Source organism: Streptomyces sp. NPDC058457 (genome assembly GCF_042720695.1).
GTDB lineage: Bacteria > Actinomycetota > Actinomycetes > Streptomycetales > Streptomycetaceae > Streptomyces.
Map to the genome: position 1 here is coordinate 1 of NZ_JBHXLU010000052.1, position 84,877 is coordinate 84,877.

Here is an 84,877-nt window from a genome sequence, read left to right on the forward strand (position 1 = left end):
AGCGTGGAACCAGACCTCAGAACACTGGTCTGGGACACCCCGGTTTGACCCGAGTTATCCGCTTGAGCGGTGCGACCTCGTGTCGCACCCTGAAGACGTACCGAAGCTGCATGCGGTGATCGTACGAACGAGCGCCACTCCGCCACCAGAGGGAACGTATGTACGGTCGATCCCCCCTGAACCGGCGGAGCGGAACGGGTCGAACCTCGTGGGGGCGCGATGGCGGCCTCAGCAATGGTGGCGCCGGGCCGCCGAAAGGGTAGGCCCGATAGAGCCGTTGCGATACGGCGGTCAGGCGAGCGTTGCCACCAGGACCGCCTTGATGGTGTGCATCCGGTTCTCGGCCTCGTCGAAGACGACCGAGTGCTCGGACTCGAACACCTCGTCGGTGACCTCCAGCTCGGTCAGTCCGTGCCGCTCGTGGATCTCGCGGCCGATGACGGTGCCCAGGTCGTGGAAGGCCGGCAGGCAGTGCAGGAACTTGACGTCGGCGTTGCCGGTGGCGCGCAGCACGTCCATGGTGACGGCGTAGGGGCCGAGCAGCGCGATGCGCTCGTCCCAGACCTCCTTGGGTTCGCCCATCGACACCCAGACGTCGGTGGCGACGAAGTCGGCGTCGCGCACGCCGTCCTTCACGTCCTCGGTGAGCGTGATCCGGGCGCCGGACGCGCCGGCGAGCTGCTGGGCCAGCTCGACGATGGTGTCGTCCGGCCACAGCAGCCGGGGCGCGACGATCCGGACGTCCATGCCGAGCAGGGCGCCGGTGACGAGGTAGGAGTTGCCCATGTTGTAGCGGGCGTCGCCGAGGTAGGCGAAGGCGATCCCGTCGAGCGGCTTGTCGCTGTGCTCGGTCATGGTGAGCACGTCGGCGAGCATCTGGGTGGGGTGCCACTCGTCGGTGAGGCCGTTGTAGACGGGCACCCCGGCGAACGCGGCCAGTTCCTCCACGACGCCCTGGCCGTGCCCGCGGTACTCGATCGCGTCGTACATCCGGCCGAGGACCCGGGCGGTGTCCTTCACCGACTCCTTGTGCCCGAGCTGCGAGCCGGCCGGGTCGAGGTAGGTGGTGGAAGCGCCCTGGTCGGCGGCGGCGACCTCGAAGGCGCAGCGGGTGCGGGTGGAGGTCTTCTCGAAGACCAGCGCGATGTTCCTGCCCCTCAGGTACTGCGTCTCGGTCCCGGCCTTCTTGGCCGCCTTCAGCTCGGCGGCCAGCTCGACCAGCCCGCGGAACTCCTCCTGGGTGAAGTCCAGCTCCTTGAGGAAGTGGCGGCCGGCGAGGGCGGTCGGGACAGTCGCCATGGGGGCGCTCCAGCGGTAGGGGTCTGCTTCGGGGACTTTGGAAGTCTATACGATGTTCCACATTTCTATACAGGCACCGCCGGGCCGTCCCGATCGGCACGTTTTCATACTGCGCCCCTTGTGCGGGTTCATATGGGCATCGCCCCTATACGGCGTCCCTCATACCGCATCCCGCTCCACCGGACAGCTCATACAGCGCGGCCCGCCCCTCCCCCGTCCCAGTTCGCTGCCCGGGATCTCGATCACCTCGATGCCCTGCTTGCGCAGGTGGGTGTTGGTGGTGGAGTTGCGTTCGTAGGCGACGACGACACCGGGTTCGACGGCGAGGACGTTGCAGCCGTCGTCCCACTGTTCGCGCTCGGCCGCGTGCACGTCCTGGGTGGCCGTCAGGACCCGGATCTCGCTGAGGCCGAGGGCGGCGGCGATCGCCCGGTGCATGTGCTCCGGCGGATGGTCGGTGACCTTGAGCTCCTTCTCGCCGGTGCCGGGTTCGATGGTGTACGAGCGGAGCATGCCGAGTCCGGCGTACTGGGTGAAGGTGTCGCCGTCGACCATCGTCATCACGGTGTCGAGGTGCATGAAGGCGCGCCGCTTCGGCATGTCCAGGGCGACGATGGTCTGTGCCGAGCCGGCCGCGAACAGCTTGTGCGCGAGCATCTCGACGGCCTGCGGGGTGGTGCGCTCGCTCATGCCGATCAGGACCGCGCCGTTGCCGATCACCAGGACGTCGCCGCCCTCGATGGTGGAGGGGTAGGCGGCCTGCCCCTCCGACCAGACGTGGAACGTCTCGCCGCGGAAGAGCGGGTGGTGCCGGTAGATCGCCTCGAAGTGCACGGTCTCGCGCTGCCGGGCGGGCCAGCGCATGGCGTTGATGGAGACGCCGTCGTAGACCCAGGCGGAGGTGTCGCGGGTGAAGAGGTGGTTGGGGAGCGGTTCCAGGAGGAAGTCGTCCAGGTCCATCGCGTGGAAGCGGACCGAGGTGGGCTCCGCGTGGGCGGCCAGGAACTCCCGTTTGGTCATGCCGCCGACCAGCGCCTCGGCCAGCTCGCCCGCCGGGAGTTCCTCGAAGGCGGCGCGCAGATGGTCGGTGGCGAGGGGGCCGTACTCCTTCTCGTCGAAGACCCGGTCCAGGACGAGGGTGCGGGCGGCCGGGATCCCCAGCGCCTCTTCGAGCAGGTCGCCGAAGAGATGGACGGCGACCCCGCGGTCGCGCAGCACGTCGGCGAACCCGTCGTGCTCGGCCCGGGCCCGGCGGACCCAGAGGACGTCGTCGAAGAGGAGGGCGTCCTTGTTGCTCGGGGTGAGCCTTTTGAGCTCCAGATCCGGCCGGTGCAGGATGACGCGGCGCAGCCGCCCGGCTTCGGAGTCGACGTGGAATCCCATGCCTCCATCCTGACCATCGCGGACCGTCTTCACCCCCTGCTCGACCGTTTCTTGTCATGGCCGCCCGGTCATTACTTCTTCTCGTCCCCTTGACGACAAACAGCATGGGCGCGATTATTGTCATGTTGACTCTAAATCGCGAGGGGGTTCCATGGCCGACATCACCCGGCGCCTGGGCTGGCGGCATCTGCGCGGCGCGCCGACGGCGCACGTCAGACACCACCGGGGCGACAAGCTGCTGCACGACGGTCCGGGGCTCAGCTTCTGGTTCCGTGCACTGACCGCGGCCATCTCCGAGGTCCCGGTCGACGACCGCGAGCTGGCGATGACCTTCCACGCCCGGACGGCCGACTTCCAGGACGTGGCGGTCCAGGCGACCGTCACCTACCGCGTCGGTGACCCGGCCGTCGCGGCCGCCCGCCTCGACTTCTCCATCGACCCGGACACCGGTGTCTGGCGCGGCACCCCCCTGGAACAGCTCGGCACCCTGCTCACGGAGACGGCCCAGCAGCACGCGCTGGACGCGCTGGCCCGCACCCCGCTGGCGGAGGCGCTGGTCGACGGGGTGGCGGTGGTCCGGGAGCGGATCGCGGCCGGTCTGGCGGCGGAGCCGCGGCTGCCCGCCACCGGCATCGAGGTGGTGGCCGTCCGGGTGATGGCGCTGCGGCCGGAGCCCGAGGTGGAGCGGGCGCTGCGCACCCCGGCCCGTGAGCAGATCCAGCAGGAGGCCGACCGGGCGACCTACGAGCGGCGCGCGGTGGCCGTCGAGCGGGAGCGGGCGATCGCCGAGAACGAGCTGGCGAGCCAGATCGAACTGGCCCGGCGCGAGGAACAGCTGGTCGAGCAGCGGGGCACCAACGCGCGGCGCGAGGCGGAGGAGCTCGCGGCGGCGGACGCGGTCCGGGCGGCGGCGGAGGCGGCCCGGACGGTGAAGCTGGCGGACGCCGAGGCGGCGCGCACGGTACGGCTGGCGGAGGCGGAGGCGGACCGGTCCGTGAAGCTGGGCGAGGCGGAGGCGGCCCGGGCGGTCACCCTCGCGCGGGCCGAGGCCGCGGGGGCGCGGGAGGTCGGCGCGGCGCGGGCCGCGGCGCAGGAGGCCTGGCTGCGGGTGCACGGCGAGGCGGACGTGGCCACGCTGCACGCCCTCACCGGCACCCGGCTCGCCGAGAACCTGCCGCGCATCGACAGCGTGACGGTGTCGCCGGACGTGCTGACCGGGCTGCTCGCCAAGCTGGGAGGGGAGCGGGAGTGAGCCTCGCGCCGCGGGCCGTGCTCGTGCACCGGACCACGGAGTACGAGGAGTTGGTGGCCCGGCACGGCACGCACGGCCAGGCCGCCTTCTTCCTCGCCTCCCGGGGCCGGGACATGGCCGAGGTCGCCGAACGGCACCGGCGCAGCCGGCGGGCGCTCGCGGAGGTGACCTCGGCGGTGCCGCTGGCCTGGCGCCAGGCCCGGGTCGAGCGGGCCGACCTGGACCGCTTCCTGTTCGCTCCGGAGGACGTGGTCGTGGTGGTCGGCCAGGACGGACTGGTGGCGAACGTGGCCAAGTACCTGGACGGCCAGCCGGTGATCGGGATCGACACCGACCCCGGCCGCAATCCGGGGGTCCTGGTACGGCACCGGCCGGAGCAGGCGGCCGTACTGCTGGCGTCGGTCACCGCCATGGCCGCGGCCACGGGGGCCGACGAGCTGACGATGGTCGAGGCGGTCGCCGACGACACGCAGCGGCTCGTGGCGCTCAACGAGATCTACCTGGGTACCGCCGGTCACCAGACCGCCCGATACCGCCTGGGCCTCGAGAACGACGGGGGTGTCGTCGAGGCCCAGGCCTCCTCCGGGGTGCTGGTGGGCACCGGCACCGGGGCCACCGGCTGGCTGCGCTCGGTGTGGCAGGAGCGCGGCGCCCGGCTGCCGCTGCCCGCCCCCACGGAGGACCGCCTCCTCTGGTTCGTCCGGGAGGCCTGGCCCTCGCCGGCGACCGGGACCTCCCTGGTCGCCGGCGAGCTGACGGCCTCGGCGGCCCTGACCCTCACGGTCGAGTCGGACCGCCTGATCGCCTTCGGCGACGGCATCGAGACCGACGCCCTGGAACTGACGTGGGGACAGACGGTCCGGGTGGGGGCGTGTGCGCGGCGGCTGCGGCTGGTCGGCTGACCGGCCGGCCGGAGCCGCATCGCTCACAGCCGCGGGTCGACCGGCTCCGACTCCAGGGCCAGGACCCCGAAGACCGCCTCGTGCACGCGCCACAGCGGCTCGCCGTCCGCGAGGCGGTCCAGGGCTTCCAGGCCGAGGGCGTACTCGCGGATCGCCAGGGACCGCTTGTGGTTGAGGAAGCGCCCCCGCAGGCGGGTGAGGTTGTCGGGACGGGTGTACTCGGGGCCGTAGATGATCCGCAGGTACTCCCGGCCCCGGCACTTGATGCCGGGCTGGACCAGCCGGCCCTGCGGGTCGCGGACCATCGCGCCGGCCGGCTTGACGACCATGCCCTCGCCGCCCCGGCCGGTCATCTCCAGCCACCAGTCGACGCCGGCCCGCACCGACTCCGGGTCGCCGGTGTCGACGTGCAGACGGCGGGTGGTCTGCAGGAGACCCGTCGGGTCGTGCTCCACCAGCCGGTCCAGGAGGGCGAGTTGCTCGTCGTGCGGGAGCGCGGCGAGGCTGCGGCCCTGGACCGCGAGGATCTGGAAGGGGGCGAGGCGCACCCCGTCCAGGCCCTCGGTGGTCCAGCAGTAGCGGCGGTAGGCGTCGGTGAACGCGGCCGCGTCGGCGGCGCGTTCGCGCTGCCGGGTCAGCAGACCGGTGACGTCGACGCCGCGTGCCGACGCGCCCTCCAGGGCGGCCAGCGCGCCCGGGAAGACCGCGCCGGAGGCGGCGCCGACGGCCGCGTACTGGGTACGCAGCAGCCCGGAGGCCTTGAGCGACCAGGGCAGCAGTTCGGCATCCAACAGGAGCCAGTCGGTGGCTAGTTCGTCCCAGAGGCCGGCCGCGTCGACCGAGGCGCGGATCCGGCCGAGGATCTCCTCGGTCACCGACTCGTCGTCGAAGAAGGGGCGTCCGGTGCGGGTGTAGAGGGAGCCGGTCGGGCCGGGCGGGACACCGAAGCGCTTGTGCGCGACCTCCGCGTCCCGGCACACCAGCGCCACCGCCCGCGAGCCCATGTGCTTCTCCTCGCACACCACGCGGGCGACCCCGTCCGCGGCGTACTGGGCGAAGGCCTCCGCCGGGTGCTCCAGATAGCCGTCCATGTGCGAAGTGGCCGTCGGGGCCATGGTCGGCGGCAGGTACGGCAGCAGGCGCGGGTCGATCGCGAAGCGGCTCATCACCTCCAGGGCGGCCGCCGCGTTCTCCTCGCGGACCGCGATCCGGCCCTGGTACCGCGTCTCGACGACGCGGCGCCCGTGGACGTCCGCCAGGTCCAGCGGGCGTCCGTCCTGACCGCCGGGTGCCTCGGTGTGCAGCGGCCGGGCCGGCTCGTACCAGACCTGCTCGGCCGGTACGTCGACCAGCTCCCGCTCCGGCCAGCGCAACGCGGTCAGCTTGCCGCCGAAGACGGCACCGGTGTCCAGGCAGATGGTGTTGTTCAGCCAGCTGGCCTCCGGGACCGGGGTGTGGCCGTAGACGACGGCCGCGCGGCCCCGGTAGTCCTCGGCCCACGGGTAGCGCACGGGCAGGCCGAACTCGTCGGTCTCGCCGGTGGTGTCGCCGTACAGCGCGTGCGAGCGGACCCGGCCGGAGGTGCGGCCGTGGTACTTCTCGGGCAGCCCGGCGTGGCAGACGACCAGCTTCCCGCCGTCGAGGACGTAGTGGCTGACAAGGCCGTCGATGAACTCCCGTACCTGCGCCTTGAACTCCTCGCTCTCGCCGTCCATCTGCTCGATGGTCTCGGCGAGTCCGTGGGTGTGCTGGACCTTGCGGCCCTTGAGATACCGGCCGTACTTGTTCTCGTGGTTGCCGGGCACGCACAGGGCGTTGCCCGAACCGACCATCGACATCACGCGGCGCAGCACGCCGGGGCTGTCCGGGCCGCGGTCGACGAGGTCGCCGACGAAGACCGCGGTACGGCCCTGCGGGTGGACGCCGTCCTGGTAGCCCAACCTGGTGAGCAGGGACTCCAGTTCGCTCGCGCAGCCGTGGATGTCGCCGACGATGTCGAAGGGGCCGGTGAGGTGGGTCAGGTCGTTGAAGCGCTTCTCGGTGACGACGGTCGCCGAGTCGATCTCCTCGACACCGCGCAGGATGTGCACCTTGCGGAAGCCCTCGCGCTCCAGGTGCCTGACCGAGCGGCGGAGTTCGCGGATGTGGCGCTGGATGACCCGGCGCGGCATGTCGGCACGGTCGGTGCGGGCCGCGTTGCGTTCGGCGCACACCTCCTCGGGCACGTCGAGGACGATGGCGATGGGCAGCACGTCGTACTGCTTGGCCAGGTCGATCAGCTGGCGCCGGGACTCCTGCTGCACGCTGGTCGCGTCGACGACCGTGCGGCGGCCGGCGGCCAGCCGCTTGCCGGCGATGTAGTGCAGGACGTCGAAGGCGTCCTTCGTGGCGCTCTGGTCGTTCTCGTCGTCGGAGACCAGGCCCCGGCAGAAGTCGGAGGAGATGATCTCGGTCGGCTTGAAGTGCCGGTGCGCGAAGGTGGACTTGCCGGAGCCGGAGGCGCCGACGAGGACGACCAGGGAGAGGTCGGTGACGGGCAGGACCCGTCCGGTGCGCTGTGTCTCGGTCATGCCGCCTTCGCCTCCTTCGCGACGGATACGGTGGCCGTGCTTATTTCAAAAATGGCCATCTGGGTGGGCGGGCCGACCTCGGGGTCGTCCGGGCCCACGGGGGTGAAGTCGACGTCGTAGCCGTGGAGTTCGGCGACCCGGTGGGCCCAGGTGCGGAACTCCTCGCGGGTCCACTCGAAGCGGTGGTCGCCGTGCCGGGTGTGGCCGGCGGGGAGGCTCTCCCAGCGGACGTTGTACTCGACGTTCGGGGTGGTCACGAGGACCGTGCGCGGGCGGGCGGCGCCGAACACGGCGTACTCCAGGGCGGGCAGCCTCGGCAGGTCGAGGTGTTCGATCACCTCGCTGAGCACGGCCGCGTCGTACCCCTTGAGCCGCTTGTCCGTGTAGGCCAGCGAACCCTGGAAGAGCTTGACGCGGGACGCCTGCCGCTCACCCATGCGGTCCAGCTTGAGCCGCCGGGAGGCGATGGTGAGCGCCCGCATCGACACGTCGACGCCGACGATCTCGGTGAAGGACGGGTCCTTCAGCAGCGCCTGCACCAACTGGCCCTGGCCGCAGCCGAGGTCGAGGACCCGGGCGGCACCGGCGCGCCGCAGCGCGTCGAGGATCGCGTCCCGGCGCTGCACGGCGAGCGGGGTCGGCTTCTCCTCCGTCTCGGTCTCCTCCTCGACCGCGTTGTCGATCTCCTCGACCTCGCTGTCGTCGGCCTCGGCGAGCCGCACCAGCTCCAGCCGCTCCATCGCCTGCCGGGTCAGCGACCAGCGGCGGGAGAGGTAGCGGCTGGTGATGAGCTTCTGCTCGGGGTGGCCGGGCAGCCAGCCCTCGCCCGCGCGCAGCAGCTTGTCGACCTCCTCGGAGGAGACCCAGTAGTGCTTGGCGTCGTCGAGGACGGGGAGCAGGACGTAGAGGTGGCGCAGCGCCTTGGAGAGGGTCAGCGCCTCGGACTCCAGGACCAGGCCGACGTACCGCGAGTCGCCCCACTCCGGGAACTCGGTGTCCAGGGCGACCGGTGCGGCGGTCACCGTCCAGCCGAGCGGCTCGAAGAGGTGCCGTACGAGGTCGGGGCCGCCGCGGGCGGGCAGTGCGGGCACCTCGACGCGCAACGGCCTCGGCTGCGCCGGGGCTTCGGGGCGGGCCTTGCAGACGCCGCGCATCGCGCTGGAGAAGACGTTGCCGATCGCCACCGCGAGCAGCGAGGAGGCCGCGTACGGGCGGTCGTTGACGTACTGCGCGAGCGCCGCGTCGGGTGCTCCGCCGCGTCCCTTGCCCTTGCCGCGCCGCACCAGCGCCACCGCGTCCACCTCCAGGAGCAGCGCCGCCGTGCAGCGCTCGGGATCCGCCTCCGGGTAGAAGACGTGCGCGATGCCGTGCGAGGTGGTGAAGGTCTGCGCGTTGTCGGGGTGCTTGTGCAGCAGGAACCCGAGGTCGGTGGCCGGGGAGGCGGCGGTGCCGCTCGTGGAGATCGTCAGGAACACATGTCCGAGTCTCCCTGGTCCGGCGCCGCCTTGACCACTGGTTTTGTCCGCGCGGTGGTCCGCGGCACCGTCGGTTCGGCGGCGGGCCGCACGGCCGCCGCAAGCCGCTAATGACCAGATGTACATTAGGGCCCGTGACCATGACGTCCAGCAGCAGTCCGCCCGCCCGCAAGCGGGTGCGGGCACCGGAGGCGCATCGCGAGGCGATCCTCGACGCGGCCCGCGCCGCGTTCGCCGAGCGGGGCTACGCGCGGGCCACCATCCGGGAGATCGCCGGCCGCGCCGGAGTCACCCACGGCCTGGTGATGCGGCACTTCGGCTCCAAGGAGCGGCTGTTCCTGGCCGCCGTGCCCGGCACCCGTGACCTGCCGGAACTGGTGCCCGGGCCGCCCGGGACCCTGCCGGACAGGATCGCGTGGGCCTTCGTAGAGCGCATGGAGCGCGCCGACAGCGGCGATCCGTTCCTCGCGCTGATCCGCAGTGCGGCCTCCGACGAGAGCGCCGCGACCGCCCTGTACACGGCGATGCGGCAGAGCAGCACGCAGGCCTACCGCACGGTGCTGACCGGGCCCGACGCCGACGAGCGCATCGACCTGCTCGGCGCGCATCTCATCGGGGTCGCCTTCAGCCGGTACGTGCTGCGCAGCGGGCCGGTGGCGGAGATGGAGCCGGAACGGCTGGTGCGCTACCTGGCACGGAGCCTGCGCTGCGCCCTGGAGCCGCTCGGCGCGGCCGAAACCGAGGCCGAAGCCGGGGCCGAGGCCGGAATCGAGGCCGGGGCCGGAATCGAGGACGAAGCAGAAGCCGGAGTCGGAGCCGGAGCCGAGGAAGGGAACTCCCCGTCATGACGTTCACGCTGCCGCCGGTGCCGCCGTCCCTGGCCGGGCGGATCGTCGTACCGGACGACGCCCGGTACGAGCGGTTACGGCACGGCTATGTGCACCGCGGCTCGCCTGCCGCCGTGCTGCTGCCCGAGGACGCCGGGCAGACCGCCGAGGCGCTGGGGTACGCGCGCTCGCTGGGCTCGGCGGTCTCGGTGCGCAGCGGCGGGCACGGCATCAGCGGCCGTTCCACCAACGACGGAGGTGCCGTCGTCGACATGTCCCACCTCGACGAGGTACGGGTGCTCGACCGGGCCCGGCGGCGGATCCGGGTCGGGGCGGGTGCCCGCTGGGGACGGGTGGCACAGGCCCTCGCTCCGCACGGGCTGGCCGTCAGCTCCGGGGACACCGGTGACGTGGGGGTGGGCGGCCTGGTCACGGCCGGCGGCATGGGCTGGCTGGCGCGGCTGCACGGGCTGACCGTCGACCATGTGACGGCCGTCGAACTCGTCCTGGCCGACGGCACGTTCGTGCGGACGGACGCCGAGCGGGAGCCCGACCTGTTCTGGGCGGTGCGCGGGGCCGGCGGGAACTTCGGGGTGGTCACCGCCGTGGAACTGGAGGCCTACGACACCGGTGACGTGGTCTTCGCCAACCTGGTCTTCGACGCGGGGGACGCGGCGGCGCTGATCGAGGCGTGGGGCGCGGTGCTGGAGTCGGCGCCGCGCGAGCTGACCAGCTTTCTGACGATCATGCCGGGCGGGCCGGGCCGCCCGCACCTGGCGCATGTCGCCGCGGTGTACGCGGGAAGCGCGGAACAGGGCGCGGCCGAGCGGGCGCTCACGCCGCTGCTCGGCATCGGCCCGCCGGTCCAGCAGCGGGCGGTGCTCGCACCGTACTCGGCGCTGGTGCCGGTGAGCGGCGTCGCGCATCACGGACAGCAGCAGCTCGCCGCCACCCGGTCCGGCCTGCTCGACCACCTCACCGCGGACGCGGCGCGGGCGGTCGCGGACGCGCTGGAGTCGGGGCAGGTGCTGATGGAGCAGTTCCGTTCGGTGGGCGGGGCGGTCAACGACGTGGACCCCGGGGCCACCGCCTACGCCCACCGCACGCAGAACTTCTCGCTGATGTCCGCGACCGTCCCCGAGCTGGAGAGCGGGCTCGACACGCACTGGGCACGGCTCGCCCCGCACCTGAACGGCATGTACCTCAGCTTCGACACCCGCCGCACCCCACAGGTGCTGACGGAGGCGTTCCCCGAGCCGGCCCTGTCCCGGCTCCGCGCCCTGAAGGAGCGGTACGACCCGGAGAACGTCTTCGACCGCAACTTCCCCCTGAAGTGAGGGAGTTCAGGAGGCGCCCTGGGTACGGGCACCCTCCAGCGCCTTCTGGTACGACGCCGCGGCCAGCTCCTGGAACTGGGCGAGCCGGGGCACGTGTGCCGACTTGGTCAGTTCGGCGTGCAGGAAGGTGAGGTCGGCCGCGAGACCGACCATGCCGAGGGCGGCCCTCAGGTACGGCTCCTGGTGGTCGGAGTCGTGGCGCGGCGTGCCGGGGCCGTAGGCGCCACCGCGCGCGGAGGCCACCACGACCTTCTTGCCGGACAGCGGGCCCTCGCCGGTGGCCGGGTCGGCGATGAGCGGGGCGATCAGCACCCGGTCGAACCACGCCTTGAAGGTCGAGGGCACCGAGAAGTTGTACATCGGCACCCCGAGCAGAATGGTGTCGGCGGCGAGGAGTTCCTCGATCAGCGGCCAGGTGATCGCCCAACTGGCTTGCTCCTGGGGCGTGGTGGCCGCGTCGCGGGCCGCGGCGAGGTCGCGTACGCCCTCCTTCTCCAGGCGGTGCATCACCTCGATCTGCGCGTGGTCGACGTGCGGCACCGGGCCGACGGCCAGGTCGCGGTAGATGTAGCTGCCCTCGGGGTTGGCCTTCCGCCAGGCCTCGGCGAACTCGCCCGAGATCTGGCGGGAGACGGAGCCCACACGCGGGCTGGAGTCGAGGTGGAGCAGTGTGGCCATGGCGGAAAACCCCTGTCTGATCAGGTCGTTCATGTCGGTCTGTGATCCATTGAAAGTCCGGTCGGGCGGGTTGTCCCGTAATCTGGCGTGGCAGTTCGTGACCGGAAGCGTTAGCGAGGATGACGGTGCTGGACGTACGGAAACTGGTTCTGCTGCGTGAGGTCGGCGCCCGGGGATCCATCGCCGCGGCGGCGCAGGCCCTGAACTACACCCGTTCGGCTGTTTCCCAACAGCTCTCCGCCCTTGAGTCGGAGACCGGTACCGCACTGCTGGACCGGGGCAGCAAGCGCGCCGAGCTCACCCCGGCCGGACGGCTGCTGGTCGCGCACACCGACAAGATCGTGAACCAACTGGAGGCGGCCGAGGCCCAGTTGCTGGCCGGGGACGGGGAGGTCGGCGGCGAACTGCGGGTGGGCGTCCCGTTGCACGAGGGGCCGGCGCTGCTGGTGCCGGCGCTGAACCGGCTGCGCGAGGAGCATCCGCAGCTGCGCATCACCCTGCACGGGGTGGCCCCCGACCAGGGGCGGCAGACGGTGCGGCTGGGCCGCCTCGACGCCGTCCTGGCCACCGGCTACCCACGGGTGCCCGAGCCCCGGGTGCCCGGGCTGTACGAGGAGGAGGTGCTCAGCGACCGCGTCCGGCTGATCACCGCCCCGGGGCACCCGCTGGCCCAGGGCGAACGCCCCTGCCGGCTGGAGGAGTTCGCCGGGGAACCATGGTTGCTCGACCGGACCTCGCAACTCGGCCGACTCGCCCTGCACGCCTGCGCCGGGGCCGGGTTCGTGCCCGACATAGTCTCCGACATCGGGGACATGCAGGCCGTGTTCGGGCTGGTCTCCCTGGGCTGGGGCGTGGCGCTGGTACCCGACCTGGTGCCGACCCGGCCGGGACTTCCGGTCGCCCGGATCACCCCGGCCGGGCCCGAACTGACCCGCCGTATCACCCTCGTGGTGCGCGAGGGAGCCGTACACAGCCCGCAGGTGGCCGTGCTGCTGCCGGCCGTGCGGCAGGCCGCGGCGGAGCTGACCCGGCATCAGGACGCCGCCGGCCCGCTCAGCTCTCGATGACGCGGTGGAAGGCGACGGTGTCGAAGATGTCCTCCATCCGGACCGCACGCCCGTCGCGCAGCACCCAGGAGTGCGTGAACGGCAGTGTCTCGGTGTGGCCGGAGAGGGAGACGACGTCCCGGTGGCCGAAGACGACCACCCGGTTCCCCTCGCGGACGAACTCCTCGGGGTGCAGCCGCATCCCGCCCAGCACGGTCGGCACGTGGGCCAGGAACTCCTTGACGCCGGCGTGCCCGTGCTTGGTGCCGCCGAGGCCGTACTCGGCCATGCCGTCGGGGTGCACCCACTCGATGTCCGGGTGGAAGGCGTCGAGCAGCGCGCCCACGTCCCGGGTGGCGAAGGCCGCGTAGGCGGCGTGGATCGGGGCCAGTGGGTCGGTGGCGTCCGCGGTGGCGTTCTCGGTGGCGTTCTCGGTCATGTCCTTCTCAGCCCTTCTCAGTCCTTGAGGTGCTCGGGATACAGCGCGGCCACGGTCCGGCGGATGCCCTCGCGCCAGGGCACCTTGCACGGGCCGGTGAGGGAGCGGCGCAGGGTGGGGTCGAACTGGTAGGTCTCCCGGGTGACCTCGCTCGGTACGAGGTTCGCCTCGACGCCGGTCAGCTCCTCCAGGTACCGGACGCAGTCGGTGATGCCGACCGGCTCGTCGCCGCCCCAGTTGGTCAGGGTCACCGGCACGCCGGCCGCGTCCCACAGGTGCGGGACCTGCTCGACGAGGTCGTCGGTGTAGAGCAGGGAGCACCAGTTCTGGCCCTCGACGGGGACCGGGATGGGCTCGCCGGCGAGCATCCGCTTGAAGTAGAGCATCGGGACTCCGCCGTAACCGCCGGGCCCGTAGGCGATGTTGAGGCGGGCGATCACGGTGGGCAGGCCGAGGGTGCGGGCGAAGGCGCGGACGGTGCCCTCGGCGGCGATCTTGACCACGGGGTAGGCGGGCAGCCAGTCGGCCTTGCCGTCCAGCGGGTCGGTCTCGGTGTACTTGTGGTCGAGGGTCTGCCGGGCGTAGAGGGCGCCGGTGGACACGTACAGGAACGCCTCGGCGGTACGGCAGTGGGTCATCAGGCGTCCGGCGGCGACCGAGTTGACCTCGACTGCGGCGTTGAAGTCGCCGTCCTCGCCGCGCCGCACCGCCGAGTGGAAGACGTGCGTGAAGTCCTCGGGCAGGCCCTTGAGGGAGCCGTCGCCGGTGTCGTCCATGTCCCAGCGGAAGGTGCGGATGCCGTGCCGGGTGAGGTCGTCCTCGGCGCCGGGGGTGCCGAAGCGGCCGAGCGCCCAGACCTCGTTGTCCTGGGCCAGGGCCTTGGCCACCGGTCCGGCGACCTGTCCGGTGGCGCCGGTGACCAGGATCTTCTTGCCGTTCACTGATTTTCTCCCTGTGATCAGGCGTCGCCGAGGGCGCGGTCGAGTTCCTTGCGGAGGATGGACTGGAAGGTGGCCACGTGCTGCGGGCCCATCAGGGTGTAGTGCTCGCCGGGTACGTCGAGGTAGCGGTTCTCGTCGGTGGTGTGCTCGTCCCAGCGGCGCAGCTCGTTGGCGAGCCAGTCCTCCTTGGTGCCGCGCAGCGGGATGGCGTAGAAGACGCTCATCGAGCGGACCTTGCCGCCGGGGGCGTAGGTGCGGCCCAAGTTGGTGAGTCCGTCGGCGAGTTCGGCCCAGGCCTTGAACTTCTTGAAATTCAGGTCGAGTTCGGCGAGCCGGCCCTCGGGCGCGTGGTCGACGAAGTACGCCAGCTGCTCGTCCCGTGCCAGGTGGCGCAGTTGTGCCGGGAGTTCGAGGGACTGCTTCTTGTCGATGAGCTCCAGGAAGAAGGCCAGGTTGGCGGCCGTCTCGACGAAGTCGAGTTCGTTCATGCGGTACTTGATGTGCGGGGGCAGGTTGAAGCTGCCGACGAAGTCGACGCGTTCGCCCTGGTCCTGGAGGACCTTGGCGATCTCGAAGGCGACGGCACCGCCGTAGGAGTACCCGGCGACGGCGTACGGGCCGTGCGGCTGCCGTTCGCGGATCGCCCGTACGTACGTGTCGACCATCTCGGCGAAGCTCTCGAAGGGGGTCTCGCCGGGGTTGAAGCCCCGGGCGCGCAGGGCGTAGAAGGGCCGGTCGCCGACGAAGTACTTGGCGAGGTTGACGAAGACGAGGACCTCGCCGACGCCCGGGTGGACGCAGAACAGCGGGGTCTTGTCGCCGCCCACCTGCATGGGCACGATCGGGTCGTACTCCTGCTCGCCGTGTTCGGTGCCGTCGAGGTGGGCGGCGAGGGCGCGGACGGTCGGGGCCCGCAGCACGGTGATGATCTGCAGGTCGGCGGCGCCGAGGCGCTGGGCGACCAGGGAGCGCAGCCGCAGGATGTCCAGCGAGGTGCCGCCGAGGTCGAAGAAGTTGGCGGTGGCGCTGAGTTTCTCCGGGTCGGTGTCGAACATCTCGGCGTAGATGCCGGCGAGGACCGTCTCGGTGCCGCCCTCGGGCGCGTTGTAGCCGCCGAGCCGGCGCAGCACCAGGTCGTCGACGGCGGCCCTGATCTCGTCGTAGGCGCCCGCCTCCAGGCGCTTGCGCATCAGGGAGCGCTGGATCTTGCCGAGGCTGGTCTTGGGGAAGGCGTCCGCGGGCAGCGGCAGGATGAGGGCGGGCCGGAATCCCCAGTGCATGACGACGCTGCTGCGGACGGCGGTCAGCACCCGGTACAGGGCGAGTTCGTCGCCGTCGGCGCACTCCGGGCGGAAGGCGATCACCAGTTGCTCGGTGTCGCTGCCGGGGGCGCGGGTCGGGAAGGCGGCGACATAGGAGCGGGCCACGTCGTCGAGGCCTTCGAGGACCGATTCGATGTCGTGGCTGAAGTAGTTGACGCCGTTGACGATGACGCTGTCCTTGCTGCGTCCGACGAGGGTGAGCCGACCCTCGTCGAGGCGGCCGAGGTCGCCGCTGCGGAACCAGCCGTCGGGGGTGAAGGCGTCCCGGGTGGCCCGCTCGTTGTTGTGGTAACCGGCGGTGATCATAGGCCCGTTGAGCTGGAGCTCGCCCACCTCGCCGGCCGCCAGCTCGTGGTGGTCCTCCTCGTCGGCGATCCGGATCCGCAGTCCCTCGACGGGCCGTCCCAGGTTGGCGAACTCCTGGCCCCGGTCGGCGGCCGGGAACTCGACGGAGTAGATGCTGCCGGCGCAGGTCTCGGACATGCCGAAGGCGGGCCAGAGGGCGTCGGGGCGCAGGCCGTAGCGGGCGAAGCGGCCGAGGAAGGTCTCGCCGGTGGTGCGGACGACGGCCTCGCCGCCGCTGATGATGTGCCGCAGCCGGGACAGGTCGAGGCCCGGGCCGTCCTCCTCGGCGAGCCGGTCGGCCTGCGGATTGATCAGCCCCAGCAGGAAGTTGGGGGTGAAGGTCATGGTGACGCCGAAGCCGGATATCAGCCGCAGGAAGTTGAGCGGCTCCTGGAGGACGACGGGTGCCTCGACGTGCAGTTGGGTGCTGCCCGTGTACAGCGGCAGCATGTGGCACTCCAGCAGGGCGGCGACATGGTCGAAGGAGACCCAGTTGAGGGTGGTGTCGGCGGCGGTCAGCCGGTGGTAGCCGTTCTTGCCGGCCATGGAGGCGAGCAGGTTGGCGTGCGAGAGCATCACCGCCTTGGAGTTGCCGGTGGAGCCGGAGGTCAGCACCAGGACGGCGGTGTCCTTCGGGTCGGCCTCGTGGAAGGCGTCGGCGGGCTCGGCGTACAGCTTCTCCAGGGCGACGACCGACAGGCCCTCGGTGCGCGGGAGTTCGGCGGCGAGGGTCTCGCTGGTGACGATCAGCGGGTGGTCGAGGAGGGTGTCGACATGGGTGAGCTGGGCGGCCCAGCGCTCCGGGTCGCCGCCGAGCGCGGCCATCGGGCAGGGCACGAAGCCGCCCAGCTGGCAGGCCCAGAACGCGGCGAGGAACTCCTGCGGCCGCTCAAGGAGCAGGACGGCCTTGTCCCCGGCCACGAGCCCGCGCTCACGCAGGCCGCCGAGCACCGAGCGGGCCGCGTCGAGGAGTTCGGGATAGCTCTGGAAGGGCGCGTCGGGGTCGGTCGCGGTCCGGGGGTAGCGCAGTCCGGACGCGGTGTGGTTCCGGGCGGCGTCGCGCAGCAGGTCCACGATGGTGCGGGTGGTGGATACGGCTGTGGTCATGACGGTGCCTTCTCTTCCTGTCGCGTCGACGGCCGGGTGTGGTGGCCGTCGACGGGTGGCGGCCGGGGCTCGGGCCACGGGTGGCGGCCCTCGCGCCGCGGCGGTACGGCGGATCGAATGGCATACGGCGTGCCGGGCGGGGCCGTACGGCACACCGTTCAGCCGGGGAAACCGGGCAGGTCAGCCGGAGAGGCCGGGCAGGTCGGCCGCGGAAGCCGGGCAGGGAGAAATCCGGGAAACCACACCGGAAGCGCGCATGCCCGGACTCAGAGGCTTCTGCGGGGCATCAGGAAGGGACGCCGGAAACAGAAATCAGGTGTTCCGGAACACCGATGGAACAAGTACCTGTACATCGTCCCCCACCGACCAGGTCAGTACCGAGAGCCACGGCGCCGGGGCCCTGAATACCCGCCGAGAATAGAAACCGGCGCACCCGATTGTCAAAGGACCCGGGAAAGCAGAAAGTAAAAACCGGTCGGCGCGGGAAATTACGGCACCGGCCACTCGCCGCCGCAATTCCACCGCAATTTTTTCTTACACCCGGTGTCAGAAATCACGACGCCCGCGGAAACAACCGCCCCCGGCCCTTTCGGGTCGGGGGCGGACGTCGTGCGGGGTGAAGGTCACGACAGCTGCGACTGGACCTGGGCGGAGATCAGTTCCAGGTGGTCCAGGTCGGAGAGGTCGAGGATCTGGAGGTAGAAACGCCGGGAGCCGATCTCGGCGTAGCGGCCGATCTTCTCGACGACCTCGGCGGGGGTGCCGGCCAGGCCGTTGGCCTTCAGCTCGTCGACCTCGCGGCCGATCGCGGCGGCACGCCGGGCGACCTCCTGGTCGTCCTTGCCGACACAGACCACGAGGGCGTTGGAGTACGTCAGTTCGTCCGCCCCGCGGCCGGCCGCCTCGACGGCGGCCCGCACCCGTCCGAACTGCCGCTCGCTGTCCTCGATCGAGGCGAACGGCATGTTGAACTCGTCGGCGTACCGCGCGGTCAGCTTCGGGGTCCGGGTGGCGCCGTGGCCGCCGATCAGCACCGGGATCCGGGCCTGGGCGGGCTTGGGCAGGGCGGGCGAGTCGGTGAGGTCGTAGTAGGTGCCGTGGAAGTCGAAGGTGTCGCCGGGCTTGGTCTCCCAGAGCCCGGTGACGATCGCCAGCTGCTCCTCCAGGCGGCCGAACTTCTCCTTCGGGAAGGGGATGCCGTACGCCTTGTGCTCCTGCTCGAACCAGCCCGCGCCGAGGCCCAGTTCGACCCGGCCGCCGGACATCTGGTCGACCTGGGCGACCTGGATGGCGAGCACACCGGGCAGCCGGAAGGTTCCTGCGGTCATGAGGGTGCCGAGGCGGATCCGCTTGGTCTCGCGGGCGAGTCCGGCGAGGGTGATCCAGGCGTCGGTGGGGCCGGGCAGGCCGTCCACGTCGCCCATCTTCAGATAGTGGTCGGACCGGAAGAAGGCGTCGAAACCGAGGTCCTCGGTGGCCTTGGCGACGGTGCGAAGGGTGTCGTAGCTCGCGCCCTGCTGGGGCTCGGTGAAGATACGAAGGTCCATACACCCATCCTGCACGGACCCCGCCCCGTCAACCGCATCGGCACCACCAGGCACAGGCATCCACCCCGGGGTGAATATCGTCAACGGCGGGGCCGCGGGGCGGCGCGGGCCAGTGACCGGCCCCTGCGGTGATCGTTGGCTGGAGGGTGCCGGGCCGTCCGGCACCCGCGCCGGACGGTCGCCGTCGCCGCGCGTCGTTCGTGGCCCGCCGCCGACGGCGGGCCGGGGGGCCGAGGAGGCCGTCTTGTCAGAAGAGTCCGTTCCACAGCAGGGTGGCCCCTCGTCCGGTCAGCCGAAGGGGCTGCTCCAGCAGATGGAGGAACTCATGGCGGCGTTGAACGCGGACATCTCCGCGCTGGACGCGGACCTGCAGCGGTCCCCGAGGGAAGAGGCCGACCTGAGCTGAGGCCGGTTCACGAGGTCAGCCGTCGCGGACCTCCTCCCTGGCCGCCAGCTTGCGGAGCATCTCCAGCACCCGGTCCCGGGACTCGTCGGCCGCGTCGATGGCCTCCATGCACTGCCAGTACGTCGCCTCGTCGGCCGCGGCGCTGGCCATGCCGACCAGCGCGATGCCGACCTCGCCCAGAAGGCCGCCGAGACCCAGCAGGGTCAGGCGGGCGTCGTCCAGTTCGGTGAGCTGGGCGGCGCGCAGGGTGCCGGGGTCCAGGTCCGGCGTGTCCAGCACACCGCAGCCCCGGCCCGCCAGCTCGGTCAGGCCGAGGGCCTCGCCCCGCAGCTCGGGCGGGCCGGAGACGGCCAGCCGGCTGCCGATCGCCTGGGCCAGGGCCTGGGCCTGCCACACCTCGGTCATCATCTCCGGAACGCCCGCGCCGTGCGCCAGCGCCCGTCTGCTCGCCACGATGAGCCGCATCGCGTCCATCCGTCGCCCCGTCCCCGTCGGTCCGAACTGTCTTGCCGCACTCAGTAGTTCACTACCCAGAGTGAGGGTTCCCGAGACGTGGGGCCAGAGGAAGACGGAAATCTGTGGACAACAATTCGGATTCGGGCGGGGGTGCGGCTACGGAGCGTCAAAACGGAGCATCGTGCTCCCCGACCAAGCCCACCCGACGGCCCGTCGATGACCGTCCCGGCGACCCGTCGACGGCTGCCCCGACGAACCGACGGCTGTCCCGCCGTCCCGTCAGCGACCGCCCCGACGACCCGCCAGTGACCGCACCGGCGACCCGTCAGGCGGAGGGGAACCGCTTCTCGTTGCGGTCGATCTTCGCGGCCAGCGCGGCCAGCGGGTCCACGTCCAGGACGTCACAGAGCTGGAGGAGATAGGACAGGACGTCGGCGACCTCGTCCGTGACCCGGTGGGCGGTGTCGGGGTCCGCCATCACCCGGGACGACTCCTCCGGGGTCAACCACTGGAAGATCTCGACCAGTTCGGACGCCTCCACACTCAGGGCGGCCACCAGGTTCTTGGGGGTGTGGAACTGCCGCCAGTCGCGGGCGGCGGCGAACTCGGCCAGCCGGCGCTGGAGTCCCGCCACGTCGAGAGGTTCGTCTGTCACGCGTCCAGGTGTACCACCGTGATCGCCTCCGCTCCGCCTGCCCATGAGGCGTCGCTCACCGCGCCGACCAACCGGATGTGGCCGCGTTCGCCCATCAGGACGGCCGTGCGCAGGAGTTCGGCGCGCTGACTCGGGTCGAGGCAGCGGTCGAAGCCGTCGGCGAGGACGGTGAGGCCGCGCATGGCGTCGGGGACCTCGCCGGGTGCGTCGACCGCCAGGACGCCGGGGCCGGTGAAGAGGACCAGGGCGAGGGCGAGGTAGCGCAGCTCGCCGTCGCCGAGCCGCTCCAGCTCGGTGCGGTGGCCGTCACCGCGGTCGAGCAGCGCCCGTACCGTGCCGTCGCCGAGCGGTTCGGCGAGCACGTCGACGACGGGGCCGGCGCAGCCGGTGCGCACCGACTCGACGAACAGACCGTGCCGGCGGCCACATTCGAAGCGGGTGCGCCACAGGACGTCGGCGAGGTTGTCGCAACCGCGCAGCAGCCGGCCGGAGCCGGTGAGGACAGGTGCGCGCATCCCCTCGGGCCGCGGATCGCAGGGGAACACCGACCGCAGGGCGACGACCATCTGCTCGGCGGCGGCGAGGACCTGCCGCTGGCCGTCCGTCTTGCCGGCGACGCGCAGCGGCAGCAGGGCGGTGCCGAGGCGGTCGTCGGGGAGCGGGGCCCGGGTCACCGGCGCGGTGCCCGCGGTGTGCCAGGCAGCCTGCACGGCCGGCCGGCCCGGGTCGCGCAGGGCGGTCTCCAGGAGCACGAGCCCGCCCGCGGTCAGCCGCTCGCCGACGATGCGCAGTTCGGGCTCGGCCTGCACGGCGACGTCGAGCCGCACCGGCCCCTCTGCGCCGTCGGCCGTGCACCCGATGCGGAACCCCCGCCGCCGCTGTGCGTCGGGCCGTGCCCGCTCCGGCACCAGCGCGCCCGGATCCGGAAACACGTCGGCGAGCACGGCCCCGCCCCCGAGCCGCGCGAGCGCCTCGTAGGCCGCGAGCACCGAGCTCTTCCCGCTCCCGCTGGGCCCGGCGAGCAAGGTGACCTGCCCGACGGGAAACTTCGCCCCACGATGCCGGGCGAAGGCGGAGAGCCGCAGCTCGGTGACGCGGGGGCGGGGGTCACGACGGGGGGTGGGGACGGGGGGTGCGGGGATGGGTGCCGGGCGGGCAGCCGGTGCGTCGGCCGACGGTGCTCCCCGACCACCCGAGCGGGCGCGCGGGACGGTCTCCGGTTGCCGGGCGGGCGTGCCGGAGCGCGATCGGCGGGGCCGTTCGGCCGACGGGCCGACGGGTGCCGTCGGCGTGTTCGCCGTCACCGACGGCACCGCACCTTCGGGCGACGGCGACGGCGACGGCGGAGCATCGCCCGGGGCGGAACGGACGGAGGGAGAAGGGCGGGACGCGGACGAGGCGGAGGACACGGCCATATGCGGACCGTAGGCCTCCGGTCGCCCGGCGAACCGTTCCGCCGCCGGGACCTTCCTACGATCGAGGGACGGGCGCTCGACCGCACCGCGATCGACACCCTCGACAGCACGGCAGCCGGGCCGCCGCAGAGCCCGCCCCGGGCCGCCGCGACGCCCGCTCACCGCAGGTCGCTCGGCCCTCGAAGGCACCCGCGCCCGGTCCGGCGGGGGCGCTCAGCCCCCCGAGACCCCCGCCCCCTCCATCAGCCCGCTGACCTCCGTGCCGGGCGGGGTGAGGAGGAAGACGTTGCGGTCGACCCGGTGCATGCCGCTGGCGAGGCCGAAGACCACGCCCGTGCTGAAGTCGAGGACGCGCTTGGCGACCTCCGTCTCGGCGCCGGTCAGGTCGAGCAGGACCGGTATGCCGGCCATCAGCGTCTCGGCGACGTCGCGGGCGTCGGCGAAGACATTGACCCGCAGGACGACGAAACGGCGGCGCGTCTCGGTCTCCGCGTCCGGCAGCGCACGGTGGCCCACCGCCGACGGCCAGGCGTCGCGGCCCCGCAGCGGCACGACCTGGGCGAGCCCCTCCCACTGTTCATCGGTGACGTCGTAACGGCTCACCGGCTCCCCCCGACCTGACTCGCACTCGATGCCTGCACCAGCCAATTCTTACGCCAAGTCACCCGTTCGGCCCAACAGCGACACGAAGGGCGAGCGTGTCCGGCCCCTTGCGCACGAAAGAAGCGATCTTTTCACTTTTCAGGCGATTGCCGCGCATTGGGGGCTTCTTACCGCCCTCACACCGGACTCTTCTCCTCCAGCGACGCCCCGCTCACCGCCCGCGATTAGCGTCCGGTTCGTGCACTTGGCAGAAACACAACAGGTGACACCCGGCCGGCGGACACAGTCGGCGGTGTCCGCCGCTCCGGGCGATGCCGGAGCCCCCCTACCCTGGCACCGCGTCCTGACCCTCCTCGCCGACATCGGGCTGTTCATCGGCACCCGGTCGGTGTGGACGCAGGCGGTGACGCACCACCTGGTCCTGGCGGCCCTGATCTCCGTCTGCTACGTCTCGATCCTGGTGACCGGCGTACTGACGCTGACGGTCCGCAGCACCCGGTCGCTGGCCCGCCTCGACCTGGTGGTCCTGGTCACGGCGGTGACGCTCGCGCTGTGCACGTGGGCCCTGAACCACAACGGCGGCGACGAGGGCGCCCTCACCACCCAGGCAGCCAGGGAACTGCTCGCCGGTCACCCCGTGTACGGGCAGGCCTGGCCGTGGCTGTTCCACGACACGGGCATCGCCCTCACGCCGACGATAGGCGGCGGCTACGACTACACGTACGGCTATCCCCCGCTGGCGCCGCTACTGACCGTTCCGCTGCTGTGGCTCGGTCACCACGGTGCCCCGGCGACGGCGGTGTGCGCGGGCGCCCTGATCGCCGGCACGGTCGCGCTGTGGCGGATGCTCCCGGTGCCGTGGCGGTCGGCGGCGACGCTGTCCTGCCTGGGCTTCGGCTTCCTGTCGACGTACGCCCGGGTCGGCTACCCGGCGGTGATCGCCCTGGCGCTGCTGATCCCGGTGGTGGTGCGCTGGCCGCGGATCGGGCAGGGCGGCCGCCTCGGCGCGGCCGGGATCGCGCGGGCCGCGTGTCTCGGGGCCGCGTGCGCGGCACAGCAACTGCCGTGGTTCGTCACGCCGTTCCTGCTGGCCGGGATCTACGCGGTGCGGCGCGGGGAGCTCGGCGGCCGGGCCGCCACCGGAGTGGTCCTGCGGATCGCCGGCGTGGCCGTCACGGTGTGGCTGCTGATCAACACGTACTTCATCGTGTCCGAGCCCGGACGCTGGCTGCGCGGGATCGCGCTGCCGCTGGTCCAGGGCGCCGTGGTGCACGGCCAGGGCCTGGTGGACATCACGCTGTACTTCACCGACGGCAGTGACCGCATCGACTGGTACTCGCACGCGAGCATGCTCCTGGCGGCGGCCCTGCTGGCCCTGTTCGTGCTGTTCGTACGGCGCCTGGGCCCGGCCGCGACCGTACTGCCGTGGCTCGCCTTCTTCCTGGCGACCCGCTCGCAGGACGGCTACTACCTGCTGATGACCCCGCTGTGGCTGGCGGCGGCCGTCACCGCTCCGCTGTCGGAGTTCGAGCACGCCTGGCAGCCGCGCCCGGCCCTGCTGACCGGGCCCCGCCGCCGGGCCGCCCTGATCGCGACGGTGGTCCTGCTGCTCACTCCGGCACTGGCGAGCGCGGCGCTCGCGGTGTCCGGGAGACCGCCGCTGCGGATGGAGATCACCGCTCTGCGGCGCGCCCGGCACCACGCCTCGGTGGTCCGGGAGATGACGCTGAAGGTGGTCAACACGGGGAGCGTCCCGCTCACCCCGCACTACACGCTCACCACCGGCCAGGGCATGAGCATGTACTGGCTGCTGGTGCGGGGTCCGGCGACGATTCCCGGGCACGGCACGGCGAGTGTCGAACTCAGGCCGGCCAACGGCCGGTTCGGCATCCCCGCCAAGCCGAGCACCCGGATCCGGCTGCGCGCCTTCACGGCGGATCCGCAGACGCTGTCCAGCCAGGACGTGAGGATCAGCCGGACGGTCGGCTGAGCGGCCGGCAGGAAGTGCCGCGATCTGCCCGGCTGTCGACTGCGGCGCCGTCGTGGCTGGTCGCGCCCACGCGGCGGAGCCGCATATGAATACAGCCCCGCGCCCCTTACGGGGCGCTGCCGAACCGCCGGACGCCCCCTCAGGCCGCCGCGCGGGTGAAGCGCAGGGTGGCGGTGACGGTGGTCGGGCCGCCCATCATGCGCATCTGGTTGAACGTGACGCCGAACTCCTCGCGCACCACGGTGAACTCCACCTCCAGCGTCAGCCCGTCGGCGTCCGCCGAGACCAGCTTCGCGGTGGCCTGCTGCGGCCTGCTGATGCCCCGGACGGTCAGCTGACCGTCGACGTGCACCGCGTCGCCCGGGCCCCGCTCGGCACCGCGCACCGCGAAGGTGATCTCCGGGTGGTTCGCGGCGTCGAAGAAGTCGGCCGAGCGCAGATGGTCGTCGCGCTTCTTGTTCTTGGTGTCCAGCGAGGCCGCGTCGATCGTCACGCTGCCGGTGGCGGCGCCGTCGGCGGTGACCTCGCCCCGGCCGCTGACGCCCGCGAAGGCACCCTTGACGGTGACCAGGCCCCAGAAGGTCTTGTGCCGGACGGCGACGGCGGAGGCGGTCGGGTCGAGCTGCCAGAGGCCGGTTTCCACGGTGACGGTCATGGCCGTGCTCCGATCAATTGATGGTTCAAATTTGGATGACTGCGCTGTGGCTGCACGCTAGCCCAATATCCAAATTTGGACAACAGGTAGACTCGATGCCATGGCCGCCTCCCAGGAACACCCCGCAGAGCTGCCCGAATGCCCCTCCTTCAAGGGCGGCGGACTGCTCCCGGCCGAGCTGCGCGCCTGGATGCTGCTGCTGGCCGCGACAGGTGCGGTGGAGCAGCGGCTGCGGTCGGTCGTGAAGGAGACGCTGGACGTCTCGCACGACGAGTTCCTGATCCTGTGCCTGCTGGCCGAACAGCCGCGCGAGGGCCTGCGCATGACCCGGATCGCCGAGCTCCTGGGCCGCCCCAAGACCCGCCTCACCTACCAGATCGCCTGCCTCCAGCACGCCGGCCTCGTCACCCGCAAGGCCGCCTGCGGAGACAAGCGGGGCATCGAGGTCGCCCTCACCGACAAGGCCCGCCGGCACATCCAGGACGCCTCCGCCGCCCTCGCCGAGACGGTCGGGCAGGCGGTCGGCCACGTCATCGGTCCGGAGCAGCGCGAGGCGCTGTGCGCACTGATCCCGGAGCTCGCCGACGACACGCCCTGACCGTACGAATCCGGCCACTTCACCCCCGGGAGGCACAGGTCACAACCACGGGGAGGGAAAGGTCACAGCCCTGTCATCAGGTCGGCTTCAGCGGTCTGCCCTAGCATCCGAGCATGACGGTCCTGCCTGACGACGGGCTCTCACTGGCCGCCGAGTTCCCTGACGCGACGCAAGAGCAGTGGCAACACCTGGTCGAGGGTGTGCTGCGCAAGTCCGGCAAGGAAGTTTCGGGCGAGGCCGCCGAGGACGCCCTGTCCACGACGCTGGAGGACGGGCTGCGCACCCGTCCCCTGTACACCGCGCGCGACACCGCGCCCGACCCCGGTCTGCCCGGCTTCGCGCCCTACGTGCGCGGCGGCCGTCCGGAGGGCGGCATCGCGGGCGGCTGGGACGTACGGCAGCGGCACGCGGCGGCTCCCGACGGCGCGGTCCTGACCGACCTGGAGAACGGCGTCACCTCGCTCTGGCTGCTCGTGGGCCGGGGCGGCATCCCGGTGTCCGGCCTCGCCCGCGCCCTCGACCGTGTCTACCTGGACCTGGCCCCGGTGGTCCTGGACGCGGGCCGGGACACCGAGGCGGCGGCGGCCGAACTGTTCCGGCTGTACGCCGAGAAGGGCATCGATCCCGCGGCGGTGCGCGGCAACCTGGGCGCCGACCCGCTGGGGTACGAGGCGCGCACGGGTGAGGCCCTGGACTTCGCCCCCGTCGCCGCGCTCACCCGGCGCGTGACCGAGGACTTCCCTGGCCTGCGCACGCTGACCGTGGACGCGCTGCCGTACCACGAGGCGGGCGGCTCGGCCGCGCAGGAGCTGGGCGCCTCGCTGGCCACCGGGGTGGCCTATCTGCGCGAGCTCACCGAGGCCGGTCTCGGCGTCGAACAGGCCCTCGATCAGCTGGAGTTCCGGTACGCGGCGACCGCAGACCAGTTCCTGACCATCGCCAAGCTGCGCGCGGCCCGCCGGCTGTGGGCGCGGGTCGCGGAGGTCAGCGGGGCGGCCGACGCGGGCGCCCAGGTGCAGCACGCCGTCACCTCGCCGGTGATGATGAGCCGCCGCGACCCGTGGGTGAACATGCTCCGCACGACGCTCGCGACGCTGGCCGCCGGGGTGGGCGGCGCCGACTCGGTCACCGTTTTGCCGTTCGACCACGCGATCGGCCTGCCGGACGCGTTCGCCCGCCGGATCGCCCGCAACACCTCGACGATCCTCATCGAGGAGTCGCACCTGGCCCGGGTCATCGACCCGGCCGGCGGCTCCTGGTACGTGGAGCAGCTGACCGACGAACTCGCCCACGCGGCCTGGGAGTTCTTCCGGACCGTCGAGCGGGACGGCGGCCAGGCGGCCGTACTCCGCTCCGGCCGCCTCCGGACGGACCTCGCGACCACCTGGGCCGAGCGCTCCAAGAAACTCGCCAAGCGCCGCGAACCCATCACGGGCGTCAGCGAGTTCCCGCTGCTCGCCGAGAAGCCGGTCGAGCGCGAACCCGCACCCGAGCCGCCGTCGGGGGGCCTCCCCCGCGTCCGCCGCGACGAGGCCTACGAGGAGCTGCGCGCCCGCTCGGACGCCCACCTCGCGGCGACGGGCGGCCGCCCCCGGATCTACCTGGCGACGCTCGGCCCGGCCGCCGCGTACACCGCGCGCGCCACCTTCGCCGCCAACCTCTTCCAGGCCGGCGGCATCGAACCCGTCACCGAGGGCAGTTTCGAGGAGAGCGGCGCCACCGAGGCGGTGCTCTGCTCCAGCGACGCGCTCTACGCCGAACAGGCCGCGCAGACCGCCGAGTCGCTGAAGGCGGCCGGTGCCCGGCACGTGGTCCTCGCGGGCCGGGGCGAGTTCGCCGGTGTCGACTCGTACGTCTTCGCGGGCTGCGACGCCGTGGCCGTGCTGTCCGAGACCCTCGACCGCATCGGAGTGTCCTGATGGGAATCCCCGACTTCTCCGGCATCGAGCTGGGGACCCCCGTCACCGAGGGCGGTGACACCGAGTGGCGTACGGCCGTCAAGCACGCCACGGGCAGTGAGGCGCCGGTGTGGGAGACCCCGGAGGGCATCGGGGTCAAGCCGCTCTACACCGGCCGTGACCTGGAGGGCCTCGACTTCCTCGGGACCTACCCGGGCATCGCGCCGTACCTGCGCGGCCCGTACCCCACGATGTACGTCAACCAGCCCTGGACCATCCGGCAGTACGCGGGCTTCTCCACCGCCGAGGAGTCCAACGCGTTCTACCGGCGCAACCTGGCGGCCGGCCAGAAGGGCCTGTCGGTCGCCTTCGACCTGCCCACGCACCGGGGTTACGACAGCGACCACCCGCGGGTGACCGGTGACGTCGGCATGGCGGGCGTGGCCATCGACTCGATCTACGACATGCGGCAGCTGTTCGACGGCATCCCGCTGGACAAGATGACCGTGTCGATGACGATGAACGGCGCGGTGCTGCCCGTACTGGCGCTGTACATCGTGGCGGCGGAGGAACAGGGCGTACCGCCCGAGAAGTTGGCCGGGACCATCCAGAACGACATCCTCAAGGAGTTCATGGTCCGCAACACCTACATCTATCCGCCGAAGCCGTCGATGCGGATCATCTCCGACATCTTCGCCTACACCTCGCAGCGGATGCCCCGCTACAACTCGATCTCCATCTCCGGCTACCACATCCAGGAAGCGGGCGCGACAGCCGACCTGGAGCTGGCGTACACGCTCGCGGACGGCGTCGAGTACCTCCGGGCGGGCCGGGAGGCGGGCCTGGACGTGGACGCGTTCGCACCCCGGCTCTCCTTCTTCTGGGCGATCGGCATGAACTTCTTCATGGAGATCGCCAAGATGCGGGCGGCCCGGCTGCTGTGGGCCAAGCTGGTCTCGCAGTTCGAGCCGAAGAACACCAAGTCCCTCTCCCTGCGCACCCATTCGCAGACCTCGGGCTGGTCGCTGACCGCGCAGGACGTCTTCAACAACGTCACCCGTACGGCCGTGGAGGCGATGGCGGCGACCCAGGGCCACACCCAGTCGCTGCACACCAACGCCCTCGACGAGGCCCTCGCCCTGCCCACCGACTTCTCGGCACGCATCGCCCGCAACACCCAGCTGCTCATCCAGCAGGAGTCGGGCACGACCCGGGTCATCGACCCGTGGGGCGGCAGCGCCTACGTGGAGCGGCTGACCTACGACCTCGCGCGCAAGGCCTGGGCGCACATCCAGGAGGTCGAGGCGGCGGGTGGCATGGCCAAGGCGATCGACGCCGGCATTCCCAAGCTGCGCATCGAGGAGGCCGCCGCCCGCACCCAGGCCCGGATCGACTCCGGACGCCAGCCGGTGATCGGCGTCAACAAGTACCGCGTCGACAGCGACGAGCAGATCGACGTCCTCAAGGTCGACAACTCCTCGGTACGCACCCAGCAGATCGAGAAGCTGCGGCGGCTGCGGGCGGAGCGGGACGAGACGGCCTGCCGGGACGCGCTCGACGCGCTGACCCGGGCCGCGGACGGCGACGGCAACCTGCTGGAGCTGGCCGTGCACGCGGCCCGCGCCAAGGCGACCGTCGGTGAGATCTCGGATGCTCTGGAGAAGGTGTACGGCCGGCACGCGAGCCAGATCCGTACGATCTCCGGTGTGTACCGCAACGAAGCAGGCGAGTCCCCGAACGTGGACCGCACCCGGGCCCTGGTCGACGCCTTCGACGAGGCCGAGGGGCGCCGCCCGCGCATCCTGGTCGCCAAGATGGGCCAGGACGGTCACGACCGCGGCCAGAAGGTGATCGCGACCGCCTTCGCCGACCTCGGCTTCGACGTCGACGTCGGCCCGCTGTTCCAGACCCCGGAGGAGGTCGCCCGGCAGGCGGTGGAGGCGGACGTCCACGTGGTCGGCGTCTCCTCGCTGGCGGCCGGCCACCTCACCCTCGTACCGGCGCTGCGCGAGAAGCTCGCCGAGGAGGGCCGGGCGGACATCATGATCGTGGTCGGCGGGGTGATCCCGCCGCAGGACGTGCCGACCCTCCTGGAGATGGGCGCCACGGCCGTGTTCCCGCCCGGGACGGTGATTCCGGACGCGGCCTACGACCTGGTCGAGCGGCTGTCGGCGGAGCTCGGGCACGGCCTGTGATCGATGTCGACGCCTATGTGAAGGGTGTACTCGACGGGAAGCGCGCGGTCATCGCCCGCGCCATCACCCTCGTCGAGTCCACTCGTCCACAACACCGGGTGCTGGCACAGGAGTTGCTCACCGAGCTGCTGCCGCACAGCGGCCGGGCCCGGCGGATCGGCATCAGCGGGGTGCCGGGCGTGGGCAAGTCGACGTTCATCGACGCGTTCGGCACGCTGCTGACGGGGCTCGGGCACCGGGTGGCCGTGCTCGCCGTGGACCCGTCGTCCACGCGGACGGGCGGCTCGATCCTGGGCGACAAGACGCGGATGGAGCGGCTGGCGGTCGACCCCGCCGCCTTCGTCCGGCCCTCCCCCAGCGCCGGCACGCTGGGCGGGGTGGCGAAGGCGACCCGCGAGTCGATGGTGGTCATGGAGGCCGCCGGGTACGACGTGATCCTCGTCGAGACGGTCGGCGTCGGGCAGTCCGAGACCGCGGTCGCCGACATGGTCGACTCCTTCCTGCTGCTCAGCCTGGCCCGCACCGGCGACCAGCTCCAGGGCATCAAGAAGGGCGTCCTGGAACTCGCCGACGTGATCGCCGTCAACAAGGCGGACGGCCCGCACGAGCGCGACGCCCGGTCCGCGGCACGGGAGTTGGCGGGCGCGCTGCGCCTGATGCACGGCAAGGACGCCTTCTGGACTCCCCCGGTGCTCAGTTGCAGCGCGCGTGAATCGACCGGCCTGGAGCTGGTCTGGGAGCGCCTGGAGCAGCATCGGGCGCTGCTCGACTCCACCGGGCGGCTCGCCGAGAAGCGCCGTGACCAGCAGGTGGGTTGGACCTGGTCGATGGTCCGGGACGAACTGCTCGGCCGGCTCGCCGCCCATCCGGCGGTGCGCGCGGCCGCCCCTGGCCTCGAACAGCAGGTCAGGGACGGCACGTTGACGGCGACACTGGCCGCCGAGGGCATCCTGAAGGCGTTCGGCGAATCCCCGGACGGCCCTCAGGCCAGCTGATCCCGGAGCGTCTCGCGGGCCCGGGCCACGCGGGACCGGACCGTGCCGACGGGACAGTCGCTGACCTCGGCGGCCTCCGCGTACGGCAGTCCGACGAGTTGGGTCAGGACGAACGCCTCGCGCCGTTCCTCGGGCAGCGACTCCAGGAGGTCGAGGAGCGCGACGCCGTCGTCGAACCCGGGCAGCCCGTACGGCTGGGCCCGCTCGACGGCCTGTTGCCAGTCGGGGACGTCCGCCCGGCGGGGCCGGGCGGCGGCGTACCGGTGGCTGTCCACGACGGCCCGGCGGGCGATCGACAGCAGCCAGGAACGGGCCGAGCCATGGCCCTCGAAGCGGTGCAGGCTGCCCAGCGCGCGCAGGAACGTGTCCTGCGCGAGGTCGTCGACCGCCTGCGGGTCGGCGCAGAGATGGGCGACGTACCGGAGGACGTCGCGGTGCAGAGCCCGTACGAACGCGTCCACGGCGGCCGTGTCCCCGGACCGGGCGGCGAGAGCCCAGGCCGTGATCGACGCGTCGCGTTTCTCGTCCGGCGCAGGGCGTGCGGGCAGGACGGAAGTGATCACTCGGTGTCCTTGTGAGAAAGGTGAGCGGGGGAGACGGCCCTGCGGCGCCTGCCTCAGCGCGGTGCTCGAGCGAGCGTGCGGCCGCCGTGTTCGTCCGGGGCGCGCATGGGCGGCCCCGGAACACCAGCTGTCGTCAGGCGACAGCCGTCCGCACCGGTGGACCCCGGGAAGTGATCGAGTGGACGAGGAGAAGCAGCCGCGGCGCCCGGTCCGAACGGCGGCGGCGCAGCCGGGGGCGCGGGCGCTCGGGAGTGACCGGCAGGGCGAGCAGCAGCCGGAGCGGCGCGACCAGCCGGCCGGCGACGGCCCGGACGATACGGAACGCTGCGCGTTCGCCGTGGCCGAGCCAGAGGCCGCACAGCAGCGCGGCGAGGAGGTGGGCGGCGAACATGCCGGTGGAGGCGGTGCCGCCGGTGCCGAAGCCCAGGTATTCGACGGGGTCGGTGTGGGCGGGGCCCATGTGCATCGACCCCATGTTCATGGCGGTCATGTTCCCGGCCATGTCCATATGCACGGACCCCATGGACGTCATGGGTACGGTGCCGCTCGTCCACGCCTGAGCTGCGGAGAAGCCGGAGTGCAGTGCCGTCTGGGCGCCGACCGCGGCGGACACGACCAGCGTCAGCCCGCGTTCGCGTCCGGACAGGGCCCAGCCCAGGGCGCCGGTGAGCGCCAGGGCGGCGGCCAGTGCCCAGCCGGGCACTCGGTTCCCGGACATCATGACGTGGCCGAGGGCGGCGAGCAGCACGCAGACGGCCGCGAACACCGCGGACCGTACTGTGCGCACACACCACCCTGCCGTCATGGCGCATCATCCTCGCATCCGGTCCGGTCCCGTCGGGGAGTGGTACGGCGATCCACAGCCAGTGCGCTCAACTCACAGGCGGGGTGGGGTGGTTCACAGCGGCGGTCGGCTGCGGCTGGGTGGGGGCCGGTCACTCCCCAGCCGCGTCCTGCATAGCTGCGGGCAGGCGTGCCGCAGGGCGGCACGGGTGGGCGCTGGGGGTCCCCCCGGCCGAAGGCTGGGGGAGGCACCCGGCAAGCGCCGGCAAGCGTCCCCACCCCCCGGCCCCAGCTCGCCTCAGCCCTGCTCCCACGGTCCCTCCGGCACCGCCGTCCGTACCCTCGCCCCCGTCACGTCCACCACGATCGTGCGGTCGTCGTCCAGGTCCTCCCTGACCCGGCGCAGCCGTCCCGCCCCGTCGATCCAGTACCGCAGCGGCACGTCACCGGCGGAGAAGACGTCGTAGCGACGGCCGTCGATCCGGTCCGTCCCCAGATGGCGTCGGCCCGACCGGGCGATCCGCCGGGCGTCTCCCGGGCGCTCGGCGGCGAGGGACAGCGTCAGCCGCAGCGCCGTGTCCAGCGAAGCCGGCCCGTACCGGCGGCGGATCCACGCCGTCGGCTTCAGCCGCGCGGCGTCCCGTACCGCCTCCGCCGTCGACGCCGGTTTCGCCAGCGGGCCCGCGCTGCCGTCGGCCTTCGGGCGGGCGACCGCCAGCCCGGCACCGTCCCAGGCCAGCAGCCCCCGCTCCGCCGCGTCCCCCGTGTCGAACCAGCCCACCGCCCGGCGCCGGTGCTCGTCGACCACCGCGCGGACCACGGCCGTACCGCCGGGCAGCGGCGCCCGTACCGTCACCTCGGCCGGGCTGTCCCGGTAGACGCGGACCGGCGTGAGGGCCAGTCGCCGGGCCTCGTCCGGCGACAGGGGGCGGGGACCGTCGCCGCCGGCGACGAGGAACGGCAGCGCCGCGCACGTTCCCGTCACGGCGGCGAGGGCCGCCCAGGTCCAGGGGGACCGCAGCCGTGCTCGTACGCGCGCCGGTGTCATCCGCATGGCACGTACCTACACGCGGACGGGCCGCACCCGGTCGACACCGGTGCGCGGCCCGCCCGTCATCACCCTTGCGGGGTGCGCCGTTTGCCCCACGGAGCAGGTCCGCGGCCTGGGTGGGGGGAGTCGAAGCCGACGCGTTCGCCGTCGTTCGGGCACCGCGGCGGTGTCATCTCCGGTGGAGGCGTCATCTCCGGTGGAGATGACTGACATCCCGAACCATCGCCGTGCGGAGGGAAGCATGGTGGACGGCCGAGCGCTGGGGAAGGGTGAGAGCAACGCCTCCTGTGAGGAAGGTCCCGTGTCCCAGTCGTCGTCGTCCGAAATCCGCTCCCCGCACCGGGAGGCGGCCGCCGAGGCCGCCCAGGGGGTGCCGGGCTGGCTGATCGCGCTGTTCGCCGTCGCCTCCGGCATGACCGTCGCGAACCTGTACTACGCGCAGCCCCTGCTGTCCGAGCTGCGCGGCGTCTTCCACATCGGTGAGGCCACCGCGGGTCTGCTGATCACACTCACCCAGGTCGGCTATGTGATCGGCATGATCTTCCTGGTGCCGCTCGGCGACCGGCTGGAGAAGCGGAGCCTGATCACCGCACTGCTGACGGTCACCACGCTCGCCCTGGTGGCGGCGGGTCTCGCCACCGGGTTCCCGATGCTGCTGGCCGCCTCGCTGATCAGCGGGGCCACCTCGGTGGTGGCGCAGATCCTCGTCCCCTTCGCCGCGAGCCTGGCGCCCGACCACGCCCGGGGCCGGGTGGTGGGCCGGGTGATGAGCGGGCTGCTCACCGGCATACTGCTGTCCCGCACGCTCAGCAGCCTGGTCTCCAGCGTCGCCGGCTGGCGGGTCGTCTACCTCGGCTCGGCCGTCCTGATGGCCCTGCTGGGCGTGGCCCTGCGGCTGGCCCTGCCCCGGCACGCGCCGACCACCTCCGTCCCGTACCACCACGTGCTGCGCTCCACGGCGGCGCTGGTGCGCACACACCCCGTGCTGGTGCGCCGGGGCCTCTACCAGGCGGCGATGTTCGGTGCCTTCAGCGCCTTCTGGACCACCGTGTCCTACGTCCTGACCGGGCCGTACTTCCACTACTCCGCCGTCGGAGTCGGAGTGTTCGCGCTGGTCGGAGCGGCCGGTGCGGCCGTGGCCCCGTTCGCCGGGCACTGGGCCGACCGCGGGCTGACCCGGCCGATGACCGGTGCCGCGTTCGGCGTGGCCGCGCTGGCCTTCGCCATGGCCGGCTTCGGCCGGCACAGCGTCATCCTGATCGCGCTGGCGGCCGTCGCCCTCGACATGGCCGTCCAGACCAGCCTGATCCTCGGCCAGCACACCGTCTACCAGCTCGATCCCCTCGCCCGGGCCCGCCTCAACAGCGCCTTCATCGCGATCTTCTTCATCGGCGGCGCCCTCGGCTCGCAGCTCGGCTCGATCGCCTTCCGGGCCGACGGCTGGAGCGCGGTCAGCCTCTTCGGGGCCGCCCTGCCGGTGCTGGCACTGCTGTACTGGCTGACCGAGCGCCGGCCCCGCGCGGCGCGCACGGCATAGGGCGGCGCAGGGCGGAGCACCTCGTCGACACTCCCCCGGTCCGCTCCTGGGACCGGTCGGCGCCTGCCTAGGATGCAGCGGAGATCGCCGCCCGGCCGAGGCGGGCGCTGCGCCACCGGGAGCGGATGATGGACCTGCGGCAGATGGAAGTCGTCGTCGCCGTGGCGGACGCGGGCGGGTTCACGGCGGCGGCGCGGCGGCTGCACGTGGTCCAGTCCGCCGTCTCCGGCACGGTCCGTGCCCTGGAACGCGAGCTGGGCACCGCGCTGTTCACCCGGACCACGCACCGGGTCCGGCTCACCCCGGCCGGCGAGGCGTTCGTCCCGGCGGCCCGGCAGGCCCTGCGCGCCGCCGAGCTGGCCCGGGAGGCGGTCGACGCGGCGAAGGGGGAGCTGCGCGGCCGGGTGACGGTCGGCACGATGCAGGGGGTCTGGGCGAACCTGCACCTCGCGCTGGCCGCGCTGCGGGCGGAACACCCCCGTGTGGTCGTGCGGTTGCGGCAGGCGGCGGTCACCGACCTGCGGCAGGCGCTGCGCGAGGGCACGGTGGACCTGGCGGTGGTGGCGCTGGACCGGCAGCAGCAGCGCGGGCTGGTGAGCAGGCTGCTGTCCCGGGAGGAGATGGTCCTGGTGGCCTCGCCCCGCCGGACCCTCGCCACGAGCGGCACGAGCGGCACGAGCGGCACGGTGGACCTGGCGGACATCGCCGAGCTGCCGCAGGTGGAGTTCCCGCCCGGCTGGGCCATCCGGGACGCGGCCGACCGCTCGTTCCGCGCGGCGGGCGTCGAACGCGCCACGACCTTCGAGGTCAACGACATCGTGGCCGCGTCCGAACTGGTCCGCAACGACCTCGGGATCTGCATCATGCCGCCGACCATCGCCGACCGTTTCCCGGACCTGACGACCTACCGGATCGCCCGGCACGCGCCGACCTGGAAGGTGATGGTGGTACGACCGCCGGGGGAGCCTCCGGCGGCGGTCGCGGCACTCTTGCGCCACATCACATGACGTGAGCTCTCGTCAGCAGGCAGCAGGCAGCAGGCACGGGGACGGCGACCGGCCCCGCGCCCGCCCGTGCCGGATCAGAAGTCGTCGGACTCGGGGATCACGTGCATCGCGGCCTCCTCCGCCGACGCCCCGGCGCCGTCCAGGCCCCGGTCGGAGGCGAACAGGTCGGAGTCGGTGACCTCGTGCGCGCCCTCGTCCGGTGCGAGGAGCCGTCCGGCGCGGCCGTCGCCGACCTCGTCGTCGAGGAGTTCGCCGTCCGTGTCCCAGGCGTCGCCGAGGTCGTCGCCCTCCGGGACGGCGAGGTCCGGGACCTCCTCGGCGAGGCGCTCGTCCAGGGTCTCCCCGCGCCGCCCCTCCGCGGCCGTGACGCCGGTGTGCTCCACGGCCCAGGGCCGCTCCGGCGGCGAGTAGCCCTCGTCCAGGGCCTCCTCGCCGGCCCGGTAGTCCAGGGTGTCCGAGGCGTCCAGCAGACCCGCGTCGTCCTGCACCTCCGAACCGTCCGGCTGGTAGACCTCGTCACCCATCGCCTCGTCGGTCATGCGCGCTCCATCGTCACTCGGGCCATCGGTTCGATCCGGCCGTCAGCGGAAAGGGTAGGGGCCGTGGTCGCGGCGGTGCGCGGCGATCACGAAAACACCAGCCAGCAGCGCCCCCAAAGGGGCGCTGGGGGTACCCCCGGCCGAAGGCTGGGGGAGGAACTGCGCGACCAGCCACGACGGCGCCGCGGACGAACAACGGCATGGCACGGCGCTTCCAGCCAACCGCTCAGCTCGTCGGCGCCCCCGCCTCCGCGCCGGGCCCGGCGCACAAGGCATGGTCGACGAGGACGCCCGTCGCGCGATTGAGGGCGGCCAGGTCCGGTGGTGCGGACGTGGTCGTAAGGAAGACGGTCACCGCGCGCCGGCCGTCCGCGCTCACCGCGGGCCGGGTGTTGACGCCGGCCCCGTCGCCCTCGTGGGTGTAGTAGTAACCGCCGCAGGAGAGCGGGATCTTACGCAGCCCGAGGCCGTAGGTGCCCTCGGGCATCTCGGCGACGTCCTCCGGGTCGTCGGTCCGCTCGACGGTCTGCCGCATCTCGCGCCACTGCTCGGCAGGGAGCAGCCGGCCGCCGGCCAGGGCGCGGAAGAAGGTGTTCAGGTCGGCCGTGGTGCTCACCACTCCGGAGTCCGCGGTGTGCTGGAAGCTGTGCTCGGTGACGTCGAGGCGCTTGCCGTCGGCGGTCGTCAGGTACGCGTTCACATACGGGGCGGGCAGGTAGGGGTCGAGGCCGGGAACGGTGGTGTTCCGCAGTCCCAGTTTCGCGATCACCCGGTGCTCGACCAGGTCCGGCCAGCTCGCGCCGCCGGCCTTCTCGGCGATCATCCCGGCCAGCAGGTAGTTGGTGTTGGAGTAGGCCCACCGGGTGGCCGCGCCGGGCTTCGGTACGAACAGCGGCCGGTGCTTCATCGCCACCGCGACCAGATCGGCCGCGGGGGTGGTGTCGTAGCGGTTCTCGTCGAAGTGGTTGATCAGCCGGTCCTGGATCTCCGGGTCGTCGACGTAGTCGTACAGACCGCTGGTCTGGCGGAGCAGGTCGCGGACGGTGATACGGCTGCCGTCGTTGCCGCTGCCGGAGACGACCCCCGGCAGCCAGTGCTCGACGGTGTCGTCCAGCGACAGCCGCCTCTCCGCGGCGAGTTGGAGGACCACGGTCGCCGTGAACGTCTTCGTCGTGCTCGCCACACGGAAGTGCGCGTTCCACGGGATCGGGTCCGGGGAGCCGGCGGTCCGGGTGCCGATACGGGCCATGAGCGGCGCCCTGTCGGCCCGGTCGACCCTGGCCAGCACGTTCACCTCGCCTCCCCCGGCCTGCCGTACGGCCGCCAGGTCCCGCCGGAGCGCGGACTCGCCGTAGGAGTGCCGCGCGGCCGGACGGTGTCCGGCGGTGACGGCGGTCGCGGTCAGGGGTGAGGCCAGCGCGAGCAGCGCTGTGGCCAGCATGGCGGCCCCGGCCCTCTTCGACGACGGCATCAGCATGTTCGAATCCCCCGTTGCTCTGGGTGTCGGTCGGTGACGGCCACCAGCCAACCGGAACCGGAGACGCGTGAGGATGGGACTTCCCTCCGAATGAGGGGTGTAGGTACCCCCCCTCGTGCGTGCGCCGGCCACCGCTGGCGACCGCCGGCCACCCACCACCCGGTCCCTTGACCCGCCACCAATCTGAGGATTCAATCAAATCTGACCGTTTACCCATTGGTCATCCGGAACCACCGGTGCAGCCGCGTACCGCCGCCCGAGCCGAAGCATTCTGGAGGATTTCGCCATGTCATCCGCCACGTCATCCGCCATGTCTCCTGACGCGACCCCGCCCGCGTACACGCCGCCTCCGCCGCGCATCCGCGCGGGACTGGACGACGCGGCCGGCCGGCTGTCCGGGGTCGACGCACTCCTGGCCGAACTGCCGAAGACCCCGCCCCGGGCACCCGACGCGGACGGCGACGAGGAGAAACTGGGCGCCGTCACCGTCACGCACCGCTTCGCGGACGCTCCCGGTGACGGCGATACCGTGCGCTGGCACTACGTCGAATGCGGCCCGGCCGACGCCCCTGTCGTCGTTTTCCTGCACGGCGTACCCGACTCCTGGTGGCAGTGGCACTACGCACTCGAGGCCCTCGGCACCGAACACCGCTGCCTGGCCGTCGATCTGAAGGGCTACGGCCAGTCGGAGAAGGGCACGGGGGATTTCCGCCAGGAGGGAGTCGCCATCCAGCTCGAAGCCCTCCTGGACCGGCTTCGGATCGAGCGGTTCAGCCTGGTCACGCACGACAGGGGAACTCCGGTGGGAGACCACCTCGTCGCCCGCATGGGACATCGGGTCGTCCGTTACGGCCGGGGACAGCAGCACCTCTGGCATCTCCACCCCGACCTGCACCCGCAGGAGGCCCTTTTCACCTCGCCCGACGCTCCCGGCACGCTGGCCGACGCCCGGCGGTTCGTGGCCCTGGCCTACACCCTGCTCACCGAGCGCCCGGTGCGGAGCCCTGACCTCGTCCGCACCGTGCAGGAATTCGGCTACCAGGGAATCAGTACCGCCGTCCCGCGTTACTTCCACTCGTCTTCGTTCCGCCAGGAATGGATCGAGCGACGCACCCGGCTCATTCCCCGGTGGACATGTCCGGTCCTGCTTCTGCAGGGTGCCGACGACCCGGTCCAGCCCCGCGAGTTCTACACCGATCCGCAGGTCCTCGCGCGACTCCCGCGGGGAAGTGCCGTGCACCTCTTCGACTCCGGCCACTTCTGGCCTTTCGAGGCGCCCGAGGAAATGACCACCGTGCTCCGGGAATTCCTCGGACAGGATCCAGCCGGAATCGGGCCTGCGGCAGGCTGAGCACGCGGACGCGGGGCGGGGGCGAGCAACGGCTCGCCGCCGCACGGAAGTTGGTACGGCCGCCGGCGCGGACGGCACCGGCGAAGGATTCAGGCCTGGCCGTCGGCTTCCGGTACCGGTCCGCGCACCGGGGCGGCCGGCGGAGCGGGGTCGGGGTCGGCTGCCCGGGCCGCTCGCCGGGCGAGCGGTACGAGGGCGATGGCGATCGCGCCGCCCAGCCCGGCCAGGGCGAAGACGGTGAAGCCCCAGCTGTCGTGGCCGTTGTCGGCCAGTGTGCCGACCAGCCAGGGACCGAGCACCGCGCCGCTGCGGCCGACCCCGGTCACCCAGCCGAGCCCGGTGGCCCGTGCGCTTTCCGGGTAGACGCTGCTGGTGGCGGCGTAGACCATGACCTGCGCGCTGAAGAGCCAGATCCCGGTGACGGCGACCACGACGTAGGTGACGGCCAGCGACAGGTGCGCCTGGAGCAGCAGCGCGCCGGCCGCCGTGAGGACGAACCAGATCGCCGAGACGCGCACCGCGCCGTAGCGGTCGGCCGTGCGGCCGGCGATCAGCATGCCGACGATTCCACCCGCGTTGATCACGAGCAGGAAGCTGACCGAGGAGGTCATGCCGTAGCCGGAGGCCAGCATCATCTGCGGCAGCCAGGTGCTCACGCCGTAGACCAGGAGCAGACCGCAGAAGGACGCGAGCCACAGGAGCGGCGTGGCGAAGCGGGACTCGGGGGCGAACAGGGCGCGCACCGCGTCCAGGCGGCCCTTCGCCCCCGCGGCCGGGGCCGCGACCCGGGTGACGCGCGGCAGTCCGTACCGGTCGGCCGTCGCGTCGGCCCGGTCCCGCCGTCCCTGCGCGAGCAGGACACCCGGCGACTCGGGCATCAGCCTGAGCAGCAGCGGTACGGCGATCACGGCGGGGATCACGCCGGCCCAGAACACCCAGCGCCAGCCCGCTGCCGGGGCGAGGGTCAGGCCGAGGCCGGTGGCGGCCATTCCGCCCACGTGGTAGCTGGTCATCAGCAGGCCGGTCGCCAGGGCGAGTCGGCGGGGCGGGGCGAATTCCATGACGATGGCGAGGCACAGCGGCATCAGCCCGCCGAGCCCGAGGCCGGCGAGGAACCGGCCGGTGCCGAACAGCGCGGGGTTCGCGGCCGAGGCGCACACGGCCGAGCCGGCGGAGAAGAGGCTCACGCTGACCACGAGCACGGGCCTGCGGCCGACCCAGTCGGTGATGTTTCCGGCGGTGAGCGCTCCGACGAGCATGCCGAACGTGGTCCAGCTGCCGATGGTTCCGGCGGTGGCCTTGCCGAGTCCGAGGCCGCCGTCCTCCAGCATGTGCGGCAGGACGGCGCCGTAGATGTTGACGTCCATGCCGTCGAAGAAGACCGCGAGCCAGCACAGGGCGAGGACCGGGGCGACGGTGCGCAGGGTGTGGCGGGGTGTGTCGGGCGGAGACATGGGTGTGCCGTGGAAGGTCATGGGGGCTCCAGGAGTGCGGTTCGTACGCGACTCGGTCGCAGCACGGGGGCGGATCTGCCACGGCTGCCGGCGCGCTTGTTCGTCAAGTGAAGGTTTCTTCATTGACCGCGGCCATGAGTGTGTGGGGGTCGCGGGAGCGCCGTCAAGAGTGAAGCCGGAGGATTTTTCGCTCAGGCGGGCGACGAGCCCGGGGCGTCCGTACCCGGCGACGGCGGGCCGGTCCAGCCCGGTCCCGGCGCGTCCGGCCCCCGGCCGAAGTGCCCGCCGGGCAGCGGTTCCGCCTGGTCAGGGACGGCTCGCAGGCCGTCGAGCAGCAGCCTGAGATAGCGCCGCCACAGGTCGGGCTGTCCGCTCCGCTCGGTGACCGCGGCCAGCATCTGCTGGATCATGACGAGGTCCCAGGGCTCCGCGTCGGCGCGCAGCACGCCCTGCTCCTTGGCCCGTTCGACCGTGAGGTCGACGTTGCGCCTGATCTGCTCCTGGTACCGCAGCCCCACCGGTGCCGCGCGGCCGCCGTGGAACACGACCTCGCGCAGACCGCGGTCGAGGGCCTGCAGTTCGGCCACCCGCTCCAGACCGACCGCCAGCCCGCGCCAGGCGTCGGCGTCCTCCGCACCGGCCCGCGTGGCCTCCTCCACCCGCGCGAACATGTCGTCGACCAGCTCGTCGATCAGCGCCTGCTTGTTGGGGAAGTGGCGATACGCCGTACCCACCCCGACCCCGGCATGGCGGGCCACGTCGTCCAGCGTCGCCTTGAGGCCGCGGTCGCGGAACACCTCCCGGGCGGCGGCGAGGAGTTTGCGGCGGTTCAGCTCGCGATCACGCCGCGGCCTGGGCGTACTCGCCCCGCCGGGGCCGCCGGCCGCACCGGATGCGGAGGGTCCCGCCATGCAGAGGTCTCACTTTCCAGGAGCGCGCGATCGTCCGGCACATCGTACGACCGCACCCTCCGCAGGTCGGGGGCACGGGCAGGACTGTCGCCCGAACCGCCACCACATCGACCGGAGATTGAATCTCCGTTTCGTGTTACGGTGACCGCACGACGAAACGGAGATTCAATCTCCGGATCGGCCTCCATTCGACACCGGCGGGAGAAGACGCGATGCATGGACACGATGCGGCCGCAGACCACGGCGAGGGGAAGCAGCGGCGGCGGCCCCGGCACCCGATGCGGATCGCCGCCGTGGCGACGGTCACCCTCATGACCGCGGCCGTCCTGGCCGGCTGCGGGGAGGACGACACCTCGGCCGCTTCCGCCGGCACGTCCGCGTCGCCCTCCTCGTGCCCGACGTCCACGGCGGGAGCGGGACCGGGTCAGGGCAGCGGCATGCCCAGCGGCATGCCGTCCGGAAAGCCGGGCGGCGGCACCACGAACCTCGTACAGGCAAAGACGATCAAGAAGACCGACAACAGCACCAGCACGGTCATCGACCCGGCGGGCCCGGCGATCACCTGTGACACGTCGGCGATCACCACCACCGACGACATCACCTACTCCTCACCCACCACACACGGCACCAAGACCGACCTGAAACTCGACATCCAGGTACCGAAGAGCTCGGGCAAGAAGCCCCTGGTCGTCTACCTCACCGGCGGCGGCTGGGTGATGGCGGACCGCACCGGCAACCTGGACCAGCGCACCTACGTCGCCGACCAGGGCTACGTGGTCGCCAGCGTCCAGTACCGCACCACGACCGGCGGCGCCACCTACAAGGACGCCCTCGCCGACGTGAAGTCCGCGATCCGCTACCTGCGCGCCAACGCCGACACCTACGGCATCGACACGGACCACGTCTTCGTCTGGGGCCAGTCGGCCGGCGGATACCTGGCCGCCATGACCGGCGTCACCAGCGGCGACCCGAAGTACGACGTCGGCGACCACCTCGACCGGAGCAGCGCGGTCCAGGGCGTGGTGGACGAGTTCGGCCCCGCCAACCTGTCGCAGCTCGCCGCCGACTACGACCAGGCCGCCAAGGACGGCAACTACGCTGCGGGCAACTCCGCCGCACAGTGGGTCTACGGCCCCGGGACCACCAAGTCCGTCGCGCAGTACACCAGCCAGGTGGCCGCAGCCGACCCGGCCACCCACATCACCTCCTCGACGCCGCCCTTCCTCCTGATGCACGGCAGCGCCGACCCCCTGGTCTCCCCCAGCCAGACGCTGAACCTGTTCACCGCCCTCAAGGACAAGGGCGTCGACGCCCAGCGTGTGGTGCTCACCGGGGCGGGCCATGGCGACCTCAGCGTGGCGGCCCTCTCCGGTGCCTCGTCGAGCACCTCGACGGCCGGCAGCGACGCGAAGCCCTGGTCCACCAAGGAGACGATGAGCCACATCACCGACTTCCTGGCAGGCCACACTTCCTGATCCGCGGGATGCGGCCGGAGGCAGGCGCCGGCGCTTGAACATGCCGTTCCGTGGTCCGATATATAACCTTATAGACTGTTTGTTCGTTCTTGCTGTGGCCACGGTGGAACGGTGGCGCAGGGACGCGCCAGGAGGCCGGAATGCACCGCTCGATCGCGTGGGCGGACCCGACGACGTCGATCCGGAGCGACGATCGTCGGCTGAAGGTGACCGCGACCGGACCTTCCGCCACCGGACACTCGTGATGTCAGGAACCGGGGAAGGGAGACCCGAGAGGGAGCCCCACCTCCCCGACCTGCATCTGCGCCTGCGCTCCGAACTGGGCCGGATCGACGACCAGTTGCACGCCCTGCTGACCGCCATGGACCGGCTGCAGGGCCTGCTGGACGCGGTGGTCGCCATCAGCCGGGAGGTCGAGCTGCCCGCGGTACTGGACCGTATCGTGACCACCGCCATGGACCTGGTGGGCGCCCGCTACGGGGCACTGGGGGTACTCGACGAGTCGGGAGACCACCTGGAGCAGTTCATCTCCGCCGGTCTGTCCGAACAGGAGCACGCCGACCTGGCCGGGACCGAGTTCCCGCGCGGTCTGGGGGTCCTCGGGCACCTGATCCGCCACCCCGAGCCCCTGCGGGTCGAACGGATCACGGCCCATCCGTCGTCCGTCGGATTCCCGCCCGGCCACCCGCACCTGCGCACCCTGCTCGGCGTCGCCATCAGCGTCCGCGGCGAGGTCTACGGTGACCTCTACCTGTCCGAGCGCCGCGACGGACGGCCCTTCGACGCCCACGACGAGAGCGTCGTCCTGGCCCTGGCCGGCGCCGCCGGCATCGCGATCGAGAACGTCCGCCTGTTCGAACGGGTGCGCATCGGAGCCGAGCAGTTCCAGCGCCTGCTGCTGCCCAAGCTGCCCGACCTCCGGCCGTTCACCGCCGCCGCCGTCTACCGGCCCGCCGCCGAGCCCAGCCGGCTCGGCGGGGACTGGTACGACGCGATCCCCCTGCCCGGCAACGTCGTCGCCGTCGTCATCGGCGACGTGGTCGGTCACGATCTCAGGGCCGCGGCCGCCATGGCCTCCATCCGCAACATGCTGCGCGCACTGCTGTTCGAAGGGGGCGGGCCGCCCGGTGCGGTGCTCGCCCAGCTCGACCGCACCCTGCAGGCCATCACGGACAATCCCGTCACCACCACGACCCTGGCACGCATCGAGCCGGACGGGCCGGGCTGGCGGCTCCGGTGGAGCAGCGCGGGCCACGTCCCGCCGCTGCTCATCACCCCCGGGCACCGGGCGGAGTACCTGTTCGTCGAGCCCGGGCTGCCCCTCGGGGTCGACTCCGAGCAGCCCCGCCCCGACCACTCCCGCTTCGTCCCCCCGGGCGCCACGCTGGTCTTCTTCACGGACGGGCTGATCGAGCGCCCGGACCGGCCCATCGACGCGAGCCTCGACGACCTCACCGCTCTGGCCACCGCGTACGCCGACCTGCCGCTGAAGGAGTTCGTCCGGGCACTGGCCGACCACCATCCGAGCGACGGGCACGACGACATGGCCGTGCTCGCCCTGCGCACCCCGTGCGCCTGACCCGCCGGCGCCGCCGAACGTCCAGCTCAACGGTGCCGTGGAGGATCGGGCGGATCCGGCGGATGATGGATCTCGGGGCGATGTCGATGCGGAGGTCGCCCGATGGCTGTCGCCCGGCGTGAACGGCTCCGGCGCGGCGGCGTGGCCGCCCTCGACATCCTCGTCGTCGCGGCGCTGTACTACGGCTCGGCGAAGCTGGGGCTCCTCCAGCAACTGGTGCGCCGCCAGGTCACCCCGCTGTGGCCACCGACCGGCATCGCCCTGGCGGGCCTGCTCCTGCGCGGCCCGCGGGTCTGGCCGGGGATCGCGCTCGGCGCGCTCCTGGTCAACGTCTCCCTCGGGCCGTCGGTCTGGGCCGTCATCGGGATCGTGGCGGGCAACACCCTGGCGCCCGTCTGCTCGTACGTACTGCTGCGCCGTACCGGATTCCGTGTCGAACTGGACCGGCTGCGGGACGCGCTCGCCCTGATCTTTCTGGGTGCGTTCACCGGGATGCTGGTCAGCTCGACGACGGGCAGCGCGACCCTGGCACTCGCCGGTGCACTCACCGCCGACCGGTTCTGGCCCACCTGGTCGGTCTGGTGGACCGGCGACGCGATGGGCGTCCTGGTGGTGACGCCGGTCCTGCTCGTGCTGCGCTCGGCACGCCGGCCGAAGGGCGTGCCGGCTTCCCGCTGGGCGGAGGCGCTGCTGCTCGTCGCGGCCACGTACGGCGTCGGCCTCCTGGAGACCGGCAGCACCCCCCTCATGTTCCTCGGCTTCCCGTTGCTGATCTGGGCGGCCTTCCGCTTCCAACTGGCCGGGTCGGCGCCCTGCGCCCTGGTCGTGTCGACCTTCGCGGTCGTCGCGGCCGCCCGGGGGGCCGGCCCGTTCGCCGGTCGCGACCTCCTCACCGCCATGATCACCCTGCAGGCGTTCAACGGTTCCTCCGCACTCACCGCACTGCTCGTCGCGGCGGCCGTCAGCGAGCGCAACGCGACGCAGCGGGAGATCGCGCGAGCCTGCGGGCAGCTCGCCGCGATGGTGGCCAGGATCGCCGCAGGCGGCTACCCCGCGCTGCCCCCTGCGGACGCCGGCACCGAGGACGACGGGAAGGAGCCCGGCGGACACCCAGGAAGACCGCCCTGACCGCACACGCCCTGCGGAACGACGGCAGGCCGGCCGCGCCTCTCCGTCACACCGACGGGCCGATCATGTGCACCGGTCCGGCGTGGCGTCCTTGCGGCCGCCTGCCGTGCAGGGCGAAGTCGGCCCGGGCCCGGCAGTCGACCGGGCACTGCGCCACCCGCCTGCGACACGGGTCACACCGATTGATGTTTACGTCGCCCACATTGCCATCCTAATGTGAACGCTGCATACATCGTAGGTGGTCGAGATTGAGATCGAGAGGGGAACCCGGATGACCAGCGAGCTGTTCTCGCCGTTGTCCCTGCGCTCCGGGCAGGTGCTGAACAACCGGATCGCGAAGGCGGCCATGGAGGAGAACATGGCCGCCGACGGCCAGCTCCCGGACAAGGTACTGTTCGAGCTGTACCGGCGGTGGGCCGCCGGCGGCACCGGGCTGCTGATCACCGGCAACGTCATGGTCCACGCCGAGGCGCTGACCGGTCCGGCCGGCGTGGTACTCGACGAGGCCGCGCCGCTGGAGCCCTTCATCGAGTGGGCCAGGGCCGGCAAAGCCGGCGGCGGGGCGATCTGGATGCAGATCAACCACCCCGGCCGCCAGATCGGGTCCGACATGCCCGGTGTCGTGTGGGGCCCGTCCGCGGTCGCCGTCGACCTGGGCAGGCACAGCAGCCGTTTCGGCCGTCCCGTGGCCATGACGCCCGAGCAGATCCAGGCCACCGTGACCCGGTACGCGGTCACGGCCCGGCGCGCCGAGCAGGCGGGCTTCGACGGTGTGGAGATCCACGCCGCGCACGGCTACCTGCTGTCGCAGTTCCTGTCCCCCCTGGTCAACAAGCGCACCGACCAGTGGGGTGGATCCCTGGAGAACCGGGCCCGGATGCTGCTGGACGTCGTCCTTGCGGTCCGCGCCACCGTCTCCCCGGCCTTCGCGGTCGCGGTGAAGCTCAACTCCGCCGACTTCCAGCGTGGCGGGTTCGACGCCGACGACGCCCGCCAGGTGATCGAGATGCTCGCACCGCTCGGCGTCGACCTGGTCGAGCTTTCCGGCGGCAGCTACGAGAGCCCGGCGATGGCGGGACGCCCCGCCGACGCGCGCACCCAGGCCCGCGAGGCGTACTTCCTCGATCTGGCGAAGGACCTGGTCAAGAGCAGCCCACTGCCGCTGATGCTCACCGGAGGCATCACCCGGCGCGCCACCGCCGAGAAGGTCCTCGACAGTGGCGTGGCGCTCACCGGGATGGGCACGGCCCTCGCCGTCACCCCGGACCTGCCCGACCGCTGGCGCCAGGGGCGCGATGCGGACGCGCAGCTTCGTCCGGTGACGTGGTCGGACAAGGCCCTCGCCTCGGCCGCCGGCATGGCACAGGTCCGCCACCAGATGCGCCGCATCGCCCGTGGAAGCCGCCCCACGCCCCGCACCCACCCGGCGCTCGCCCTCATCTCCGAGCAGCGCAGGCAGCGCCGGGCCCTGCGCCGCTACCGCGCCTGGCTGTCCGCGGCACAGGGCGCCGCGTAGGCGTGGCGTGCCGAAAGGGCCCCAGGTACTCGTCGCTCGCCGCGACCACCTGGGGCCCTTCCGGTCTGTCGTCACGCGCTCGGCACCGGGTCCCGCCGCCCCGCCGTGGCGGAACCGACGTCGGGAACCGTCCTGCCCAAGGGTTCCGGTACGACGAGTGGACGGCCGAGGCAGCGCATGGCTGCCGTCGGCAAGCCCGTACCTCAACGGCACTCCCTCTGGGGGGCGTTGCCGGTGCGTCCCTACCGGCCTCGGCGGTGCGGTTCCGTCGGAACCGCTACCGGCTGCGGACCGAGGTCGGGACCGGCATGTGCAGGGCGAGCCGGCCTTCGGTGACGATTCTCGCTCGCGTACGGGAAGCACATAGGAGTCAGCAGTAACCTCCTCCTCCCCGGAATCGTCGTCGCGAACGCCGTCGAAGCGTTCTCCATGGTCGGGTTCGGAGCCCTTTCGGACCGCGTCGGACGCCGCCCGGTCTGCCTGACGGGCTCGATCGCCCTGGTCCTGTTCGCGTTCCCGTTCTTCTGGCTCATGGACACGGGGAACCCGGTCCTCGTCTGGCTCGCGCTGATCGTCGCGGTCGGCCTCTGTCACGGCGCCATGATCGGTACCCAGCCCAGCTACTTCACCGAACTGTTCGGCAGCACATCCCGATACAGTGGGATGGCGCTCGGCCACGAGCTGGCCGCGGTGTTCGCCGGCGGTCTGTCACCCCTCATCGCCACCGCCCTGCCGGCGGCCACCGGAGCGGCCTGGCCGATCGCCCTCCACCTGATGGGCTTCGGCGCGATCACCGTCTTCTTCGCCCGAGAGACGGTCAAGCGCCCCGTTCCCGCGGGCCGGACAGCCTCCACTGGCATGGTGAGCGAGCACGCACAACGACGCCGAAGCGCACCACGGCACCCGCGCGGTCTCCCAAGGCCCACCGTCCCTTCCTCGTCCAGTGAAAGCCGAGGTGTTCCTGTGACCGTGTCCGACATCCGCCCGTCCCCGCGAGCCCGACTGCGCGGCCTGCCGATCACACAATGCACGATTCCGAGTCTGCTGGACCGACAGGCGCAGACCTACGAGGACAAGACGCTGGTGCGCATCGGCGCGGTGCGGCGCAGCTTCCGGGAAGTCCGCGAACAGGCCGCCCGCATGGCCGGCCTGCTCGCCGGTCAGGGAGTCGAGAGCGGCGACCGGGTGGCCATGCTGTGCCGCAACCGGATCGAACTCCTCGACCTCGTTCTCGGCTGCGCATGGCTCGGCGCGGTGGCCGTGCCGCTCAACGCCGCGGTCCGGGGCCAGGCCCTGAGTCACGCGCTGACCGGTTCGGGCGCCCGGATCCTGGTGGCGGAACCCGACCTGGTCGAGCATCTCGCCATCATCGAGCGCCCTGGGACACTGGAGACGGTCTGGACCGTCGGAGCCGTCCCGGCCGACGCCCCGGCCGGTTACCCGGTGGAACCCCTGCCTCCCGCCACGGCTCCGCTGCCGCCGGCCGAGGTCGGCCCCGGTGACACCATGGCCATCCTCTACACGTCCGGAACCACCGGCCCGTCGAAGGGCGTGTGCTGCCCGCACGCCCAGTTCTACTGGTGGGGCATCAACGTCACCGAGCAACTCGGCATCGCCGAGGACGACGTCCTGTACACCTGTCTCCCGCTGTTCCACACCAACGCGCTCAACACCTTCATGCAGGCGCTGGTCTCGGGTGCCACCTTCGTGCTGGGGAGCCGCTTCTCCGCCTCACAGTTCTGGGCCGAGGCCGCGGAGGCCGAGGCGACCGTCACCTACCTCCTCGGCGCCATGATCAAGATCCTGTACTCGCGACCCGCCGGACCGGAGGACTCGGCCCACCGCATCCGGCGCGCCCTGTCCCCGGCCACCCCGGCCGAGCTCTGCGAGCCGTTCCAGCGCCGGTTCGGCGTGCAGTTGACGGAGGGTTTCGGATCGACCGAGACGAACTGCGTCGCGAGCGGACCGGTCGACCCCGTGCGGCCGGGTTCGCTCGGGCGCGTGCAGGACGACTTCGAGGCCATGGTCGTGGACGAACACGACCAGCAGGTTCCGGACGGCACGCCAGGGGAGCTGGTGCTGCGCAGCAGGCAGCCGTACGCCTTCGCCACCGGGTACTTCGGGCTGCCGGACAAGACGGTCGAGGCATGGCGCAACCTGTGGTTCCACACCGGGGACCGGGTGTTCCGGGAGGCCGACGGCACCTTCCGCTTCATCGACCGCATCAAGGACGCGATCCGGCGCCGGGGCGAGAACATCTCGTCCTTCGAGGTGGAGCAGGTCATCGCGCTGCACGAGGCGGTCGAGAGCACAGCCGTCTACGCGGTCCCCTCCGATCTCGCGGAAGACGAAGTCATGGCGGCCGTGGTGGTGCGGCCCGGACACGAACTCGATCCGGTCGAGATCATCCGGCACTGCGAGAAGCGGCTCGCCTACTTCGCCGTTCCCCGGTACATCGACATCGTCGACGCACTGCCGCTCACCGAGAACGGCAAGGTGCGGAAGTCGGTCCTGCGCGACCGCGGGGTGACGTCCGGGACCTGGGACCGAGAGGCGGCGGGGTATGTCCTGTCCCGCTGACCTGGTCCGCAGGGCGTCATATGACCGACGGAACCGGGAGATCGGGTGGCTGCCGTGATCACGGGGGCGTACGAGGTCCCCTACAGCCGCCGCCCGGGTGCCGAATGTGCCACCGAGAGGCTGCCGGCCACTGCCGTCCTCGGGGACGCCCGCCGCATCGTCCTCGTCGCCGGTGACCACTTCGGCCGCTCCGCCTTCGCCGACCTGGCGGACAACTACAACCGGGCGACCCGGGAACACCTGGCACCCTGGCGCCGCTCGACTTCGGCGGACCCGACGCCCTCCTCGCACTCCTCACCCAGCGGCACATCGCGGCGACGGGTCTGGACATCGCCGACTACGCACACATACCGCTGACGCAACGGCTGCGGCGGCCACGCCTCAGCCGTCGCGAGCCCCGGCGAGTGGCGCGCCGACCGGGCCTGTCGCCTTTCGCCGCCGGTTCGGTCCGGGGCGCCTGGTGCTCCAGGCCGTGAGGGCGAGTGCGGCCGCCGCTGAGATCACACCGCCGAGGAGCAGCGCGGAGCGGGGGCCGAAGGCGTCGGCGACGACACCGACGAGGGGGGCGCCGACGGGGGTGCCGCCCAGGAGCACGAGGAAGTAGACGGACAGCACGCGCCCACGCAGGTGCGGGTCGACGTACAGCTGTGTCAGGGCGTTGGCGGTCGTGGTGACGATCACCGCGGCGAAGCCGACGGGGACCAGCAGGGCCATGAACGTGCCGTAGCCGGGCATCAGGCCCAGCGCCGCCTCCAGTACGCCGAAGGCGACCGTGGCCGTGATCAGACGTCGTGCGGTGGGCGGCTGCTTCCCGTTGGCGGCGAGGAGCGCGCCGACGAGGCCGCCCGCGGCATAGGCGGCGGAGAGGTAGCCGAAGGCCGCCGAGCCGGAGTGGAAGACGGTGACGGCCACGAGGGAGATGGTGACCTGGAAGTTGAGCCCGAAGGTGCCGACGACGGCGATCAGTGTGATCGGGAGGAGCAGTTCCGGTGTGGTGGTGATGTGACGGAAGGCGTCGGTCAGGCGTTTGTCGCCGGGGTGGCGTGGGTCGGGGTGGCGGAGTTCACCGGACGCGATGGTGGACAGCCCGTACAGGACCGGCAGATAGGAGACCGCGTTGATCAGGAACACCGGGCCGGTACCGACGGCGGCCGCGGTCAGGCCCGCGGCGGCGGGCCCGAGGATGCGGGCGACGTTGAACTGGGCGGAGTTCAGGCTGACCGCGGCGGCCACCTGCTCGCGGACGACCAGGTCCGATATGAGGGCGTTGCGGGCGGGACCGTCCACGGCGGTGGCGGTGCCGAGGGCCGCGGCCAGGGCGTAGACGGACGGCAGGCTCACCGTGCCGGTGACGGTCAGGACGCCGAGCAGCAGTGCCTGCGCCGCCATGGTGGTCTGGGTGATCAGCAGCAGCCGACGTCCGGGGTAGCGGTCGGCGAGGGCTCCCCCGGTGAGGCCGAACAGGGTCTGGGGCAGGAACTGCAGTGCGGTCACGATGCCGACCGCCCTGCCGCTGCCGCCGGTCAGCTGCAGGACCAGCAGGTCCTGGGCGGCTCGCTGCATCCAGGTGCCGATGTTGGAGGTCAGTTGGCCGAGCAGGTAACGGCGGAAGGCCCGGACGGTGAGGGTGGCGAGCGCCGAACCGTGCTCTCTGCCGCGTGGCGGGCGGCACTGCAGGCTCATGCCGGCCGGCCCGCGTACGCGTCCGCGACGGGCGCGTCCAGGTCGTCGACGTGGTGGAAGGTCGGCTGGGGGTGCATGAGGAACGCGTGGTGGGAGATGTTCCACGCGTAGGCGCCGGCCATGGCGAACGCGATCCGGTCGCCGGTCCGCAGCCGGTCGACCATGACGCGGCGGGCCAGGACGTCCTTGGGTGTGCAGAGCTGCCCGACCAGTGTCACCGGCTCGCCGCGGACCTCCGGGCGGTGCCAGGCGTGGTGCCAGGACTGGTCGGGGATGATCTCGAAGGGCTGGTCGTGCTGTTTCGCGGCCGGTGTGCGCAGGTGGTGGGTGCCACCGCGGAGGACGGCGAACGCCTGGCCGCGGCTGCGTTTGACGTCCAGGACCTGGGTGACGTACCAGCCGCAGTAGGCCGTGACCGAGCGACCCGGTTCGATCCGCAGCGTGACACGGGGATGGCGCTCCAGCGTCCGGCACAGCCCGACACCGAACGCGGCCCAGTCGAAGACCTCGTGGGGACGGGTGTAGTCGACGCCCATCCCGCCACCGATGTTGACCTCGGCGAGCGCGATCCCCTGCTGGTGTGCCCAGCGGTCCGCCCAGGCCATGACCTGGGCGACGAGGGCCAGGTGGGCGCGCGCGTCGAGGCCGCTGGCCACGTGGACGTGCAGCCCGCGCAGCCGGATACGGCCGTCGGCCGTGATGACCTGCAGGCATCGGTCCAGCTGAGCGGGGTCCAGGCCGAAGGGGCTGGGACAGCCGCCCATGACCAGGGAGACCGAACGGAGCAGCACGGGCACGTTGACGCGCAGCAGCACGTCGACCGTGCGGTCGCCCAGCAGGGTCGTCAGCGTGCGCAGTTCGTGTTCGCTCTCGACATGCAGGCGCTCCACGCCGGCGTCCAGGGCCTCGGCCAGTTCCGCCGGGGTCTTGCCGGGGCCGCCGAAGGCGATCCGCGCTTCGGGGAAGAGGCCGCGGACGTGGCGGATCTCGCCGCCGGAGGCGACCTCGAACCCGTCGACGTGCTCGGCCAGGGTCTGCAGGAGGCGGGGATCGGAGTTGGCCTTCGCCGCATACAGCAGTTCGACGCGGCGGGGCAGCGCGGCCCGGATGGCGCGGACGTGCTCGCGCAGGCCGGGCAGGTCGTAGAGGTAGGCGGGCAGGTCGTCGTCGGCCAACCGGCCGACCTGGTGCAGAAGTGCGGGCCTCACGGCATCACCTCGCGGGGGAAGTCCGCGCCGAGCGGGCTGGGCAGGGGAACGTAGTGGGCGTGCCGGTCGGCCTGGCGGGCCCAGCGCAGCAGGAGGTTGGCCTTGGCGGGCAGCGGGACGCCGGAGAGCAGGGCACGCAGACGGGGCGGTTCGCCGGCGCTGCGGGCGTATGCGTCGATGCGGTCACGGACCAGGCCCCACAGCGCGGGTTCCAGCGCCGGCCGGAGGTCGGCGAGGGCGCCGAGCACCTCGGCGACATGGTTGACCAGCAGGCAGTACGCGACCCGGTTCCAGCCGCGTTCGGCGTCGTAGGTCAACGGTCCGCGGACGTCCTCCGGCAGCGTGGACAGAAACCGCTCATGATGACGGGGCAGGAGCTTGGTGCCCTCCAGGTCGCGGAACAGCATCTGCGCGGGCATGCCGTCCGCCCGCACGCCGACGACGACGTTCTGCAGGTGGGGTTCCAGGACGATGCCGTGTTCGAAGTACGCGGCCAGCACGGGTGGCAGCAGCAGCCCGAGATACGCCTCCCACCATGCCAGGAGGTCTCCGTCGCCTCGGGCCAGCAGGTGGGAGACGTGGGCCCGGCTGGTGGGGTACTCGTCCGCGACCGCGGCGGCGAGCAGCGGGGTCACGCCCGGACGGAGGTGGGGACGCAGGCCGGAGCGCACGATGACGCCGAAACCCTCGGCCAGGTCGGTGTCGCCGCCGACGGCGACTGTGCGGTAGCCGGGCTCGGCGAGCAGCGCGCAGCCGGGGAAGCGGTCGGCGAGCCGGGTCATGACGGGCTGGACCAGGCGGTTCAGCGCAACGGCACCCGACAGTTCGTAACTGGCGTTCTTGCGCAGGCAGTTGGTGATACGGACGTTCAGGCTGAACTTCAGGAAGGTGTCCGCGTCCGGCTGGTAGAGCGTCCGCACCGACGCGGTGGGCACCCATTCGGGCCCGCTGACGCCCGTGTCCACGACGGCGCCGTCCGCCATCGCCGCACACAGCGCCTCGTGACCGCGCAACAACCGGAACTGCCAGGGATGCACCGGGAGCGTCACGTATTCCGGGTCCACCGGCGGACACAGCCTGTCCAGTTCGCCCGGCTCCCCCTCCTCCCGCACCAGTTCGCGGCGTACGGCCAGGTGGTGCAGGCGGATACGGGCTCCGGCCTCCGGTCCGTACGCCAGCCAGTCCGCCGGGTCCCCGCTGCGGGCCTTGGGCGTGGGGTGGAAACGGTGCCCGAACACCAGCGCCTGCTCCGAAGCCAGATAGAGGTCGGGACAGAGGTCCGGTTGCGGTGCCGGACGGGCGCGGTGTTCCAGGGTGGTGCGGTGTTCCAGGGTGGTGCGGTGTTCCAGGGTGGTGCGGATAGTCTCGTGGCTGTCGGCGACCTGGTCCAGGAACTCGTCGTTGGCCGTGCCGGTGCGCAGTTCCAGTTCCTCCTGGACGTAACCGGCCAGTTCGCGCCAGTCGACGGTGGCCCATGCGGCGTCCTGGAGCCTTTGGACGGGGCCCTCGAAGCGGTGGGCGCCGATCATCGAGACCCGGCGCAGCCGGGCCCGCAGCAGAAGGTCCCGGTGCGGCAGGCGCAGCAGGAGGTGGTCGTGGTCGACGGTCACCTGGTGCTCGGGAGCGGACACCTCGCGGACGAGGCAGTTGAGCAGGGTGTGGGCGGTGACGGCGCCGGCGGTCTCGTCCGGCTGATCGGTCCGTGCCGCGGTCGTGGTGCCGGGCGCGAGGGCGGAGGTGGTCATGGGGTGGCTCCAGTGCGTCAGAAGGGGCGGTACCGGGTGAGGGGGTTGGGGATGGGAATCCACTGGGCCTTGCCGGGGTCGTCGGCCAGACGCATCGCGATGGTGGCCTTCAAGGGCAGGCTGTCCCCGAAGAAGACGGCCTCGTCCCCGTGGTCGGGCAGTTCGGCGTACGCCCGGCGGCCGGCCTCGGCCACCGTCTCCCACAGCGTCCCGGGGTCGAGGGCACGGGTGCGGGCGAGGACGTCGACCAGTTCGCTGAAGACCCCGCTGAGCAGCGCGCCGAACAGCTTGGTGCGCAGCGCGTCCGGGTCGTCGCCGGCCCGGGTGCCGGCGAGGGGTGGCAGGGTGAATCCCCAGGCGGCGAGCCTGCGCGGGCTGACCCGGACCCCGTCCAGGTCCCGGTAGAGCACGCGTACCGGCTTCCCGTCCCGAAGGACGACCAGGGTGTTCTGGCCGTGGGCCTCCAGCGCGACTCCCATGGACAGCAGGGTCAGCGCGGGCGGGAGCACCAGCGTGGCGAAGTCCCGCAGCCAGCGCACCGGATCACCCGCCACGACGGCCGCGCCGGTCGCGTGCACCGCCGTCAGCGGGACGGCGATCTCACCGTCGCCCAGGTGGGAGTCGGTGGACTCCCTGAGCATCGCGGCCAGGCTGCCGGACGCTCGCCCACCCACCCGGACCGCGCCGCCGCCCAGCTCCCGGAGCACCCGCAGGTTCGCACCGAACCCGGCCTTGTCGACGACGGCCGAGACCAGATCCGACAGGGCCGGTCCGTCGGCCGCCTCCGCCGGCGAGATGGTCCGCCGGTAGTTGGTGACCTGCACGTCGAGGGCGGTCTTGATGTGGCAGCCGGGCAGATCGGCCACCGGTGCGAGCGTACGCAGCGACAGCAGTGGCCGGGCCGGGACCGTCCGCCCCGTCACGGCGAGGTCGCGGTGGCGCGCCAGTACGTGGTCCCGCTGCCAGGGGTGGACCGGAACCAGGAACGTGTCGCCGTCCCGCAGTTCGGCCGGCCAGGTACCCGCGCCCTGCCAGCGGTCGGCCGGGACGGGCAGCAGGGCCAGTTCGACCACCGGGTGGTGCTCGGGCGCGTAGGCCAGGACCTCGGCGACGGACATGCCGGTACGGGTACGGCAGCACGGGTGCTGCGGGTGACCGTCGACCACCGCCTGCTCCGCGTCGGCCGAATCGCACAGCCTGCCGGGCCCTTCGGGATTCGCGGCGCGGGCCAGTGCGAGGTTGATGACGCTGTTGTCCAGCTCGGCGGCGAGCCGGCCCGCGGCCGACCCGGACAGCCCCAGCCGGGCGAGGAGTTGGGCCGGCCCGCGAACCGGCCCCGCGGGCCCCGACACGGTGAAGTCACCGGGCGTCCGGGCGAACCGCCGGGCACACCCGTCAGGTGCCGTGAGCCGGTCACCGTTCCGCAGCGTCACGACGAGTGTGTCCGCCTCGCGCTGCCGGGCGGTCACGCCGGGCAGCGGCTCCCGTGCGAGGGCGCCCCACAGCCGCCCCAGGACGGTGGCCCGTGCTCCGGGGAAGGCTGCCGCGAACGGCTCCGCCAGATCCGGGCGCACCCGCCGCAGTTCGTCGATCGTCCTCTCGGGAATCCCCTCACCCCTTCCATGCGGGAGCGGAGGACTCATGGACGTGTTCGGGGTACCTGAGGGCATGGCGGATTCCCGGAAGTCGAGTGGTTTTTCCAGCACGCGGCGGACCTGAATCGGACCGCACGTCGGACACTACGGGAAGGCGCGTAAGCGCCAATCAAGCGGAAATACAGGTGGTTTCCATAAAACCCCGCGGCGAAAACCCTGAAACGCCAGAAAACCAGGACCTCGCATGAGTGCTGCCGCGGCCTTTCGGCGGCCGCACAACCAGGGTCCACAGCACGGAGCGGCCATGCCTGCCACGCGGCAAGTCACAGGTCATGGGCTACTTCCTCCTGCCTGCAGCACACGCTTCCGCAGAATCTCGGCGGGCCTGACGTTCCGTTTCTTAACCATTTCCTAACCAGGAGCTGGCAACACACTGGATGTCCTGGTACCACCCTCGTCCGAGAGTGCGCCATCCGGCTGAATTCCGCGCGCGTCCATCGATGACCTCGTGCGTGACGCCGTCACATGAGAAACCCGAGGGGTCACTGATACGAGGGAATAGTGCGGCGGTTGTACAGCACGGCAGGGCTGCTGTTTGTGAGCCTGTCGGCATGCATCTGCTGCTGATCGAGGACGACGACCGGGTGGCCGAGCCCCTGCTGGAGGGACTGGGCCGTTTCGGGTTCACCGTGGAGCACGCGCGAACCGGTGCCGACGGCCTGTCCGCCGCGGAGCCGGCGATGGTGCTCCTGGACCTGGGGCTCCCCGACATGGACGGCATCGACGTCTGCCGGGAGCTACGAGCCCGCTCCGCGGTCCCGATCATCATGATCACTGCGCGGGATTCCGAGGCCGACCGGGTGCTCGGTCTGGAACTGGGCGCGGACGACTACGTGTCGAAGCCGTTCGGGGTCCGGGAGCTGGTGGCGCGGATCCGGGCCGTGGCTCGACGCACCCGGGCCGTGCCCGGCGACGCGGGCGATCCGGTGACAGGAGCCTCCGGCGGCCGGGACCCGGCCGGTGAGTCCGGCGCCCAGCGGATCGGTCCCCTCAGCGTCGACCGCCGAACCCGTCAGGTCCGCGTGGGCCGGGTGCCGGTCGCCCTGGCTCCCAAGGAGTTCTCCCTGCTCCTCTGCCTCGCCGAGGATCCCGGCGCCGTCTTCTCCCGCCAGCAGATCCTCGACACGGTGTGGGAGCCGGACTATTTCGGCCCCACGAAGACCCTCGACGTGCACATCGCCGCCCTGCGCCGCAAACTGGGTGACCCCTCCTGGATCGAGAACATCCGCGGCATCGGGTTCCGTCTTGTTCCGCCCACAAGCCCCGACCCGGCCCCGGCCCCGGCCCCGGCCGCACCGGATCAGCCCCGCAGAGGCGTCCGATGACGCGCCGTCTGCTGCTCAGCTACCTCAGCCTCATGGGGCTCGTCCTGCTGGCCCTGGAAGTTCCCTTCGGCTTCGTCTACGCCCGCAACGAGCTGAACCGCTTCTCCCACACCGCCGAGCTGGGCGCGGTCACGCTCGCCTCCGTGTGCGAGGAGAAACTCGAACACGGGCGGGCGTCGGACCTGCCGGAATTCGCCCGCGACTACGCCCGGCGCACCGGCAGCAGTGTGGTCATCACCGACCGGGGCGGCACGGTCCTCACCGACTCCGCCGACGCCGTCGCCGTGGGCAGGAACCTCTCCTCCCAGCCGGACATCGCCACCGCCCTCCACGACCGTCCCGCCACCGGGATCCGCGACGACCTCGTCCCGGGCGTCAAGGTCCTGTTCGCGACCGTGCCGGGCGGGTCCGGCGACACTGTCCCCTGCGTCGTCCGGACCCTCTACCCGCTGACCCCGATCGCCAAGAAGGTGCATGCCACCTGGGTCGCACTCGGCATCGTCGGCCTGGGCGTGCTGGCAGTGGTCGCGCTGATCGGTTTCGCGCTCGCCCGCTGGATCACCCGCCCTCTGCGTGCTCTGGAACGCGCCACGACGCAACTTGCCGACGGCCGCCTGACCGACCCTCCGGCCACCGACCGCGGACCACCCGAACTACGCCGGGTGACGGCCGCGTTCACCCGCACGGCAACCCGGCTCCAGCACCTGCTCCACGCCCAGCAGGCCTTCGCGTCCGAGGCATCGCACCAGCTCAAGACTCCCCTGACCTCGCTGCGGCTGCGTCTGGAGAACTTCGAGCCCCACCTCGCCGCCTGCGCCCAGGACAGTCTCGGCGACGCGATCGACGAGGTCGCCCGCCTCAGCCGCATGGTTCAGGGGCTGCTCGCCCTTGCCCGGCTGGAGAACTCGGCGATCACCCCGGAGATCGTGGACCTCGACGCCGTCGTCGCCGACCGCGCGGCCACCTGGACTGCGTTCGCCGGCGATCAGCGCGTCGGCATCACGGTGGCCGGCGCGAAAGTCGGCCAGGTGTGGGCGGTCGCGGGCGCACTCGAACAGATCCTCGACAATCTGCTGTCCAACGCGCTGAGCGTCTCCCCGCCCGGCACCACGATCACCCTGGCGACCGCCACCGCAACGGCGGACGACGGCTGCACGGTCCACCTGCATGTGATCGACCAGGGCCCGGGCATGGCCGAAACCGACCGGCAACGGGCCTTCGACCGCTTCTGGCGTGCCGCCGACGCCCGCCATGACGGCACCGGCCTGGGCCTTTCCATGGTTCAGCGGCTCACCCAGGCCGGCGGTGGAGACGTCGTCCTGAACGCGGCGCCAGGTGGCGGCCTGGACGCCGTCGTCAAGCTGCGGCCCGTGCCGGCAGTCCGCGCCCGGACCCACTCGGCGGCCCATCGCAGGACCCCACCACTGCGCAACAACAGCGCGACAGGCAACCGGCCGATCACCGGGACCGTCTCGGGCGGAGACCCATGACTGCCGGTCATGCGGTCGAAGGGAGGCTCCCGCGGGGCACGCCGAGACCGAGCCGTCGACAACGAGGTCCGGCACGGCCCCTCGCCCCCCGCCCTTGCCGCCGCGACGGAAGGTGACCGCCTTACCGGACGGCGGAAGTGGCGGCCGGGATATGGGCGGAGGTGATCGTCATCGGCGTGCCGGTGACGGCGATGAGATAGCTCCCCGGCCCCTGGCCACCGGGCATCGCGCGGAACCCTCCCTCGGGTTCCACCCGGTACTCCGCGGTGGCGTGCGGGGCCAGCACGGCGGGACCCGAGGCGATCGTCCACCAGTTGGAGGCGCCCTGGCCGGTGCGGCTCGCGAAGTGCGGCTCGAGTGCCGTACCGGTGGTGTTGACGGCCCGGACGTCGATGGTGGTGACACCGACACGTGACCCGTGCCTGGCGAAGCGCGGCGCGAGGCTCATGCGCAGCGGCGGCGGGCTCGCGGCGGCGATCACGACGCACGCGAGAGCGGGAGCGAGCAGCGCGGCCGCGACGACGGCCTTGGCGCGGTGGCCGGTGAGGCGGGGCAGGCGTGGCTGCCAGGCGGTGGCGAACGCGGTGGCCGGGACCGTGGCGGCGGCCGCCAGCCACAGCGGGGTCATCATCAGGAAGTAGCCGTCCTGGGAACGCGTGGCCAGGTAGAACGCGATCCACGGCAGGACGGTGAGGGCCGGGCCCAGCCGCCGGACGAACAGCAGCGTGGCCGCGAGCAGGCCCAGCAGGAGCAGCTGGCTGCCGTAGGAGTAGTAGTCGAGGCGGCTGCTGCCGTCGGTGAAGTAGTAGGAGATACCCATCACGCCCTGACCGTGCAGGATCGCCTTCTGCTCCAGGGGCAGCAGGATTCCGTTCAGCCAGGCCGGGAAGTCCTGGACGGCGAAGTACGCGTTGGCCGCGGACCAGGTGAGGGCGGCGGTGGCCGTGTAGCGGGCGGTGACCGCCAGGGCGCGCCGGGGGCCGAGTTCGCCGCGCCGCACGGCGTACAGGCCGATCAGGAGGAACGGGGCGAGGAACCAGGCGAGTTGCTGGGCGGCGCAGGCGGCGCCCAGACAGGCCGCCCGCAGTACGCCCCCCGCGTCCAGGCGGCCGCCCTCGCCCGTGCTGGGCCAGCGGACCACGACGGGGACGAGCAGGGCGAGGGCCGTGATGGCCGGGTAGCCGGAGTAGGCGTAGTGGGGCAGGAGGCCGAAACCGAGGCAGACGGCCGTGGCCGCGGGCCGCCAGGGCGCCGGCAGCAGGAACCACAGCAGAACCGAGGAGGCCAGGAGCGCGACGGTGGGGACCAGGGTGGCGGCTGCCGTCGAGTGGAGGACGGCGTACACCGGTGCGGCGAGCAGGGCGGTCAGCGGCGGATAGCCGTACGTGTAGTCGGCGCCGCCGGACATGGTCTTGGTGATCCCGACGCCGTGCGTGGCGAACAACCAGGGCCACGGCCGGCCGTAGACCGGATGCCCGTGCAGGATCGCGCTCGCGGCCTGCGCGGTCAGCACGCCTTCGTCGCTGCCCGCGTGATCGAGCAGGTAGCCGCAGCTCACCAGGGCGACGGCGGTGACCAGCACGGCCACGTCGACCCTGATCAGCGCCCGGCGGCCGCGTACGAGGAGGCTGAGGACGGCGCAGACGAGGATCGAGGCGTAGCAGACGGAGATGACACCGGCGACCGGCGGGCTCGACGCCATCGCGGTCGTCCAGGCGGCGCGCGTGCCGATGAACAGGCTGATCGTGGCCACCAGGGTCATACCCCGGTGCCATTGCCGGGGCCCGGCGTCCGGGACACCGAGGGCCGACGCCCGGGCCGGGGGCGGTGCCGCCGGGTGCGTCGCGGTACGACGGCGGATCTCGACGCCCATTCCGCCACGATGGGTGTCAGCCAAGAACTGCCTCCTCTGTCTCACCCCCGCTGGGCGGCAACCACACGTGCCGAGCCGGAGGTTCGTCCGACCGCCCCGTGCACGGGATTCACGCATCCACCGTTCAGGGCAGGGACGAATGGACGCCCCTGTTCGATCATCTACAGTTCACCTGACGTCTACAAGGGTGTAGTCGGTAAGCGGTTTGCGTGAAATTGCCCAGCGCGGCGGTGCGGCAGCCCGTCCCACCCAGGTGGCGCCGCCCTCGTCGCTCACGTCGAATTCAAGGGCGGCGTCGTCCTGGATGAGCAGGGGTGCCGGACCGGTCAGGTCGGTGAAGACGGGGTCGGCATGCGGCGTGGTGGGATCCGTGCCGCGGAGATGGTCGCGGGCACGCCTGCGCAGGCCTTCGGGGGTCAGCGCGGCGGCCCGACGACGATCTGGCCGTACATGTCGGCGGCTTCGGCCATGAGGCCGTCGATGATCTCCATGGCCCGCACCTTGGGCGCGCCGGTCATCGTCCCCGCCGGAAACATCGCACGCACCGCCTCCCAGGTACCCAGGCCCTCGTCGAGACGTCCGGTGACAAAGGCGTACGAGGTCTCCGGTAAGTCGGTGTCCACCTCGAAGACCAGCTGTGCCAGGGGCAGCAGCCGCCAGACGGCGGCAGGGCCGGGTATGCACAGTCGTCGGGTTCCCGCTCCGGCGCCGTGCGGCGGCGACTCCTCGGGGAGCAGCCCTGCCTCCTCGGCGACCAGCGCCGGAACCGACGACGGCGGACCGTCCGATGACCTCCGATACGGAGCCCTGTTCAGTGCGGTGCTGCACGGGCAAAAGCCGTCGGTCATTGCCCAGTTCGGCGTCATGCAGAGGGTGTTCGCGTCCGCGTTTCGGCGATCCGCCTGCGCGCAAGGGCCTGCCTCCGCTCCCGTTCCTCCGGCCACGGCGCCATCGCTGCGGACGCTGCAGCTCCCTTGGCAGGACAGCCGGTTGTGGATTCAGGTACGCGTGACGTTGCCGACAGCGGTACGCAGGTCCTCTTCGCCGGTGAGCAGCGGGGGCAGGGGGGTTGCGCCGGCGGGGTCGAGCGCGTCGAAGAGCAGGGCGATGAAGCGGGCCCGCAACGAGGGTGCGGTTCCGGGGAGGGCCAGGCCGGCGACGGCCATGACGAGGAAGTGCGGGATGTCCTCGGCGGTGAGGTCGGGGCGGATTTCGCCGGCCTGCTGCCCGCGCACCAGGAGCGGGTGAAGCGAGGCGCTGAAGTGCTGGAGGACGTCCACCGCCACGTCGGCGAAGTTGCTGGCGAAGGTGACCAGGCCCCGCTCCTCGGTGATCAGGTCGAGCAGACGCGTGGCGATGTCCTGGAGCGCCTGGCGCGTGTCGGGAGCGTCGGCGGCGCCGTCGATCAGCGGAAGCAGGTCGGTTTCGAGGATGTCGTTCAGGACGGCCCGCACGACGGCTTCCCGGTTCGGGAAATGCCGGTAGAGCGTGGCGATGCCCACGCCGGCCTCGGCCGCGATCTGCTCCAGCGAGCCTTCGCCCCTGCCCAGCACCGTGCGTCCCGCGGCGGTGATGCGTTCCACGCTGGAGCGGGCGTCGACCCGGCGCCGGGGTGCGCGGTCGTTGGTGCTTGCCATGCGTGACTCTTCCCTGTCCTGCGATGAAGGCCGTCTCTCCGACGGCGATAGCATCCTATCGGAGTGATAGTTGACTATCACTTTGGTAGTACCCTCTCACTTCGTGACGCGGTCCGGGCTGCCGGACCGCCGGACAAAGGGGAGAGCTGTGTCCGTTCTGCTGTACCGGCTGGGAAGATTCGCCTACGGCAAACCGTGGTACGTCATCGGCGGCTGGCTGGCCGTGCTGGCGGCGGTCATAGCCCTGCTCGTGACCAACCCGGTCAAGCTCAGCAACGAGGTGCGCATCGACGGCACCCCGTCCCAGCAGGTCATCGACGATCTGGCCAGCTCCCTGCCGGAGGCGTCCGGCGGCCAGGGCATGCTGCTCTTCAAGGCCCCGGCCGGCGCCCGGATCGACGACGCGCGGGTCCGGTCCGCCCTGCTGGCGGCGGTGAACGCCGTCTACCGCCACGACCACGTCATCGACGCCAGGAAGGCCCTGGCCGCGGAGACCGCCAAGGGCCGGAACAGCCTCCTGCTGCGGGCCCAGGCTGCGGTGGCCCGGGCCTCCGGGGCGCCGTCCTCCGACAGGACACCCGTCCCCTTGCAGTCGGGAGGTCAGCCGGTGCCGGGCGTGATCGTCTCCGCCGACGGCTCGACGGCTCTGCTGCAGTTCCAGTTCGACCAGCAGACCTACGAGCTTCCCTCCGGCACGATCGACAGCACCATCAAGACCGCCGGGCAGCAGGCCGCACGCGGCGGCCTTCAGGTGCTGCCGTCGGCGTCGATGCTGGAGCTCCCCGAGATCGCCGGCGTCGGGGAGGTCGTCGGCGTCACCGTCGCGGCCCTCGTCCTGCTGGTCACCCTGGGGTCGGTCGTCGCGGCGGGCCTGCCCCTGGTCATCGCCCTGGTCGGCGTCACCGTGGGAGTGGGCGGCGCGTTCACCCTCTCCACCGTGTTCGAGATCCACTCGCTCGCCGCGGTGCTGGCCCTGATGCTGGGGCTGGCCGTGGGCATCGACTACGCCCTGTTCATCGTCAACCGTGAGCGGCGGCTGATCCTGGACGACGGGCTGGACGCCCACGAGGCGACCGGCCGTGCCGTCGGGACCGCCGGGAGCGCCGTGTTCTTCGCCGGCACCACCGTCGTCATCGCCCTCGCCGGGCTCCTGGTCGTCGGAATCACCCTGCTCAGCACCATGGCCCTCGTCGCGGCCGCCACGGTCGCCATCGCCGTGCTGCTCGCCCTGACCCTGCTGCCGGCGCTGCTGGGTCTGGTCAAGGAGCGGATCTGCCCCGCCCGGATCCGCCACAAGGCGCAGCGGCACCTGGCCGCCACCCACCGCGGACGGGCCACCCGCTGGGGATCGCGCCTGGTCCGGCACAAGTACGCCGCCCTCACGGCCGCGATCCTGATCCCCGCGGTACTGGCCGTGCCCGCCGCCGGCATGAAACTGGGCCTGCCCTCCGGTGCCAGCTACAACCCCGACACCGGGCAGCGCCGCAACTACGAGCTGACCAGCAGGGCTTACGGCCCCGGCTACAACGGTCCCCTCCTGATCGCCGTCAACTCCAGCGTGAACGGACGGTCCCTCACTCCCGAGACCCTCGCGGCGGTCACCTCCGGCCTGCGCGGTGTGAAGGGTGCGACCTCGGTCTCCCTGGCCGGGATGAGCAGGACCGGTACCACCGCCATCCTCAGCCTGGTGCCCGCCAGCGGTCCGAACGACGATGCCACCAAGGACCTCGTCACCGCTGTACGGGACAAAGGCGCGCGGATGAGCAGGGCTTACGGTGTCACGGTGGGCATCACCGGCTTCACCGCGCTCGCAATCGACGTCTCCGACCGGCTCGCCGATGTCCTGCCCCTCTATGTGACAACCGTCCTGGGGCTCTCCCTGATCATCCTGCTCCTGGTCTTCCGCTCCTTCATGATCCCCGTGACAGCCACTGTCGGCTTCCTGCTGACGATCGGCGCCGCCTTCGGCCTCACCACGGCCGTCTTCCAGTGGGGCTGGCTGCAGAACCTCATCGGACTCGACGCCACCGCACCGGTCGTGAGCCTGCTGCCCGTCATCATCACCGGCGTCCTCTACGGACTCGCGATGGACTACCAGATGTTCCTGGTGACCTCCATGCGCGAGGCACACGTCCACGGAGCCGACGCCCTCGACGCCACCGTCACCGGTTTCGCCCGCGCGAGCTCGGTCGTCGTGGCGGCGGCCACCATCATGGTGTCCGTCTTCGCCGGCTTCGTCTTCAACGCCCAGCCCATGATCAAACAGGCCGGCTTCGCCCTCGCCGCCGGCATCCTCATCGACGCCTTCGTCATCCGGATGACCCTCATCCCGGCCACCATGGCACTCGCGGGCGAGAAAGCCTGGTGGATCCCCGCCTGGCTGGACCGCCTGCTACCCGACCTGGACGTCGAGGGCGACAAGCTCGCCCAGCGGATCCCCCTGCCACGACCCGTGACTGCCCAGCCGGCCGCCCCGGCCCAGCAGACCGAGACCACCGGCTGATCGACGAGTTGGTGAGCCGGGCACGGGCCAAGGTCCTGCAACCGGGCTTCGAGGGCGGGCCGCTGCAGCAGCCCGCCCTCGAAGGCGAGATCAAAGACCACCTCAGTTCCTGCAACCCGGGCTATTCGTACGGGAATTCCGCTCAATATTCCATTCAAGTCCGGGTCCGGCCGCCTCCGCCCGTTCTCCCGCGTATCCGCTGAATCCGCTCGCCTCACCCGAGGGCGTCGAGTACGTCGAGAGCCCGGACGGCAGGCCACGCCGCCGCGTCAAGTCCCGGTCACCACGCGTACGCGAAACACTTTCGGAAACCTGCCCGTGACACACCGCTGCCGTGTCCCAATACTGTCCTCACATTTCCGTTCCGCCCGTTCCTGCCAGAGGAACCGCACAAAGGAACCGAGTTGAGACGTACTTTGATGCGAAAGGTGCTCGGGGCAGCAGCAGCCGCAGGCATCGGTATGGCATTCACCATCATGGCCGCGACGGGTGCGTCGGCATATCAGCCGAGCGTCGCGAACCTCTATTCGGCGACGAATTCTGCTGCCTGCAACAAGAGTCCCTGCGTGCTCTACCCGAAATCGGCCCAGTTGCCGAGCGGCCGGATCGTGGCGACGTTCGAGGACAGCGAGACCGCTCCGGTGGGGCAGACCCTGCCCGTCTACAAGAGCGACGACGACGGCACCACCTGGGCGAAGCTGGCCGACGTCAAGGCCCCCGCCTACCTGTCCGCCGACTCCGCGTACGCGAAGTACACGAGCAACTGGACGAACCCGTATCTCTACGTTCTCCCGCAGAGCGTGGGCAACCTGAGCGCCGGCACGCTGCTGCTCGCGAGCATCGTCTCGGGGGACGACTACTACTACGAGGAACAGAAGGCCGCGAACGCCGGCTGGACGCCGACCAGCGACGGCGACCGCAAGGACGTGGCGCTGGCCCTGTACTCCAGCACGGATGACGGGGCGACCTGGAGCTTCCAGAACGTCATCGCCGCCGGCGGCTGGCAGGGCGGCAGTGCGGGCAGCGTCGGCCGTACCTCGACCGCCAACACCTACAAGCAGGTGGACCCGGTCTGGGAGCCGCATCTGCTGGCCCACAACGGGCAGTTGATCGCCTACTACTCCGACGAGGACGACTACACCGGCTACGACACCAGCACCGGCGCCCCGACCCTCGACCCCGACAACGCCACGGCGACGGACTCCGGCGGCCAGGTCCTCATGCACCGGACCTGGGACGGCACCAGCAGCTCCGCCTGGAGCAGTCCCGTCGTCGACGTCCCCGGCTCGACGGTGGACATGGGCGGCGGCAAGACCGAGATCGGCGGCGGACGCCCCGGCATGACGACCGTCGCGCCGACCACCGACGGCAAGTGGATCATGACGTACGAGTACTGGGGCGGCGGAACGAACGTCCGGTACCGGATCGCCGACGACCCGACCAGGTTCTTCGCGGGCACGGACGCCGCGATCACCTCGCTGCCCGTGCCGTCGGGCGGCAACACCCTCGCCACGGGCGGCAGTCCGGTCCTCCTCCCGATGCCCGACGGGCGGATCGTCTACAACGCGGCGGGCAGCGGAAGCGTGTGGGTGAACGAGTCGGGCACGAGCACCGGCACCTGGAAGCAGTACCAGACGCCGATCGCCGCCGGGTACAGCCGCAACCTGCAGTACGTCGACGGCACCGGACGCGTGCTGATCCTCCAGGCGTCCTGGAGCGGCACCAGCGTCGGACCGGTGAAGTACGCCGAGGTCGACCTCGGCCGGTCCGACGGCGCCTACTACACCCTCGTCAACCGGCTGACCGGCCAGGCCCTCGCCCCCGCGTCCGGCAAGACGCAGGACGCCAACCTCACCGGCAACGTCGCCGACCTGGTCACGAGCGCCGTGAGCTCCTCGGACGCCACCCAGCGCTGGCACACCCAGGCCAAGGGCTCCGACATCACCCTGCTGAACAAGGCCGGCGGCCGCGCGGCCGCCATCTGGACCGGCAGCGCGACGGCCGGGCAGAAGCTGGCCCAGTGGGTCGACGACGACGCCACCGACAAACGCTGGACCCTGGTCGCCTCCTCCACCAGCGGCTACTACAAGCTCCGCTCGGTCCGGAACACCAGCCTCTACATGACGGGCGCGACCGCGGGCGGCTCCGTCACCCTGGCCGCGTCGACCGACGACGGCTCGCAGGACTGGCAGCTGGTCCAGGACCCGCTCCCCACGGACTCGACGTTCACACTGAAGGGCAGTTACTCCGGCCGCTGCCTCGACGTCCCGAACGGCCAGACCGGCGTCCAGGTGCAGATCTACGACTGCTCGGGCAACGCCAACCAGACCATCACCCAGACCGGCGCGGGCGAGCTGCGCATCTCCGGCAAGTGCCTGGCCGCGAACGGCGACGGCACCACCGCGGGCACCAAGCTGATCCTGTGGGCCTGCAACGGCAAGACCAGCCAGCAGTGGGCGTTCCGGGTGGACGGCACGATCGTCAACCGCTCCGACGGTCTGGTCATCGACGTGACCGGCTGGGGGACCGCCAACGGTTCGAAGGTCGAGCTGTGGACGGGCCTCGGTACCGCCACCCAGCAGTGGAGCAGAGTCCAGTAGCCGCACCAGCGGGCGCCGGAGTCTTGTCTGCCGGCGCCCGCTGCTGTTGCATGGCGCCAGGTTGCCGACGGGAGAACGAGGACAGTGACCGTTCAGGGCAAGGGGCAGCTGGACGCACAGTACGGCCTGCTGACGAGCATCGCCCAGGAGGCGGGGGTGTCGCTCAGCACCGTGTCCAAGGTCGTGCACCGGCGCCGTGACGTGGGCGCGAAGACCCGGTCCCGGGTCGAGGAACTGCTGGAGCAGCACGGGTACGTGCGCTCCTGGGACCGGGAGGCCACCGCGTCCCGGCAGATCATCGCCGTTTTCCGGGACCTGTCGGGCCCGTACACCCTGGAGGTCGTCCGCGGGATCGTGGACGCGGCCGGTGAGCTCGACGTAGACGTGGTGACCGGAACCACGAGCCGACGCTCCATCTCCCAGTGGCTGGAGGAGTGCGTGGCGCTCGGTGCGGCCGGGCTGATCATCGTGATCTCGATGCTGGCCGAGGACGACCAGCGGCGGATCGTCGAGCAGCGGCTGCCGGTGGTGCTGGTGGACCCGCTGAGCGCGCCGTCGGCCGACATCCCGAGCATCGGGGTCACCAACTGGAGCGGGGCCAGGGAGGCGGTCCAGCACCTCCTGGGCATCGGACACACCAGGATCGCCATGGTCGCGGGACGCTCGCACTCACTGGCCGGCGCGGCGCGGCTGCACGGCTACCGGGCGGCGCTGGAAGAGGCGGGCATCGGGTACGACCCGGCGATCGTGGGTTCGACCGACTTCGACTACGACGAGGCGCTCGCGGCAGGCCTCAGGATCCTGCGCGGTGAGCGGGCCCCGACGGCCGTCTTCGCGGCCAGCGACGCCCAGGCGCTCGGTGTGCTGGAGGCGGCCCGGCAACTGGGACTCCGGGTGCCGGACGACCTGGCGGTGATGTCCTTCGACGACACCCTGGTGGCGGCCATGGCGTCCCCGCCGCTGAGCGCGGTGCGCCAGCCGTTCGAGGAACTGGGGCGCGAGGCCACCCGCGTGCTGCTGTCGGTGGCGGAGGGCCGCCCGCCCGCCTCCCCACGCATCGAACTGGCCACGGAGCTGATCCTCCGGGCCTCCACCTCCGCCCCGCCCCGCGCATGAAAAGGCGGGCGGTCCCGTGAGGAGACCGCCCGCGCCGTGTGCGCCCTTCCTCAGCCCCGCTCGACCACCGCCGGCACTCCGTGCTGCCGTACGACGCTCGCGTCCCGCTGCTCACCGACGAGCTGGACGCCCACCTCGTTCGGGGTGTCCCCACTGGAGGACCCGGCCCAGAGCAGGATCTCGCCGGGCTCGACGACACGTCGGCCGTCCAGTCCGGTGAAGGCCAGACGGTCGGTGTGGACGTCGAAGCGAACGGTCGCCTCCTCCCCCGGCTCCAACGGCACCTTGGCGAAGGCCAGCAGCGCCCGGACCGGCCGGGTGACCTGGGCGAGGGGGTCGGTGAAGTACAGCTGGACGGTCTCGGCGCCGGGGACGGCTCCGGTGTTCCGCACCTGCACGGAGACCGTGAACTCGCCGTCCGTGGGCACCTGTTCACGATCGACCGCCAGCCCGTCGATCCCGAACGACGTGTACGACAGGCCGTGCCCGAAGGGGAACGCGGGGCTCGGGTCCAGGTTGGACAGCCAGCTCTGCCGGTCGCCCAGCGGCGGGTGCAGGTAGGTGTACGGCTGTCCGGCGGGCGAGTTGGGAATCTGCACCGGCAGCCTGCCGCTGAAGTTCGCGCGGCCGGAGAGGAGTTCGGCGACCGCTCGGCCCCCTTCCTCGCCCGGCAGGAAGACCTGCACCATGGCCGCCGTACCGGCCGCGAACCGCCCCACGGCATACGGACGCCCGCTGACGACGACGAGGACGACGGGCCTGCCCGTCGCGAGCACCGCCTCGACCAGCTCCTCCTGCACGCCCGGCAGCCGCAGGTCCTCGACGTCGCAGCCCTCTCCCGAGGTGCCGATGCCGAACATGCCGGGCTTGTCGCCGACGACCAGGACGGAGAGGTCGGCCGCGCGACTCGCCTCCACCGCGGCCGGAATGCCGCCCCGGTCCTCGTCCCGTATCGGGCACCCCGGCGCGAACAGCCATTCCACGCCCGGGAGTTCATCGCCCAGTGCGGCCCGCAGCGACACCGTCTCCACACCGTTGCCGAGGTCGTCGCGGTCGGAGAGGACGTGGTTGGGGAAGCTGTAGCAGCCGAACATCGTGCGGACGTCGTCGGCGCACGGGCCGATCAGCGCGATCCGGCCGGCGGCGGGCAGCGGGAGGCCCCCGTCGTTGTGCAGCAGCACGGCACCGGACCGGGCCACGGCGTACGCGAGTCGACGGTTCTCCGGCTTGTCCAGGTCCAGGACCTCCTCGCGCAGGGCGGGCGGCTCCGGGGCCCAGTCGGGGTCGAGGAGCCCGAGTGCGACCTTCTGCCGAAGCACCCGCCGCACGGCCCGGTCGACGTCGGCCTCGTCGGCCTCTCCCCTTCGTACGGCATCAACCAGCGCCGCGCCGAAGCCGCGCTGGTCCGGGAGTTCGACGTCCAGGCCCGCGCGCAGGGCCATCGCCCCGGCGCCCGGCAGATCGGCGGCCACCCGGTGTGCGCTCACCAGGAACGGCAGCGACCAGTAGTCGGAGACGACGGTGCCCTGGAATTCCCACTGGTCGCGCAGTACACCGGTCAGCAGCCGACGGCTCGCGGCGGGGGCCTCGCCGTCGATCTCGGCGTACGAGTTCATCACCGAGCCCACTCCGGCGGCGACGATCCGCTCGAAGGGCGGCAGGATGACGTCGGTGAGTTCCCGGTGGCCGATGCCGACCGGGGCGTGGTTGCGACCGCCCATGGAGGAGGAGTAGCCAGCGAAGTGCTTGAGGGTGGCGTACACCCCGGCGCCCTGCAGGCCCAGGACGTACGCCTCGCCCATCTCCCCCACCAGGTAAGGGTCTTCGCCGTACGTCTCCTCGCAGCGCCCCCAGCGGTAGTCGCGGATGACGTCGACGACCGGGGCGAGACCCTGGTGGACGCCGGCCGCGGCCATGTCGGCGCCGATGGCCGCGCCGACCCGGCGGATCAGGGCGGGGTCGAAGGTGGCCGCCATGGCCAGGGAGGTGGGGTAGATGGTGGCGCCGTAGGCGGTGAAGCCGGTGAGGCACTCGTCGTGGGCCATCGCCGGGATGGCGAAGCGGCTCTGTGCCATGATCTGCCGCTGGCGTGCGGCCAGCAGGCGGGCGTGTTCCAGGGCGGGTCGGGGGACGGTGCCGTAGGGGCGGGTGAGCTGGCCGAGGCCGTGCCGGGCGGTCTCGTCGAGGTCGCCGACGCGCCCGAACAGGCTGGTTCCGGGGGCGACTTCGGGGCCGGCCGGTTCGACGTCCTCCCAGACGCTGCTGAGCTGGGCGATCTTCTCCTCCAGGGTGAGCCTCGCCAGCAGCGCCTCGACGCGTTCGTCGACCGGGCGGGCGGGGTCGGCCCAGGGGCGGCCGTCGTCCGCCGGGGAGAGATCGGCGTGGTCCGGCGTGGTGGTCGTCATGCACGACTCCTCGTGGGGGTTGTCACTTGGGCATGCCGAGGGCGGCCGGCGACCCTGTCGTCCCGGCCGACTCCCTCTGGGCGTTGGCTACTTGGAGAATCCGGCCGTCAGTCCGGCGACCAGCTGACGCCTGGCGAGGACGAACACGACCAGCATGGGAAGGGTGGAGAGGACGACCGCCGCCATGGTCGCGGGCACGTTGATGCCGAACTGCCCCTTGTAGAGGGTCAGGGCGAGCGGCAGGACGGCCTTGTCGCCGCTCTGGGTCAGGATGAGAGGGAAGAGGAAGCCGTTCCAGACCTGGAGGCCGTCGTACACCGCGACCGTCACCAGCGCGGGCCGGGCCAGCGGCGCGGCGAGCGAGAACAGCATCCGCCAGTCGCCGGCGCCGTCCACGACCATCGCCTCGAACAGCGAACGCGGCACGTCCCGCAGGAAGCTGACCAGGATCATCACGGTGACCGGCAGTGCGAACGCCGCCGAGGGCAGCACGATCGCGAGCAGGCTGTCGTACATGTGCATGCGGATGATCAGCAGGTACACCGGGATGATCACCGCCTGGAGCGGGATCGCCAGGCCCAGGAGGTAGAGGCGGAAGGACAGCCGGGACCAGGGGTTGGTGTAGCGGACGATGGAGAAGGCCGCCATCAGCGCGACCACCACGGTGATCGCGACCGCCGCCGCTGTGACCACCACGCTGTTGAGCAGGTAGGTGCTGAACCCGCCGTCGAGGACGGTCCGGTAGTTGTCCAGGGTCGGGTGGGCGGGAGGTGCCAGCGGGCTCGCGGTCGTGAAGTCGGTACTGCCGCGCAGACTGGTCACGACCAGCCAGTAGACGGGTACGACGACGAGCGCGGTCCACACGAGCGTGGCACCGCCGGTGACGGTGCGGCGCACGGTGGTGACGGCGGTGAGGGTGCGGCGCGGGGCCGTGACGGCAGTGGCGGTGCGACGCGGGGTGACGGCGGTGCTCACAGGCCCTCCTGCTGGCTGTCCATCCGGGTGAAGCCGGACAGGCGGGTGGTGAGCAGCGACAGCGCGAGACCGAAGACCACCAGGAGGGTGGCGAGTGCGCTGGCCCGGCCCATGTCGTGGGCCTGGAAGCCCGTGATGTACATGGCCAGCGGCAGCACGCGGGTCGCGGTGCCGGGGCCGCCGGTGCCTCCGGAGAGGACGAAGATCAGGTCGAAGTAGGTCAGCGAGCCCACCAGCATCAGCGTGCTCGACGTGACGAAGGTGTACTTCAGCTGCGGGAGGGTGATGCGGAGGAAGCGGGTCACGGGTCCGGCGCCGTCGATCGCGGCGGCCTCGTAGAGGGAGACCGGGATCTGCCGTATACCGGCCTGGTAGAGCAGCGCGTGGAACGGCGTGAACTGCCAGGCGATCACGAAGATGACCGTGTAGAGGGCGAGATCGGGCGAGCCCAGCAGGGGCTGGGCCAGCCAGTGCAGGCCGGGCGTGGCGCCGATGCCGAACGACGGGTCGAGCAGCGCCTGCCAGGTCAGGCCGATCGCCACGGCGGACAGCAGCAGGGGCAGGAACCAGAGCACGGCGAACAGCGCGCGCAGCCGTCCCCGGGGAGCCTGGAAGACGCCGAGGGCCAGGGCCAGCGGGGTCTGCACCAGCCAGCTCACCACCATCACCTTGAGGGTGAGCCACAGTGCCTGCCAGGTGGCGCCGTCGCCGAGGACTCCGGTCCAGTTGGCGAGGCCGGCCCAGCCGACGGAACCCAGGCCGTCCCAGCGGGAGAGGCTGAGCACCAGCACGCCGACCAGCGGCACCAGGGCGAACAGACCGAACAGGAGCAGGGCGGGCGCGGCCATCAGCAGGCCGCCGAAACGGCGCCGTCGACGGCCGCCACGGGCCGTGCCCGGCCGCGCCCTGTGGGACGCGACCGGACGCGACGTACGGACCACAGTGGCCATTACTGTGCCGCCTTGTTCATGTTCGTCCCGAACTCCTCGGGCTTGATCTGCCGCAGGAACGACTTGTCCACGTTCGTCAGCAGCGGGTCGGCCTGGTCCGAGGGCAGCGCCTGGTCCCAGGAGAGCTGGAAGTTCGGTGAGTCCTGCACCAGCTTGTAGACGAAGGTCAGCCACGCCTTGTCGTCCGGCTTCACGGCCGCCAGCTTCGAGTCGAGCCCGTTGACCGGCGGCACACTGCCGGAAGCGAGATAGGCGTCGACCTGGTCGCCGTTCATGACGTAGTCCTTCAGGTACGTCAGCGCCGCGGACTTGTTCTTGCTCGCCGCGTTCAGCGACAGGAAGTTGGACGGGTTGCCGACGATGTCCTTCGGGTCTCCCTTGCCGCCGGACAGGGACGGGAAGGCGACGTAGCCGAGGTCCTTCTTCACGAAGTCCGGCGCGGCCTTGACCAGGTTGGCGTACTCCCAGGTGCCCATCAGCTCCATGCCGGCCTTGCCGGTGTAGAGCAGTGCGGTGGAGGCGCCCTGGTCGTAGTTGACGGAGGAGGCGTTGTCGCCGAAGGCGCCGTTCTTGGCGAGTTCCTGGAGGCGGGTGTCGGCCGCGGTGACCGCCGGATCCTTCCAGCCGGAAGGGTCACCCCCGGCGATCCGGTCGAACACCTCGGACCCGCCCTCGCGGTCGAGCAGGTACTCCATGTACATCAGCGTCGGCCACTTGGAGTTCGCGGCGAGGGATATCGGGGTGACGCCGTCGCCCTTCAGCTTCTTCACCGCCGCGAGCAGGTCGGCGTATGTCTTCGGCGGCTCGACGCCCGCGTCCTTCAGGACCTTCTTGTTGTAGTAGAGGACGACGGGCGCGAGACCGTTCGCCGGGACACCGTAGGTCTGGCCGTCGAAGGTGGCGCTCTTCAGCACGCTGGGCGTGAACCGCAGCAGGTCCACCTGGGCGTCGGTGACGGCGTCCACCTTGCCCGCCTTCACATAGTCGTCCAGCGCGCCGCCGCCCCAGCTGAAGAAGAGGTCGGGGGCCTGGTTCGCGCCGAAGGCCACGCGCAGCTTCTGCTTGTAGTCGTCGTTGGCGAACAGCCGCAGGGTGATCTTCTGGTCCGGGTGGTCCTTGTTGTAGGCGTCCACGGACTCCTTGAGGATCGTCTGGTCGTTGAGCGCCCACATGGTCAGGCCCTTCGACGACGAACCCGAGGACGAGCCCGCCGGCCCCGAAGTCCCGCACGCGGCAAGGGACATGGCTGTGGCAACGACGATCGCGACACCGATCCCGCGTCGCACTCCCGGAATGCTCGCACCGCTCTTTCCGGGTGCCGGAAATCCGCGCATTATCTGCCTCTCTTCTCTCGGCATGCCGTATTCATGCGCCAGGCAGATGGGCGACTGGTGCGAAAAGCTTTCGGACGTCATCACCGCGGACGGCCTGCCTGCTGGACCGGGACACTGACACGGAATTCACGGCGGGGACAAGGAGAGGAAATTCCTCGGTTACGAAACACTTTCGCGAGAAGGCATGACGGCAGGGCCGGTGCCGCATCAGGCAGCGTTCAACCGGCTTGACGCCGGCGCGTTGCCACCGGGCGCCCGTCGCGCCGCCCGGTCGCAGCTCCGGATCGACGGCGCGGAAGCGGAGGCGGAGGCGGAGGCGGCCGGAGAGGAGAGCCACGGACCATCCGCCGCGGCACGGGGTCGGTGGGGACCCTGCACCGCACGGGCGGCGGCCACCCGGCCGTCAGACCGACTCGCGGACCACAACCCGTCCCGGCACCGGCGCCAGTCCCTCGGTGTCGATGTCGAGGACGGCTCGGGCGGCGATGCGTCCGAGGACTTCCGCGTCGATGTGCACGGTGGTGAGCGCGGGCGTGGTCAGGGAGCCGTACTCGGTCTCGTCGAAGCCGATCACGGCCACGTCGTCGGGCACGCGCCGCCCGAGGTCGCGCAGGGCCGTGATGCTTCGCAGCGCGATGTCGTCGTCGAACGCCGCCAGGGCCGTCACATCTCCATGGGCCGCCAGGAACGCCTCGACGGCGGCGGCGCCGGCCTCTCGCGGCCGGGGGACGACGAAGCGTTCCAGGGGTGGGATTCCCAGCTGTCGAGCGGTCTCCTGGGCGAAACCCAGCCGGGCACCGGTCAGCGGGAAGTCGTGGTCCGGCAGGGCCATGGCGATGCGCCTGTGCCCCTGTTCGGCGAGGTGGCGGATCTGGAGTGCGGCGTTGGCGGCGAATCCGCGTTCCCAGTCCTCCTCGGTGGGTTCCGCCCCTCGCAGGTACACCTCTCCGAGCCGCAGCACCGCTCGCGGCACGATGGTGTCGAGGACCTTCTGCGTGGCTTCCGGGTTCGCGTGCCCGTGCCGTACCAGCAAGATGTGGTCGTGCTCAGCGAGTTCCTCGTCCAGGCCGCGGACGTAGCTCCGGGAGAAGTTGCCCTCCATGCCCCAGTCGACATTGAGCACCACGACGCGGGAGGAGCCCTCGCGCAAGGCCCGGGCGATCCCGTGCGGGACGTACCCCAGGTCCTGGGCGGCCTCCAGGACCCGCTCGCGGGTCGCGACGGAGATCGTCTGCCGTGGGTCGTCATTCAGTACGAAGCTCACCGTGGCCCGCGACACTCCGGACGCCTTGGCCACGTCGCTCAACGTCACCCGACCAGAACGGCCCATCACGGATCCCCTCTCCCTGGAGGGCTACGGCTCCAGCCCTCCAGGGATGTCACCAGGCACGCTTTCCCAGCCCTAGAACGATTAAGTTCAGGCTAGCCTACGCACCTGGGGTACTTCCGCAATCAACCTGACAGGTCGGGTACGCCCCTCGCCGCCACCGGCTCCTTCCTTGCGCCGTACGCAACCAAAGAGTGCGGCGCACGCGCCTCCTCAACCCGGGAGTCCCCCTGTTAGCGTCCCACTAGATCGATTAAGTAGCCTCCACCCACCGACCCGGCGCCCGTCCATCCACCACACTCACCAACTCGCGCCGAGGCAGACGTGGGCGGTTCGCTAAATCGTTCTAGCAAAGTGTTCGACCCAGGAAGGAGCCGCATGACAACCCCCAGCCTTCAGGACGGCATCGACAAGGCGGGCTCGCCCGTCGACCTGCTGTGGAAGCCCGGCGCCGAGCCGTGGACCCCCGAGGTCGTCGAGCGTGAGTTCGTCGGATGGCGGCAGGAGCAGGCGGCCTGGCACGAGGGCGTGGCGCTGCTCAACCTGTCGCATCACATGTACGACATGTGGATCGAGGGGCCGGACGCCACGCGGGTGCTGGCCGACCACGGCGTCAACAACTTCGAGAAGTTCGCGGTCGGACAGGCCAAGCAGTATGTGCCGGTCACTCGCGACGGCCACATCGTCACCGACGGGATCCTCGCCCGCGAGGGCGACAACAGCTACCTGCTCAGCGGGATCCCGGCCGCGCAGCACTGGGTGCAGTACCACGCGGAGAAGGGCGGCTACGACGTCTCGTTCGTCACCGATCCCTCCTCCGCCTTCCGGCCCGGCGGGCGCGCCCCGAAGCTCTTCCGCTATCAGATCCAGGGGCCGCGGGCCCTGGACGTGGTGCAGAGCGCCTTCGGTGGACCGCTTCCGGAGACGAAGTTCTTCCACTCCACGCCGGTCACCCTCGACGGACGCGCGTTCCGGGCCCTGCGCCACGGGATGGCCGGCCAGGCCGGCTACGAGTTCATCGGCCCCTGGGAGCACGGGGCCTACGTCCACGAGGCGTTCCTGAAGGCGGGCGAGCCGCTCGGACTGGTCCAGGTCGGTGCCCTCGCCTACACCACACCCAGCGTGGAGAGCGGCTGGATCCCCTCGCCGGTCCCCGGTATCTACACCGACCCCGAACTGCGGGAGTACCGCAGGTACCTGCCCCTGTTCGGCATCGAGGGCCAACGCCCGCTCAGCGGCAGCCACTTCTCGCGGGACATCGAGGACTACTACGTCTCCCCGTACGAGCTCGGCTACGGCAAGATGATCCACTTCGGCCATGACTTCCAGGGCCGGGACGCCCTGCTGAAGGCCAAGGACAAGGCCAGGGACGAGGAGCTCCGCAGGAAGGTCACCCTGGTACTCGACCCCGGTGACGTGCACCGGGTGCTGGGCGACGGCCGGGACCCCGGATTCGTGCTCAGCTACGCACGGCACCGGGTGGAGAGCGGCGAGGGCGACCTGGCCGGCATGACGATGCAGATCGCGTCGGTCGACCCGGTCGGCACCGTGCTGGCCCAGACCCTGATCGCGCCCGCGCACTCCGCGCCCGGCACCGCGGTGAGCGTGGTGTGGGGCGAGCACCCCGGCAGCGGCACCGCCCCCGAGGCCGACCTCGGCTTCCCGCGCATCCGCGCCACCGTGCAACCGAGCCCCTTCGACCAGCACGCCCGCACCCGGTATCGCCGCGACGCCTGACCGGTCCGGCACCACCCGACACCCCTCTCGGGCCGGGCGAGCCGCTCCCCTCTTCCGAGTGGTCTCGTCCGGCGGTGCCGCGCGCCCGCACACGTTCGACAAGGAGCACCATGAACCCCTTCGACACGGCTCCGGCAGCGGTGAGTACATCGCTGCTGGAGGACTTCTCGCTGGAGATGACCGGCAAGGACGTATCCAAGCTGCAAGAGGCCGGGGACACGATCCCCCGGGACACGCGCGTCAACGTCACCTTCCTCGCCAACGAGAACCTGGAGACGCGGCTGGCCGCCGCCCGAGCCGTGAAGCGGCTCGGCTTCGTACCGGTGCCGCACTTCTCGGCCCGCCGCCTCGGCTCCAAGGCCGACTTCGAGGGTTTTCTGGCCGGACTGCGAGCCGACGGAACCTGCCACAACGTGTTCACCATCGGTGGCGACCCCGCCCGCCCGGAGGGCCCGTACGCGGACTCGCTCTCCCTGATCGAATCGGGCCTGCTGAAGGAGTTCGGCGTCCGGCACGTCGGTATCAGCGGCTACCCGGAGGGCCATCCCGCCATCGCCGAGGACGCGCTGTGGTCGGCGCTGCGGGACAAGAGCGCGGCGCTGGCGGCGCAGGGCCTGGACGGCAGTGTCATCACCCAGTTCGGCTTCGACGTGGATCCCGTACTCGCCTGGATCGAGCGGGTGCGCGGCATGGACATCGCGCTCCCGGTCCGGATCGGTGTCCCCGGACCGGCCGGGGTGCGGCGCCTGATGTCCTACGCGGCCCGCTTCGGCGTCGGCACCAGCGCCACGATCGCCAAGAAGTACGGCCTGTCCCTGACCAACCTCATGGGCACGGCCGGCCCGGACCGGTTCCTGCGGGCGCTCGCCGAGGGCTACGACCCCGCCCGCCATGGCGAGGTGAAGGTCCACTTCTACACGTTCGGCGGACTGCGGGCCACCGCTGAATGGGCCGCCCGGTTCAGGAAGGAGATCGAGGCATGACGCTCGCCCAGGACAAGGCGTACCCCTCGGCAAGGAATACCAGGACGCCCGGTCACCAGGCCTCGCTGATCGTCCAGGGCGCCGACGCCACCGGGATCGTCTCCGCTCTGACCTCGGTCCTCAGCGGTCACGGCGCCAACATCGTGTCCCTGGACCAGTATTCCGACAACCCGCAGGGCGGCGCCTTCTTCCAGCGCACCGTCTTCACCATGGACGTCCTTCAGGCGGCCTTGCCCGATCTGAGAGCCGACCTGGACGAACACCTCGTCAAGCGGTACGGCCTCACCTGCACGCTGCGCGACCTGTCCGTCCCGAAGCGGGTGGCGATCTTCGCCAGCAAGTCCGACCACTGCCTGCTGGACCTGCTGTGGCGCCACCGGCAGGGTCAACTCCCGGTCGGCATCCCGATGGTGATCTCCAATCACCCCGATGTCGCCGAGGAGGTCCGCTCGTTCGGAATCCCCTTCTTCCACGTGCCGTCGACGGGGCCGGACAAGTCGGCGGCCGAGGCCGAACACCTGCGCCTCCTCAAGGACAACGTCGACTTCGTCGTCCTCGCCCGCTACATGCAGATCCTCTCCGGCGACTTCATCGAGCGGGTCGGGGTGCCGATCATCAACATCCACCACTCCTTCCTCCCCGCCTTCATCGGCGCCGGCCCCTACGCCAAGGCCAAGGAACGAGGCGTGAAGCTGATCGGGGCCACCGCCCACTACGTCACCGAAGACCTCGACGAGGGCCCCATCATCGAACAGGACGTCGTCCGCGTCAGCCACGCGGACACGGCCGCGGACCTCACCCGCCGCGGCGCCGACGTCGAACGGGCCGTCCTTTCGCGCGCCGTGCTCTGGCATGCGGAGGACAGGGTCATCCGCAACGGCAACCACACCATCGTCTTCGCCTAGCGACTCCCTTGTTCCGACAGACGAACCGCCCGGCACGGGGACAGGTGGTCTTGTCGCGCGCCGGTGGGCACCAACAGGTTCCGGCGCCGTACAACCGCGGCCGCCCAGGCCGTATCCGGCACGCAGTCCTCTCCACCGGGCGAATCGTTCACCAGCAGAAGGCGGTTCGCCACCATGACAAGCAAGATCGACGGTTCGAAGATCGCCCGGCGGATCCGGGCCTCGGTGGCCGACCGGGTCGCCGAGACCGCACGCGCGGGACGCGTGCCCGGGCTCGCCACCGTCCTCGTCGGCGACGACCCGGCGAGCGCCGTCTACGTCACCGCAAAACGCCGGGCCGTCCGAGAGGCCGGTATGCGTGACTTCCACCGGCAGCTGCCCGAGCGGTCCACACAGCTCGAAGTCGCCACCGTCATCGACGAGTTGGCCCACAACCCGGACGTGTCCGGGATTCTCCTGCAGCTGCCTCTGCCGACCCACCTGACTGCCGCAGCCCTGATCGACCGCATCCCCGTCGCCAAGGACGTGGACGGCCTGACCACCGCGAGCGCCGGCCGGCTGGCCCGTGGTGAGCGCGGACTGCGACCCTGCACGCCGAGCGGTGTGATCGAACTCCTCGACGCCGAGGGCATCGAGCTCAGGGGCGCGTGCGTCGCCATGGTCGGCTGGGGTGAGTTGGTGGGACGCCCGCTGACGCAGCTGCTGCTGCGGCGGGGCGCCACCGTGTCGGTCGCCCACGAGTTCACCGCGGACCTCGCAGCCGTCACCCGGCCTGCCGACATCGTGGTGGTGGCCACAGGAGTACGCGGCCTCGTCGGCCCCGAACACGTCAAACCCGGCGCCACCGTCATCGACGTCGGCATCCACCGCACCCCCACCGGACTCACCGGAGACGTCCGTGCCGCCGAACTGGACGGCATCGCGGGGCGCATCACGCCCGTGCCCGGCGGGGTCGGGCCGATGACCATCGCGATGCTCGTGGTCAACACTCTGCGCGCCGCCGAGTGGGGCGCCGAACGGCAGGCCGTGCCGGCCTGACCCGGGGCCGGGTGGTCGTCCGCCGGAGACACCTGTCGCGGACACCGACGGACAACTGTCCTTCCGCGCTCGCGGCTAGCCCGGTTCGCGTCCCCGGCCGCGGTCGCCTCTGCAGCCCCCGCCGGCTGCGTCACCGTCCGGCCCGCCCGGCATGGTGCGCCTGCCCAGCACGGACGCCGACCACGACGAGGCGATCACCACGGCCACCATCGTGCCGCTGCCGCCGGGAAGAGCGCAGGTGCTCGGCGCGTCCGTGAAGCTCGCGCCGTAAGCGTCCGGGGCCTTGCCGGTGGCTTCGAGGTCCGCAGGGGCAGGAACGCGCCGGCCTGGATGCCGACGTGCGATACCGGACCGCCCGCCTGCGCTTGGTCGACGGGCGATACCGATGCCCGACACCCCGATGAGCAGGGCGGTTTCGCCGGCGCCGGTGGAGGTGCGGAACAGGTTCACGCGCGGCGCCCGGATGCCGCCCACGACCAGACCGGTCACCAGCAGCAGGCCGGACTCCGGTGCTGAGCAGGGGGTCAGGGGTAGCCCCCGTTAGCGCACGGCGAGGAACATCAGGTCCGAACCCAGCAGCATGCGGCCGCCGTAGTCGGCGTCGCGCGCGCTGTCGCGCAGCAGGCGACGCCAGGTGGTGTCGCCGGCCGCGGTCTGCTGTCCGGGGCTGAGGTGGGTGGCCACGAGCGTACGGGCGTCCGCCTCGGCTGCGATGCGGCCGAGTTGGGCCACGTCGGTGTGGCTGGCGAGGATGTGGTCGATCAGGGCCTGCGGCAGCCCGAGGCCGGCCAGCCCGCCGGGGTAGAGCGCCTCGTGCACCAGCACGTCCGCACCACGGGCGAGCGTCACGACGTTCGGCGTGGGAGTGGTGTCGCCGGAGAAGACGACGCTGCCGTGGTCGGTGTCGAAGCGGTAGGCGTACGCGGGGAACACAGCGCCGTGCGGGACCAGGACCGCGGAGACCTTGAGGTCGTCGTTCTCCATGACGGTGAAGGGCCGCATGGCCGGTGCCGTGCGGGCCGCTGAGGCCTGGATGCCGGAGGGAGGCAGTACATCGTGGACGTTCAGGAGGGCGCCCGGGTCGGTACCCGTGTGCTCGGCCATGAAAAAGGTGGGGGAAGCCGCGTACGCCTGCCCCGCCAGCCGGGTCATCTCGACGGTTCCCGGCAGTGGCCCGGGAGCGCCCGTGACGGTGGAGGAGATGCCGGCTGGACCGGGGCCGTACACATCGACGGGCTTCTGGAAGCCCTGCGAGCCCGAGGCGCCGGCCGCCAGCATGGGGAAGGCGTAGTAGTCGACGATGTGGTCGGCGTGCAGATGGGTGAGAAAGATGCCGGCCAGCGACGGCATCGAGAGCCCTGCGCGCAGGTACTGGGTGACCGCTCCCCGCCCGCAGTCGACCACGTATGTACGGCCGTTGACGACGACCGCGGAGGAGATGCCGTACCGGGTCGCGAGCGGCGGGGGCCCGCCGTTGGTCCCCAGCAAAGTCAGCGAAAGACCGCTTCCGGAACTGCTCGGCCCTGTCACCTGCGGGGCGGCCGAAGCCCGTTCAGCGCTCAGCAGCGGTGCGGCGACGACGGTGGCCGATGCGGCCACCGCGCCCAGCAGCCTTCGGCGGGACGGGTACGCGTCCGGGGAATCGCTCATCGACTCACACATGGCGGAACATTCCTTCGTGCGGCTCGAATGGTGCGCTGCCACAATCGTCACCGGGCGCCGTCCCGTCTACGGTCCGAGGCGCAGCATGAGGTTGCACAGCGCGACGGCTGCTCCACTGGTACCTGTTCGTGAGAGTCGACCGCGAAAGCGACGACGTCCACGTCGTAGGCGGTCTGCTGACGCCATGTGGCGGCCACGCCGAACTCGCCCTCATGAACCTGCCGGACCCGGTGTGACTCCCCACCAGCGAAGGCCGCGCCTACTCGACGTGGTCCACGCCTGACCCCGTAGAGACGTCGAACTCGGCCGCTGAGAGAACCTCACCGCCCTGCTTCGAGGCAGTCGCGGAACTCCTCGGGAGGCATCGCGGCAGCCGTGGCAGGCGCCCGGTACGAGGTGTCCGTCCAGTTGCCGACTCGGCCCTTCGGGGTAACGACAGAGGTGAAACCCCCGGCGGCGGCCGAGGGACGTGTCAGTCGTCGGCGAGTGCCTCGTGGACGGAGGAGACCGCGCCGGCGCCATCGCCGACGGCGGTGGCCACTCTTTTCGTCGAGCCCGCCCGGAGGTCGCCGGCTGCGAAGACCCGGGGTGCGCTTGTCTGGAACGGCAGGGCCGTACCGAACGGTTCGGCAGGCAGACGGCTGTCCGTGAGGACGAAGCCGTTGTGGTCCTTGGCCACACCGTCCAGCCAGCCCGACACCGGGTCGGCGCCGATGAAGCAGAACAGGGCACGGCAGGCCAGCCGGTCCCACCGCCCGTCGGCCCTCTCGGCGACGATCGACGCGAGGGTGTCGTCGCCGCCCAGTTCGCGGATCGTGCTGCTGGTGTGGACCCGGATCCGCGCATGCGCTCGGATCCGGTCGGTCAGGTAGGACGACATCCGGGCTCCGAGATCGGCGCCGCGGACGATCAGGTCCACCGTCGCACCACGGGCGGCGAGGGACAGGGCCGCTTGCCCGGCCGAGTTGGCGCCGCCGACGACCGTCACCGGCTGGTCTTCATAGCCTCGGACGTCCAGCTCGGTCGCGGCGTACCGGACGCAACCGGACTTCTCGAAAGTCGTCCATCGCGGCAGGTCGAGGTGCCGGTAGTGGGCCCCGGTCGCGGCGATCACCGCGCGGCACTGGATGCGTGCGCCGTCCTCCAGCAGGACGGCCGGCCGTCGCTCCTCGGAGAGGTCCAGGCCGGCCACCGCGCAGGGCGAGTGGATCCGTACACCGAACTTGAGTGCCTGGACCATCGCCAGACGGGTCAGGCTTTCGCCGCTGACTCCGTGCGGGAAGCCCAGGTAGTTCTCGATGCGGGCGCTCTTGGCGGCCTGGCCGCCGAGCCCGGCGCGGTCCAGCAGTACCGTGACGAGACCCTCGGACGCCCCGTACACGGCGGCGGCCAGACCCGCCGGGCCGGCGCCCACCACGACGAGGTCGACCGGACGCCCGTCGGCTCGATAGGTGAGACCGAGCACCTCGGCAACAGCTCTGGGCGTCGCGCGCCTCAGCAGCGAACCGTTGACCATCGCGGCCGGGAGGTCGTCCTCGCCGAGCCCCGCCAGTCTCATCAGCGAGCGTCCGGGGTGCGTGGCGGCGTCGAGCCAGGAATGCGGCAGGAGCATCTGCGCCACATAGGTGCGTAGTTCCAGCGTCTCCGCGGCGTACGACCGGCCGACGAGCTCCAGGGCGTTGCCTGCCGCCCCGCGGATCTCCTCTCGCCGTTCCCTGAACGCCTCGATCAGGGTGTCGGCGATGTCGACCTGCTCGGCGAGGGCCCGGCGCAACATCGCCGCCCGGATCCGGACCACTGTCCCGGCGGACACCACCCGGGCGGTCAGGTAGACGTGCTGACCGGTCAGCAGGTTGAGCTCGCCGAGGAAGTCTCCGGGTCCGCCCCGGTAGATCAGACGCTCCGGCTCGATCGCCGTCGCGTCCCGGACGATGTGCACGGTCGCCGACCGGAGCAGGAAGAAGTCGTAGGTGTCGTCGCCGGACGTGTACAGATCCCGGCCGGGCTCGGCGTGCTCCACCTCCCCGTACTCGGCGAGCCGGCGGAACTGCTCGTCGTCCAGGACCGGCCCGCGCTGTGCCGCACCGTCGTTCACGTGATTCCTCCGTCACACCGGACCAGAAGGGTCTCTTGCTGGAGTGCTGGTCGAGTCGGGCTGTTCAGGCGCGAACCGGAACGGGCGCCGGCTTCACCCGGGCGACGGTCATGACGTACAGGAGCAGACCCGCGGTGGTGAGGACGAAGCCGGCCCACACGGTGGACAGGGTCTCCCAGCCGGCATCGAGGGCGACCGCGCCGCCGATCGCGCCGAGACAGTCGGCCAGGTTGAGCGCGGCCAGGTTGAGCGTTCCCATCAAGGTCGGGGCGCCCGGTGCGAAACCGGTCAACCGGACCTGGATGGTGGGGATGGCGAACATCATGACTCGCCGGCGCCGCTGGCGAAGGTGCCCAACGCCAGTGCGAACAACGTCAGTTTCGGGTTCCTGATGGGCGACTTCGCGGTGGTGTGCCGCTGCTCCTCGGCAGTGCACTGGCTGTCGTATGCGCGCTGATGCATCGTCTCGCCTCGTCTCGTCCTCGGCAGGAGGGTCAGTCGGACGGCGTACTGGCCGGTGCGGGGCGGGGATCAGGTGTGGGGGGCGGGTCGTCGTCCTCCCGGAGGCCGTGGCGGGCGTAGAAGCGCCGCAGGGGCGCCGGCGCCCACCAGTTCGCGTTTCCGAGCAGGCGCATCGTGGCCGGTACCAGCAGTGCCCGGACGATCGTCGCGTCCACCAGGACGGCGATGAGCATCGCCACCCCGATCAGCTTGATGAACGTGATTCCGGAGACGGAGAACAGCCCGATGACGACCAGGATGAGCAGCGCGGCGCTGGTGATGATCCGGCCGCTGCGCTGCAGCCCGACCGCGACCGCCGCGGTGTTGTCGCCGGTCCGGTCGTACTCTTCGCGGATCCGGGACATCAGGAAGACCTCGTAGTCCATCGACAGCCCGAACACGACCGCGAGGACCAGAATCGGCTGGGTCGCCTCCAGTGTCCCGGTGGAGGTGAAGTCCAACAGGCCGGAGAGATGGCCGTCCTGGAAGATCAGGACCAGTGCGCCGAACGAGGCGCCGAGCGACAGGATGTTCATCACGATCGCCTTGACCGGCAGCACGACGGAGCCGAAGGCGAGGAACAGCAGGACGAAGCCGGCGCCGCCGATGATCAGCGCCATCCAGGGCAGCAGATCGCCCACGGCGGCGAGTTGGTCGGCCAGCTGCGCGGTCTGGCCACCCACCAGTGCCTCACCACCCGGTGGTGCCGGTACCGCCCGGATCCGGCTCACGAGATCCCGCGACTCGGGCGATATGGGGTCGCCCCGGTACATGACCGTGACCCGGGCGACGTCGCCGGACCGACCCGTGACCTCGGCTCCGGACACCCCGTCGACAGTCCGG

General features: G+C 71.5%; 67 protein-coding genes. 29 read left to right on the plus strand and 38 right to left on the minus strand.

Annotation, left to right across the window (positions count from 1 at the left end; all coding sequences use genetic code 11):
• Positions 1–291 precede the first annotated feature (291 nt).
• Positions 292–1,299: an ornithine carbamoyltransferase gene (gene argF, locus ACFWPS_RS32700; protein ID WP_383711592.1), complete on the minus strand. Its 1,008-nt coding sequence runs from the start codon at positions 1,297–1,299 to the stop codon at positions 292–294.
• A 159-nt stretch (positions 1,300–1,458) separates the two neighbouring features.
• Entirely contained in the window at positions 1,459–2,682 is a 1,224-nt protein-coding gene (locus ACFWPS_RS32705) for an arginine deiminase (protein ID WP_383711595.1), read from the minus strand.
• Positions 2,683–2,833: 151 nt separating this feature from the next.
• On the opposite strand from ACFWPS_RS32705, the gene ACFWPS_RS32710 reads away from it, so the two are divergent.
• Positions 2,834–3,934 (plus strand): SPFH domain-containing protein, encoded by a 1,101-nt coding sequence (locus ACFWPS_RS32710; protein WP_383711597.1) that lies wholly within the window; start codon positions 2,834–2,836, stop codon positions 3,932–3,934.
• Complete coding sequence (locus ACFWPS_RS32715; RefSeq protein ID WP_383711600.1) at positions 3,931–4,836, plus strand: hypothetical protein; 906 nt, start codon at positions 3,931–3,933, stop codon at positions 4,834–4,836. Before ACFWPS_RS32710 ends, ACFWPS_RS32715 begins: the two co-directional genes overlap by 4 nt.
• A gap of 23 nt (positions 4,837–4,859) precedes the next feature.
• Here ACFWPS_RS32715 and ACFWPS_RS32720 read toward each other — a convergent pair whose 3' ends face one another.
• Positions 4,860–7,406, minus strand: coding sequence for a polynucleotide kinase-phosphatase (locus ACFWPS_RS32720; protein WP_383711603.1), 2,547 nt, complete (start codon positions 7,404–7,406; stop codon positions 4,860–4,862).
• The gene (locus ACFWPS_RS32725; RefSeq protein ID WP_383711606.1) at positions 7,403–8,881 is read right to left on the minus strand and encodes a 3' terminal RNA ribose 2'-O-methyltransferase Hen1; all 1,479 of its coding nucleotides are present in this window, start codon (positions 8,879–8,881) and stop codon (positions 7,403–7,405) included. Before ACFWPS_RS32725 ends, ACFWPS_RS32720 begins: the two co-directional genes overlap by 4 nt.
• Positions 8,882–9,021: 140 nt before the next feature.
• On the opposite strand from ACFWPS_RS32725, the gene ACFWPS_RS32730 reads away from it, so the two are divergent.
• The gene (locus ACFWPS_RS32730; RefSeq protein WP_383711744.1) at positions 9,022–9,729 is read left to right on the plus strand and encodes a TetR family transcriptional regulator; all 708 of its coding nucleotides are present in this window, start codon (positions 9,022–9,024) and stop codon (positions 9,727–9,729) included.
• A complete protein-coding gene (locus ACFWPS_RS32735; RefSeq protein ID WP_383711608.1) occupies positions 9,726–11,045 on the plus strand; it encodes an FAD-binding oxidoreductase in 1,320 nt (439 codons plus the stop codon). The genes ACFWPS_RS32730 and ACFWPS_RS32735 overlap by 4 nt, the downstream gene beginning before the upstream one ends.
• Before the next feature lie 6 nt (positions 11,046–11,051).
• On the opposite strand, the gene ACFWPS_RS32740 is transcribed toward ACFWPS_RS32735, so the two are convergent.
• The gene (locus ACFWPS_RS32740; protein WP_383711611.1) at positions 11,052–11,723 is read right to left on the minus strand and encodes an FMN-dependent NADH-azoreductase; all 672 of its coding nucleotides are present in this window, start codon (positions 11,721–11,723) and stop codon (positions 11,052–11,054) included.
• Positions 11,724–11,842: 119 nt separating this feature from the next.
• Here ACFWPS_RS32740 and ACFWPS_RS32745 point away from each other — a divergent pair, with 119 nt between their 5' ends.
• Positions 11,843–12,790, plus strand: coding sequence for a LysR family transcriptional regulator (locus tag ACFWPS_RS32745; protein WP_383711614.1), 948 nt, complete (start codon positions 11,843–11,845; stop codon positions 12,788–12,790).
• Here the strand turns inward: ACFWPS_RS32745 and ACFWPS_RS32750 are convergent.
• The 4 genes from ACFWPS_RS32750 to ACFWPS_RS32765 all read right to left on the minus strand — a co-directional run bounded on the left by ACFWPS_RS32750 (position 12,777) and on the right by ACFWPS_RS32765 (position 18,470).
• Positions 12,777–13,208, minus strand: a complete 432-nt coding sequence (locus ACFWPS_RS32750; RefSeq protein WP_383711617.1) for a nuclear transport factor 2 family protein — start codon at positions 13,206–13,208, stop codon at positions 12,777–12,779. The two genes, ACFWPS_RS32745 and ACFWPS_RS32750, sit on opposite strands and share 14 nt — an antisense overlap.
• 17 nt (positions 13,209–13,225) lie before the next feature.
• Complete coding sequence (locus tag ACFWPS_RS32755) at positions 13,226–14,149, minus strand: NAD-dependent epimerase/dehydratase family protein (protein WP_383711620.1); 924 nt, start codon at positions 14,147–14,149, stop codon at positions 13,226–13,228.
• Positions 14,150–14,166: 17 nt separating this feature from the next.
• The gene (locus ACFWPS_RS32760; RefSeq protein ID WP_383711623.1) at positions 14,167–16,923 is read right to left on the minus strand and encodes an alpha/beta fold hydrolase; all 2,757 of its coding nucleotides are present in this window, start codon (positions 16,921–16,923) and stop codon (positions 14,167–14,169) included.
• A gap of 623 nt (positions 16,924–17,546) precedes the next feature.
• Positions 17,547–18,470, minus strand: a complete 924-nt coding sequence (locus ACFWPS_RS32765) for an LLM class F420-dependent oxidoreductase (RefSeq protein WP_383711626.1) — start codon at positions 18,468–18,470, stop codon at positions 17,547–17,549.
• Positions 18,471–18,714: 244 nt separating this feature from the next.
• On the opposite strand from ACFWPS_RS32765, the gene ACFWPS_RS32770 reads away from it, so the two are divergent.
• Positions 18,715–18,876, plus strand: a complete 162-nt coding sequence (locus ACFWPS_RS32770; RefSeq protein ID WP_383711628.1) for a hypothetical protein — start codon at positions 18,715–18,717, stop codon at positions 18,874–18,876.
• A gap of 15 nt (positions 18,877–18,891) precedes the next feature.
• Here the strand turns inward: ACFWPS_RS32770 and ACFWPS_RS32775 are convergent, their stop codons facing one another.
• The 4 genes from ACFWPS_RS32775 to ACFWPS_RS32790 all read right to left on the minus strand — a co-directional run bounded on the left by ACFWPS_RS32775 (position 18,892) and on the right by ACFWPS_RS32790 (position 22,005).
• Positions 18,892–19,350 carry a DUF6099 family protein gene (locus ACFWPS_RS32775; protein ID WP_383711630.1) on the minus strand — a complete coding sequence of 153 codons (459 nt, stop codon included), beginning with the start codon at positions 19,348–19,350 and terminating at the stop codon, positions 18,892–18,894.
• A gap of 307 nt (positions 19,351–19,657) precedes the next feature.
• On the minus strand, positions 19,658–20,032 hold the full coding sequence (locus ACFWPS_RS32780; RefSeq protein WP_383711633.1) for a nucleotide pyrophosphohydrolase: 375 nt from the start codon (positions 20,030–20,032) through the stop codon (positions 19,658–19,660).
• A complete protein-coding gene (locus ACFWPS_RS32785) occupies positions 19,984–21,291 on the minus strand; it encodes an ATP-binding protein (protein WP_383711635.1) in 1,308 nt (435 codons plus the stop codon). Before ACFWPS_RS32785 ends, ACFWPS_RS32780 begins: the two co-directional genes overlap by 49 nt.
• A gap of 324 nt (positions 21,292–21,615) precedes the next feature.
• A complete protein-coding gene (locus tag ACFWPS_RS32790; RefSeq protein WP_181807701.1) occupies positions 21,616–22,005 on the minus strand; it encodes a cell division protein SepF in 390 nt (129 codons plus the stop codon).
• 292 nt (positions 22,006–22,297) lie between these two features.
• Here ACFWPS_RS32790 and ACFWPS_RS32795 point away from each other — a divergent pair, with 292 nt between their 5' ends.
• Entirely contained in the window at positions 22,298–23,995 is a 1,698-nt protein-coding gene (locus ACFWPS_RS32795; RefSeq protein ID WP_383711638.1) for a hypothetical protein, read from the plus strand.
• 139 nt (positions 23,996–24,134) lie between these two features.
• On the opposite strand, the gene ACFWPS_RS32800 is transcribed toward ACFWPS_RS32795, so the two are convergent.
• On the minus strand, positions 24,135–24,650 hold the full coding sequence (locus tag ACFWPS_RS32800; RefSeq protein ID WP_383711640.1) for a YceI family protein: 516 nt from the start codon (positions 24,648–24,650) through the stop codon (positions 24,135–24,137).
• A 100-nt stretch (positions 24,651–24,750) separates the two neighbouring features.
• Between ACFWPS_RS32800 and ACFWPS_RS32805 the strand changes: the two genes are divergently transcribed.
• From ACFWPS_RS32805 to meaB, 4 genes are all read left to right on the plus strand, one after another.
• The gene (locus ACFWPS_RS32805) at positions 24,751–25,248 is read left to right on the plus strand and encodes a MarR family winged helix-turn-helix transcriptional regulator (RefSeq protein WP_383711643.1); all 498 of its coding nucleotides are present in this window, start codon (positions 24,751–24,753) and stop codon (positions 25,246–25,248) included.
• Between the two features lie 113 nt (positions 25,249–25,361).
• The gene (locus ACFWPS_RS32810; RefSeq protein ID WP_383711645.1) at positions 25,362–27,167 is read left to right on the plus strand and encodes a methylmalonyl-CoA mutase family protein; all 1,806 of its coding nucleotides are present in this window, start codon (positions 25,362–25,364) and stop codon (positions 27,165–27,167) included.
• The gene (scpA, locus tag ACFWPS_RS32815) at positions 27,167–29,341 is read left to right on the plus strand and encodes a methylmalonyl-CoA mutase (RefSeq protein WP_383711648.1); all 2,175 of its coding nucleotides are present in this window, start codon (positions 27,167–27,169) and stop codon (positions 29,339–29,341) included. Before ACFWPS_RS32810 ends, scpA begins: the two co-directional genes overlap by 1 nt.
• On the plus strand, positions 29,338–30,336 hold the full coding sequence (gene meaB / locus ACFWPS_RS32820) for a methylmalonyl Co-A mutase-associated GTPase MeaB (RefSeq protein WP_383711650.1): 999 nt from the start codon (positions 29,338–29,340) through the stop codon (positions 30,334–30,336). Before scpA ends, meaB begins: the two co-directional genes overlap by 4 nt.
• Here the strand turns inward: meaB and ACFWPS_RS32825 are convergent.
• The 3 genes from ACFWPS_RS32825 to ACFWPS_RS32835 all read right to left on the minus strand — a co-directional run bounded on the left by ACFWPS_RS32825 (position 30,324) and on the right by ACFWPS_RS32835 (position 32,736).
• The gene (locus ACFWPS_RS32825) at positions 30,324–30,899 is read right to left on the minus strand and encodes a sigma-70 family RNA polymerase sigma factor (protein WP_383711652.1); all 576 of its coding nucleotides are present in this window, start codon (positions 30,897–30,899) and stop codon (positions 30,324–30,326) included. The two genes, meaB and ACFWPS_RS32825, sit on opposite strands and share 13 nt — an antisense overlap.
• A gap of 133 nt (positions 30,900–31,032) precedes the next feature.
• Complete coding sequence (locus ACFWPS_RS32830) at positions 31,033–31,704, minus strand: hypothetical protein (protein WP_383711654.1); 672 nt, start codon at positions 31,702–31,704, stop codon at positions 31,033–31,035.
• Positions 31,705–31,980: 276 nt separating this feature from the next.
• A complete protein-coding gene (locus tag ACFWPS_RS32835) occupies positions 31,981–32,736 on the minus strand; it encodes a hypothetical protein (RefSeq protein WP_383711656.1) in 756 nt (251 codons plus the stop codon).
• Between the two features lie 367 nt (positions 32,737–33,103).
• On the opposite strand from ACFWPS_RS32835, the gene ACFWPS_RS32840 reads away from it, so the two are divergent.
• Positions 33,104–34,270: an MFS transporter gene (locus ACFWPS_RS32840; RefSeq protein ID WP_383711746.1), complete on the plus strand. Its 1,167-nt coding sequence runs from the start codon at positions 33,104–33,106 to the stop codon at positions 34,268–34,270.
• Between the two features lie 128 nt (positions 34,271–34,398).
• Positions 34,399–35,277 (plus strand): LysR family transcriptional regulator, encoded by an 879-nt coding sequence (locus tag ACFWPS_RS32845; RefSeq protein WP_383711659.1) that lies wholly within the window; start codon positions 34,399–34,401, stop codon positions 35,275–35,277.
• 74 nt (positions 35,278–35,351) lie between these two features.
• Here the strand turns inward: ACFWPS_RS32845 and ACFWPS_RS32850 are convergent, their stop codons facing one another.
• Both ACFWPS_RS32850 and ACFWPS_RS32855 read right to left on the minus strand, forming a co-directional pair.
• The gene (locus tag ACFWPS_RS32850) at positions 35,352–35,816 is read right to left on the minus strand and encodes a DUF5709 domain-containing protein (RefSeq protein WP_217547305.1); all 465 of its coding nucleotides are present in this window, start codon (positions 35,814–35,816) and stop codon (positions 35,352–35,354) included.
• A 226-nt stretch (positions 35,817–36,042) separates the two neighbouring features.
• A complete protein-coding gene (locus tag ACFWPS_RS32855; RefSeq protein WP_383711662.1) occupies positions 36,043–37,293 on the minus strand; it encodes a serine hydrolase domain-containing protein in 1,251 nt (416 codons plus the stop codon).
• Between the two features lie 286 nt (positions 37,294–37,579).
• Between ACFWPS_RS32855 and ACFWPS_RS32860 the strand changes: the two genes are divergently transcribed.
• Positions 37,580–38,644, plus strand: a complete 1,065-nt coding sequence (locus ACFWPS_RS32860; RefSeq protein WP_383711665.1) for an alpha/beta fold hydrolase — start codon at positions 37,580–37,582, stop codon at positions 38,642–38,644.
• 89 nt (positions 38,645–38,733) lie between these two features.
• Here the strand turns inward: ACFWPS_RS32860 and ACFWPS_RS32865 are convergent, their stop codons facing one another.
• Positions 38,734–40,119 (minus strand): MFS transporter, encoded by a 1,386-nt coding sequence (locus ACFWPS_RS32865; protein ID WP_383711668.1) that lies wholly within the window; start codon positions 40,117–40,119, stop codon positions 38,734–38,736.
• A gap of 170 nt (positions 40,120–40,289) precedes the next feature.
• Entirely contained in the window at positions 40,290–41,009 is a 720-nt protein-coding gene (locus ACFWPS_RS32870; protein ID WP_383711671.1) for a TetR/AcrR family transcriptional regulator, read from the minus strand.
• Positions 41,010–41,221: 212 nt separating this feature from the next.
• Between ACFWPS_RS32870 and ACFWPS_RS32875 the strand changes: the two genes are divergently transcribed.
• From ACFWPS_RS32875 to ACFWPS_RS32900, 6 genes are all read left to right on the plus strand, one after another.
• Positions 41,222–42,484: a prolyl oligopeptidase family serine peptidase gene (locus ACFWPS_RS32875; RefSeq protein ID WP_383711673.1), complete on the plus strand. Its 1,263-nt coding sequence runs from the start codon at positions 41,222–41,224 to the stop codon at positions 42,482–42,484.
• 244 nt (positions 42,485–42,728) lie between these two features.
• Positions 42,729–44,063 carry a PP2C family protein-serine/threonine phosphatase gene (locus ACFWPS_RS32880; protein WP_383711676.1) on the plus strand — a complete coding sequence of 445 codons (1,335 nt, stop codon included), beginning with the start codon at positions 42,729–42,731 and terminating at the stop codon, positions 44,061–44,063.
• A 102-nt stretch (positions 44,064–44,165) separates the two neighbouring features.
• Entirely contained in the window at positions 44,166–45,191 is a 1,026-nt protein-coding gene (locus ACFWPS_RS32885) for an MASE1 domain-containing protein (protein ID WP_383711679.1), read from the plus strand.
• Between the two features lie 271 nt (positions 45,192–45,462).
• Complete coding sequence (locus ACFWPS_RS32890) at positions 45,463–46,707, plus strand: NADH:flavin oxidoreductase/NADH oxidase family protein (protein WP_383711682.1); 1,245 nt, start codon at positions 45,463–45,465, stop codon at positions 46,705–46,707.
• 363 nt (positions 46,708–47,070) lie between these two features.
• Positions 47,071–49,287 (plus strand): ATP-dependent acyl-CoA ligase, encoded by a 2,217-nt coding sequence (locus ACFWPS_RS32895; protein ID WP_383711748.1) that lies wholly within the window; start codon positions 47,071–47,073, stop codon positions 49,285–49,287.
• Positions 49,288–49,332: 45 nt separating this feature from the next.
• Positions 49,333–49,644 carry a hypothetical protein gene (locus tag ACFWPS_RS32900; protein ID WP_383711684.1) on the plus strand — a complete coding sequence of 104 codons (312 nt, stop codon included), beginning with the start codon at positions 49,333–49,335 and terminating at the stop codon, positions 49,642–49,644.
• Positions 49,645–49,668: 24 nt separating this feature from the next.
• Here the strand turns inward: ACFWPS_RS32900 and ACFWPS_RS32905 are convergent, their stop codons facing one another.
• Genes ACFWPS_RS32905 through ACFWPS_RS32920 form a run of 4 tightly spaced genes read right to left on the minus strand, consistent with a single transcriptional unit; the run spans position 49,669 to position 55,566 of the window.
• Positions 49,669–50,970, minus strand: coding sequence for an MFS transporter (locus ACFWPS_RS32905; protein WP_383711686.1), 1,302 nt, complete (start codon positions 50,968–50,970; stop codon positions 49,669–49,671).
• A complete protein-coding gene (locus tag ACFWPS_RS32910; protein ID WP_383711689.1) occupies positions 50,967–52,178 on the minus strand; it encodes a type III PLP-dependent enzyme in 1,212 nt (403 codons plus the stop codon). The genes ACFWPS_RS32905 and ACFWPS_RS32910 overlap by 4 nt, the downstream gene beginning before the upstream one ends.
• Positions 52,175–53,923: an IucA/IucC family protein gene (locus ACFWPS_RS32915; protein ID WP_383711691.1), complete on the minus strand. Its 1,749-nt coding sequence runs from the start codon at positions 53,921–53,923 to the stop codon at positions 52,175–52,177. The genes ACFWPS_RS32910 and ACFWPS_RS32915 overlap by 4 nt, the downstream gene beginning before the upstream one ends.
• Positions 53,924–53,940: 17 nt before the next feature.
• A complete protein-coding gene (locus ACFWPS_RS32920; protein ID WP_383711694.1) occupies positions 53,941–55,566 on the minus strand; it encodes an IucA/IucC family protein in 1,626 nt (541 codons plus the stop codon).
• Between the two features lie 563 nt (positions 55,567–56,129).
• Here ACFWPS_RS32920 and ACFWPS_RS32925 point away from each other — a divergent pair.
• Together ACFWPS_RS32925 and ACFWPS_RS32930 are read left to right on the plus strand one after the other, a co-directional pair.
• A complete protein-coding gene (locus tag ACFWPS_RS32925) occupies positions 56,130–56,903 on the plus strand; it encodes a response regulator transcription factor (RefSeq protein ID WP_383711697.1) in 774 nt (257 codons plus the stop codon).
• A complete protein-coding gene (locus ACFWPS_RS32930) occupies positions 56,900–58,393 on the plus strand; it encodes a sensor histidine kinase (protein WP_383711700.1) in 1,494 nt (497 codons plus the stop codon). Before ACFWPS_RS32925 ends, ACFWPS_RS32930 begins: the two co-directional genes overlap by 4 nt.
• Positions 58,394–58,514: 121 nt before the next feature.
• Here ACFWPS_RS32930 and ACFWPS_RS32935 read toward each other — a convergent pair whose 3' ends face one another.
• From ACFWPS_RS32935 to ACFWPS_RS32945, 3 genes are all read right to left on the minus strand, one after another.
• Positions 58,515–60,266 (minus strand): hypothetical protein, encoded by a 1,752-nt coding sequence (locus ACFWPS_RS32935; RefSeq protein ID WP_383711751.1) that lies wholly within the window; start codon positions 60,264–60,266, stop codon positions 58,515–58,517.
• A 416-nt stretch (positions 60,267–60,682) separates the two neighbouring features.
• Positions 60,683–61,114 (minus strand): chorismate-binding protein, encoded by a 432-nt coding sequence (locus ACFWPS_RS32940; RefSeq protein WP_383711703.1) that lies wholly within the window; start codon positions 61,112–61,114, stop codon positions 60,683–60,685.
• A 150-nt stretch (positions 61,115–61,264) separates the two neighbouring features.
• Entirely contained in the window at positions 61,265–61,903 is a 639-nt protein-coding gene (locus ACFWPS_RS32945; RefSeq protein ID WP_383711705.1) for a TetR/AcrR family transcriptional regulator, read from the minus strand.
• A gap of 148 nt (positions 61,904–62,051) precedes the next feature.
• Between ACFWPS_RS32945 and ACFWPS_RS32950 the strand changes: the two genes are divergently transcribed.
• The 3 genes from ACFWPS_RS32950 (at position 62,052) to ACFWPS_RS32960 (ending at position 68,122) form a co-directional block, all read left to right on the plus strand.
• A complete protein-coding gene (locus ACFWPS_RS32950) occupies positions 62,052–64,406 on the plus strand; it encodes an MMPL family transporter (RefSeq protein ID WP_383711707.1) in 2,355 nt (784 codons plus the stop codon).
• A gap of 419 nt (positions 64,407–64,825) precedes the next feature.
• Positions 64,826–67,006: an RICIN domain-containing protein gene (locus tag ACFWPS_RS32955; RefSeq protein ID WP_383711754.1), complete on the plus strand. Its 2,181-nt coding sequence runs from the start codon at positions 64,826–64,828 to the stop codon at positions 67,004–67,006.
• An 84-nt stretch (positions 67,007–67,090) separates the two neighbouring features.
• Positions 67,091–68,122: a LacI family DNA-binding transcriptional regulator gene (locus ACFWPS_RS32960; protein WP_383711709.1), complete on the plus strand. Its 1,032-nt coding sequence runs from the start codon at positions 67,091–67,093 to the stop codon at positions 68,120–68,122.
• Positions 68,123–68,172: 50 nt separating this feature from the next.
• Here the strand turns inward: ACFWPS_RS32960 and ACFWPS_RS32965 are convergent, their stop codons facing one another.
• From ACFWPS_RS32965 to ACFWPS_RS32985, 5 genes are all read right to left on the minus strand, one after another.
• Positions 68,173–70,527 (minus strand): glycoside hydrolase family 3 N-terminal domain-containing protein, encoded by a 2,355-nt coding sequence (locus tag ACFWPS_RS32965; RefSeq protein ID WP_383711711.1) that lies wholly within the window; start codon positions 70,525–70,527, stop codon positions 68,173–68,175.
• 87 nt (positions 70,528–70,614) lie between these two features.
• Positions 70,615–71,502, minus strand: coding sequence for a carbohydrate ABC transporter permease (locus tag ACFWPS_RS32970; protein ID WP_383711714.1), 888 nt, complete (start codon positions 71,500–71,502; stop codon positions 70,615–70,617).
• Positions 71,499–72,350, minus strand: coding sequence for a carbohydrate ABC transporter permease (locus ACFWPS_RS32975; protein ID WP_383711756.1), 852 nt, complete (start codon positions 72,348–72,350; stop codon positions 71,499–71,501). The genes ACFWPS_RS32970 and ACFWPS_RS32975 overlap by 4 nt, the downstream gene beginning before the upstream one ends.
• Positions 72,351–72,451: 101 nt before the next feature.
• Positions 72,452–73,696 carry an extracellular solute-binding protein gene (locus ACFWPS_RS32980; RefSeq protein WP_383711717.1) on the minus strand — a complete coding sequence of 415 codons (1,245 nt, stop codon included), beginning with the start codon at positions 73,694–73,696 and terminating at the stop codon, positions 72,452–72,454.
• A gap of 493 nt (positions 73,697–74,189) precedes the next feature.
• Positions 74,190–75,116, minus strand: a complete 927-nt coding sequence (locus ACFWPS_RS32985; RefSeq protein ID WP_383711719.1) for a LacI family DNA-binding transcriptional regulator — start codon at positions 75,114–75,116, stop codon at positions 74,190–74,192.
• Between the two features lie 375 nt (positions 75,117–75,491).
• Between ACFWPS_RS32985 and ACFWPS_RS32990 the strand changes: the two genes are divergently transcribed.
• The 4 genes from ACFWPS_RS32990 to ACFWPS_RS33005 all read left to right on the plus strand — a co-directional run bounded on the left by ACFWPS_RS32990 (position 75,492) and on the right by ACFWPS_RS33005 (position 79,776).
• Positions 75,492–76,850, plus strand: coding sequence for an aminomethyl transferase family protein (locus ACFWPS_RS32990; RefSeq protein ID WP_383711721.1), 1,359 nt, complete (start codon positions 75,492–75,494; stop codon positions 76,848–76,850).
• Between the two features lie 110 nt (positions 76,851–76,960).
• Positions 76,961–77,833, plus strand: a complete 873-nt coding sequence (locus ACFWPS_RS32995) for a methylenetetrahydrofolate reductase (protein WP_383711724.1) — start codon at positions 76,961–76,963, stop codon at positions 77,831–77,833.
• On the plus strand, positions 77,830–78,738 hold the full coding sequence (gene purU / locus ACFWPS_RS33000; RefSeq protein WP_383711725.1) for a formyltetrahydrofolate deformylase: 909 nt from the start codon (positions 77,830–77,832) through the stop codon (positions 78,736–78,738). Before ACFWPS_RS32995 ends, purU begins: the two co-directional genes overlap by 4 nt.
• Before the next feature lie 174 nt (positions 78,739–78,912).
• Positions 78,913–79,776 carry a bifunctional 5,10-methylenetetrahydrofolate dehydrogenase/5,10-methenyltetrahydrofolate cyclohydrolase gene (locus ACFWPS_RS33005; RefSeq protein ID WP_383711728.1) on the plus strand — a complete coding sequence of 288 codons (864 nt, stop codon included), beginning with the start codon at positions 78,913–78,915 and terminating at the stop codon, positions 79,774–79,776.
• A 540-nt stretch (positions 79,777–80,316) separates the two neighbouring features.
• On the opposite strand, the gene ACFWPS_RS33010 is transcribed toward ACFWPS_RS33005, so the two are convergent.
• The 5 genes from ACFWPS_RS33010 to ACFWPS_RS33030 all read right to left on the minus strand — a co-directional run.
• Positions 80,317–81,426, minus strand: a complete 1,110-nt coding sequence (locus tag ACFWPS_RS33010) for an MBL fold metallo-hydrolase (protein ID WP_383711731.1) — start codon at positions 81,424–81,426, stop codon at positions 80,317–80,319.
• Between the two features lie 484 nt (positions 81,427–81,910).
• Positions 81,911–83,533 (minus strand): FAD-dependent oxidoreductase, encoded by a 1,623-nt coding sequence (locus ACFWPS_RS33015; protein ID WP_383711734.1) that lies wholly within the window; start codon positions 83,531–83,533, stop codon positions 81,911–81,913.
• 64 nt (positions 83,534–83,597) lie between these two features.
• Positions 83,598–83,858 (minus strand): hypothetical protein, encoded by a 261-nt coding sequence (locus tag ACFWPS_RS33020; RefSeq protein WP_383711736.1) that lies wholly within the window; start codon positions 83,856–83,858, stop codon positions 83,598–83,600.
• Positions 83,855–83,995, minus strand: a complete 141-nt coding sequence (locus tag ACFWPS_RS33025; protein WP_383711739.1) for a hypothetical protein — start codon at positions 83,993–83,995, stop codon at positions 83,855–83,857. The genes ACFWPS_RS33020 and ACFWPS_RS33025 overlap by 4 nt, the downstream gene beginning before the upstream one ends.
• 32 nt (positions 83,996–84,027) lie before the next feature.
• Positions 84,028–84,877, minus strand: an 850-nt coding sequence (locus ACFWPS_RS33030; protein WP_383711742.1) for an MMPL family transporter, incomplete at its 5' end; no start/stop codon positions are given.

Coding starts and splice junctions, on each gene's coding strand:
- argF (WP_383711592.1), bottom strand. CDS start 1,299: ATGGCGACTGTCCCGACCGCCCTCGCCGGCCGCCACTTCCTCAAGGAG.
- ACFWPS_RS32705 (WP_383711595.1), bottom strand. CDS start 2,682: ATGGGATTCCACGTCGACTCCGAAGCCGGGCGGCTGCGCCGCGTCATC.
- ACFWPS_RS32710 (WP_383711597.1), top strand. CDS start 2,834: ATGGCCGACATCACCCGGCGCCTGGGCTGGCGGCATCTGCGCGGCGCG.
- ACFWPS_RS32720 (WP_383711603.1), bottom strand. CDS start 7,406: ATGACCGAGACACAGCGCACCGGACGGGTCCTGCCCGTCACCGACCTC.
- ACFWPS_RS32730 (WP_383711744.1), top strand. CDS start 9,022: ATGACGTCCAGCAGCAGTCCGCCCGCCCGCAAGCGGGTGCGGGCACCG.
- ACFWPS_RS32735 (WP_383711608.1), top strand. CDS start 9,726: ATGACGTTCACGCTGCCGCCGGTGCCGCCGTCCCTGGCCGGGCGGATC.
- ACFWPS_RS32740 (WP_383711611.1), bottom strand. CDS start 11,723: ATGGCCACACTGCTCCACCTCGACTCCAGCCCGCGTGTGGGCTCCGTC.
- ACFWPS_RS32745 (WP_383711614.1), top strand. CDS start 11,843: ATGACGGTGCTGGACGTACGGAAACTGGTTCTGCTGCGTGAGGTCGGC.
- ACFWPS_RS32750 (WP_383711617.1), bottom strand. CDS start 13,208: ATGACCGAGAACGCCACCGAGAACGCCACCGCGGACGCCACCGACCCA.
- ACFWPS_RS32760 (WP_383711623.1), bottom strand. CDS start 16,923: ATGACCACAGCCGTATCCACCACCCGCACCATCGTGGACCTGCTGCGC.
- ACFWPS_RS32765 (WP_383711626.1), bottom strand. CDS start 18,470: ATGGACCTTCGTATCTTCACCGAGCCCCAGCAGGGCGCGAGCTACGAC.
- ACFWPS_RS32775 (WP_383711630.1), bottom strand. CDS start 19,350: ATGGACGCGATGCGGCTCATCGTGGCGAGCAGACGGGCGCTGGCGCAC.
- ACFWPS_RS32780 (WP_383711633.1), bottom strand. CDS start 20,032: ATGGGCAGGCGGAGCGGAGGCGATCACGGTGGTACACCTGGACGCGTG.
- ACFWPS_RS32800 (WP_383711640.1), bottom strand. CDS start 24,650: ATGACCGTCACCGTGGAAACCGGCCTCTGGCAGCTCGACCCGACCGCC.
- ACFWPS_RS32805 (WP_383711643.1), top strand. CDS start 24,751: ATGGCCGCCTCCCAGGAACACCCCGCAGAGCTGCCCGAATGCCCCTCC.
- ACFWPS_RS32810 (WP_383711645.1), top strand. CDS start 25,362: ATGACGGTCCTGCCTGACGACGGGCTCTCACTGGCCGCCGAGTTCCCT.
- scpA (WP_383711648.1), top strand. CDS start 27,167: ATGGGAATCCCCGACTTCTCCGGCATCGAGCTGGGGACCCCCGTCACC.
- ACFWPS_RS32830 (WP_383711654.1), bottom strand. CDS start 31,704: ATGACGGCAGGGTGGTGTGTGCGCACAGTACGGTCCGCGGTGTTCGCG.
- ACFWPS_RS32835 (WP_383711656.1), bottom strand. CDS start 32,736: ATGCGGATGACACCGGCGCGCGTACGAGCACGGCTGCGGTCCCCCTGG.
- ACFWPS_RS32845 (WP_383711659.1), top strand. CDS start 34,399: ATGGACCTGCGGCAGATGGAAGTCGTCGTCGCCGTGGCGGACGCGGGC.
- ACFWPS_RS32850 (WP_217547305.1), bottom strand. CDS start 35,816: ATGACCGACGAGGCGATGGGTGACGAGGTCTACCAGCCGGACGGTTCG.
- ACFWPS_RS32855 (WP_383711662.1), bottom strand. CDS start 37,293: ATGCTGATGCCGTCGTCGAAGAGGGCCGGGGCCGCCATGCTGGCCACA.
- ACFWPS_RS32860 (WP_383711665.1), top strand. CDS start 37,580: ATGTCATCCGCCACGTCATCCGCCATGTCTCCTGACGCGACCCCGCCC.
- ACFWPS_RS32865 (WP_383711668.1), bottom strand. CDS start 40,119: ATGACCTTCCACGGCACACCCATGTCTCCGCCCGACACACCCCGCCAC.
- ACFWPS_RS32870 (WP_383711671.1), bottom strand. CDS start 41,009: ATGGCGGGACCCTCCGCATCCGGTGCGGCCGGCGGCCCCGGCGGGGCG.
- ACFWPS_RS32875 (WP_383711673.1), top strand. CDS start 41,222: ATGCATGGACACGATGCGGCCGCAGACCACGGCGAGGGGAAGCAGCGG.
- ACFWPS_RS32880 (WP_383711676.1), top strand. CDS start 42,729: ATGTCAGGAACCGGGGAAGGGAGACCCGAGAGGGAGCCCCACCTCCCC.
- ACFWPS_RS32885 (WP_383711679.1), top strand. CDS start 44,166: ATGGCTGTCGCCCGGCGTGAACGGCTCCGGCGCGGCGGCGTGGCCGCC.
- ACFWPS_RS32890 (WP_383711682.1), top strand. CDS start 45,463: ATGACCAGCGAGCTGTTCTCGCCGTTGTCCCTGCGCTCCGGGCAGGTG.
- ACFWPS_RS32905 (WP_383711686.1), bottom strand. CDS start 50,970: ATGAGCCTGCAGTGCCGCCCGCCACGCGGCAGAGAGCACGGTTCGGCG.
- ACFWPS_RS32915 (WP_383711691.1), bottom strand. CDS start 53,923: ATGACCACCTCCGCCCTCGCGCCCGGCACCACGACCGCGGCACGGACC.
- ACFWPS_RS32920 (WP_383711694.1), bottom strand. CDS start 55,566: ATGAGTCCTCCGCTCCCGCATGGAAGGGGTGAGGGGATTCCCGAGAGG.
- ACFWPS_RS32925 (WP_383711697.1), top strand. CDS start 56,130: ATGCATCTGCTGCTGATCGAGGACGACGACCGGGTGGCCGAGCCCCTG.
- ACFWPS_RS32930 (WP_383711700.1), top strand. CDS start 56,900: ATGACGCGCCGTCTGCTGCTCAGCTACCTCAGCCTCATGGGGCTCGTC.
- ACFWPS_RS32935 (WP_383711751.1), bottom strand. CDS start 60,266: ATGGGCGTCGAGATCCGCCGTCGTACCGCGACGCACCCGGCGGCACCG.
- ACFWPS_RS32940 (WP_383711703.1), bottom strand. CDS start 61,114: ATGACCGACGGCTTTTGCCCGTGCAGCACCGCACTGAACAGGGCTCCG.
- ACFWPS_RS32945 (WP_383711705.1), bottom strand. CDS start 61,903: ATGGCAAGCACCAACGACCGCGCACCCCGGCGCCGGGTCGACGCCCGC.
- ACFWPS_RS32955 (WP_383711754.1), top strand. CDS start 64,826: ATGCGAAAGGTGCTCGGGGCAGCAGCAGCCGCAGGCATCGGTATGGCA.
- ACFWPS_RS32965 (WP_383711711.1), bottom strand. CDS start 70,527: ATGACGACCACCACGCCGGACCACGCCGATCTCTCCCCGGCGGACGAC.
- ACFWPS_RS32975 (WP_383711756.1), bottom strand. CDS start 72,350: ATGGCCGCGCCCGCCCTGCTCCTGTTCGGTCTGTTCGCCCTGGTGCCG.
- ACFWPS_RS32980 (WP_383711717.1), bottom strand. CDS start 73,696: ATGTCCCTTGCCGCGTGCGGGACTTCGGGGCCGGCGGGCTCGTCCTCG.
- ACFWPS_RS32985 (WP_383711719.1), bottom strand. CDS start 75,116: ATGGGCCGTTCTGGTCGGGTGACGTTGAGCGACGTGGCCAAGGCGTCC.
- ACFWPS_RS32990 (WP_383711721.1), top strand. CDS start 75,492: ATGACAACCCCCAGCCTTCAGGACGGCATCGACAAGGCGGGCTCGCCC.
- ACFWPS_RS32995 (WP_383711724.1), top strand. CDS start 76,961: ATGAACCCCTTCGACACGGCTCCGGCAGCGGTGAGTACATCGCTGCTG.
- purU (WP_383711725.1), top strand. CDS start 77,830: ATGACGCTCGCCCAGGACAAGGCGTACCCCTCGGCAAGGAATACCAGG.
- ACFWPS_RS33005 (WP_383711728.1), top strand. CDS start 78,913: ATGACAAGCAAGATCGACGGTTCGAAGATCGCCCGGCGGATCCGGGCC.
- ACFWPS_RS33010 (WP_383711731.1), bottom strand. CDS start 81,426: ATGAGCGATTCCCCGGACGCGTACCCGTCCCGCCGAAGGCTGCTGGGC.
- ACFWPS_RS33020 (WP_383711736.1), bottom strand. CDS start 83,858: ATGATGTTCGCCATCCCCACCATCCAGGTCCGGTTGACCGGTTTCGCA.
- ACFWPS_RS33025 (WP_383711739.1), bottom strand. CDS start 83,995: ATGCATCAGCGCGCATACGACAGCCAGTGCACTGCCGAGGAGCAGCGG.